General features: G+C 63.2%; 100 protein-coding genes, 4 pseudogenes and 2 CRISPR repeat arrays. Of the genes and pseudogenes, 71 read left to right on the plus strand and 33 right to left on the minus strand.

What is annotated here, in order from left to right; all coding sequences use genetic code 11:
• Both ATB1_RS01540 and ATB1_RS01545 read left to right on the plus strand, forming a co-directional pair.
• A partial coding sequence (locus ATB1_RS01540; RefSeq protein WP_042661951.1) for a glycosyltransferase family 2 protein occupies positions 1 to 927 on the plus strand: 927 nt, incomplete at its 5' end.
• A 73-nt stretch (positions 928 to 1,000) separates the two neighbouring features.
• Positions 1,001 to 2,047, plus strand: coding sequence for a DUF1616 domain-containing protein (locus ATB1_RS01545; RefSeq protein WP_042661952.1), 1,047 nt, complete (start codon positions 1,001 to 1,003; stop codon positions 2,045 to 2,047).
• Positions 2,048 to 2,236: 189 nt separating this feature from the next.
• Here the strand turns inward: ATB1_RS01545 and ATB1_RS01550 are convergent, their stop codons facing one another.
• The 3 genes from ATB1_RS01550 to ATB1_RS01560 all read right to left on the minus strand — a co-directional run bounded on the left by ATB1_RS01550 (position 2,237) and on the right by ATB1_RS01560 (position 8,955).
• A complete protein-coding gene (locus ATB1_RS01550) occupies positions 2,237 to 4,942 on the minus strand; it encodes a hypothetical protein (RefSeq protein WP_042661953.1) in 2,706 nt (901 codons plus the stop codon).
• A gap of 463 nt (positions 4,943 to 5,405) precedes the next feature.
• Positions 5,406 to 6,926: a lipopolysaccharide biosynthesis protein gene (locus tag ATB1_RS01555; RefSeq protein ID WP_042661954.1), complete on the minus strand. Its 1,521-nt coding sequence runs from the start codon at positions 6,924 to 6,926 to the stop codon at positions 5,406 to 5,408.
• A 226-nt stretch (positions 6,927 to 7,152) separates the two neighbouring features.
• Positions 7,153 to 8,955, minus strand: coding sequence for a hypothetical protein (locus tag ATB1_RS01560; RefSeq protein ID WP_042661955.1), 1,803 nt, complete (start codon positions 8,953 to 8,955; stop codon positions 7,153 to 7,155).
• A gap of 348 nt (positions 8,956 to 9,303) precedes the next feature.
• Here ATB1_RS01560 and ATB1_RS01570 point away from each other — a divergent pair, with 348 nt between their 5' ends.
• The 5 genes from ATB1_RS01570 (at position 9,304) to ATB1_RS01590 (ending at position 14,611) form a co-directional block, all read left to right on the plus strand.
• Entirely contained in the window at positions 9,304 to 11,145 is a 1,842-nt protein-coding gene (locus ATB1_RS01570) for an asparagine synthase-related protein (RefSeq protein ID WP_042661957.1), read from the plus strand.
• 113 nt (positions 11,146 to 11,258) lie between these two features.
• Positions 11,259 to 12,023 (plus strand): hypothetical protein, encoded by a 765-nt coding sequence (locus ATB1_RS01575; RefSeq protein WP_042661958.1) that lies wholly within the window; start codon positions 11,259 to 11,261, stop codon positions 12,021 to 12,023.
• A 613-nt stretch (positions 12,024 to 12,636) separates the two neighbouring features.
• Positions 12,637 to 13,227, plus strand: a complete 591-nt coding sequence (locus tag ATB1_RS01580) for an Rrf2 family transcriptional regulator (protein WP_042661959.1) — start codon at positions 12,637 to 12,639, stop codon at positions 13,225 to 13,227.
• Positions 13,228 to 13,233: 6 nt separating this feature from the next.
• A complete protein-coding gene (locus ATB1_RS24255; protein WP_082256228.1) occupies positions 13,234 to 13,713 on the plus strand; it encodes a hypothetical protein in 480 nt (159 codons plus the stop codon).
• Positions 13,714 to 14,143: 430 nt separating this feature from the next.
• Positions 14,144 to 14,611: a GNAT family N-acetyltransferase gene (locus tag ATB1_RS01590; RefSeq protein ID WP_042661961.1), complete on the plus strand. Its 468-nt coding sequence runs from the start codon at positions 14,144 to 14,146 to the stop codon at positions 14,609 to 14,611.
• A gap of 956 nt (positions 14,612 to 15,567) precedes the next feature.
• Here ATB1_RS01590 and ATB1_RS21270 read toward each other — a convergent pair.
• Together ATB1_RS21270 and ATB1_RS01600 are read right to left on the minus strand one after the other, a co-directional pair.
• The gene (locus tag ATB1_RS21270) at positions 15,568 to 15,765 is read right to left on the minus strand and encodes a hypothetical protein (RefSeq protein WP_128081362.1); all 198 of its coding nucleotides are present in this window, start codon (positions 15,763 to 15,765) and stop codon (positions 15,568 to 15,570) included.
• Between the two features lie 384 nt (positions 15,766 to 16,149).
• Positions 16,150 to 16,950 (minus strand): hypothetical protein, encoded by an 801-nt coding sequence (locus ATB1_RS01600; protein WP_052367641.1) that lies wholly within the window; start codon positions 16,948 to 16,950, stop codon positions 16,150 to 16,152.
• Positions 16,951 to 17,065: 115 nt separating this feature from the next.
• Here ATB1_RS01600 and ATB1_RS01605 point away from each other — a divergent pair, with 115 nt between their 5' ends.
• Positions 17,066 to 17,554 (plus strand): hypothetical protein, encoded by a 489-nt coding sequence (locus tag ATB1_RS01605; protein ID WP_042661963.1) that lies wholly within the window; start codon positions 17,066 to 17,068, stop codon positions 17,552 to 17,554.
• 615 nt (positions 17,555 to 18,169) lie between these two features.
• On the opposite strand, the gene ATB1_RS01610 is transcribed toward ATB1_RS01605, so the two are convergent.
• Positions 18,170 to 19,129, minus strand: a complete 960-nt coding sequence (locus tag ATB1_RS01610) for a hypothetical protein (RefSeq protein WP_052367642.1) — start codon at positions 19,127 to 19,129, stop codon at positions 18,170 to 18,172.
• 477 nt (positions 19,130 to 19,606) lie between these two features.
• Between ATB1_RS01610 and ATB1_RS20135 the strand changes: the two genes are divergently transcribed.
• Complete coding sequence (locus ATB1_RS20135; protein ID WP_082256230.1) at positions 19,607 to 19,819, plus strand: winged helix-turn-helix transcriptional regulator; 213 nt, start codon at positions 19,607 to 19,609, stop codon at positions 19,817 to 19,819.
• A gap of 48 nt (positions 19,820 to 19,867) precedes the next feature.
• Here the strand turns inward: ATB1_RS20135 and ATB1_RS01615 are convergent, their stop codons facing one another.
• Positions 19,868 to 20,098, minus strand: a complete 231-nt coding sequence (locus ATB1_RS01615) for a hypothetical protein (RefSeq protein ID WP_241767993.1) — start codon at positions 20,096 to 20,098, stop codon at positions 19,868 to 19,870.
• Between the two features lie 328 nt (positions 20,099 to 20,426).
• Here ATB1_RS01615 and ATB1_RS01620 point away from each other — a divergent pair, with 328 nt between their 5' ends.
• Together ATB1_RS01620 and ATB1_RS01625 are read left to right on the plus strand one after the other, a co-directional pair.
• The gene (locus ATB1_RS01620; protein WP_042661965.1) at positions 20,427 to 20,660 is read left to right on the plus strand and encodes a hypothetical protein; all 234 of its coding nucleotides are present in this window, start codon (positions 20,427 to 20,429) and stop codon (positions 20,658 to 20,660) included.
• A gap of 16 nt (positions 20,661 to 20,676) precedes the next feature.
• Positions 20,677 to 20,874, plus strand: coding sequence for a hypothetical protein (locus ATB1_RS01625; RefSeq protein ID WP_042661966.1), 198 nt, complete (start codon positions 20,677 to 20,679; stop codon positions 20,872 to 20,874).
• Between the two features lie 167 nt (positions 20,875 to 21,041).
• Positions 21,042 to 21,992: a CRISPR direct-repeat array (repeat unit 30 nt; unit sequence GCTTCAACCCGTCTACGGTCCGGCTGGAAG).
• A 104-nt stretch (positions 21,993 to 22,096) separates the two neighbouring features.
• Here the strand turns inward: ATB1_RS01625 and cas2 are convergent.
• From cas2 to cas4, 3 genes are read right to left on the minus strand one after another with little or no spacing between them, the layout of a single operon-like run.
• Entirely contained in the window at positions 22,097 to 22,357 is a 261-nt protein-coding gene (cas2, locus tag ATB1_RS01630) for a CRISPR-associated endonuclease Cas2 (protein ID WP_042661967.1), read from the minus strand.
• A complete protein-coding gene (gene cas1b, locus ATB1_RS01635) occupies positions 22,357 to 23,352 on the minus strand; it encodes a type I-B CRISPR-associated endonuclease Cas1b (protein WP_042661968.1) in 996 nt (331 codons plus the stop codon). The genes cas2 and cas1b overlap by 1 nt, the downstream gene beginning before the upstream one ends.
• A gap of 6 nt (positions 23,353 to 23,358) precedes the next feature.
• Positions 23,359 to 23,910 carry a CRISPR-associated protein Cas4 gene (cas4, locus tag ATB1_RS01640; RefSeq protein WP_042661969.1) on the minus strand — a complete coding sequence of 184 codons (552 nt, stop codon included), beginning with the start codon at positions 23,908 to 23,910 and terminating at the stop codon, positions 23,359 to 23,361.
• Between the two features lie 621 nt (positions 23,911 to 24,531).
• Between cas4 and cas6 the strand changes: the two genes are divergently transcribed.
• The 7 genes and pseudogenes from cas6 to ATB1_RS01675 all read left to right on the plus strand — a co-directional run bounded on the left by cas6 (position 24,532) and on the right by ATB1_RS01675 (position 36,969).
• Positions 24,532 to 25,329, plus strand: a complete 798-nt coding sequence (cas6, locus tag ATB1_RS01645; protein ID WP_042661970.1) for a CRISPR-associated endoribonuclease Cas6 — start codon at positions 24,532 to 24,534, stop codon at positions 25,327 to 25,329.
• Positions 25,322 to 27,481: a TM1802 family CRISPR-associated protein gene (locus tag ATB1_RS01650; protein ID WP_042661971.1), complete on the plus strand. Its 2,160-nt coding sequence runs from the start codon at positions 25,322 to 25,324 to the stop codon at positions 27,479 to 27,481. The genes cas6 and ATB1_RS01650 overlap by 8 nt, the downstream gene beginning before the upstream one ends.
• Before the next feature lie 9 nt (positions 27,482 to 27,490).
• Complete coding sequence (gene cas7b / locus ATB1_RS01655) at positions 27,491 to 28,570, plus strand: type I-B CRISPR-associated protein Cas7/Csh2 (protein WP_042661972.1); 1,080 nt, start codon at positions 27,491 to 27,493, stop codon at positions 28,568 to 28,570.
• On the plus strand, positions 28,570 to 29,424 hold the full coding sequence (gene cas5b, locus ATB1_RS01660; protein ID WP_052367644.1) for a type I-B CRISPR-associated protein Cas5b: 855 nt from the start codon (positions 28,570 to 28,572) through the stop codon (positions 29,422 to 29,424). Before cas7b ends, cas5b begins: the two co-directional genes overlap by 1 nt.
• A complete protein-coding gene (locus tag ATB1_RS01665; RefSeq protein ID WP_042661973.1) occupies positions 29,425 to 30,000 on the plus strand; it encodes a CRISPR-associated endonuclease Cas3'' in 576 nt (191 codons plus the stop codon).
• Between the two features lie 8 nt (positions 30,001 to 30,008).
• Positions 30,009 to 32,276: a CRISPR-associated helicase/endonuclease Cas3 gene (locus ATB1_RS01670; protein WP_042661974.1), complete on the plus strand. Its 2,268-nt coding sequence runs from the start codon at positions 30,009 to 30,011 to the stop codon at positions 32,274 to 32,276.
• 104 nt (positions 32,277 to 32,380) lie between these two features.
• Positions 32,381 to 35,561: a CRISPR direct-repeat array (repeat unit 30 nt; unit sequence CTTCCAGCCGGACCGTAGACGGGTTGAAGC).
• A 159-nt stretch (positions 35,562 to 35,720) separates the two neighbouring features.
• Positions 35,721 to 36,969: pseudogene (locus tag ATB1_RS01675) on the plus strand (Cdc6/Cdc18 family protein).
• Positions 36,970 to 37,749: 780 nt separating this feature from the next.
• On the opposite strand, the gene ATB1_RS01685 reads toward ATB1_RS01675, so the two are convergent.
• The 5 genes from ATB1_RS01685 to ATB1_RS01705 all read right to left on the minus strand — a co-directional run bounded on the left by ATB1_RS01685 (position 37,750) and on the right by ATB1_RS01705 (position 46,708).
• Positions 37,750 to 39,006, minus strand: coding sequence for a hypothetical protein (locus ATB1_RS01685; RefSeq protein WP_042661976.1), 1,257 nt, complete (start codon positions 39,004 to 39,006; stop codon positions 37,750 to 37,752).
• A 321-nt stretch (positions 39,007 to 39,327) separates the two neighbouring features.
• Positions 39,328 to 43,491 carry a conjugal transfer protein gene (locus ATB1_RS01690; RefSeq protein WP_042661977.1) on the minus strand — a complete coding sequence of 1,388 codons (4,164 nt, stop codon included), beginning with the start codon at positions 43,489 to 43,491 and terminating at the stop codon, positions 39,328 to 39,330.
• A 693-nt stretch (positions 43,492 to 44,184) separates the two neighbouring features.
• Complete coding sequence (locus tag ATB1_RS24260; protein ID WP_128081364.1) at positions 44,185 to 44,289, minus strand: antitoxin VapB family protein; 105 nt, start codon at positions 44,287 to 44,289, stop codon at positions 44,185 to 44,187.
• Between the two features lie 97 nt (positions 44,290 to 44,386).
• On the minus strand, positions 44,387 to 45,445 hold the full coding sequence (locus ATB1_RS01700) for a glycosyltransferase family 4 protein (protein ID WP_042661979.1): 1,059 nt from the start codon (positions 45,443 to 45,445) through the stop codon (positions 44,387 to 44,389).
• Between the two features lie 183 nt (positions 45,446 to 45,628).
• Complete coding sequence (locus ATB1_RS01705; RefSeq protein WP_042661980.1) at positions 45,629 to 46,708, minus strand: DUF354 domain-containing protein; 1,080 nt, start codon at positions 46,706 to 46,708, stop codon at positions 45,629 to 45,631.
• 347 nt (positions 46,709 to 47,055) lie between these two features.
• Between ATB1_RS01705 and ATB1_RS01710 the strand changes: the two genes are divergently transcribed.
• The 10 genes from ATB1_RS01710 (at position 47,056) to ATB1_RS01755 (ending at position 57,960) form a co-directional block, all read left to right on the plus strand.
• Positions 47,056 to 47,643, plus strand: a complete 588-nt coding sequence (locus ATB1_RS01710; protein ID WP_042661981.1) for a metal-dependent hydrolase — start codon at positions 47,056 to 47,058, stop codon at positions 47,641 to 47,643.
• A 182-nt stretch (positions 47,644 to 47,825) separates the two neighbouring features.
• Positions 47,826 to 48,401, plus strand: coding sequence for an acyltransferase (locus ATB1_RS01715; RefSeq protein ID WP_042661982.1), 576 nt, complete (start codon positions 47,826 to 47,828; stop codon positions 48,399 to 48,401).
• Positions 48,398 to 49,501 (plus strand): DegT/DnrJ/EryC1/StrS aminotransferase family protein, encoded by a 1,104-nt coding sequence (locus tag ATB1_RS01720; protein ID WP_042661983.1) that lies wholly within the window; start codon positions 48,398 to 48,400, stop codon positions 49,499 to 49,501. The genes ATB1_RS01715 and ATB1_RS01720 overlap by 4 nt, the downstream gene beginning before the upstream one ends.
• The gene (locus ATB1_RS01725; RefSeq protein ID WP_241767997.1) at positions 49,498 to 50,556 is read left to right on the plus strand and encodes a Gfo/Idh/MocA family protein; all 1,059 of its coding nucleotides are present in this window, start codon (positions 49,498 to 49,500) and stop codon (positions 50,554 to 50,556) included. The genes ATB1_RS01720 and ATB1_RS01725 overlap by 4 nt, the downstream gene beginning before the upstream one ends.
• Positions 50,553 to 51,995 (plus strand): nucleotide sugar dehydrogenase, encoded by a 1,443-nt coding sequence (locus tag ATB1_RS01730; protein WP_042661985.1) that lies wholly within the window; start codon positions 50,553 to 50,555, stop codon positions 51,993 to 51,995. Before ATB1_RS01725 ends, ATB1_RS01730 begins: the two co-directional genes overlap by 4 nt.
• Entirely contained in the window at positions 51,992 to 53,077 is a 1,086-nt protein-coding gene (gene wecB / locus ATB1_RS01735) for a non-hydrolyzing UDP-N-acetylglucosamine 2-epimerase (protein ID WP_042661986.1), read from the plus strand. Before ATB1_RS01730 ends, wecB begins: the two co-directional genes overlap by 4 nt.
• Positions 53,070 to 54,068 (plus strand): polysaccharide deacetylase family protein, encoded by a 999-nt coding sequence (locus ATB1_RS01740; RefSeq protein WP_198526020.1) that lies wholly within the window; start codon positions 53,070 to 53,072, stop codon positions 54,066 to 54,068. The genes wecB and ATB1_RS01740 overlap by 8 nt, the downstream gene beginning before the upstream one ends.
• 96 nt (positions 54,069 to 54,164) lie before the next feature.
• Positions 54,165 to 55,478 (plus strand): antibiotic ABC transporter permease, encoded by a 1,314-nt coding sequence (locus tag ATB1_RS01745; protein ID WP_042661987.1) that lies wholly within the window; start codon positions 54,165 to 54,167, stop codon positions 55,476 to 55,478.
• A 303-nt stretch (positions 55,479 to 55,781) separates the two neighbouring features.
• Positions 55,782 to 56,870 carry a GNAT family N-acetyltransferase gene (locus tag ATB1_RS01750; protein ID WP_042661988.1) on the plus strand — a complete coding sequence of 363 codons (1,089 nt, stop codon included), beginning with the start codon at positions 55,782 to 55,784 and terminating at the stop codon, positions 56,868 to 56,870.
• A 52-nt stretch (positions 56,871 to 56,922) separates the two neighbouring features.
• Entirely contained in the window at positions 56,923 to 57,960 is a 1,038-nt protein-coding gene (locus ATB1_RS01755) for a GNAT family N-acetyltransferase (RefSeq protein ID WP_042661989.1), read from the plus strand.
• A 48-nt stretch (positions 57,961 to 58,008) separates the two neighbouring features.
• On the opposite strand, the gene ATB1_RS01760 is transcribed toward ATB1_RS01755, so the two are convergent.
• Both ATB1_RS01760 and ATB1_RS01765 read right to left on the minus strand, forming a co-directional pair.
• Entirely contained in the window at positions 58,009 to 58,305 is a 297-nt protein-coding gene (locus ATB1_RS01760) for a winged helix-turn-helix domain-containing protein (protein WP_042661990.1), read from the minus strand.
• Entirely contained in the window at positions 58,302 to 58,583 is a 282-nt protein-coding gene (locus ATB1_RS01765) for a hypothetical protein (protein WP_042661991.1), read from the minus strand. The genes ATB1_RS01760 and ATB1_RS01765 overlap by 4 nt, the downstream gene beginning before the upstream one ends.
• A gap of 164 nt (positions 58,584 to 58,747) precedes the next feature.
• Between ATB1_RS01765 and ATB1_RS01770 the strand changes: the two genes are divergently transcribed.
• Together ATB1_RS01770 and surE are read left to right on the plus strand one after the other, a co-directional pair.
• Positions 58,748 to 59,683: a DUF6544 family protein gene (locus ATB1_RS01770; protein WP_042662045.1), complete on the plus strand. Its 936-nt coding sequence runs from the start codon at positions 58,748 to 58,750 to the stop codon at positions 59,681 to 59,683.
• A 30-nt stretch (positions 59,684 to 59,713) separates the two neighbouring features.
• Positions 59,714 to 60,589 carry a 5'/3'-nucleotidase SurE gene (gene surE, locus ATB1_RS01775; protein ID WP_042661992.1) on the plus strand — a complete coding sequence of 292 codons (876 nt, stop codon included), beginning with the start codon at positions 59,714 to 59,716 and terminating at the stop codon, positions 60,587 to 60,589.
• 26 nt (positions 60,590 to 60,615) lie between these two features.
• On the opposite strand, the gene ATB1_RS01780 is transcribed toward surE, so the two are convergent.
• Entirely contained in the window at positions 60,616 to 61,020 is a 405-nt protein-coding gene (locus ATB1_RS01780) for a CBS domain-containing protein (RefSeq protein ID WP_042661993.1), read from the minus strand.
• A 208-nt stretch (positions 61,021 to 61,228) separates the two neighbouring features.
• Here ATB1_RS01780 and msrA point away from each other — a divergent pair, with 208 nt between their 5' ends.
• The 3 genes from msrA to ATB1_RS01795 all read left to right on the plus strand — a co-directional run bounded on the left by msrA (position 61,229) and on the right by ATB1_RS01795 (position 63,911).
• Positions 61,229 to 61,762, plus strand: coding sequence for a peptide-methionine (S)-S-oxide reductase MsrA (gene msrA / locus ATB1_RS01785; RefSeq protein WP_042661994.1), 534 nt, complete (start codon positions 61,229 to 61,231; stop codon positions 61,760 to 61,762).
• Between the two features lie 762 nt (positions 61,763 to 62,524).
• Complete coding sequence (locus tag ATB1_RS01790; RefSeq protein ID WP_042661995.1) at positions 62,525 to 63,349, plus strand: ParA family protein; 825 nt, start codon at positions 62,525 to 62,527, stop codon at positions 63,347 to 63,349.
• Positions 63,342 to 63,911: a hypothetical protein gene (locus ATB1_RS01795; protein ID WP_042661996.1), complete on the plus strand. Its 570-nt coding sequence runs from the start codon at positions 63,342 to 63,344 to the stop codon at positions 63,909 to 63,911. Before ATB1_RS01790 ends, ATB1_RS01795 begins: the two co-directional genes overlap by 8 nt.
• 577 nt (positions 63,912 to 64,488) lie before the next feature.
• Here ATB1_RS01795 and ATB1_RS01805 read toward each other — a convergent pair.
• Positions 64,489 to 65,739: an orc1/cdc6 family replication initiation protein gene (locus ATB1_RS01805; protein WP_042661998.1), complete on the minus strand. Its 1,251-nt coding sequence runs from the start codon at positions 65,737 to 65,739 to the stop codon at positions 64,489 to 64,491.
• Between the two features lie 935 nt (positions 65,740 to 66,674).
• Between ATB1_RS01805 and eif1A the strand changes: the two genes are divergently transcribed.
• Entirely contained in the window at positions 66,675 to 66,959 is a 285-nt protein-coding gene (gene eif1A / locus ATB1_RS01815; protein WP_013035036.1) for a translation initiation factor eIF-1A, read from the plus strand.
• Positions 66,960 to 67,233: 274 nt separating this feature from the next.
• Here eif1A and ATB1_RS01820 read toward each other — a convergent pair whose 3' ends face one another.
• From ATB1_RS01820 to ATB1_RS01845, 6 genes and pseudogenes are all read right to left on the minus strand, one after another.
• On the minus strand, positions 67,234 to 67,710 hold the full coding sequence (locus ATB1_RS01820) for a YbaK/EbsC family protein (RefSeq protein ID WP_042662000.1): 477 nt from the start codon (positions 67,708 to 67,710) through the stop codon (positions 67,234 to 67,236).
• Positions 67,711 to 67,827: 117 nt separating this feature from the next.
• Positions 67,828 to 68,942 (minus strand): annotated as a pseudogene (locus ATB1_RS01825) (aminotransferase class V-fold PLP-dependent enzyme).
• A gap of 28 nt (positions 68,943 to 68,970) precedes the next feature.
• A pseudogene (locus ATB1_RS01830) lies at positions 68,971 to 70,319 on the minus strand (M20 family metallopeptidase).
• Between the two features lie 160 nt (positions 70,320 to 70,479).
• Entirely contained in the window at positions 70,480 to 70,917 is a 438-nt protein-coding gene (locus ATB1_RS01835; protein WP_042662001.1) for a type IV pilin, read from the minus strand.
• Positions 70,918 to 71,157: 240 nt separating this feature from the next.
• The gene (locus ATB1_RS01840; RefSeq protein WP_042662002.1) at positions 71,158 to 71,589 is read right to left on the minus strand and encodes a type IV pilin; all 432 of its coding nucleotides are present in this window, start codon (positions 71,587 to 71,589) and stop codon (positions 71,158 to 71,160) included.
• Between the two features lie 415 nt (positions 71,590 to 72,004).
• A complete protein-coding gene (locus ATB1_RS01845) occupies positions 72,005 to 72,373 on the minus strand; it encodes a hypothetical protein (protein ID WP_042662003.1) in 369 nt (122 codons plus the stop codon).
• Between the two features lie 189 nt (positions 72,374 to 72,562).
• Here ATB1_RS01845 and ATB1_RS01850 point away from each other — a divergent pair, with 189 nt between their 5' ends.
• Complete coding sequence (locus ATB1_RS01850; protein WP_042662004.1) at positions 72,563 to 72,979, plus strand: VOC family protein; 417 nt, start codon at positions 72,563 to 72,565, stop codon at positions 72,977 to 72,979.
• Between the two features lie 78 nt (positions 72,980 to 73,057).
• Here ATB1_RS01850 and ATB1_RS01855 read toward each other — a convergent pair whose 3' ends face one another.
• Complete coding sequence (locus ATB1_RS01855; protein WP_042662005.1) at positions 73,058 to 74,704, minus strand: PAS domain-containing sensor histidine kinase; 1,647 nt, start codon at positions 74,702 to 74,704, stop codon at positions 73,058 to 73,060.
• 190 nt (positions 74,705 to 74,894) lie between these two features.
• Here ATB1_RS01855 and ATB1_RS01860 point away from each other — a divergent pair, with 190 nt between their 5' ends.
• From ATB1_RS01860 to ATB1_RS01880, 5 genes are all read left to right on the plus strand, one after another.
• Positions 74,895 to 75,959, plus strand: coding sequence for a hypothetical protein (locus tag ATB1_RS01860; RefSeq protein ID WP_042662006.1), 1,065 nt, complete (start codon positions 74,895 to 74,897; stop codon positions 75,957 to 75,959).
• Positions 75,960 to 76,054: 95 nt separating this feature from the next.
• The gene (locus ATB1_RS01865; RefSeq protein WP_042662007.1) at positions 76,055 to 76,312 is read left to right on the plus strand and encodes a hypothetical protein; all 258 of its coding nucleotides are present in this window, start codon (positions 76,055 to 76,057) and stop codon (positions 76,310 to 76,312) included.
• Entirely contained in the window at positions 76,309 to 77,718 is a 1,410-nt protein-coding gene (locus tag ATB1_RS01870) for a hypothetical protein (RefSeq protein WP_042662008.1), read from the plus strand. The genes ATB1_RS01865 and ATB1_RS01870 overlap by 4 nt, the downstream gene beginning before the upstream one ends.
• A gap of 95 nt (positions 77,719 to 77,813) precedes the next feature.
• Positions 77,814 to 80,489 (plus strand): heavy metal translocating P-type ATPase, encoded by a 2,676-nt coding sequence (locus tag ATB1_RS01875; protein WP_042662009.1) that lies wholly within the window; start codon positions 77,814 to 77,816, stop codon positions 80,487 to 80,489.
• Between the two features lie 165 nt (positions 80,490 to 80,654).
• On the plus strand, positions 80,655 to 81,143 hold the full coding sequence (locus ATB1_RS01880; protein ID WP_042662010.1) for a high-potential iron-sulfur protein: 489 nt from the start codon (positions 80,655 to 80,657) through the stop codon (positions 81,141 to 81,143).
• A 22-nt stretch (positions 81,144 to 81,165) separates the two neighbouring features.
• Here ATB1_RS01880 and ATB1_RS01885 read toward each other — a convergent pair whose 3' ends face one another.
• Together ATB1_RS01885 and ATB1_RS01890 are read right to left on the minus strand one after the other, a co-directional pair.
• A complete protein-coding gene (locus ATB1_RS01885) occupies positions 81,166 to 81,624 on the minus strand; it encodes a hypothetical protein (RefSeq protein ID WP_042662011.1) in 459 nt (152 codons plus the stop codon).
• A gap of 38 nt (positions 81,625 to 81,662) precedes the next feature.
• The gene (locus ATB1_RS01890) at positions 81,663 to 82,235 is read right to left on the minus strand and encodes a hypothetical protein (RefSeq protein ID WP_004040975.1); all 573 of its coding nucleotides are present in this window, start codon (positions 82,233 to 82,235) and stop codon (positions 81,663 to 81,665) included.
• A gap of 110 nt (positions 82,236 to 82,345) precedes the next feature.
• On the opposite strand from ATB1_RS01890, the gene ATB1_RS01895 reads away from it, so the two are divergent.
• From ATB1_RS01895 to ATB1_RS01920, 6 genes are all read left to right on the plus strand, one after another.
• Positions 82,346 to 82,957, plus strand: a complete 612-nt coding sequence (locus tag ATB1_RS01895; protein ID WP_042662046.1) for a hypothetical protein — start codon at positions 82,346 to 82,348, stop codon at positions 82,955 to 82,957.
• 1 nt (position 82,958) lies between these two features.
• Entirely contained in the window at positions 82,959 to 84,311 is a 1,353-nt protein-coding gene (locus ATB1_RS01900; protein WP_042662012.1) for a hypothetical protein, read from the plus strand.
• Positions 84,312 to 84,645: 334 nt separating this feature from the next.
• Positions 84,646 to 85,074 (plus strand): CopG family ribbon-helix-helix protein, encoded by a 429-nt coding sequence (locus ATB1_RS01905; RefSeq protein ID WP_004978112.1) that lies wholly within the window; start codon positions 84,646 to 84,648, stop codon positions 85,072 to 85,074.
• A 254-nt stretch (positions 85,075 to 85,328) separates the two neighbouring features.
• Positions 85,329 to 86,360: an ABC transporter substrate-binding protein gene (locus ATB1_RS01910; protein ID WP_198526021.1), complete on the plus strand. Its 1,032-nt coding sequence runs from the start codon at positions 85,329 to 85,331 to the stop codon at positions 86,358 to 86,360.
• A complete protein-coding gene (locus ATB1_RS01915) occupies positions 86,357 to 87,196 on the plus strand; it encodes an ABC transporter permease (protein WP_042662013.1) in 840 nt (279 codons plus the stop codon). Before ATB1_RS01910 ends, ATB1_RS01915 begins: the two co-directional genes overlap by 4 nt.
• On the plus strand, positions 87,193 to 87,978 hold the full coding sequence (locus ATB1_RS01920; protein WP_128081363.1) for an ABC transporter ATP-binding protein: 786 nt from the start codon (positions 87,193 to 87,195) through the stop codon (positions 87,976 to 87,978). The genes ATB1_RS01915 and ATB1_RS01920 overlap by 4 nt, the downstream gene beginning before the upstream one ends.
• 78 nt (positions 87,979 to 88,056) lie before the next feature.
• Here the strand turns inward: ATB1_RS01920 and ATB1_RS22765 are convergent, their stop codons facing one another.
• Positions 88,057 to 88,599, minus strand: coding sequence for a hypothetical protein (locus ATB1_RS22765; protein WP_241767998.1), 543 nt, complete (start codon positions 88,597 to 88,599; stop codon positions 88,057 to 88,059).
• A gap of 273 nt (positions 88,600 to 88,872) precedes the next feature.
• Here ATB1_RS22765 and ATB1_RS01930 point away from each other — a divergent pair, with 273 nt between their 5' ends.
• The 6 genes from ATB1_RS01930 (at position 88,873) to ATB1_RS01955 (ending at position 92,656) form a co-directional block, all read left to right on the plus strand.
• Positions 88,873 to 89,292, plus strand: a complete 420-nt coding sequence (locus ATB1_RS01930; RefSeq protein WP_042662015.1) for a CopG family ribbon-helix-helix protein — start codon at positions 88,873 to 88,875, stop codon at positions 89,290 to 89,292.
• A 171-nt stretch (positions 89,293 to 89,463) separates the two neighbouring features.
• Positions 89,464 to 90,144, plus strand: coding sequence for an energy-coupling factor ABC transporter permease (locus ATB1_RS01935; protein WP_042662016.1), 681 nt, complete (start codon positions 89,464 to 89,466; stop codon positions 90,142 to 90,144).
• Complete coding sequence (locus tag ATB1_RS01940; RefSeq protein ID WP_042662017.1) at positions 90,144 to 90,467, plus strand: hypothetical protein; 324 nt, start codon at positions 90,144 to 90,146, stop codon at positions 90,465 to 90,467. Before ATB1_RS01935 ends, ATB1_RS01940 begins: the two co-directional genes overlap by 1 nt.
• Before the next feature lie 3 nt (positions 90,468 to 90,470).
• The gene (locus tag ATB1_RS01945) at positions 90,471 to 91,283 is read left to right on the plus strand and encodes an energy-coupling factor transporter transmembrane protein EcfT (protein WP_042662018.1); all 813 of its coding nucleotides are present in this window, start codon (positions 90,471 to 90,473) and stop codon (positions 91,281 to 91,283) included.
• A 68-nt stretch (positions 91,284 to 91,351) separates the two neighbouring features.
• A complete protein-coding gene (locus ATB1_RS01950; protein WP_082256235.1) occupies positions 91,352 to 92,152 on the plus strand; it encodes an energy-coupling factor ABC transporter ATP-binding protein in 801 nt (266 codons plus the stop codon).
• Positions 92,153 to 92,266: 114 nt separating this feature from the next.
• Positions 92,267 to 92,656 carry a CopG family ribbon-helix-helix protein gene (locus ATB1_RS01955; protein WP_042662020.1) on the plus strand — a complete coding sequence of 130 codons (390 nt, stop codon included), beginning with the start codon at positions 92,267 to 92,269 and terminating at the stop codon, positions 92,654 to 92,656.
• A 7-nt stretch (positions 92,657 to 92,663) separates the two neighbouring features.
• On the opposite strand, the gene ATB1_RS01960 is transcribed toward ATB1_RS01955, so the two are convergent.
• On the minus strand, positions 92,664 to 93,095 hold the full coding sequence (locus ATB1_RS01960) for a CopG family ribbon-helix-helix protein (RefSeq protein ID WP_042662021.1): 432 nt from the start codon (positions 93,093 to 93,095) through the stop codon (positions 92,664 to 92,666).
• Between the two features lie 97 nt (positions 93,096 to 93,192).
• On the opposite strand from ATB1_RS01960, the pseudogene ATB1_RS01965 reads away from it, so the two are divergent.
• From ATB1_RS01965 to ATB1_RS02010, 10 genes and pseudogenes are all read left to right on the plus strand, one after another.
• Positions 93,193 to 94,409: pseudogene (locus tag ATB1_RS01965) on the plus strand (GTP-binding protein).
• Positions 94,409 to 95,686 carry a GTP-binding protein gene (locus ATB1_RS01970; protein ID WP_042662022.1) on the plus strand — a complete coding sequence of 426 codons (1,278 nt, stop codon included), beginning with the start codon at positions 94,409 to 94,411 and terminating at the stop codon, positions 95,684 to 95,686. The pseudogene ATB1_RS01965 and the gene ATB1_RS01970 overlap by 1 nt, the downstream one beginning before the upstream one ends.
• Positions 95,683 to 96,267 (plus strand): molybdenum cofactor biosynthesis protein B, encoded by a 585-nt coding sequence (locus tag ATB1_RS01975; RefSeq protein WP_042662023.1) that lies wholly within the window; start codon positions 95,683 to 95,685, stop codon positions 96,265 to 96,267. Before ATB1_RS01970 ends, ATB1_RS01975 begins: the two co-directional genes overlap by 4 nt.
• 392 nt (positions 96,268 to 96,659) lie before the next feature.
• Entirely contained in the window at positions 96,660 to 97,391 is a 732-nt protein-coding gene (locus ATB1_RS20150) for a creatininase family protein (RefSeq protein ID WP_042662049.1), read from the plus strand.
• Positions 97,388 to 99,043: an ABC transporter substrate-binding protein gene (locus tag ATB1_RS01985; RefSeq protein WP_349674948.1), complete on the plus strand. Its 1,656-nt coding sequence runs from the start codon at positions 97,388 to 97,390 to the stop codon at positions 99,041 to 99,043. Before ATB1_RS20150 ends, ATB1_RS01985 begins: the two co-directional genes overlap by 4 nt.
• Positions 99,040 to 99,984 (plus strand): nickel ABC transporter permease, encoded by a 945-nt coding sequence (gene nikB, locus ATB1_RS01990; RefSeq protein ID WP_042662024.1) that lies wholly within the window; start codon positions 99,040 to 99,042, stop codon positions 99,982 to 99,984. Before ATB1_RS01985 ends, nikB begins: the two co-directional genes overlap by 4 nt.
• On the plus strand, positions 99,981 to 100,874 hold the full coding sequence (nikC, locus tag ATB1_RS01995) for a nickel transporter permease (protein ID WP_042662025.1): 894 nt from the start codon (positions 99,981 to 99,983) through the stop codon (positions 100,872 to 100,874). The genes nikB and nikC overlap by 4 nt, the downstream gene beginning before the upstream one ends.
• Positions 100,871 to 101,968, plus strand: coding sequence for an ABC transporter ATP-binding protein (locus ATB1_RS02000; RefSeq protein ID WP_042662026.1), 1,098 nt, complete (start codon positions 100,871 to 100,873; stop codon positions 101,966 to 101,968). The genes nikC and ATB1_RS02000 overlap by 4 nt, the downstream gene beginning before the upstream one ends.
• Entirely contained in the window at positions 101,965 to 103,014 is a 1,050-nt protein-coding gene (locus ATB1_RS02005) for an ABC transporter ATP-binding protein (RefSeq protein ID WP_042662027.1), read from the plus strand. Before ATB1_RS02000 ends, ATB1_RS02005 begins: the two co-directional genes overlap by 4 nt.
• Entirely contained in the window at positions 103,011 to 103,361 is a 351-nt protein-coding gene (locus ATB1_RS02010) for a hypothetical protein (protein WP_042662028.1), read from the plus strand. Before ATB1_RS02005 ends, ATB1_RS02010 begins: the two co-directional genes overlap by 4 nt.
• A 116-nt stretch (positions 103,362 to 103,477) precedes the next feature.
• Here ATB1_RS02010 and ATB1_RS02015 read toward each other — a convergent pair whose 3' ends face one another.
• Positions 103,478 to 104,155, minus strand: a complete 678-nt coding sequence (locus ATB1_RS02015) for a class I SAM-dependent methyltransferase (RefSeq protein ID WP_042662029.1) — start codon at positions 104,153 to 104,155, stop codon at positions 103,478 to 103,480.
• Between the two features lie 722 nt (positions 104,156 to 104,877).
• On the opposite strand from ATB1_RS02015, the gene ATB1_RS02025 reads away from it, so the two are divergent.
• The 3 genes from ATB1_RS02025 (at position 104,878) to ATB1_RS02035 (ending at position 106,868) form a co-directional block, all read left to right on the plus strand.
• Positions 104,878 to 105,105 carry a hypothetical protein gene (locus tag ATB1_RS02025; RefSeq protein ID WP_042662031.1) on the plus strand — a complete coding sequence of 76 codons (228 nt, stop codon included), beginning with the start codon at positions 104,878 to 104,880 and terminating at the stop codon, positions 105,103 to 105,105.
• Positions 105,106 to 105,169: 64 nt separating this feature from the next.
• Complete coding sequence (locus tag ATB1_RS02030) at positions 105,170 to 106,459, plus strand: FAD/NAD(P)-binding protein (protein ID WP_042662051.1); 1,290 nt, start codon at positions 105,170 to 105,172, stop codon at positions 106,457 to 106,459.
• 1 nt (position 106,460) lies between these two features.
• A complete protein-coding gene (locus ATB1_RS02035) occupies positions 106,461 to 106,868 on the plus strand; it encodes a hypothetical protein (protein WP_042662032.1) in 408 nt (135 codons plus the stop codon).
• A 25-nt stretch (positions 106,869 to 106,893) separates the two neighbouring features.
• Here ATB1_RS02035 and ATB1_RS02040 read toward each other — a convergent pair whose 3' ends face one another.
• Together ATB1_RS02040 and ATB1_RS02045 are read right to left on the minus strand one after the other, a co-directional pair.
• Positions 106,894 to 107,160 carry a hypothetical protein gene (locus ATB1_RS02040; RefSeq protein ID WP_042662033.1) on the minus strand — a complete coding sequence of 89 codons (267 nt, stop codon included), beginning with the start codon at positions 107,158 to 107,160 and terminating at the stop codon, positions 106,894 to 106,896.
• A gap of 2 nt (positions 107,161 to 107,162) precedes the next feature.
• On the minus strand, positions 107,163 to 108,440 hold the full coding sequence (locus tag ATB1_RS02045; RefSeq protein WP_042662034.1) for a GTP-binding protein: 1,278 nt from the start codon (positions 108,438 to 108,440) through the stop codon (positions 107,163 to 107,165).
• 61 nt (positions 108,441 to 108,501) lie between these two features.
• On the opposite strand from ATB1_RS02045, the gene ATB1_RS02050 reads away from it, so the two are divergent.
• The 6 genes from ATB1_RS02050 to ATB1_RS02075 form a co-directional block, all read left to right on the plus strand.
• The gene (locus ATB1_RS02050) at positions 108,502 to 109,653 is read left to right on the plus strand and encodes an NAD(P)/FAD-dependent oxidoreductase (protein WP_042662035.1); all 1,152 of its coding nucleotides are present in this window, start codon (positions 108,502 to 108,504) and stop codon (positions 109,651 to 109,653) included.
• Between the two features lie 35 nt (positions 109,654 to 109,688).
• Positions 109,689 to 109,841, plus strand: coding sequence for a 30S ribosomal protein S14 (locus ATB1_RS02055; RefSeq protein ID WP_241768002.1), 153 nt, complete (start codon positions 109,689 to 109,691; stop codon positions 109,839 to 109,841).
• Positions 109,834 to 111,558, plus strand: coding sequence for a nucleoside recognition domain-containing protein (locus tag ATB1_RS02060; protein WP_042662037.1), 1,725 nt, complete (start codon positions 109,834 to 109,836; stop codon positions 111,556 to 111,558). Before ATB1_RS02055 ends, ATB1_RS02060 begins: the two co-directional genes overlap by 8 nt.
• 3 nt (positions 111,559 to 111,561) lie before the next feature.
• Positions 111,562 to 111,972 (plus strand): hypothetical protein, encoded by a 411-nt coding sequence (locus ATB1_RS02065; protein ID WP_042662038.1) that lies wholly within the window; start codon positions 111,562 to 111,564, stop codon positions 111,970 to 111,972.
• Between the two features lie 34 nt (positions 111,973 to 112,006).
• Positions 112,007 to 112,384: a phosphoribosyl-AMP cyclohydrolase gene (hisI, locus tag ATB1_RS02070; RefSeq protein WP_042662039.1), complete on the plus strand. Its 378-nt coding sequence runs from the start codon at positions 112,007 to 112,009 to the stop codon at positions 112,382 to 112,384.
• 434 nt (positions 112,385 to 112,818) lie between these two features.
• Positions 112,819 to 113,811 (plus strand): FAD/NAD(P)-binding oxidoreductase (locus ATB1_RS02075; protein WP_042662040.1); only part of this gene is annotated, 993 nt, incomplete at its 3' end.

Genomic DNA, 113,811 nt, shown 5'->3' on the forward strand with positions numbered 1-113,811 from the left:
GGCGCGTCGCTCGACAGGCGCGTCGTTCCGATTCGACACCCGGTCAACCGCGGGCGCGGCGCGGCCGTCAAGACCGGCTACGAGCGCGCGCTCGAAGACGGGATGGACGTCGTCGTCGTGATGGACGGCGACGGCCAGATGGACCCGGACATCATGCCCGCCATCATCGACCCCGTCGTCGGCGGAGACGCCGACTACGCCGTCGGCGACCGACTCGCCGCGCGGGACACCCGCCGGGGGATGCCGCCGTGGCGGCTGTTCGGCAACCTCCTGTTGTCGGGCCTGACGCGCATCGCCAGCGGCTACTGGCACATCCGCGACCCGCAGAACGGCTACACGGCCGTCTCGGCGGACGCGCTCGCGGAGCTGGAGTTCGACCGGCTGTACGACCAGTACGGCTTCCTGAACGACCTGCTCGTGAACCTGAACGTCGCCGAAAAGCGGGTGGCGACCGTGCCGATGCGCGCGCGCTACGGCGACGAAGAAAGCGGCATCAGGTACTCGACGTTCGTCCCCGGGCTGTCGTTCCTCCTGCTCAGGGACTTCCTCTGGCGGCTCCGCGTGCGGTACCTCGGCGGCGGCGTCCATCCGGTGGCCGTCCTCTACGCGCTCGGCGTCGTGGGCCTCCTCGCCGGCGCGTTCCGGTTGGTCGGTGGGGTCGCGTCGAGGAACCGCGCGAATCGGCGGTCGTTCGCCGGGTCCCTCGCTTCGGCCCTCACCGGGGTCGGGTCGCTCGGGGGCGCGATGCTCCTCGACAGCCGCGAGAACGAACGGTTACGGGTCGCGGCGGAGCCGTCGGCGGCGTTCGAGCGGGGCGCACGGACCGACCCGCGGCCGGCTCGCGGCGGCGGCGGTGCCGACGAGAACGACGAGAGAGACGAACGCGCGTCCGACGGGGTCACAGAGCGCGAGATACCCGGGAGTTAGTCACCTTGTACCCGCGAAAGCGGAGGTGTGAGGCGCTCAATAACAACACCCTAGACGCGTCATCTATCCAGTAATGGGGTCAACATCACACAGCAACGGGCGGTTGAATCGGGCACTCGGCGAACTCTCGCTTGACGTGCCCCTCGCGCTGTTCGTCGTCGTTTCGAGTAGTCTCGTCGCGATTCTCGACGTGGTTCCGATCGCCCAAGCCCTCGTCGGACTCCCCGTACTGCTGTTTCTGCCCGGCTACGCGCTGTTGCTCGCGCTGTTCCCCGCAGGGTCGGCGGGCGCGACCGCCGAGGGCCCGTCGTTCGGTCGGTTCGAGTGGCAACCCGACCTCGGCCTCGGAGAGCGTTTCGCGCTCGCCTTCGGGATGAGCGTCGCGCTGCTACCGGTCGTCGGACTGGCGCTCCTCTGGACCGGCGTCGGTCTGGACGCCGCGCCCGTCATCGCCGCGCTGTCGGCGGTCGTCGTCGTCGGCCTCGCCGTCGGCGAAGTCCGGCGGCGACGACTCCCCGAGGCGGAGCGGTTCCACGTTCCGATTCGGCGCTGGTGGGCCGACGTGGTCCGGTCGTTCGACCGGCCCTCGCGGGTCGATTCGCTTCTGAACGTCGCGCTCGCCGCCGCCGTCCTCTTGGCCGTCGCGAGCCTGAGCTACGCGCTCGTCGCGCCGGGAACGGGCGAGTCGTATTCGAGCCTGTCGCTTCTCACGCAGGACGCCGGCGGCGAGTTCGTCGCCGCCGACTACCCCGAGGCGCTGACGGTCGGCGAACAGACCGCCCTGTTCGTCTCCGTCGAAAACGTCGAGGGGGAGGCGACGAGCTACACGCTCGTGGCCGAACTCCAGCGCGTCGAGCGGGCGAACGGCGAGACGACGGTCGTCGAGCGACAGGCGCTCGGCTCGCGGACGGAGACCGTCGAAGACGGCGAGACGTGGCGGACCCGCCACGGCTTCGCCCCGACGCTGACCGGCGAGGACCTCCGGCTCACGTACTACCTGTACGAAGGCGACGCGCCGTCGGAGCCGAGCACCGACACGGCGTACCGCTCGGCGTACGTCTGGGTCACCGTGACCGAGGAGCCGACCGACGGCGCGGACGTCGGCGACGACGCGGCGTAACTCGGGGACACGCGGGCGTCGCTTCGTCGCTGAGTGCTCCGTCACGAAGTGTGGCGGTCGCTCGGCTGTCGGGTGGAAAACGAAAAAGCCGCGTCGAAATGCGAACGTGGGTGCCTCTGTCGTCTGCGGCGTCACCGCGCGGGCGGCGCGCCGCGTGCTGTGCTGTCGTGTCGTTTTTCCGCCGTCGCCTCAGCCGTCGTTGTCCTCGAACGTCAGCGCCGCGTCGCCGGTCAGGTTCATCTTCGTGATGTCGCCCGAGAACCGGAAGGCGTCGACGTCGTCGGTGACCGAACCCTTCGCCTTGCCGCTGGTGACGCTGTCGGCGCTCTCGGTCGGCCCGACGAGCGGGTCGTTCAGGATGTCGCCGGAGACCATGAAGTCGTACGTCGTCTCCGAGCCGTCGCCCTCGACGACGAGGGTGTTCGGCAGGGAGAACACGGCGGGGTCGACCCGCGTGCCGTTGACGTAGACCTCGGCCTCGCCCTGGAGGAACGACAGCGACGTGATCGTGCCCGTGAAGGCGTACACGTCCTCGACGCCCTCGGTGGTCACCCAGCCCGCCGCGGAGCTTTCGGACACGTCGTCCCACTCCTCGATGGTGTCGCCCGAGGCTTCGAGCGTACCGCTGACGGCGACTTCGTACTGCGTCTCGACGCCGGTACCGACGAGGCGCAGTTCGTTCTGGCTGTCGGTGGAGTCGTCGGTCGAATCGGTCGTGGAGTCAGTCGCGGCATCGGTGACCGTGCTCTCGGTCACCTGCTCGCCGTCGACGTAAATCTCGGCCTCGCCCTCGACGAAGCCGAAGGAGGTGACGCTCCCCGCGAAGTTGAACACGTCCTCGACGCCCTCGGTCGTGATCCAGCCCGCCGCGGAGGTGCCGTCGATGGTGTCCCACGACTCGATGGTGTCACCCGAGGCTTCGAGCGCGTCGCTGACGGTGAACTCGTACTGCGTCTGGGTACCCGTGCCGACGAGGCGCAGTTCGTGCGAGAGGTCGGGAGAGTCGGTCGTCGAGTCCGTCGAGCCGTCCGTGCTCGAATCGGTCGTCGCGTCCGTGACCGCGCTCTCGGACACCTTCTCGCCGTTGACGTAAACCTCGGACTCGCCTTCGAGGAACGAGAACGAGTCGACGTCGCCGGAGAACGTGTACGCGTCCTCGACGCCCTCGGTCGTAATCCAGCCGGTCGCGGTGCCGCTTTCGATGTCGTCCCACTCCTCGATGGTTCCGTCCGACGCCTGCAGCGAGTCCGTCACCGTGAACTCGTACTGCGTCGTCGTGCCCGTGCCGACGAGGCGAATCTCGTTCGGGAGGTCTTCGGTCGTCGAGTCGGTCGTCGAATCCGTCGTCGAGTCCGTCGTCGAGTCCGTCGTGGAGTCTGTCGTCGAGTCCGTCGTCGACGAGTCGCCGCCCGTGCTGCTGTCGGCGCTCGGAAGCGGACAGGAGTCGCCGCTCGTGATGTTGCTCGTGTCCACGTCGGCCCCGCTGAACACCGTCGCCTGCCCGGAGACGTTGATGTTCGAGTCCACAATCTCACAGCTCGTGGCGTCGTTGACGAGGACGCCGTCCACGTCGCCGTTCGGGAGGTGGATACAGCTGTTCTGGACGGTCGAGCCGTTGCGGTCGTTGTCGATGCAGACCGCCGCGCCGGACGGCTGGGACCGCGCGCTGCCCGTGATGGAGACGTTTTCGAGGTTCACGCCCCACGGCTTGTCCGCGGTGTCGGTGTCGACGGAGTCGGCGTGAATCGTCTGGACCGACGTGTCGTTCTGGATGCGGCAGTTGCGCAGGGTGAAGCCGCCGTGGCCGCCCCACGTCGGCGACGAGACGATACCGCGCGAGGTGGGACAGGACTTGAAGATGAAGTCGCAGTCCTCGATGAGGACGCCCGCGTACCCGTTGCCGGTGGAGTCGATGCGGAGACCCTCGGGACTGTCGAGGCTGTCGCCGTCGTGGGCGTGCTCGTTGAGGTTGTCCGCGTCCATGATGACGGTCGCGCCCTTGATCCACGAGGTCTTTTCGGGGTGGTCGCCCGCGGAGATGCGCATGTTCGTGTTGTCGTTGTTCTTGAACAGCCCGCCCTCGACGCGGAGGACGCCGCGGGTGTGAGTCGCGCGGAACGACGACGAGCCGCGCTGTTCGATGTGGCAGTCGACGAGGCGAATCTCGCCGACGGAGCCGCCCTGCACGCGGATGCCCGCGACGCCGTCGGGGTAGCCCGGAAGCTCGGCACCCTCGCGCATGTAGACGCGACGGGCGACGTTGACGCCGTCGACGGACGAACAGTCGTACGCGAGGAGCTGGCGGCGAGCGTCGTTGTCGGTGGGGGTGCGACCGAGCCACTCGACGTCCTCGATGAGGCCGCCGTCGTCGTTTATCATCCAGATGTCCGCCGTGGTGGTGGCGTCGTCGGTCTGCTGGATGGAGAAGTTCTTCAGGACGTGGTGGTCCCCGCTGGTGATTTCGAGGAACCGGTACTTCTCGCCGTTGTTGCCCGACGGGAAGACGAACTGCACGTCCTTGTGAGAGCTTCCGGTGCCGACCATCCCGAAGCGGGACACGTCGTCGTTCCAGTACTGCGTCTCGGTGGCGAGATACTCACCCGGAGGGAATTCGATGAGCGTCCCGCTTTCGTACGCGGAATCGAGTTGGCTGTCTATCGGTTCGTTTCCGTTGGGGTCCATTCCAAGGTCGTCCACCGCGTTGACGACGCGGTCCCATTGGATACCGAAGCGCTCCTCTGGTCCAGACGCAGCCGACGCGACGCCGGCAGAGAGGGCAGTCGATGCGGCCATCGCACCGAGTTTGAGGTAGTTCCGCCTGTTGAGTTGCGATTCGAGGATGGAGTCTGAATCCGCCGCAGATTCGTCGTCGTCTCCATCGGTTAGTCGTACCATACCCGAGGAAAGCCCTCGTTAAGGTGATAATCATTATTGCGAGGTATGACCGGGTTGGAGACGATTACTTACGGGATTACTTCGGATGGCGGCCAAATCAGTACCAGTTGCATTCCAAAGTCACACCATAAATTCGGAATCAATAGTCTCAACTAAAATTTAATATGCCTCGGTTCGACCCCACGAAACAACCGCTTAATCGGTTGTGTTCGAGAAAAATCGCAATCCGGGGGTCGAACCGCGTTCGAGCCGTGAATCGGCGCTCCCTCGCAGATAATCAACTGTGAACTGGTAATTAATCGCCCACCGAATCTTGCGAGGGCGTTCGTTTCACCGCACCCACATTTACTGACGATGTTCTGATAGGTTTGATTCACCGTCGAGGTTCAGCTAGCAATGAGAGTCAGTCGAATCGACCCCTCGTCGGACCCGTCGGGGGCGGCCGAGCGCCGGCGTCACCGCGTCACTTCGACATCACCGAGACGAGTTCCCGGAGGGTGTGTTTGACCCGCCAGTCGAAAAGCGTCATGAGCGACGCCGCGCTGAGGACGTAGGCGACGACGCCGATTGTGACGAGGAGCGCGAACTCGACGAGCGGCGACCCGACTACATCCCGTGCCGCGAGGACCGCCAGCGCCATCGCGCCGGTGGCCACGACGGGGTACGAGAGTTCCCGGAGGAACCGTCGATAGGTCGTGCCGAGCGTCCGTTTCATCTCGCGCGCGTAGAGCGGGACCATCGGGAACGCGAGGATGCCCGTGACCGCGAGCGCCGTCCCCTCGATGCCGTAGGCGCTCGTCGCGGGAACGATGACGATGGCGAGCAGGGCGACCCTGAGGAAGCCGAGTTTGGTCTGGACGTCGGGACGGCCGACGGCGCGCCAGACGGGATTGAACGTCGCGAAGAGCGTCCGGAAGAGCCCGTAGGCGACGAGAATCTGCATGGCGAGCACCATCGGGAGCCAGTCCTCGCCGAGGAACGCGCCGACGAACGCGGGCGCGACGAGGTAGATGCCGACCGACATCGGCAGGGCGACGAAGGCGGTGAGCCGGAAGGTGCTGAAGAACGCCTCGCGGAGGGCGCGCTGGTCCTCCTGAAGCTTCGAGTACGTCGAGAACATCACGCTGGAGACGACGACGGCGATTTCGGTCGCCGGCGCGTTGGAGATGCGGTAGGCGAGCTGGTAGTAGCCGAGCGAGGTCGCCGTCAGGAGCCAGCCGACGACCGCGTCGTCGCCCTGTCCGTAGAGGAACTCGACGATGGACGACCCCGTGACCCACTTCCCGTAGCCGATGAGTTCGGCGGCGTACGCGCGGTTCAGCGCGGGGCGCGGACGGTACGGGTGCAGGAAGTAAGTCACGACCGACCTGACGCCGGCGTCGGCGAGGTAGCCGAAGACGAGCGCCCAGACCGTCGGGCTGACCGCGGCGTAGCCGAGCGCGACCACGACGTAGGCGGTCGTCCCGCTGACCCGGTAGGCGAACTCCTTGTGGAACGCGAGGTCCTTCTTGAAGTAGACCATCGCGGGGTTCCGCAGCGCGAGGAAAATCGGGACCAAGGCGATGGCGCGGATGAGGTCCCGCGCGGCCGGCTCGCCGAACAGCGAGGCGAGCGACGGGGCGGCGAGGTAGAGAACCGAACTCATCAGCAGGCCGCGGAGGAGTTCGAGCGTGAACGTCGTGTTCAGGTACTCGTCGACGTCGTCGTCGACGCGCTGGATGAGCGCGGCGTCGATGCCGAGGTTCGTCAGGCTCAGAAGCGCCGAGATGGTGAGCAGCGCGATGCCCATCAGCCCGATGGCCTCGGGGCCGAGCAGTCGCGCGAGGACGATGAACATCACGACCTTCAGCACCCGGTCGAGGACGTTCATCGCCGACACCCACATCCCGCTTTTCACCGTCCGCTCCGTGAGGTCGCCGCCGTCGTCGCCGGGGACGAACCGGCGGCGAATCGTCCGGACGACAGAGCGAATCTTATCTCTCATCGAAAGCACCTCTCGGGCCGCCGTCTCGGCGGCGACTCGGCGTATTCACGAACGGTAACACTCGGCTACACATCGGCTCAGGAGGCGATTAATTATTGACTCGCTACTGGTTCAGCGGGGAGCACGGCTCCCGCGGGCGCGGGAATTAGGCGCTCTTTGACGCCGGCGAGCGAGGGACACCGGCGAGTTCGAAGCCGACGCGAAACGAAACCCGGGTTCGGGACGGCTACCCGGACACGTAGTAGAGGTCGGCCGCGCCGTTCGACATGACGCGGTTCACGTTCGGTTGGTCCCGGACGGCCGTGATGTTCGCCTCGGAGTACCGGAGTTCGCGGTAGGCGATTACCTCGCGGTCGTGGTCGGTCTTCGAGACCATCAGATACCGCGGGCCGTCGTAGTAACTCGGCAAGTCGGTGAGTGCCTCGTCGGGCGTCGTGAAGCCGAGCGCCGGCGTGGGACTGTCGGGCAGCGCGTCGACGAAGCGGTCGGGGTTCCCGCGAATGCCCACGTACCGAATGTCCTCGTCCGACATCCCGAAGGCGGTGTCGTACGCCCCCATCTGCTGGGCGGGGACGTGGTTCGACGGGAGGTAGATGTACGGCGACGGGAACATCACCATGAGCGTGAGCCCGATGACGAGCGCCGTCGCGACGGGCGCGCCGGCCTTGACCGCCGTCCCGTACTTCGACCAGTACTCCGTCCCCGAGAGCCACTCGAAGGCGTAGAACAGCCCGACGCTCCCGACGACGGTCGAGAGAATCATCGCGAAGCCGACGTGGCGGAAGAAGAAGTTCGTCTCCGAGATGACGCCGAGGAGGTGCGCGAAGAAGTACGGCACCAACACGACGAGGCTGAACGTCAGCGTCCGCAGGATGGACCGGCCCTGGGCGGAGAGCTGTGGGAGCCGCCCGAACAGGACGCCGAGGAAGACGCCGAGGGTTATCAGGGCGTACACCGCGTTCACGAGGAACAGCTTCACGAACACGTCGAAGATACCGCCGCCGACGGCGGTGACGGAGCCGGTGCGCTGAGAGATAGCCGCGCCGGCCGCGGAACTCCCCGAGAGGATGCCGAGCACGCCCTCGACGAACAGGCCGCCGGTCGAAAAGCCGACGGTGTACTGGGTCAGCCAGTAGACGAACGCCGCGGCGAAGACGAGCGTCAGACCGTACACCGGTCGCTGTTCGGCGACGGCGTCCGGGGTCCGCCAGCGCTGGACGAGTTGGATGGCCGCGGCGACGGCGAACAACACGAGGTAGTTGACGGCGACCTGCAGGTGGTACGACACCAGCGCGACCGTCCCGATGGCGAACAGGACGGAGACGGGCGTGACGTGGCCGCGCCACCGGCTCTCGACGGCGTCGGTGCCGGAGAACTGGTGCTTGAAGAAGAGGTAGAGAAGCACCAGTCCGAGGAACGACGCCAGCGAGTAGGGGAAGAACATGAGCTTGAACCCGTTGAGGTTCACCGGCAGGAACAACAGCGCCGAGAACACGGCGACGAGGACCGCCCGCCGGTCGGGGACGACGAGCGAGACGAGAAGCGGGACGAACACGAGGTAGACGAGCGAGACGAAAAACACCACGAGCATCATCGCGGTGGTGAGTTCGACGCCGAGGGCGGCGCTGAACATCCCCGCCGACACGTGGCCGCTCGGGTAGACGATGTCCAGCGGGGTCAGCGACTCGGAGACGAGGGACCTCGCCCACCCGAGGTGCGTCAGCGAGTCGTTGAAGCCGTAGAAGTAGTACTCCCTGACGAGCGGGAGGGCGGAGACCGCGGCTATCGCGAGCGCCCCCAGCGCCACTCCGCCGAGCGCGTATCGGCTGTCGGGTTCACGGACGACCACGGCCAGCGAGGACAGGACCGCCACCGCCACGCCGACCCAGAACACCGCCGGGGTCGACTGGTAGATTGAGACCTCGTACGCGCGCGCCGGCGACTCGCGAGCGACGAGGATACCGACGGCTATCGCGAGAAATCCGACGAGGAGGAGCGTTCTCGTGAGCCGCGAATCACGTTGCATCATCGCGTGAGAAGAGGCGAGTAGCGTAGTTTGTTATTGAGCGTGTAATCGTCTCAGAGGGCGTTCTGGGCGTTCTCACTCGATTTCGAATCGTCTCCGCCCGCCAGCCGTCGAGGTGCCGAGACCCGAGGAACCGGGGATTCACGACAGCGAGGCGCGCGCGGACGCGTTCGAGCACGCGATACCGGTCGGTGTCGAGCGCGATGCCGGTCGATGTTCGGGCGTCCGACGTCGCCTCGCGCCGTATAGGTGCGCGATAACAAAACCCGACGCGCGCGGATATCGGGCAACGATGTCACTCACAGCACTCACGCCACGGACCATCGAGCGAATCGGAAGGGAGGGCCGCCGATGACCGGCTTCGTCGGCGGCGCGCTCGACGCGGCGACGCTCGACGCCTGCGCGGCCGAACTCCACCGCGAAGACTGGTACGAGTCAGCGACGCGGTCGACCGGCCGGTTCGGCGTCTCGGTGCTCCACCACGGCGCGAGAGACCCCGCGGGCTGTACCGTCTGGGAGGACGGGCCGCGCGTGGGAGCGATATACGGCGCGGTGACGAACCGCGACGAACTCGGCCTCGACGTAGACGGGCTGTTCCGACGGCTCCTGGAGGACCCGCACGCCCTCCTCCCCGAGCTCGACGGCTCGTTCCTCGTCGTCGCCGTCGACGGCGAGTCGGAGCGCGTCGTGCTCGCCAGCGACAAACTCGGGACGCGACAGTGCTTCTACGTCGCGGGCGAACCGTTCGCCTTCGGGACCGAGGTCGGCGCGCTGACGACCCTCCTCGACGACCCGCAGGTCGACGAACGCGCCATCAGCGACCTCCTCATGATCGGGCACGTCTGGGGCGACAAGACGCTCGTACAGGGCGTGAAGTTCCTCCCCTCCGGGACGGTCCTCGACTACCGGGCCGACACCGGCCCTGAAATCGAGTCGTACTGGCACCACACGTTCGAACAGAGCCCGGACGACTCCTACCTCGACGACCTCACCGAGGCCTACCGCGAGGTCATCGCCGACATGGCCGACACGATAGACGGCGATATCGGCCTGTGGCTCTCCGGCGGCCTCGACAGCCGCTCGATGGCGGGCGAACTCAGCCGCTACCACGACCTCACGACCTACACCTACGACTCGAACCCCGCCAACGGGAGCAACCTCGAACTCGCCGCGAAGGTCTCGGCGGTGCTCGGCCTCGAAAACAGGCGCGTGCCGGTCAATTCGGACGCGCTCGTCGACTCCCTCGACAAGTCGGTCCAACTGACCAGCGGGATGGTCGGCCTCTCGACGTTCGTCAACCTCGCGAACGTGTTCAACATCGAGGACATGCCCGACGTGCTCATCGAGGGCTGCGGACAGGGCGGGATGATGGGCGACGGCATCGGCCGTGCCGCCGTCGAAGGCAGCAAATCACCCGAGGCCGCGCTCTACCGCGCGAAACACCGCGTCGACGTCGACGACGCCCGCAGGCTCCTGTGGACCGACTTCGACCCGATGACGACCTACCGCGAGGAGGTGCGCAAGAGCGACCAACCGGACCTCTACAGCACCGCGATGGACTGCTACTACCGCAACTACTTCCCGCGGTGCGACTTCGCCAGCAACCCCATCGCCGAGAGCCAAGCCGGCACCCGCGTCCCCTTCAGCGACACCGAGTTCCTCCGGGCCGTGACGCGGATGCCGCTTTCGCACCGCGTCGGCTCGATTCCGTTCACCGACGGGAAGATTCCCGCCGGGACGGCCTACCCGAAGGTCGAACTGGTCCGCCGCCTCGACAGCCGACTCGCGGCCATCCCCTACGAGCGGACGAAAGTCCCCCCGGCGCGCCCGATGTGGCAACACGCCGCCGGCTTCGTCGTCGGCACCTCCGTCGACCGCATCCGCGAGCGCCTCGTCGGCGACGTCCACACCTACGGCGGCCGCTCCACCATCGGCGACTGGTACCGGACGAACCGCGCGCTCCGCGAGCGGGTCGACGACCTGCTCGACTCCGCGTGCGAGCGCCCGTACTTCGACGCCGACGAGATTCGCCGCCTCCAGCGCGAGGAGCTCACGGGCGAAGCCGAACACATGAGCGCCATCTCCGGCATCATCACCGGCGAGCTCTGGGTCCGCAAGTACATCGACCGCGAAGGCGAACGCGGAACCGCGAGTGTGGCGGAAGCCGAAGACGCACCGCAACCGGCCGACTGAGCTCGAGGGCTCTCCACGGGCTTCTACTGATCCTTTCACCATCCCACAACTCAATCCCGGAGACGAAGGTCTCTGGTTCGGGGGTGGTCTCGCGTGACCGTCGACTGTCCTGCGTGCGGTCACGAGAGCGCGTTGCGGACTGGTATTCACACATCCGGTCAGATGACGAGGACACCGCCCTCGCCGATGTGACGGGCGTCACCGGGATGACCGATGATGGATTAATCGAGATGGCCGATGGCCGCGTGGTCGGCCTTGTCCGCGTCGACCCACAGAATGCGGCGCTCCTCGATGACGGAGAGCAGAACTCGCTGGCTGCGTCCCTATCCTCGGCTATCGACGAGCAGGTGCGAGATATCCCGTTCCGCATCTTCTCGACGACGCGCGACGAGAAACCGGGGACGGTCGTCGCACAGCGATATGAGGAACGAGCGCTCGACCCCACAACTGATGCGGATCAATCTAATGTGCTGCTTGGGACCGCTGACTGGCTGACTGATGGCGACATTCCGAACTGGAACGCTCGCGAGTGGAAGCACTACGTCGCGGTCAATGCGACTCCGAGTGACGTCCTCGGACCGACCGACGAATCACTGTGGGAAATAGCGAACCCACTCGTTGACACGGGCGTCGAGACGGTGTCTGACGAGCAGGTCTGGAAGAAGACAAACAAGCGAGTGCAGACAGTCGTCGACGCTATCAACTCTGTCGGAGAACTCGAAGCAGAGCGCGTTGAGGCCGTCGAAGCCCTATCTATGGCCCGAAACTACTGGGGTCGAACCGACGAGGTCGGTGGTCCTCTCGTTGATGATGTGCTCGGTGGTGAAACGGAGGCCGGGCGCGTGGTCAACCCCGAGACGTTCGTCGCAATGCGGTAGAAACCCAACTCGGGATTGAAACAGTCGGATGACGACGGCCCCGTCTGGTATCGGTCGGTCGCAATGCGGTAGAAACCCAACTCGGGATTGAAACAAGTCATCATCCGATTCGGCGAGATCTCGGTCACTGTCGAAGAAGACAATTCGACCCTATTGGTTGATGCAGATGGGGACACACTTGTTGACCGTATCTACGATGAGTTGGGTAAGTTAATTGACGAAGCAAACCGACGAGTACGTGAAGGTGAGGAGGCGCGCGAAGATGCGTGGCGACGGGCCGTCAAGGACTACTGGAGATACAGTCATTAAATCGGTCGGTAAGCACACCTACTTACTGGTCAGCTCACTCCAGGTTCTCGGAAGTAACAGGGTAGGTGCGCTGATTATATTCTCTGTAGTCGCAACTTGCCCGTACACCCAGTAGTTGAGACCGTCACTCTCAATGCAAACGATTCGAGTCTACTCTCGAGGTTCCGTCCAGAATGGTCCCGATCGAATCAGCTGCTCAGTAGGAGTTCCTATCTCACTCTCACGGAACCCATTTGAAGCGAGCCAACACCGGAATATAGTATTTTGCCAAAGGCCTATACTACTTCAGCTTGTTAGTGGAGACATGAGCAATCGAATCCCACCAGACGAGTTCAAGGATATCAACGAAGCAGTTGGCGAGGAGTGGGAATCGGAGACGACCCCTTACGAGCGTATTCGCCATGTTATCGCCCACACGTACACGCCTGCCTCAGCGGATACTGTTGCCGAGGACGCACGAACATCCCCGAAGACGGCACGAAGACATCTGAATACGCTCGCTGAAGAAGGGTTCGTTATCACTGCAACCGGCAACCACGGTGGAACGGTCTATCGTCGGTCGCCGGAGTCTCTCGTTGTCGAGCAGGCCGCAGACATCCTTGAGCACGTCTCGACCGATGAACTCGTCACGCGAGTTGCGGAAATGCGCGACCAACTCAACGACTATCGGGCTGAGTACGGTGTCGACTCCCCCGAGGAGTTGACGATCGAGCAGGCAAACCAGACACTCTCCGAGCCCACCTCGGAGCAGAGCGAGATCGACGCGGAGACGATTCGAGACTGGCAGACGACACGTCGGAACCTCGCGTTCGCGAACGCAGCACTCTCAATCGCGAACGCCGAGAGATTCGTCGACGGCGACCTCCACTCGACTGATGGTAGTGTCCCCGCCTAACCGACGATGAGGATAGCTGAGACAGACGAGGCCCACTCGCTCCGAGGGCCTATCGACCGGCCAGCGCTACTCACAATTTGTGGGATCATCGAGCGAGAAGAGCCACTCGCAACTCCTGCGCTAGACGACTACCTCAATCCCACCGTTGTCGAAGTCACGCTCGACGATGGTCTCTGTAGTGCCGAATCCGCCCGGATCGACATCCAATGGACAACACATGCAGACTACAAATTTCACTACACGGATTCTGAAGGAGTGAACTTTCGGTGGGGAAAGCATCCTCACGACGGCGACTACATCCACGTTTCCGGACTCGAGCACTACCACCCACCACCTGACGCAACCTCTGATCCCAACGATGTCGAAGAATCCTGTATTAAGCAGTCCCCCGAAGCGCTTGTCACTCGTGCCGTCCTCAAACTCTGGCGGGTCGCCTATCACGCAGACTCCTACGCACCCCTGAACGCCGCGAGTAACCCTCCGTAGCAAAGGCCACTTAAGGTCGTGTTGAAGCCCTAGTAGTTCGGCACTTTCGTGGGTGAAATAGCCGCTAGGTGGGTGTGCAAATTGGTCGCCATGAATCCTGCCAATTTTGGATACTATCTGGAGTAACCTGCAAGAGACAGGGCGCATATCTTGCATACACGGAAAGGAATCGAAGGACGGTGACGACCAGTCAATGAAAACTGGGTAGTGAGCAGAGAACCCTGTTCCAAATGGAATGGCTCTGTTGAAATCCTCAGTTATTGATAGTTCCTTGAGGGCGTGCTGAATACAGCGCGCAAGTCGGTCGTGCAGTATCCCCAGAAGTTCAGGTAGAGAACGCACGACTCGGTTTGCCCTAACCAACCACAACCCGTGCTATTATCTAACACACCTGAAAAAGCCTAAAGAGCGAGCGCTGAGGGGTCACCGTATGGAACTCGTCGAAGCCACTGCAGACGACCTCGATGCGCTCGTCGAGCGTTGGTATTCACTCGCGAAAGCGATGGAAGTACATGACGAATTGAACGAACTCGTGTTCACGGATGTCGACCAAGTCTCCGCCGATGGCTTCCGCGCTCATTTCGACGACGAGAAAACTACCGACTACCTCGTCGTCCACGAGGACGAGACTATCGGGTTCCTCACGCTCCGTGAAGGCCACCACCCGTCCCGACAATACTCGCACTACCTCCGAATCGTGAACCTTGTCGTTGATGAAAAATACCGAAGTCACGGCCATGGCACAGACATCGTCGAACGAGTGAAAGAGATGGCTCGCGATCTGGGTTGCGACCACCTCAAGGTCTCTTGTGAATGGCAAAACGAGGACGCACGTCGATTTTACGGTGACACAGGGTTCCGACCGAAACAAGTCGACTTCGCACAGCCGCTGGAGTGAGTCAGCATCCGCGCCGGTGGAGAAAGGTCGAGTCACACAAACGACTGTTTCACCGATAGTCATCTGCTGAACTCACCCTCTATATTCAGCACGCGACATCTGTCAGGCCCTGAGGATTTCAACAGAGCCGGATGACCAATATGAACTCGGTCTTGATCACGGAGGACATCTATATTCAGCAGATTTTAACCCTAAGTTCTAATCATTATAGCTGAGGTATCTGGTAATATAAATTTTTGAGGAAGGTATTTCCAGAAATATTGAGAATGTTGGTGCTATTCTAGATAAACAAACAAAAATACGATGGGCACAATTAGCAGAACTCCGATCACGACTGTAAGAATAAGTGTGAGGAGTTCGGTATATGTACCCATGTTTAGAGATATCATTGGACGAATATAGAGATAACTGATAATTATCCCTATTGGTACTAGAAATATGTGTAATGCCCCCACGAGGATAGGGTGATTTAGCTCCTCTTTGCCAAAGAATTCGTTAAACCTCGATACAAGTTCTGATGGAATATTCTCGAATACTACCTAACACCATGTATATCTTACTAATGCATTGACACCTACACCGAGCTACAGTCTCCACGTACACACAGATAATTAAAACTATGTCCACGGTTTGACTCACAATCTCAAAGAACTTCAGGAAGATGACGATATCTACGCCTACAACCTCATCCCGAAGGCGACGGGAGGCGTCCAAGAACAACCCTACAGAATTGACACACCCGACGAGGCCGCCGTCCGAAAGTCGGCCGCCATCACTCACCGATCGTTTGTACCGGTAACCCACACATAAGTATCGTATCTTTGACTCTGTCTGAATCGCGCAGTCGACGTATGGAATGAGTAACCCACTTGCCCTGCCCCCAGGTGTGTCCATCGCCTGTCTCGGGTACAGGGTGGAGCGTTGCAGAAGGCACAGCCAACGAGTGTTTGCTGCAATCACTCGTCCTCCTCGCCAGCGTCGCTGGCGGCCGTCCAACCACAATGGTAGACGGCTAGCTGGGTCGGTGAGTCGAACGCGGTGCGGTGCTCTCTGACGACCGGGGCAGTCCTCCATGTGCTGTCCGTCGAACTGGTGGGTGTCTGTAGCTGACGACCGGGTGGTGTCCGGTCTGTCGACGACCGGATGGTGTCCATGTGAGCGATGCCTGCGTGGTGTCTGGTCTGACGACGACCGTGTGGTGTCCGTCTGTCAATAGCCGGCTCAGCCCCCCAACGTGCGGTGCTGTTGCGTGCGGCAGTCGCTTCGGGGCCGCCTCGAGTCGTGCCAGTCTGTCAGGTCCGGTCAGGAGCTGTTGCGCGATCTCAGCATATTTGTCGAGTAGAGAGACGTACAACGCATATACGGATTCATATATGTCCTGTTGACGTTCTCAGCCGCTGGGAGTTTACTGAGTTCGTGCTGAATACAGCGCTCGTGACTTTCCACCGCCAGTTAGACTCTCGGAGTTTACACAACCCGCTCGCACAGTCTTTCTCGTTCAACAAGCCTGCGCGTACTACGAGCGCGGTGGCTGGAACTTACGACTCATCACGTTCTTCCCACTCCGGACGTGGTGTCGGGGACGGGAGCTCAGCAACAGCAGCTCGGAGTTCTTCCTCTGTTGTCCATGGGAAACACCGATTGTGTAATTCGAATTTTCGGAACTTGTTGAGATGCACCCAACTGTACGCCGCTGGGTCCTCTCCCTTGTCTGTCCGGTCGCTGAGCACCTCCCAGACTTCGTCTTCAGCGATGTCGATGCCAGTGTCTTGTGCACGCTCGAGGAGCGACTTGATTTTTGACGCTGCTTCATCCTCCGTCAAGTCATCCGTAAATGCAATCTCAAGCGCAGCCTGGATGACGTGGTGTTTCGACTCAAGATTCGCATCAGTGACCCACGAGTAGTCGCGTGGGTACACGTACGATTTCTCGAAATACGGTGGGTCATCGATCTCGCCTAATTCCGGCGCTTCCCCACCACTTTCCTTCTCGAAGACACCGACGATATAGTCGCTGTACGTCGCCAACAGGGAGAACATGATATCGAACGTATTGAGGCGGTCAGTCGGCAGTTCGATGAGATCCCCCATTATGAACGGATACGCACCGAGTTGCCTCGTGAGTTCGTTCTGCACGGCACGGAGCTGGCGGATGTAGGGATCGCGATAGCTACCAAGGATAAAGTACGATGTCCGCTGGCTCCAGAGATACGGCAATTCACGCCGGGTGAAGCGCCAAATCTCTCGCTTCTCTGCTGGTTCAAGTTCGAGGCCCCCAACAGCCTCGTGTACCACCGTCATAATGTCCGCAGCATCTGGTGGTGGACTTGGATCGCTCATTATCTGTCGGTTCAGATCACAACACTATATCCCTTCTGAACCACTTTGGTTTATTCAATAAATACCAACTTGGGTGACCCAAACTGTTATAGCGCCGCTGCTCGTAGAGACACATATGAGCGAGAGTCACAGCGGAACAGCCGATGCGGGTCCATTCGCGGAACAGCAACGGCTGTTCAAGCTACTGTCCCAAGATACGCGCCACCTCATCATCCAGGAACTGCTGGGCCATCCCGCCCATCTCATGTCGCTCGCCGAACTCGAGTACATGACTGGGAAGAGTCAGGCGGCCATCAAAGACCAGCTGGAGACGCTGATCGACGCCGGACTCCTCGCACGCTATACATACGAACCGAGCGAGGAGAAACGCGATCTCCCCTCGCAGTTCTACGGTTTCACAGCGCGTGGTGTCGAAGTCCTCTACGACTACAAGTATCTCCGTGGGCTTCCGGTCGCTCGGGCCCTCTACGAGAACACCCGTAAGACCGAGAAAGTTGAACGCCACGAATCGGCACCGCGACCGGAACTTCCAGTGGCGGTTTCGGAGGCACTCGAGTTTGACGAACCCGATCTCGATGCCGTCGACAGTAGTACGAACCAATAGTCCTCCCTATCAGTTGTTGGCAATGTGATCTACTTTATTCAGTCTGACCAACCTAGACACTGCGGAATCCTTGCCGGACATTGTTCGTTTGTCAGTGCTCCGACGTCGGCGTTTCTAGCTGTTTCTTGACGTTGGTTCCATCTGGAGTGACGGGCTTCACTCGAAGCTCTCCGAAGCCGTACTTCGAGTGATTCTCGACGCGGGGCCGCTGTTCCGGACTACCTTTGCGCTCTTTGGTGTCACCATAGTGTCAACTTGCTCGTTGTCTATCTGCTTCCCTCCCAGAACGGTCGCCTGACGAATGCAGCCGTCAGGATTGCATTTGCGCTGGCTACGGTCTCGACGGTTGCGCTCTACAGACAATCAAGGCGAGTACCTCGGGGCTTGACCCTGAGGCGATTCACGCGCAGACCACTGACTCCGACCACAGACACGGTGGTCAGTGTACCGTCTCTGGGCGGTTGCCCACAACTGCCGACGACAGCCGATCGAGCAGTTATACCCATGACTAGTCGACCCCTCAGCGGGGTCGACTGGGCGTGCTAAGGACGGTCGGTTCGATCGTCGCCTGTCGTGGGTTGCTACAGTGTTTGGCTGGCTGTGCCTCCGGCCACGCTACTGACCGACAACCGCGTCTGTGGCCGGAGCCTGGTCGTCGTCGTGGCTCGGGTCGTGGTCGTCTCTGCCGTCACCCGTGGCCGCATAGCCATCCTTCCTGCTGGCGGACTGGGACTCAGACCCAGCCGTCGCGTCCGCCACGGGCCGTTCACCGGGCAACTCGGTGCCCTGATGCAACACCACTCGCGTTTCGTGGTAGGTCAACCCGTCAGTCCGCCGCTTCCGTTTCGTTTTCCCGAGTTTCCCGCGGGCTAACTCGATCATGGCATCGATGGTCCGGCGAGCCAACTCTTGGGAGTACTTCTTCGACACCCCGGCCTCTTCTTGGCGAATCCAATCTGCGAGGTCTGGGGCGGTCATGTAGGTGCGAACATTCGCCCCACCGTTCGACCACAGTTTGTAGCGACCCGGATTATCCCGCTCACGCCATGCCTTGGCCGCGAGTTCGTCGGGTTTGCGGTTGGTTGTCGATGCGAGCATTTCATCGTCGAACCGGGCGAGCCGTTGTAAGGGCAGCAAATCAGCCGTCGACTGAACCACGGCACCCCCACGGGCTAAGGGGTCTTCCTCACCGGGCAGCCGAAAATACTCGTTGTCGTCGTCTTTGGTAATCTGCTCGAGTTGGTGGCCATGGACGTCAATCCGATCGGGATCGACATTGGTGGCCAGCAAGTGCCCGCCCTTCTCGAGACTCCGCGATTGCAACTCAACAACCTGCTCGCGGGTTGCCTCGGTTTTCCGTGACAACGCCTCTAACCGAGCAGAGACCTCACGGTCGATCGTCTCAGCAACCTCGGCACATCGGGCTTCGGCCGTTTGTCGGTCCTCGCGTTCGGCTTCCAGTTCTGTTTCGAGCTCGTCGACCTTGCAGTCAAGCGATTCGATTCGGTGCTGTTGGGCTGCCACGGTCTGTTCGAGTTCTTCGATACGATCACAAAGGGTCTCAATGGAGGGCATGGTGTTGGGGGTGGATTCGGAATTGGAGGTGGAATCGGGAGTGGTGTCTGTGTCTGTGACTGTGTCGGCCGGACAAGTGGGGGGACAATCCGTCATTGGGAGCCCACCACCTGTGGCGGTGCCGTCGCTTGGGACTGCGGGACAACCGCGAGAACACCCACCAGCGAGTCCACCGGTTGGGATACCAAGAACGTACTTCTAGACGATGCGTGCGCTCGGACGTGGGATTCAAGACCCACGGGAATCGACTCGAACATGGCTTTCGTACCTGGATTACGGAAGTCCACGCGGGCCTGCTGTCGTAAGCAGCGAGGTCCGCTTCTGAAGAACCCACCCAGGGAGCGGTGGGGCTGTGAGTTGCTTCCGTGGTCACACGTCTACGCGCCGAGCAGTTAGTTGTTACTCAACAACTGATTGTTAATTATCACCAAATATCGATATAATGATATAAACCACATCTGCGTGATAGTCGGCTAAATGGCTGGTCGGAAACCGACCGTAAGCGACGAAGAGATCCTCGCAATCTTTGAGTCACATCAGGACCCGTTTTTGTCTACTGCTGAAGTTTCTGAGGAATTGGGGTTCTCCCAACAGGGGACACTGAAACGCTTACAATCACTTGAATCAGATGGGCGGCTCCGGAAAAAGAAAGCAGGAAGGAGCCTTATTTGGTGGCTCGTTACTGAATAGCGACTCAGGGAACAGTCCATGGAGGACCACCGAGTGAGTTCTTCCCAGTCACTCGTCTTCGCAGACGACCTCACGTAACTCTTCGAGGACATCTGGGCGATGTTCTTTCAGTACCTGAATGTCGTGGTAGAGTTCTTCGTTAATCCGCTGCCGAACACGGTATACCGCCTGGTCCTTCTGGTCCTGTGACGGATTACTCTCACCGGAAATATGTTCACGATCTGTCTCAGTCATAATCGCACGGTAGCGACCCATCCCATCTTTGCAGTCCCCAGCCATACCAATTCAATCTATGCATCTGTGCCTACCTTAAACTATGCATAAATGCATTGCTATGCACTTATGCAAAGTATGAAGTATGCATAGGTGCATAGGTATCACTGAGAAGCGTGGTTTAATAGGTCACAGAAATGGCCGAGCGTTGCAGCGCCCGACCGCGCTTCTTGACGCCCAAGAAGCATGCAGACAACCACAATCGACATCCAAGAACGTACCGACACTGTCCCCGAGTCATGTCCCACCGGCAAGCCGTGGTGTGGTGACCCCAGAAGTGCCGCCCACCCGTGTGTCACTCCGGACGATCCCACTTTGGGGGTGCAGGCTTACGATGGCTAAGACAGCACCGACGCACGAGCGCCTCCGAATGCATCTCACACAGGCCGCAACGCGGGCCGAGAACGCCACGGTCCAGACCCACCTCAACGCAGCACTCGACGAACTCGAGACACTCCCAACGTCGCTCCGGCGCTGTCCCGGCTGTGGCCGTGTGGGCCTGCCCGAACGGATCGAGGTGCATGACTGTCCAACCGGCCGTGCTGTGCGGGGTGAGAGCGATCGGTGACTAGGCCCAAGCAGACGTGTGGGAGGAGATCGCCCGCGAAACGCTCGCGCTGCACCTCACCCAAACCGCAGAGACTGTTGGGGAGACGTCACAGCCGCTCGCACAGGCACTCCACACGGGACAGGAACTGAACACAGGAGGTCTGGACGCTGCAAGAATTGACGAACTTGAGCACCACGTGACATACCTCGAAGTGCTTAGCGACGCTCCCTAACGAGGCAGAGTGCCATAATTTTGGCTCTGGTGAATCACGGGTTACCACCAAAGTGGAACAACCACAGCAGGTAACCGACGACGCACTCCATTATCGTCGGCAGTTGAGTACCACGACTAGCTAGAGGTGCAAGCTCAAGGCTCCGGGGAGACGAACGATCACCGGGCGCTTCAACCCGTCTACGGTCCTGCTGGAAGCGAAGTCGTCGAGCGTGTACAGCTCCTCGAAGGCTTGGCTTCAACCCGTCTACGGTCCGGCTGGAAGCGGCATCTTGCCAAGACGAGTGCGCGGGTTCGAGACCGCTTCAACCCGTCTACGGTCCGGCTGGAAGAGACCACACTAACCCTGATCACGTCTTGTTCAATTCGCTTCAACCCGTCTACGGTCCGGCTGGAAGGACGCCCGCTGAGGTCTACGAGGCCCGCGAACACGGCGCTTCAACCCGTCTACGGTCCGGCTGGAAGTCGAGTGTCCCGACTGCTCGGCTCCCCTCGAAGTCGTCGCTTCAACCCGTCTACGGTCCGGCTGGAAGGCCGCATAAACGTCGCCACAGGCTTCACACGTCCGGCTTCAACCCGTCTACGGTCCGGCTGGAAGCTGAGAAGTCAGCCATTAGAGCGTCGAGAACCCGGTGCTTCAACCCGTCTACGGTCCGGCTGGAAGTCTACCGCTGGCAGGGCGACTTCGTCTTCCGCGGCTTCAACCCGTCTACGGTCCGGCTGGAAGTCGAAGTGCTCCCCGATCTCGGCAACGTCGAAGTGAGCTTCAACCCGTCTACGGTCCGGCTGGAAGGAGGTCGAAACGATCGGCCATGTCCTCTGCGATGGTGCTTCAACCCGTCTACGGTCCGGCTGGAAGACGTCGAGGTCTGCTTTCATCGACGCGTCGCCGAGCTTCAACCCGTCTACGGTCCGGCTGGAAGCCCTTCTGTGACCTGTTCGAGGTCCGCGATCGAACCGCTTCAACCCGTCTACGGTCCGGCTGGAAGCGTTTGAGCCACGCGACGACCAAACCGAACGTGAGGCTTCAACCCGTCTACGGTCCGGCTGGAAGGCGGGCCTCATGAACATCAGCTATAACAACACCACGCTTCAACCCGTCTACGGTCCGGCTGGAAGTATGCCCGATCTACGGACGTGAGCGGTCCTTCTTGGGGAATTCACTCAAGTGTTTCTGTCGACCCCCAATTCTGGGTCAACCCCCGGGGGGTCGACAGAAGTGGTTAGGTGAAGCGGCTTCCGGGGTCTTCGGTGTCGCCGTACGTGGTGAGATCGACGGCTCCGACGCGTTCGGCTTCGAAAACGATGATCGAATCGTCGGGTTCGAGGAGATCTTCGATGTCGTTTTTGATCTCGACGAGAAGCCCAGGCGTGATGTCACCGTAGAAGACCGAGTATTGAACGTGTTCGAGGCGGCGGCGGAGCATTTTCTTGTAGCGCTCAGTCCGTCCCGCGGGAACGTCGTAGACGATGAGGACGAACATTACCACCAGCGCTCCGTTGCGTGGTATGGTTCTCCGGTGAGGATGTGTTTTTTGAGGCTATAGACGTCCGTCTGGACGAGTGTCTTGTAGCTCACGTTCCGGTTGAGGCGTGGGTGATTGACGGTTCGGTCAAGCGTGCGTTCGTATTCTTCGAGAACGGTTTGTCGGCCGTGCTCCGTGAGGAGGCAGCCATCGAGCTCGTCTTCGAAATCGTCGAAGGAGAGCTGTTGTCGGTTGACGAGTCGGAACATCACGCGGTCGGCCAGGATGGGTTTGAAAATATCCGCGATGTCAAGGGAGAGCGTGTATCGGCGTTCGCCCGGTTCGTGCATATAGCCGACGCTCGGATCGAGTGCGGTTTTCCGAATTGCGGAGACGCAGGTCGTGTACGTCATCGCGTTGAGGAAGGAGAGCAATGCGTTCGCTTCGTTGGACGGAGGGTTGTATTCTCGTTTCGTGAGGTCGAAGGGATCACGGAGAATCTCGTCGAAGCCGCGATAGTAGCGTTTACGCGCGGTGGCTTCGACCCCCCGGAGTTCTTCGATGTCCGCGGTCGTTTCCGCGCGTTCTTTGAGTGCTTGGAGTTCTTCGAGTAGGTCCGTGAATTCGTGGTCTCGCTGGTCGTAGTAGCGGATGTTGACGCGCATGTTGTGAATGCTCGCAGCGATGATTCGCTGTGCGATCTGTAGGCGCCGTTCCGTGTCATCGTATGCGCGAACTTGCTCGACGACGGTGTTCCCGGAGACGTGGGTGCGTTTCGGGAGATACGAACCACGGTAGTAATCCTTCCAGCCGAAGACGTGGACTGGAATGCCGTGCTCGTTGAGGAGACCGAGCGCGCGTGTGTTGAACGTGATTTGCCCGTGTAAGTAGAGCGCGTCGATGCTCTCGACCTGGAGGTGTTTCGTTCGTCCGTCGAGTGTGTCGATCCGGAGCGTGCTTTCGTTACGTCGGAGGTCGCCGTCGGCGAAGACGTGGTGATTAGGTTTGACCATGTGTGTTCACATCCAGCAGATGTCCTGGTACAGACACGAGTCGCAGACTGGTTTTTTCTCGAGTTCGGGCGGCACGTCCGCTTCGACGACTTCGATGATCCCGCGCAGCACGGCCTCGATACGTGCTCGATTCTCGTCGTCGAGTTTGACACGCTCACGCTTTCGCTCTTGGGGGTAGGCGAGAACACCGTCTTTCTCGATATCGAGAACTGTTTCGAGATACCAGAGGTAGTAGAGGAGTTGGAGTTTCGGTGGTTCTTCGAGTTTCGACGAGACTTTCACCTCCATGATATCGCCGGAATCGTCGAGTACGTCGATCGCGATTCGGCCATTCACTTGGAAGGATTGGCGCTTATCCCGATAGCTCGTTTCGTCTACGCGTGTTCCCCGGCGAATGTTTACTGACCCGCGGTCAATATCGATCCCCCGGGACATGAACCAAAGCTCGCGCTTACAGACTTCGAAGTACTGGACCATGAGACCAGTAATTCTGATCGGTGGATCTCGCCAGGGGTCGCGTTCGGCGTCAACGATATCCGAGAGACTCGTCACAGCCATAACCTAGTTGACACGACGCACGACTTAATATCTACTATAGATATTACTTATGGGGACTTGGAACTGCACGAAGTCTAGTTATTTATGTGCACCCAGAACAACATAGAGATATGCGACAACAGGACGACGTATGGAGTCAAATCAGCGAGCGTGATAGACAACTGCCTCTCCTGACACTACAAGAGGCGACCGCTCTACAAAGTCATTGCTCCCCTCGGAGGTGCTTGAAGAATCTCCTCCAATTGGAACGGAGGCACCTCATCAGTTTTCACTGGACTAACCGGAGTGGAAGTAAGATCATTGTTATTCAGCCAATCAAAAGCGATCGAGAGGATTCAGAGGTGTCAATATGAATAGCGAAATTGATAGGTGGCATTGGTACATACAGTTAAACGTCTCGTGGATCCGCTATTCCAGTAGGTCCACCGATGGCCAATTCGACCATCGGATAGATGGGTTGAAGCGGGGACCTTGGTACTGCGAGACCCGACGCTTCCAGCAGGTCCACCGTTCGGTGGGTATCTTTCTTTTGTTTGTCCATACTTTCATATCACGAGACACGAAATTGTTGGCTGTCATGTCCGGGAATACTTTCGGACGGTTTGGCAGGGGAGGTGAGGAGTGCGGCTTTTAGTTCGACTCCGAGCTGACGCTGACGCAGCATACGATAACCAGTATCACCGGGGGCTCGCAGGTCGCGTGTGGCGTGCACTCGACGGCGAACAGTTCGACGAACTCCACGACCAGAGCGAGCCGACGGGGCTCTCGATGAGCAATCCCTTTCCGGTCGGACCGATTGAGGAGGGAGACCGGCGGAACGTCCTTATCGCCTCTGCGCGTGACGATGTCCTACATGCGGTCGCGTCCAGTCTCATCGAGGACCGTGAGTTCAATATCAAGCAGATGCCGTTTACTGTCGAGGAAGTCACGGGTATCGAGCCGGACGTCGGAGAGCCCGGAACGGAGGGAATGCTCACGACCGACACTGGGCTCGTGGTTCGGATTCCTCACTGGAAGTTCGACGAGTACGGCATCGACGCACCGAGCGACGCACCGGAGTTCTGGAGGGCGAAGCACACGCTCGAGCCACTGAAGGAGCAACTCGAGAACAACCTGGACCGGAAACACGGACTATATTGTGACGACTACCTCCCAGGGCCGAGCGACGTTGAGGGCGACCTCTTCACGAGTTACGAGCACATCAAGACGTACGCACTCCCTGTGACCGTCACAGAGGGTGTGACAGAAACACACGTCCTCTCGAAGTTCCGTTTCGGGTATCGCGTTCGAGATGACGACCACCGGCGCCATCTCAATCTCGCGCTGGACTGCGGGCTCGCCGAGCGGAATAGTCTGGGGTTCGGCTTCGTGAATATCCGCGAGGACAAGCGCGTCCCGCCAGGAGGGCGTCGTGTCTGAGTCGTTCACTGAGCGATTCGACCGCTACTGGGGTGAGCGTCCGGTCACGTCGCTTCGTCGCGTCCAGACGCTCTACGGCGCGATCGCCGAAGCACGGAGCGGCGGAGGCTCGGTCGTCCCAGAAGAGTTCCAACTCTACGTCACACCCGGAGAACTCGACGGGTTCACCACGGCGGAAGGTGGAAGCGACGGCCCAAAACTCGTCACGGTCTACGTCGACCTGACGGACGAGCCGACGCTCGACGGCGTGGAAGCGTCGACGTTCCGTCAGGATGACGTGCCGAAGCTCGGGTTCTCCCGCTACCCGTGGGGTCGCGGTATCGACCATAGTATCACGCGGCGTGGTGCGAAAAGCGGGTCGTCCGTCTCGACAGCGACGACGTACTGTGTGGACTGCCTCCGTCGATGGACGAACGCCGACGACAGAGAGCCTGCAGTCGGTCGGGTCGTGGACGAGCATCCAGACGGACGGATCATCGAGGGGCTACAGTCCATTGGCCAGCGTGATGGTCTCGAAGACGACCTCGAAGGGCTTCTCAAACAGTCGTTCGACGGCGGGGCACGAGTTACAGCGACCGTCGCCATCAAGCTCGATACAGATGGGCTTGAACACGCGCCCTCGGGCGACCCAGACGACGGCTACTACTACCCCGGGCAACTCCACGTGCTCAACGCGGGAATGCGTGCACGGAAAGAAGAAAAGCTCGCGCGAAAAAACCTCGAGAAATCAGACCCGCCGTCGCGCGGTGAAGCCGCATGCCTCGTCACGGGTGAAACCGAGACGGTCTTCGGGACGGCTGAAGACCCGCTCGCCTTCTTCACGGTGCAGCACGCGGAGAAGTTCAACGGTCTCAAGAAGCCCGAAGCGTGGCGTGCACACTCGATTTCCGCGGAAGCCGCATTACTGATCCAATCTGGGAGTTCGATGGTCGAGGGATGTCGAACGACACGTCGCGGGCGAAGCATCTACACGATCCCGTACTTCACGCAGATGGACGGGACGCGAGCCCAGTACCTCGACTTCGCGCTCGGCGAAACAGCCATCGAGACGCAAGCAGACCTCGTCGAAGTCCAGAACGCGATCGAAGCACTGGACGAGGGTGCCGTGGCCGACCTCCGGTTCTACGTCGCCGTCGTCCGGAATGATAGCGGCGACATCAACGTCCTCACCGAGACACCTGACCTCTCGATCCAGCCCGCACGTGAACTCGCGGAAGCCCACATACAGGTCCTCGAAGGCTCGACGTTCGACAAATCCGCGGGATTCAACCAACCTCCAGAGTGGGTTCCCATCTCGGACGGGATCACCACCAAACCAGTCCTCTACTCGATCGTCGATGGACTGTACGCGTACGGTACGCTCTCGACGCCGGGCGGCGACGCGCCACCGGCGGACGACCCAGCAGACTGGCTGACGTTCACGCTCCTCTCCGGTGATGGGGAAGCGATCCCCGTCGAGCGACTCCTCGATGAATACGTCGAACGTATCGTGGCAGAGCAACGTGACGACGACGAGAACCGCCTGCCCGAGTCGCATCTCAAGACGCAGTTCGCACAACTCGAAGCGCTTGCCCGTGTCGACCGACTCACAACGAATACCACCAACGACGCACTGACCGCCCTTACACGCATGCCAACAGCAACGACCGATACCGACGTAGCCACGGATGAGTTCCTCGATGAGGACGGAAACCTCGTCGCTTTCTGGAACTTCCGCAAGTACCGTCTCGACCGATTCATTGAGGAGCGCCCGGCGTTCGAAGAACCCGACCGGCTCGGCGCCTTCCTCGCGGGGGTTCTCGTCGGCCAAGTCGGGGACTATCAGGCCCAAACCCGAGAGATGAATCAGACCGTCCTCCAGCAGTATCCCGCAGAACAGATGACTGGCGGCCGGATCAACCAGTTCGTCCCCAAACTCGTCGACAAGATGAACGCGTACGCGAGCGACACCTCGTATGGATCGTCGCTCTTCCCCGAACTGGAAGAGCGCCTCACTGACCTCCTGGGAGCGCAATGGGAGATCCGAACGTCCGACCTCCGATTCCACTACGCAATCGGCCAGCTGTACGGGAAGCGAGCCAGGAATCGAGCGCACGACCTCCGAGAGGACGTCGCACAGCGATCCGGAATTGAGCTCGAGAACAACCAGTAACCACTCACCATGACCGAAATCACAGACACCGTCGCGAACCGCTCCGAGATCGTCTTCATCACCGACGCCCAGGACTGCAATCCGAACGGGAATCCGCTCGGCGAGAACCGACCCCGACAAGACCCCGTCACTGGCCAGGGCGTCATCACAGATGTCCGTCTGAAGCGCTACCTCCGCGACCAACTCGAGGCCGACGGACACGGAGTCTTCGTGAAGAAGACTGCAGAAGGAACAAGTGGGAGCCGTGCTGCGCTCGCACTTGACGTACTTGGTGATATCACGACCGAGGAAGAACTCGAGGAGATCGACGACATCGCCGAGCAGTTCCTCGCGAACGCGCTTGACGTTCGCTACTTCGGTGCGACGCTCAGTTTCAACAAGGACGCAGAAAACCCCGTTCACGAGGCCCTCTACGATCAGTTCGAGGGAGGAAACTACACGGGCCCCGTCCAGTTCAGCCCCGCTCGGTCACTGAACGCTGTCGAACTCAACGAGGAGTCGAACACACTCACGAGTGTCATCTCCACGAACGAAGGGAAGGACGTCGGTGGGTACGGACTCGACGACCACCGCATTAAGTACGGGATCTTTCCGTTCCACGCGATTATCGACGAGCACGGCGCGGAGAACACGGGCCTCACCGATTCGGACGTCGAACGTCTCGATACGCTCTGCTGGCGTGCGCTGAAGAATCAGACGGTGAGTCGTTCGAAGGTCGGACAGTCCCCACGGCTCTATCTCCGTGTCGAATACGCGAAGGAGGGCTTCCAAGACGGCGACCTCCACAACGCGATCACGCTTGACCGAGAGAGTGCGGGGAATAGTGAACCGATGCCTGACGAAGAACTCCGAAACGTCAACGACGTTTGTCTCGATGTGACGACGCTCCTCAACCGGCTGGAGACGCTCTCTGACGCCGGTCAGGTCGAGTCTGTCGCCGTGATCGGGAGCGAGTACCTCTCAGTGAGTGTCGACGGCGATGTTATCGGAACCGCTGCCGACCTCGGGAGCGAACTCAACGTGCGTGGTGTTCCGACCCACGAGGTCGACGTATACGAGGAGTTCCAGGAAACGCTCCCGAGTGAGTGATGGCACGCCGAGATACGAACGGGGCGTACCGTGGTCCCACGGTGACCGCGGACGACCCACCGACAGTAGACGACGGCGTCCCATCGAAGTGCCTGACGTTCACGCTCACGGGAGACTGGGGGCACTTCCGGAGAATCGACCGGACGGTGACGAAACAGACCTATCGAGTGCCGCCACGAACAACGCTCGCCGGTCTGCTCGCCGCCGTCGTCGGTGTCGGCCGTGACGGCTACTACGATATCTTCGCCGACGACACGTCGGCTATCGCGGTCGAGTTGCTCTCCCCACCGCGAACGGTGTCGCTGCCGTCACTCGGCCTCGGGACGAATCCGAACGAGACGTTTTCGAGCAGTGGCGGTACGGGGAACAAGACCGTCAAAGTCCAGTACCCGGACAGCACGGCCGCACGACAGCTACACAGCTACCACTATCTCGTCGAGCCCGCGTATCGGGTGTCCGTCGCCGTCGAAGACCCGGTCTTCTACGGAACGCTCCGCGACAGACTCGAAGAAGGAGTCGCGTACTATCCACCGACCCTCGGGCTCTCTGAACTTCACGCCGCAATCGGATACGAGGCGAAACAGACCGGTGAACACGCTGTCGAACGCGTAGCGTCACCGGACCGCTGTACAGTCGACTCACTCGTTCCGAACGGCGTCGACGCAGTTATCCCCGACACCGAACAATCCTATGCGGTTGAACGCGTCCCTGGAACAATGACTGCCGACGAGACATCCCGGAAGACGACTTCCTACGTCGATTACGCGTTCCGGGAGGACACCGGTCAGTTGACTGTCGACGCGTCGAAGGTTGAGGTTGCGAAGGTTGACGGTCGAACGCTGGCGTTCGTCTAGATGTACGACGACATCATCGCTCGACCCGGTGAGAACGGAGCTGAGGACGAACTGCTGACGGTGCACAGTGAGGATGTCGCCGAGCTCGCACCCGACCTCTGCGGTGACGACTTGCGTCGCCTCGCATCCATCGTCGGCCGTCTCCACGACTTCGGGAAAGCGACGACGTACTTCCAGCACCACGTCCGCGGGAAACCAGTCAAAGATGTCAGGAGTACGTATCACGCCCGGCTTGGCGCGTTCGCCGCCTTTCACGTTCTCACCGAATGCGGATACGATGACCGCGACTGCCTCGCCGGCCTGCTCAGCATCCTCCGCCACCACGGTCGACTCCCCGACGCAGCCGAGCAGCTAGTCAAAACGACCAAAGCAGAACGTGCCGAGGAAGGCAGCGCGTATCTGGCCGGCCAACTATCGGATATCGAAGACGGCGAAGATCGGACGGCAGTCGCCCACGAGTTACTCCAGAAGGCCTCCGGGGGCACTGTCTCCTGGACGTCCTTCAGGGATGCGATGCGTGAGGGCGACATATACGACAGAGTCCTTGATCTGGTCGGAGAGGCGAAAGGGAGATAAAGGCGTTAGTGCTACTGGTCGAGCCGTCTCCGGATTCCCTCCCCGACGCGCTCTACGACCGAACGGTACGGCTCTGGAGTGTCCTCACGTTCGCAGATAAAACGTGTTCCGCTGGACTCGAAGACGACCGCCGGCTCCGTCCAGAATCCCTCGAACTCGACGATCTGGAGGACGCTATCGAAGCGAAACGACGCGGCCTCTCACCCCCTCCTAAATTCGCAGAACACGACACCGATCTCGGCGGTGACGCGTCCGACGAAGCGACGCTCAATCAGCTTCGTGAGGGCATTCGACGCCACGTCAAGGAGAACGCACGGGCGTTCGCAGACCGAGACGACCACGTTGCGACACTCACACTCCCCACTGGCCTCGGAAAGACCTTTACCGGAATCACCGCCGCGTACACGATCCGTGACGAGACACGACACGAAGAGCTGGGCGAGCAGCACGCGCCTCGCGTTGTCTACGCTCTCCCCTACACGTCGATCATCGAGCAGACACGGGACGTTTTCGAGAACGCGCTCAACGCCGACCCGTTCGGGCGAGCGTTCACGGTCCATCACTACCTCAGCGACACCGTCACCTACCCATCTATCGCCGGACTCGAATCGATCCCAGACCAAGCGACCGATGACAGCGTGTACTTCGATGCGTCTCGCTTCGCGGAAAGTTGGCGCAGCGGAACCGTGCTCACGACGTTCGTCCAGCTGTTCGAGAGTCTCACCGGTCCGACAAATGCCCGCGGCCTCAAACTCCCAGCGCTCCATGACGCCGTCATCATCCTCGATGAACCCCAAACCCTTCCGAAAAGGTGGTGGCCCGCGATCAGATACCTCGTCGATCTGCTCATTACCGAGTACAACGCCCGCGTCGTCTCGATGACCGCGACGCAGCCGAGCCTCTTCGACAACGCACCCTTCGACGTCTCGTCGCTACTCTCAGCATCTGGACAGTCAGCACCCCCGATCGAGCGAGCGGCGTTCGATGCTGTTTCCCGTACAACGTACGAGATCGACGAGTCGATTCCCGTCGACGAACACACTGGGGACGTAGACTACTGCAGTCACACCACTGCGGGAACCCGACTCGTTGAATCTGTCACAAGGAATGACACCAATACATCGGCACTCGCTGTTTGCAACACGATCGAAAGCGCATCCACGCTCACAACCGCGACAACGACCGCAGCAACCGCAGCTGGAACGCGAACGAAGCACATCGGCGCAGTTTATCGATCTACTCTCGACGAACTCTCCGCATCGCAACCGGCCACAGAATCAGTTAGCACCGAAGTACTCGACCAGGAACCAGATACGCCGGATCTCGCAGTCGCAGTGCTCGAGAAACTCGGCTTCGAAGCGACAGCCAAGTCGACTGAGGACGTCACGGATTGGACGTGGCAGTACAGCGGTCCGTCCGACAGACTCCTCATTGGTGAGTTTTCCTCGCGGTACCGTCCACGGGATAGACGCGTGCTAGTGACTGTCGCCACAGTTATCGCACGCTCGACCCAGCCATTCGCCTTCGTATCGACACAAGCAGTCGAAGCCGGCGTTGACATCAGCTTCAGCGCGGTCTTCCGTGACCTCGCACCACTCGACAGTCTCGTGCAGGCCGCCGGCCGATGCAACCGCTCGTTCGAATGGGGGCTCACTAGCGGTGATGTCACCATCTGGTCACTTGGACCGACTGAAGACGGCGCAGAGCCACCCGCGAACTACATCTATCCCCAAGCAGAACTTACCAAAGTCCGCCGAATTCTGGACGGACTCTGCGAGATGCGGGGTTCGCGGGTGGTCCCCGACACTGCCGTCGAGACAGACGCCATTCCCGCGTACTTCGACTGGGTCGCCGCCGAGAACGAAGCCGAGGTCGAAGATCGAGAACTCACGCACGCCCTCGAGACTTGCCAAGGAGAGGTTCTCGCACGCCGAAGTCTCATCGATAGCGGATACGAAACCCGCGACGTCATCGTCGCACACACCCCGGTCGAGCGCAGAGCAACCAAGCGCCTCACAGAACTCCTCAGTGAGAATTCTCACGAACAAGCAGCGGGATTCGAACTACTGAATCACCTCAGTGGTCTCCGTGTCTCCGTCCCTCTCAAGAGCCTCGAAGGAGTGACCACGATCACCCGAATCGACGGCCGACCACTCAATGACCCCGAAGGCGTTAACGTCCTTACCACCACCCAAACCGGAAACGGCCAATTCTATGACCTCGCCGACGGTGGTCTCAGAATCACCGATCTCATCAGCGACCGCTTCTCCATCTAATCAGTTCTGTCGACCCCCCGGGGGTTGACCCAGAATTGGGGGTCGACAGAAACACTTGAGTGAATCCGAAAAGAAGAGCCGCTCACGCCCATAGATCGGGCATACTTCCAGCCGGACCGTAGACGGGTTGAAGCTCAGGTGAACGACGCACACGGAACGGACTACGAAGCTTCCAGCCGGACCGTAGACGGGTTGAAGCTCCACAGTCGCGGAACCTCTGGCGTGCACGATTCATCCTTCCAGCCGGACCGTAGACGGGTTGAAGCGGCACAGAACGTCTCGAACGCGCAGAAGGTCGTCTTCCAGCCGGACCGTAGACGGGTTGAAGCTCCGAGAGCGCCTCACGACGACGCTCTCAGTTTACTTCCAGCCGGACCGTAGACGGGTTGAAGCGAGCATGGTTCCGCCGTTGTCGAGTTCGTCGACGGCTTCCAGCCGGACCGTAGACGGGTTGAAGCGACCACGTCGAGAGTCGACGCATGAGACGAGGCGAGCCTTCCAGCCGGACCGTAGACGGGTTGAAGCGGCGACCAGGAGGACGACGATGCCGACGAGTGACCTTCCAGCCGGACCGTAGACGGGTTGAAGCCACCACTACGGAGCGTCACTAATGCCAGTCACGACCCTTCCAGCCGGACCGTAGACGGGTTGAAGCGCAGGAAGTCTCGTGCTGTCGAATCTCCATCGCCGCTTCCAGCCGGACCGTAGACGGGTTGAAGCACGGAGATGTCCCGCTGGGTCTTCGAGACCTTGAACTTCCAGCCGGACCGTAGACGGGTTGAAGCGTGTCGCCTCGTTGAGCGGTCACGGCGACGCCGTGCTTCCAGCCGGACCGTAGACGGGTTGAAGCTTCCGGAAGCCCGACGGCTCTCTCACGAGCGAGTACGTCTTCCAGCCGGACCGTAGACGGGTTGAAGCCTTTGGTTAAGTCCAGTAGGTTCATAACCAAAGGTTCTTCCAGCCGGACCGTAGACGGGTTGAAGCATCGTCTCAGACCTTGTCGATGCCTTTCCTGACGCCTCTTCCAGCCGGACCGTAGACGGGTTGAAGCGAGCGCCGCCGCGACGTCCACATCCCCGAGTTGCTCTCTTCCAGCCGGACCGTAGACGGGTTGAAGCCCCACGCGGAGCAGAGCTTATAAACCAAGAGAGACCTTCCAGCCGGACCGTAGACGGGTTGAAGCGACCGCGACGACTCCAGCGAGTGGGAAAGCCACCTGCTTCCAGCCGGACCGTAGACGGGTTGAAGCTCGCAAAACGCGAGTGGGAGCCGGGATGCATCAACCTTCCAGCCGGACCGTAGACGGGTTGAAGCAAACACTTTTCGTTTAGTGTGACTTTTCATCAACTTCCAGCCGGACCGTAGACGGGTTGAAGCTGAGTCGAACAAGGGTTGTCTGCGTTGCCGTCGACTTCCAGCCGGACCGTAGACGGGTTGAAGCATCTCACGGAGGCGGTCGGCGTCGGTTAAAACACGCTTCCAGCCGGACCGTAGACGGGTTGAAGCTGACGGTAGTGCCGATGCGTTTGCGTCTGTACTAGCCTTCCAGCCGGACCGTAGACGGGTTGAAGCGCGGCCAACGCGATGGCCTCGAACGCGTCGACGCCTTCCAGCCGGACCGTAGACGGGTTGAAGCCGAGGTGACTCATGGGCACCCGGAGCCTGAGAGCTTCCAGCCGGACCGTAGACGGGTTGAAGCGACGCGGCGGACCGCAAGGTCGTGCTTAATTCGGGCTTCCAGCCGGACCGTAGACGGGTTGAAGCCTCGGCACCTACTCCATTGAGGCGATGAAAAGCGGTCTTCCAGCCGGACCGTAGACGGGTTGAAGCAGGAGATGGGGGATGCCTCCCCCTCGCTCGAAGCGTTTCTTCCAGCCGGACCGTAGACGGGTTGAAGCGCGGGGCCGAACGCCTCCGTACTCGGCGGCGAGTTCCTTCCAGCCGGACCGTAGACGGGTTGAAGCTGCATGAGCAAACGTGATCTCAAGAGTGGCCAGTGCTTCCAGCCGGACCGTAGACGGGTTGAAGCATCACCTCTATCCAGACGGCCCAAGGCCGGTTGATGCCTTCCAGCCGGACCGTAGACGGGTTGAAGCAACGAGCCGTCTACGGGTGACATTTCGAACGTCAATCTTCCAGCCGGACCGTAGACGGGTTGAAGCTTCCATCACCACCGACGCCGCCTGCACCCCCGAGCGACTTCCAGCCGGACCGTAGACGGGTTGAAGCAGTTGAGGAGAGACACAATGCAGAACGAAATCGAAACTTCCAGCCGGACCGTAGACGGGTTGAAGCGCGGAGTAGTCGAACTCGGCGCGGTCGTGTCCGCACTTCCAGCCGGACCGTAGACGGGTTGAAGCAATGATCACGTCCATGATCCCCCACAGCGAAGCCGCGCTTCCAGCCGGACCGTAGACGGGTTGAAGCCTATCGTGCAAGAGCTATTCGACGGCGTCACGTCCGTCTTCCAGCCGGACCGTAGACGGGTTGAAGCATCGTGCTCCCTCCGAATCCGAGTTCGAGGGCCTCGCTTCCAGCTGGACCGTAGACGGGTTGAAGCCGCTCGAAAGCCACCGAGAAGCTCGAAACATCGACGGCTTCCAGCCGGACCGTAGACGGGTTGAAGCAACTTCAACGTCAATCCGATGGTCGAACGGCGAGTCTTCCAGCCGGACCGTAGACGGGTTGAAGCTCGGCCTCCCCGTCGGTCTCGATCTCGAGCGTCTTCTTCCAGCCGGACCGTAGACGGGTTGAAGCATCAACGAGGCTCACGACTTTTGGGTTAAAATCGGCTTCCAGCCGGACCGTAGACGGGTTGAAGCCAGTGCCGCATTTGTCAAGCGGATTGTATTAATCACCACTTCCAGCCGGACCGTAGACGGGTTGAAGCGACCCCGACGATGACTGACGGTCGACAACCTGCTCCTTCCAGCCGGACCGTAGACGGGTTGAAGCTGCCTACGTCGGAGGCGGCGACGTGGGCGAGGTCGTCCTTCCAGCCGGACCGTAGACGGGTTGAAGCATTCGAACAGATCTCACAACGGGCTGGTTCATAGAGGCTTCCAGCCGGACCGTAGACGGGTTGAAGCCCGCACGAGATTCGGGTGGTCAAGGTCACGCACGAGCTTCCAGCCGGACCGTAGACGGGTTGAAGCAAATGAACGACACCGACGACAAGCGACACAACGTGCTTCCAGCCGGACCGTAGACGGGTTGAAGCCGGACGTGTGAAGCCTGTGGCGACGTTTATGCGGCCTTCCAGCCGGACCGTAGACAGGTTGAAGCTCAGACACACCTGCTATCAGACTAAGAACGTCGGAAACGTGGTTTTTGGTCATTTCTCAGACTGGTCGGCCAATAGGGCGACTACAGCCCTTGTACTGCTGGTTAAACGTTGGAAATGAGGGTTTGTCATTATTACCTCCCCGTGAGGACGTGACAGACATGGACGACGAGAGTGGGGACGCCGCCGCAGAGATTTTCGGCAAGCCGGACCCAATATTCGAGCAGAAATCCCTCGTCGACGTCGACCACGTCCCACAACCCAAACGTATCGTCGGTCGCGACGACGAGATTCGCGCGCTCTCGATGCAACTCCGGTCAGCTATCGACGGCGGGTCACCAGAGAACGTGGTCATCTACGGCGAGACTGGGACGGGCAAGAGCCTCGTCGCGAAGCACGTCTCGAAGGTGGCCGAGAGCATGGCCGAAGACGGCCGGATCGGAACGGCGTATATCGACTGTAGCGACGACGACACAGAGACGCAGGCAGTGTCCCACATCGCACGGAAGCTGAACGACGAGAACCAAACCGGTGTCTCAGTCCCGGAGATGGGGCTATCGAAAAGTGTCTACTACACGCGGCTCTACTCTATTCTCGACGAACTCTACGATGTCGCACTCATCATTCTCGACGAGGCAGATATGCAAGCGGACGACGGCCTGCTGATGTCGCTGTCGAGGTCACGTGAGACGGGGAAAACGGACTGTCGCGTCGGTGTCATCGCCATTTCCAACAAGGTTCGGTGGGCGGAGAACCTCAACGACCGCGTGAAGTCATCACTTCAGCCCAGAGAGCTCAATTTCCATTCCTACGATGCGAACCAGCTTCGGTCGATTCTCGAACACCGGCGTGATGCGTTCCGGGGCGGTGTCCTCGAGGACGGCGTGATACAGTTGAGCGCCGCTCTTGCCACGCAGGACCACGGTGACGCCCGGCAGGCTATCGACATCCTCCGGAATGCGGGGGATGCTTGCCCAGCAACAAGATAGTGAGACAGTCACCGAGAAACACGTTCGCGGAGCTCGGCGGGAGGCCGAAAAAGACCGGTTCCACGACCTTATCGGTGGGTTGACGATCCAGAAGAAAACCACACTTGCGGCTGTCACGACGCTTCACAAGCAGACTGGGCGCGACGAGTTCCCAACCGGCGAGATCTATACGGCCTACACCAACCTGTGTCAGGTGATCGGCGTCGAACCACGGACCGAACGTCGAGTTCGGGACTTTGTCCGCAACTTGGCATTCCTCGACGTACTCGACGCGCGAAAAGAGAACCAAGGGCGTGCAGGTGGGATCACCATTTATGCCGGCCTACAGCCCGCCCACGACCTCGAGATTGTCCACGAAATCGCGATGACAGACGACCGGTTTGCTGACGTCGACGACTCCGAGACAACCGTCTCGAAATAGCACCCCACCCACCCCTCATTTCCGACGTTGCTCCGCATAAGCCCACCCCAAGGTGGTTTCCGCTCTTATTCTAGGAGCAAACATTATTACATATGCGCCAAGTATCGCTCAGTAGCCGCTTTTTAGTTTTGAGCTGGGTGGTACTATAGTCCCGCCCAGCAGTGAGTTTAATTCACTCTCTCACGAGAACGTCGGAAACGTGGGGTGGGGGTGTTGGTGTGTTGACGTGCAATCACATTCATGTTCTCCTCCGAAGGTGTGTAGACCTGCCCCGGTTAGGTCCGAAGAAGCCGATGACTGAACACGTCGGTCGACTCAACAGGAACGCTGTGACTACGGTCGGTCGCGAGTGAAACAGTCTGTGAAAGTCGGTCGATTAACTCGTTGCGTACGGATTCCCGACTGACCGTCGTCTCATGCCACCCCAGACGCTCGTCATAATGACGTTTGTAGAACGTCTCTGCAACGTCATCAGCTGCGATGAACTGCGTTCGTTTTGTTCCCCACACGTTCGATGAGACGTACTCCGCACCGATATCCTCGTGAGTGAGTTCTACGAGGACACACTCGACGAACGCGACAATCGAAGTGTGGTGGCGGTTGTTTGGGACAGTCAGTTGGAGGTTTGACCACGGGGACTTGGGTTGATTCGGATTGCTCAGCGGTCTCTCGTTGCTACGTGCATGTTGCTGTTGCTCAGAACGCATAGGATATCTTTAGGGCACACAAGTTGCCCCGTCACCCCTGACGGGGCTACAAAACAGAAACGGCTATCAGATGCTACTCGGAGTTCCCACTGAACAAGCGTCTTGTGCGGTTGAGTAGCGACGTGTTGTCTGAGTTGTCTTCGGTGCCACCGGTTCGTTGTCCTTGTTCACGATTATCCTCACCACTACCTGCCGAAGGCTCGACACTGAGGTCCTCAATCTGCCTTTCGAGTTCTGCGATACGCTCGTCTTTCTGTTCAATAGTCGCCTCGAGTTCGTTCACACGAGTAGACAACAACTGGTTCTTCTCAAGGAGATAGGTATTCTGACGGTCCGGCTCATCAGTATCCACGTCAGTAGTCTCAGGCCCCGTTTCTAGCTTCGATTGCGTCGATTCGTTTCTTGGACTGGGGTCGTAATACTCCGACGTCGCCTCGATCGCCCGCTCAATTGTCTTCTCACCGTATGTCGACCCGTCGGCGTAATGTACCTCGTCCCATTTCGCTCGCAGCAGTCCCGATTGTCGGAATAACGTGTCCATCTGTGTAGTGTCTCCACCGGTCCAGAAGGCCAGCAAACAACACAGCGCCATGTCTGCTTCTGAGTTGCTGTCGTAGTCGGCGGTGTTCCCGTTCCACAGGCGTTCGAATTTTGGGCCGTTCGAGGCGTTTTTCGCTTTCTTCAGTAACTCGTCGTCTTCGAGGCTGGCAGTGGGTGTGGTTTTGGCGCCGTTCCTGACGATCGTGTGTTCGTCACGTTCGGGGTCTTTGTTCTCTGAGTGTAGTTGGACGTATTCACGATGAATCGCTTCGAGTGCGTCCTGTCGTCTCTTGACTTGTCCGGGCGTGTCGTCGATGCGGTCGCCGGTGACGGTGAAGAACCGAGCAGTGTCGTAGAGTTCGATCTGGCCACGTCGGTTCCGGCCCTCGGGGAAGTCTCCTTTGATGAGCACGTGATAGCCCGTTCCCGAGGGTGAGACCTCTGTGTAGGAGTCGAGTCGGTCGATGATATCCTGTGCGTCGTCGTCGACGTCGCCCGTCTCTGCGTCTCGGCAATCGTCCAAGTCAACGCCGACGATTGGGTCTTCTTCAGTGAACACGAAGCCGACCCCATCTGCCCGATTCGCTTCGACAAACGAGCGTGCTGTTTCGAAATCTGACCATGTCTCTGGGTCCGTTGACGACGCGAATGACCCCTCACCAGGGACCACCGGAATCTTCGTTTGCTTCCCGTCTCGTTTCTCGCTTCGCCAGCAGACCCACTGGTCACGTTCGACGAGTTCTGTTGGGAGCGTTTCTTGTATCAAGAATTTGGTAGCTTTCTTCGTCATTGGTTTACTTCCTTGGTGGCCGCGCCCCTTTTGGCGCCAGAAAAAATCTCCCGAGCGACTGCTCGCCCGTTTCCAACGGCATACCCCCCATCTATACTAGTTGGGTTTTGCTTGGAACACCCCCATTTCAGGCCCCGAAATCGATGGACGTGGCCGTGTTCCACCCATTTTGTCGGCACAGCGCGTGTTCCACCCAAATTCGAAATGGGTGGAACACCGTGTCCTCTTGCGTTTTTGGTAATCATGGTCTTCCCAAGAATTTGGGTGGAACACCCCGTTTTTAGTGGGTGATACCCACCCAGGTTCACTCCATCTAGTGGCTCAGTCTTCACCATCATTATTCTGACACGTGTCGGTGCCGAACCCGACGAAAACGCGAACAAGCTCACCGTTGATTCGGCGTCGGTCAGTAGTGAATTCGAGGTGATTTCCGAGTTTCCGTGAGAACCAGCTTGGGCTCAATGGATCCCGCCCGTGGTCCTCTGCCCACGCTTCGTAGAGTGACCGAACTTTCCCCTTCGGGAGTACCGCATCTTCATCTGGAATTAGGTATTCATCAACGAAGGATTCGAACGTCACATCACGCTCTTGCTCGGAAGTTGAATCATCGGAGTTCTTTATCGCGTCTTGTCCGTTATCTTTGGAATGTCCAGATTGGTTGTCCCTGTTAACCAACGTGGAAAGTGGCTCTAATTCGCCGCCATGGAATACAACCGGTTCCATGGCCTCGCGAAGAATCACGATGCTGTACATTCCGCGGTGATACGCGGGGTCTGGGAGTTCATTATCAGGGATGAACGGCTCTTTGATCTTCACCCACTCAGCCTCGAACGCGTCCTTAGACTCGTAGACGTGTGTTTCTCCACGGCCATACACGAGGTACTTGTCGACAGCGGGGTCGTAGCTGTACGTTGCTGGCACGCGTTCCTTCGTAACCGAAGGCCACTCGGAGACCCGAAGATACTCTGTGCCAGATCCATCACGGAGAACAATCGACTCATCCTCCCATGCCCACACAGTACGTTTCGAGTCGTCACCACCGTTCACAGGCCGAACTGCGGTAACACCGCCTTGTTCGGTTGCACCACCATTGAACGTAAGCGGCGAATCGTGAGTATAGTACCACTTCTCACCGCTTGCGAGTTCACGGACGGGTGGCGAGAGGATGTTGTCAACACGTTCTGCCCAGTACGTCTCTGTGTCTCCCGGTCGGACTACGAACAGCGGGAGTGTACCCTCTTCTTGCGCTTTCCGGAGGTTCGTGAGGACCTTGATTGGGTTATCTGGTGTCGTCGTCTCGACTTCGATGGCGAAGGTCTCCTCTAACTCGGGATGAGTCGCTCTTGCATCAGGCATCTCGCTTCCATCCTGCGACAATATCGAGACCGTGAACCCGAGTTTGGAGAGTTCTTCTTCGAGCTCCAAGAGTGCTGCATCGTGGTCGCCTCCACCAGCGGATCGGACGTCACCCGTGTCTGGTCTTGAAATGTCTTCACCTGCATCACTCAGTCGAATGATCACTTCGTCAGCGTCGATATCGACGGTCGTTTCGAGTAACCTCGAACGCTGTCGAATACTCGCTAGCTCGTCGTACGATGGTGCGTCGACCTCGACCTCGGCGAAAAGGCGTCGAAGTTCGTCGTCAACTGCTTCGACTGCAACCCACCCGTTCTCTTCGCAGGCATCGTTTTGGAGTTGAATACTCCGAACAACCTTCGCAAGAACAACGTCTAATTCAACATCGGTGACAGTGAGAATTTCTTGGAGTTCCTCGGGAGTCTGTGTACTCGGGGCAGATTCGTTGGAGACGCCAAATTTGCTCTCAGCGCGTTCATGCATCGCTGATAGCGTCTCTTTGAATTGCTGTTCTTCTCGTTCAGTGAATGGGTAGTCGCTTTCTGGATGCCCTGCTGGAATCGGGAGCGGCTTGATGCTGAACGGATACGGTCCCGTCTCACCGAATTTAGGGCTCGGAAGATTCGCAATCCACTCGCCACGAGGGAGCGACCGAATGCGATTGGAGAACTCGTCAGGGTCCAGCCCTTCGTGTGCCATCGCTCGGGCGAGTTCTCGGTCAACGTTGATTTGGCCGACAAGTGAGCTTCCGATGTTGTTCAGGGCGTTCAGGTAGACCTTCCGCCCACCTTCTGCTTCCATCTGTTCGGGGAACTGCATCGATAATCCCACCGAGAGTCGGAAGCTTCGGCCCTTCTCCAAGAGGCCGTTCATTATGTTGGAAACGACGACCGAGGAAGCCTCGTCGACGAGGAGGTTCACCACATAATCGTCGGGATACTCGCTGACCTCGCGTTTCCGCTCTTTGAGTGCATCATCGAGATTCGAGAGAATCAGACCGGTCATGAGACGCGACGCATCATCCCGGAGGTCACCAAGGTCGAACAGAATTATCTTATTCTCGTCGAGGACGTCGCGGAAGTCGAAGCGATTCTCCGTGGTGTTGAATACCTGAGCGAGATACGGCCGGTCGGAGATGTAGTTGAGTCTGTGACCAACACCATCCATGACGGCTGAAAACGACTTTGGGTCTTTCTGGAGTTGTCGTCGGAGCGTGCGGGCCACATTTTCCTCGCTCGATTTAGGAAGATCGTCGAAATTCGGGTTCGGTGGACCTGCCTGTAGCACTTGATCGACCGTGTGTTCCAGCTGCCGATGTGCAAAGTAATCAGCCGATTCTCGATACAACCCGTTCTCCCGGCCGTGTTCTTCATCGAACAGCGCCTTGATGAGCGTCCGAATCAACGTGGGAGAGACGACCGCCCTCTCGTAACGTTCTCTCCCCATAACGAGTTTTAGAATTTCTTCGTAGTGCTCTGCTTTCCGCTGCACAGCATCTTCACGACGTCTTCCATTTTCGAGTGCAGGGCCAAGGTCGAAAAATGAGAATCCAGGAAGCACGTCCGGCATCGGGAAGTGGATCACGTTCTCTTCGAGGTCAGTAATTCCGAATCGCCGAGCGTGTGCTCGCATATAATTCTCGGCCATTCCGTCGCCTTTCGGTTCGACGACGATGACTGGCCCTTCTGTATTCTCGTGGAGCGAGAGGATCTCGTTGATGAACGCCTTCGATTTCCCTGCACCAGTCGTCCCGAATCGACCGTAATGAGTTGTCAACAGTTTCGGTGGAATGCACGTCGAGACGTCTTCCGGCTCACCGTTCTCATCTAGCGCATACCCAATTGCCATCCCGTTTCGGAACTCCTGCATGAGGTCCTGATGAGGTCGTGGGAGTGGGTTACGACTCTGTTGTTCAGCACGTGTTCCACGAGCACCTTCGACGCTGAGTTGGTCGCCTGAGGGGACGAGCAGGAAGTTCGCTAACTCGTCTGCGTTCAATATGAGGTCTGGTCGTGTCTTTCCACGGCCGGTAAGCAGCTCTCGGTCTATAAGATTCAGAAGGTGCTTTCGAGCGTTCTTTTGCTTCGATTTCTGACGCCACCCCTGTTCAGTGATCCGCTGCCCACTGAGGCCATAGAATGGTCCATCCAGTGGGTCGAACACTGGAAGGATTGACCCAATTTTAGAGGTCACATCATCCGATCCAACATCGGTTGGTGGAACAGCTACCAACCGAAGGTTGACTGAATAGGTCTGCTTCGGGCGCTTCGCAGTAATTCGGTCAATACGATCCTGGACGCTGTCCGGAAGGTTCTGTTCTCGACGACGATGACGTCTGTCTTCGTAATCCTCAACTTCGAAAATCGGGCCGATGTACCGCTGCCCAAATGTATCTCGTCCATCTTTGAGATCTTCGACACGTAGTTCGGCGTCTGCTTTCCATTCAGGTCGACGTTCGAAGACAACCTGAAATGCGATTGGGTGGTCGAAGTCACTCAAGTGGTCGATAAGTATCGCTAACGGTGTAATCGTGATTTCAGCACCTGCGTCCTCGCCCGCAGTTGCCTTCGTGAACGGAACGAGCGTCGTCATCCAATCCCGCTTCCTCTCGGCAGTTCCACGCCACTGGACGCCGACTGGCTGGAGTTGTTCTATCGATGGGCGGGCACGAATTGGTTCTGAGTCAGGTTCGGGGTCGTGTACATCGTATTCTGCCGAGTCACTATCTTCATCACGTTCGTCAAACTCGTCCCATAGATTTCCAGCTTCACGTGCTTCCTCGAATTCTTCACGAGTATACTCCCTCTCGGAAATAAGTTTCTGTGCAGGGTCCAGTTCCGTACGCTCGATATCGAATGTTGACGGATAGATTGAGAGAAGCCGTGACTCAAGCGTGTCGAGATGCTTGGTTGCTCCGTAGTAGAACTCGACCGGTCTATCCGTACCCTCACGTATCGCAAGGAATTCAAAGCGTGGTGGCTCAGAGGATTTGAGTGGGTTCAACCTACCAAGCAACCCGGTCTCGGAGGTCGTCGATAGTTTGTGTAGACTGCTGAGGACCTCGATAATACCGTTGGTTCCGAGTTCTTCGGACGTCGGTGTAATGCGAAGATACTCACGCTTCCTCATGAGTCACCTCCTGAGAAGTTTGTCTGCGCTGCAAATGACCTCATCTTGTGCTGCAGCAGGTTGTGCGAGCAAAACTAAGTTCAAGATGGCGGCCGTCGCGATGATGCGGTGAGCCGAACCAAATCGAGTCGATTCTTGAGTTGAACTGGAGACTGTATTGGGAGCGTTGTCGTTTGATTTGAACATATACGTCGAATATTACGGGCCTGTCCCAAGGTCCGATTCTCAACAATATCAAATCTAGTCGGGGATTAAATTCTGTTGATTGTGTAATTGTATGTGAAACACTAATATCTAGATTTTTTCTAGATAGAAATATAAAAACGCAGGACATGTATCCCGGAACCACGGGGGCAACCCAGCTCTGATTCAGCCTCCATTCGACATAGATAAATTAGACGGGGTTCATGCGTGATCGGTCATCGGATAGTTTCCCTCGTTATGATACTTGAACTCATACTCCCCTTCTTCACGAGTTCACTGTGACGACCACAGTGTCTCTATGCGTTGCTCTATTGCCGTGAGGGCGGTGGAGTATACTTCGAGTGAATGCTTCGTGGAGCGCGACGGTCGGCGCGAAGTAGGTTGCTGGCTCGTCTCCAAGAACGTCGCAATCTCCGGTTCGCCCTCTCTCGCGCGCGTCGTCGACCGCGTCGCGAAGCCCGCGCTCCGTCCACGAACCGAAGCCCTTCATCACGTCTTTGTCTCCCCGGTCATCCGGAGGAGGACGTCGGTGAAGCTCTCGTCGCCCCGCTTCAGCTCTCGGAGTCGCTCGGACGCCTCCTCGGTCAGTGAAATCGTCTTCGTCCTATAGTGTACACGTACAAAGAGTCACCGGCGGGGTTCGTCGGCGGCGGAACGCCCGCGAAAAAGACAGAAGCCGGAGGTCTCGGCGCTACGCCGCCTCGGCGTACATCGCCACCAACTCCTCGGCGTTCGACTGCCACGAGTAGCGCTCTTCGATGGCCGCCCGATTCGTCCGACCCATGCGGACGGCCTCCTCGGGATTGGAGACGAGTCGCGCGAGCGCCCGCGACAACTCCTCGGCGTCGCCGGGTGCGACGAGAATCCCGTGGTCGTCGGTGATAACCTCGGGGATGCTGCCGACGGGAGTGGTCACGATGGCGTTGCCGCCGGCCATGCCTTCGAGCATGGCAATTGGGAGCCCCTCCGCGTACGTCGGAAGGACGAACACGGTCCCGCGGCCGATGAGGTTGCGCTTGTCTTCCTCGGAGAGGAAGCCGAGGTACGAGACGTTGTCGTGGGCGGCGGCGACCGCCTCGGCGCGGTCGGCGTGGGGGCCGCGGCCGCCGATGCTCACCTCGAAGTCGAGGCCGGGCGTGGATTCGAGTATCTCGACGGCGTCGAGGAACTCGCGGATTCCCTTGCGGTCGATGAGGTTCGAGACGAAGACGAGGTGGACGGGGTCGGTCGGGTACGTCGGGTCGTACTCCGCGGGTTCGACGGCGTTGGCCATGACGTGGACTTTCTCCTCGCCGGCGAGTCGGGAGACGAGGCCGCGCCAGTACTCCGAGAGGACGACCACGTCGTCGACGGCGTCGAAGACGAGCGACTGGAGTCGGCGGACTGCCCGCGAGTCGGTGGCGAGGAAGTCGTCGAACGACGAGCCGTGGATATGGAAGACGACGGGGACGCCCCAGACGTACTTCGAAAACAGGGCGAAGAACGCCGCGCGGTAGAACGAGTAGGTGTGCGACGAGTGGACATGGACGATGTCTGGGCGTCGCTGGAAGGGGAACAGGGCGACGGCGACGAGCGACGAGAGGAGCATCCGCGCGGCGAGTTCGAGCCCCTCGCCTTTCGGCGCGGTGTAGCGCGTGTAGACGCGCACGTCCATCCGGTCTTCGAGGTAGCGACGCTGTTCGGTGATGTATCGGTCGATGCCGCCGGTCCCTTTCGGGCCGACGATGAGGAGTGTTTGTTTGGGCTTCATGGGTTGGTTTTCGGGTCGTGGTCGGGGAATCGCGGGCCGGGGAATCGCGGCTTCCGAGTCGCGGGACGCGTCGAGGCGGGCGCGAGCGCGCGCCGGTCGATACGCGAAAATTGGGCGGTTCGGCGGTTAGTTATGGGTCGATTGACCGTCTTCGGGGGAGAGGGGAGTGCCGAGCGGCATCGACTACGCCGGCACGGTGTGTCGCGTCAGCGAGTCGACCCTCTCGACGGAGCCGTAGTTCAGCGCCACCTGGACGATGACGTCGGTGAGGTTGACTTTGTCCGCGAGGAACGCGTCGCGCTTGTCGGCCCAGCGGGCCTTCGCGCCGTCGTCGGCGAGGAGTTCCTCGGCGCGGGCCATCACGTCGTCGAACGACTTGAGGTTGGAGATGAGCCCCTGCCGTTCGAGTTCGACGAAGTTGCCCATGTCGTCGTCGCCGACGAAGGAGTTCGACCGGATGGCGGGCGTCCCGAGGAGCGCCGCCTCGGTGACCATGGTCTGGGTGTCGGCGACGAGCAGGCTCGCCTCGGCGAGCACGTCGTGGACGAGCGCGGGGTGGAAGTCGAACGGGCGGGTATCGAGGTCGCCGTCGCGGCGTTCTTCGCTCTCGTCGAGGACGAAGACGGTCGCGCGCTCGCCCAGCATCTCGATGAGTTCGCGGCGTCGCTCGGGGGTGAAGCCGCCGTGGCCAACGTCGTGGTGCGAGCCGAACGCGTTGAATCGGACGACGACGAACTTCTCGTCGGGGTCGAGGCCGAGTTCGGCCCGGATGTCCACCGAGGGCTCGTACACGTCGGGGTGGAGATAGGCCGTCTCTTTGAACCCGCGGAACTGGTAGTGGTTGTCCGCGAGGTCCTTCCCGAAGGTGTGGGGCGTCAGAATCGCCTTGGCGAACGGTCGGGAGACGACGTGGTCCAGCGAGGTCGGCTCGGAGTCGAGGAGGAGGACCACGGGCGTCCGCGAGACGGCCCCGGCGTGGGCCGCGTAGCCGCCCATCCCGAAGATGAGGTCCGGCTTGAACCGCCGCACGGCCCGGAAGATGTTGACGTAGTGGAACGGGAGCGATTTGAAAAGCGAGTACTTCGTCGTCCCGCAGGAGCCGTAAATCTCGTGGGGGAGGTCGTAGTATTCGAGGAGGTCCTTGGTACAGCCGTAGTCGCGGCCGAGGACGAGCACGTCGTGACCCATCGCCTGAAGCTCTCTGACGGCGTACTTGTAGAGGTGGACGTGCGCGGGCGTGTTGGTGAAGAACAGGTATCGCATACTCTCTGGACATTCCACGCGCCCTGCAGGAGTAGTTATACGGCGTCTACCCGCCGCATTCGGGGGAATCGCCGCCCGTTTCCGGCCGCGAAAATCGCTCTGGAGCCGTTACGGTCGCCATAACAAAACCCGGACGAACACTCGGGTTCCCTGACCGGGCGCTCGCGCGCCGTTATCGCCTACATCCGCACTCGACGCGGAACATCCGCACCCGACGCGGGCGGAACTCTCGCACCTCCACGACCGACCGCGACGCGCCCCACAACCCAGATGTTTCAGACACGTATCCCCACCACGCCGCGACGAGAAACTGACGACACGGACGCGACCGCCCGGAGCGACCGCTGATGTTCCCGTGGGAACACGCCGCCGTCGGCTACATCATCGTCTCGCTGTGGGCTCGGGCGACCGGCCGGAAGCTCGACGGCTGGGCCGCGCTGGCGGTGCTCGTCGGAACGCAGTTCCCCGACCTCGTCGACAAGCCGCTGGCGTGGTCGTTCGGCGTTCTCCCGAGCGGCATCTCCGCGGCCCACTCGATTCTCGTCTCGGTTCCGGTTTCGATACTCGTCGTGGCCGTCGCGCGGCGCTACCGGGCGGCGACGGTCGGCGTCGCCTTCGCCCTCGGCTACCTCTCGCACATCCCCGCGGACCTGCTGTACAACGGCTTTTTCTTCGGGAACTACGACGTGATTCGGGCGTTCCTCTGGCCGCTGTCCCACGGGAGCGAGTCGTCGATGGGCGGCTTCTTCGCCCAGACGTGGTTCTACCTGCGCCGCTTCGTCGTCTTCCTCGCACGGCCCGAGGCGTGGGTGTTGGTCGCGTTCGAACTCGCGTTGCTCGGCAGCGCCGTCTGGCTCTGGCTCGGCGACGGCGCGCCCGGCGTTGGGCTTCTCAAGCGCTCGGTGACCGGAATCCGTCGCGACGTTACGAAGTGACTGCGGCCGGATTTCGGGCGGCAATCACTCCATAACAAAGCCCTCACCGAGACTGAATTTCGCTAAGGCAGGCAGACTCCCCGCCGACATGATATGAGATTCCAGATTTTCCAGTCGATTCGGTCGTCCGCCGAGTCGACACAGACGGCCGACGGAGCGCGACCGACGCGAGGTGGACGCCGATGAGCGCCGAGGTGGGCGTCGAATCCCACGTCGACGACGGCGTCACCATCGGCTACGGCGACGGCGACGACCCGGTCATCGGCGACCGGGCGCGAATCCGCGCCGGCACCATCGTCTACGACGACGTGACCATCGGCGACGACTTCGTCACCGGCCACAACGTCCTCGTCCGCGAGCACACGACCATCGGCGACGGGGTCCTCCTCGGGACCGAGACGGTCGTCGACGGCACCACGACCATCGGGTCGCGCGTGAGCATCCAGACGAACGTCTACATCCCCACCAACACCCGCATCGGCGACGACGTGTTCGTCGGGCCGGGCGTGGTGATGACGAACGACCCCTATCCGGTCCGCACCGACGCGGAACTCGTGGGACCGATAATCGAGAACCACGCCTCCATCGGCGCGAACGCGACGCTCCTCCCCGGCGTGACCGTCGGCGAGGGCGCGTTCGTCGCCGCCGGCGCGCTCGTCGTGAACGACGTGCCGCCGCGCACCCTCGCCGTGGGCGTCCCCGCCGTCCACCGCGACCTTCCGGAGCAACTGCGGGGAGAAAACAGGATCCGACGATGAGTTCAGACCACATCTCAATCGCCGCGCCCCAACTCGGCGCGGCCGAACGGGACCGAATCGCCGCCGTCCTCGAAAGCGGCATGATAGCCGACGGCCCCGAGGTTCGGGGCTTCGAGCGGGAGTTCGCCGACTACTGCGGGGCCGACCACGGCGTCGCCACCTCGAACGGGACGACGGCGCTCCACGCCGCGCTTCACGCCCTCGGTATCGGTCCCGGCGACCGCGTCCTGACGACGCCCTTCACGTTCATCGCGACGGCCAACGCCGTCGCCTTCGCGGGCGCGGAGGTGGACTTCGTCGACATCGACCCGCGGACGTACAACATCGACCCCGACGCGCTCGAAGCGCGACTGCGGGCCGGCGAGCGGGTGGACGCGGTCATCGCGGTCCACCTCTACGGTCTCCCGGCGGACATGACGCGCCTCGCGGAACTCGCCGAGGAGTACGACTTCCTGCTCGTCGAGGACGCCGCGCAGGCCCACGGCGCGGAAGTCGAGGGACGGCGCGTCGGCTCCCTCGGCGACGCCGCGTGCTTCTCGTTCTACCCGACGAAGAACATGACCACGAGCGAGGGCGGGATGATTACCACCAACCACGCGGACGTCGCAGAGCGCGCCGCCCGGTTCGTTGACCACGGCCGCGTCTCCGGCTACGAACACGCCGAGGTCGGCCACAACTTCCGCATGACGAGCATCGCCGCGGCCATCGGTCGGGTCCAGCTCGAACGCCTCCCCGAGTTCACTCGCGCGAGGCAGGCGAACGCCGCCGCGCTCACGGAGTACCTCGAAGACTCGCCGGTCACGACGCCCCACACGCCGCCGGACCGGACTCACGTCTTCCACCAGTACACCGTCGCCTGCGACGGCGTCGAGCGCGACGCCCTCAAATCGTACCTCGACGCGAAGGGCATCGCCACGGGCGTCTACTACCCGAAGCCCGTCCACAAGCAACCCGCGTACGAACACCTCGCGGTATCGGCCCCCATCGCAGAGGACGCCGCGACGAGGGTGCTTTCTCTCCCGGTCCACCCCGGGCTCAGCGAGGCCGACGTGGAGCGCGTCGGGACCGCGGTCGCCAACTACGCGGAGGTGGCGAGGTGAGCCGAGAAAACGCCAGATTGCGAACCGACGGCGGCCGAGAGCGCCCGGTCCGCGCGGGCGTCGTCGGCGTCGGGTCGATGGGGACCAACCACGCGCGGGTCTACGCGGAGCTTCGCGGCGTCGAACTGGTCGGCGTCGCCGACGCGGACGCGGAGCGCGCCGCCGAGGTCGCCGCCGACTTCGGCACCGACGCGTACGGAGTCGAGGAACTCCTCGACCGCGTGGACGTGGTGACGGTCGCGGTGCCGACGCCCTATCACGAATCGGTCGCCCGGCAGTGCATCGACGCCGGCGTCCACGCGCTCGTCGAGAAACCCTTCGTCGACGACCTCGACGCGGGCGCGGAGCTGGCCGCGCTCGCCGAGGACCGCGGCGTCGTGCTCCAAGTGGGCCACATCGAGCGGTTCAACCCGGCCGTCCGCGCCCTCCCCGACCTCCTCGACGGCGTCGAGCCCATCGCCATCACCGCGAATCGACTCGGCCCGCCGCTGAACCGCGAGATGGGCGACGGCGTCGTCATGGACCTCATGATTCACGACATCGACGTGGTGCTCTCGCTCGTCGACGCCGACGTCGACCGCGTGGCCGCGACCGCCACGCCAGACGAGCAGTACGCGACGGCGCAGGTGACCTTCGAGAACGGCGTCATCGCCTCGCTCACGGCGAGTCGGCTCACCCAGCAGAAGACGCGGACCCTCGACATCACCGCGCGCGACCGACTCATCCGGGTCGACTACCTGAACCAGTCGGTCCAGATTTTCCGCCAGTCGCGGCCGGACTACCTCCGAGACAACGGCGGCGTCCGCTACCGCCACGAGGTGGTCATGGAACAGCCGATGATCTCCACCGGCGAGCCGCTGAAACGCGAGTTACAGGCGTTCGTGGACGCCGCGACCGACGGCGGCCCGGTCCTCGTCTCGCCGGCCGACGGCCTGCGCGCCATCGAACTCGCCCGGCGCATCGAGGCCGACGCCGAGGTGACGGCTCGGGGCGTCGAGGGCGCGGAAAGCTCGGAAACCGCGGAGACCACGGAAGCCACGGAGGGGCGGCAATGAGCCGCGAGCACCCCGGACTGTACGGCACCGACCGTTCACTCGACGAACAGACGCGAGCCCTGCGCGCCGGCGAGGTCCCCGTCGCGGTGTACGGCCTCGGAAAGATGGGTCTCCCGCTGGCGGCCGTCTACGCCCGCGCGACGGGCAACGTCACCGGCGTCGACATCAGCGAGGACGTGGTCCGCGGCGTCAACGACGGCGAGTGCCACGTGGCGAAGGAACCGGGACTCCCCGAATTGGTCGCCGAGCAGGCCGACCGCGGCGCGCTTCGGGCGACCACCGACGGCGTCGCGGCGGCCGAGAGAGCTGCGGTGCACGTCGTCATCGTCCCGACGCCGCTGACCGACGACCGCGAACCCGACCTCGCGGCGTTCGAGGCCGTCCTCGACAGCATCGCGCGGGGACTCGCGCCCGGCGACCTCGTCGTCGTCGAGTGTACCGTCCCGCCGGGGACGAGCAGCGACCTCGTGGTCCCCTACCTCGCGGACCGAAGCGGCCTCTCGGCCGGCGAGTTCGGCGTGGCGTTCTGCCCCGAGCGGACCTCGTCGGGCCGGGCGCTCCGCGACATCACCGAGTCGCACCCGAAAATCGTCGGCGGCGTCGACGCCGAGAGCACCCGCGTCGCGGCGCTCGTCTACGGCGAGATTACCTCGAACGAGGTGATTCCCGTGCGCGACGCGACAACCGCGGAGGCCGTGAAACTGTTCGAGGGCGTCTACCGCGACGTGAACATCGCGCTCGCCAACGAACTCGCGCGGCTCCACGACGACCTCGGCATCGACGTGACCGAGGCCATCGACGCGGCCAACACCCAGCCGTACTGCGACATCCACGCGCCCGGGCCGGGCGTCGGCGGCCACTGCATCCCGTGGTACCCGTACTTCATCACGAGCCGAGTGGCGGCCGAGACGCCCCTGCTCCTGACCGCCCGCGAGGTCAACGACAGCATGCCGGCGTTCACCGCCGACAAACTCCGCGACGAGTTGGCCGCGGCGGGCCGAGAGATTCGGGGCGCGACCGTCGCCGTCCTCGGCGTCACCTACCGCCCCGGCGTCGCCGAGACGCGCACGACCCCCGCCGCGGGCGTCATCGACCGACTGAACGAACTCGGCGCGACCGTCCTCGCGGTCGACCCGATGCTCTCCGACGAGGTCGTCGCGTCCTTCGGCGCGACCCCCGTCTCGCTCGCCGACCTGCCAACCCGCGCTATCGACGCGGCCGTGGTCGTCACGCCGCACGAGGAGTTCGACGGCATCGACTGGGCCGCCTTCGACGACCTCGTCGTCGTCGACGGCCGCGGCACCCTCGGCGACATCGGCCACCGCGTGTACGAAATCGGCGGCGGACCGCGGGGCGAGTCGTCAGCCGACGCTGATTCCGAGGCCGAGGCCGAAGTCGCGGTGGGGACCGACGCGCCGCACGGAGGTTCGGGCCGATGAACCGCCTCAAAGTGCTCTCGGTCGTCGGCGCGCGCCCGCAGTTCATCAAGGCGTTCCCCGTCTCCGACGCGCTCAGACGCGACCACGACGAGGTGCTCGTCCACACCGGCCAACACTACGACGAGTCGATGTCGGGCGTGTTCTTCGACGAACTCGACATCCCGGAGCCGGACTACAACCTCGGAGTCGGCTCGGGCGGTCACGCCGCCCAGACCGCCGAGATGATGACCCGTCTCGACGCCGTCGTCGCTGACGAGGAGCCCGACGTGGTGCTCGTCTACGGCGACACCAACTCGACGCTCGCGGCGGCGCTCGTGGCCGCGAAGCGCGAGCCCGCGCTGGCGCACGTCGAGGCCGGCCTGCGGAGCCACAACTGGGAGATGCCCGAGGAGGTCAACCGCGTGCTCACGGACCACTGCTCGGACCTGCTGTTCGCCCCCTCCGAGTCGGCCGCCGAGACGCTGGCGGCCGAGGGCATCCGCGACGGCGTCTCCGTGACCGGCGACGTGCAGTACGACGCCGTCCTCCGGGTCCGCGAGGCCGCCCGCGAGCGGTCGACGATACTCGACGGACTCGACCTCCGAGACGGCGAGTACGTCCTCGCGACGGTCCACCGCGCCGCCAACACCGACGACCGCGACCGCCTCGAAGGCATCGTGGAGGGGCTGGCGTCGTCGGAACTCCCGGTCGTCTTCCCAGTCCACCCGCGGACCGAGGGGGCGCTCGAAGCCAGCGGCCTCTGGTCGCGGCTCGCCGACGCCGAGAACGTCGTCCTCGTGGAACCGGTCGGCTACCTCGACTTCGTCCGCCTGCTCGACGGCGCGGAGCGCGTCGCCACCGACTCCGGCGGCGTTCAGAAGGAGGCGTTCTACCTCGACACCAGGTGTCTCACGCTCCGCGACGAGACCGAGTGGACCGAGACCGTCGACGCCGGCTGGAACGCCCTCGTCGGCGCGGACGCGACCGCGATTCGGGCGGCGCTGGCCGACGAGAGCCCGCTCCCGGAGAAGCCCTCGCTGTACGGCGACGGGAGCGCCGCCGAGCGAATCGTCGCCGCGCTCTCGGAGTACGAAGATGCGTGAGAAGAAGGGAGACGCAGATGCGCGAGGTGACCCCCGCGTGACCCGCACGGAACCGAGCGAGTCCGGGCCGGGCTTCGCGGTCTGTCTGACCCACGACGTGGACCGCCCGTACAAGACGTATCAGGGGCTGTACTACGCGGCGAAGTCGAATCCGGGCTATCACCTCCGGACGCTCCTCCGCCGGGAGAACCCCTACTGGCAGTTCGAGGAGGTCATGGCGCTCGAACGCGACCTCGGCGTCCGCTCGTCGTTCTACTTCCTCAACGAGCCGAGCCTCCTCGAAACGGGGTCGCTGTCGGACTGGCTCGAACCGAAGAACTGGGTCGAACACCTCGGCCGGTACGACCTCGACTCGGCGTCGGTCGCCACCGCCGTCCGCGACCTCGACGAGGGCGGCTGGGAGGTCGGCATCCACGGCTCGTTCCGGTCGTGCGACGACTTCGACCGCCTCCGGACCGAGAAGCGCGAACTCGAAGCGGTGCTCGGCCACGAGGTCGTCGGCGGCCGCCAGCACCACCTCAAACTCGGGCCGAACACGTGGCGCTACCACCGCGAACTCGGCCTGAAGTACGACGCCAGCCCCGGGTCGAGTTCGGAAAACGGCTTCCAGCACGGCTACCGGCCGTTCAGACCCTTCGACGACGACTTCGTCGTCTTCCCGCTGACGCTGATGGAGGTGTCGCTTCCCGACCCCGGGTCGGCGTTCGACGAGGCGTGGGCCGAGTGCGAGCGCCTCTTGGACGAGGCCGAGGCGAACGACGCCGTGATGACCGTGCTGTGGCACCCGCGGTACTTCAACGAAGACGAGTTCCCCGGCTACCGCCGGCTCTACCGCCGCATCGTCGAGCGGGCGCTCGACCGCGGCGCGTGGGTCGGCCCCGTCGCCGACTACTACCGCGAGTTCCTCGCCGAGCGCGACCCGGATGGCGACTCGGAGAGGGCGACCGACAGCGCGACCGCCACCGGCGCGAATCACTCGATCTCTCCGTAGAATTCGGCGGCGTCGGTCGGTATCGGCCCCATAACAAAGCCGCCAGCGGGCTTCCTCTCGGACAGCCAATACCCCTCAGAGAGGCTATTCTGTATCATGAATCCATCACCGAAGCAGTATCACCGCGACGGCGACGCCGACACGGAGCGACTCCAACGGTACGTCGACGTGCTCGACGACGTGCTCGACTACGCCCGCGAACGCGACTACAAGGGCTGGGACTACGGCGACGGCATGAGCAGCAGGCTCCTGCTTTCGGTCCCCATCGACAACCGCTGGTTCAACCTCGCGGTCCAGGAGTTCATCAAGCGCTCGCCCGTCAACGTCCGCCCGCTGTTCCTCGTCGAACAGCGGCGGAACTTCAAGGGCATCACGCTGTTCGCCATGGCGAACCGGACCCGCGCCCAGTTGGCCGAGTGGTTCGACGGCGACCGCCCGGCGGAGACGTACCGCGACGACGCGGCGGCGCTGACCGAGTGGCTCGTCGAGAACCAAGCCAAGGGCTACAGCGGCTTCGCCGGCAGTCACCGCCACGTCATCCAGCACATCTCGGGTCGCAACGGCCCGCGGTCGGGGATTCCCCACTCGCCGAACATCGTCTCGACGTCCTACGGCGTCAAGGCGCTCCTCGCCGGGCGGGAGTTCGACCCGGACTACCCGGACATCGCCAAGACCGCCGTGGACGTGCTGCTCGACGACCTCAACTACCGGCCGAAGGACGACGGCGCGGTCATGGACTACTACCTCTCGCACCCGAAAGACAGCTACACGCTCAACGCGCTGGCCATCGGGGCGCGGCTGTTCGTCGAGCTGTACGACCACTTCGGCGACGAGGAACTGCTCGAACGCGCCGAGAAGGTGTACGACTTCGTCGCGTCGAAGCAGACCGACCGCGGCGGGTGGTACTACCGCGAGCCCGCGAGCGCCTCGCACCTCTCGATGGACAACCACCACAACGGCTTCATCGTCGAGTGCTTCCAGCGCTACGAGCAAATCGTCGGCAGCGGCCGGTACGACGAGACGCTCGAACGCGGCCTCGACTTCTACGCCCGCGAGCTGTTCGACGAGGACGGCGCGCCCAACTTCGACGAGGAAAACCCCTACCCGCGGGACATCCACGCGACGGCGCAGGGCATCCTCGTGTTCACCTACGCCGGGCAGTACGACCGCGCCGAGCGCGCCATCGATTGGGCGCTGGCGAACATGTACGTCCCGTCCGAGGGTCGGTTCTACTTCCGCAAACACCGCTTTTACACCAAGCGCATGACGCTCATGCGGTGGTGTCAGGCGTGGATGGCCTACGCCATCGCCGAGTACGTGGCCACCAGAATCTCCGGGGAACCGACACACGGCTACGGCATCGACGCCGACGGTATCGAGCGCCTACGGGCGGCGGCAGAGAGTCCCTGACGGCGTGTAGGCCGGCGCGAACGCCGGCTAGTCGCTTCATAACAAATCCCCGTCCTCTCGTCACAGTAGTTCGAGAATGTCTTTTCGAATGATACACGCCGACGCGGCCCGACCGGACCGCGGGTCGATTTACGGGGCCGCCGCGTCCGCCGGTGAGTCGGCTGATTACGGTCTGTTCGGACGGTTTGAACGGGTCTGCCGAGACGGTCGGATCGGGCGGGACGGTCGAGGGGGGCGGGACGGTCCCGCCCCGTGTTGTCGAGGGCCGCGGACGCGGTGCGAACACCTGACGCCTTCCAGCCCATGACCATCGAAATCGCCGAGTTCGACCACGGCGACCGCGACGAGTGGGACACGTACGTCGAGCGGTCGAGTCAGGCCAGCTTCTTCCATCAGTACGAAGCGCTGCGGCTCCAAGCGAAGCACTCGAACTCGACGCTCCACCTGCTCGTCGGCTTCAAGACCGAAGAGCCGGTCGGGCTGTTCCCCGTCTTCGAGATTCGAAAGGGGCTGGTCAAGACGGCGTTCTCGCCGCCGCCGCACATCGGCGTCCCGTATCTCGGACCCGTGATGCTCGACGCCGGCAACATCAAGAGCCGGAAGTTCGAGCGCCGCCGCAACCAGTTCATCGACGGCTGTACCGCGTGGATAGACGAACACATCGGCCCGAACTACACGCACGTCCGCGTCGGCGACTACTACACCGACATGCGGACGTTCCTGTGGGGCGGCTGCGACGTGTCGCCGAAGTACACCTACAACGTCGATTTGACCCGCGACGAGGACGAGCTCCTCATGTCGTTCAGCCGGAGCGCCCGCCGGAACATCCGCGACGGCCGAAAGCTCGTCTCCGGCATCGAGGAGGGCGACCGCGACGACATCTGTTCGATCCTCACGCTGGTCAAAGACCGCTACGAGGAACAGGACCTGTCGTTCGACGTACCGCCACAGTTCGTCACGGACCTGTACGACTCGCTGCCGGCGGGGCAGGTCCGACCCTACGTCTTCCGGTACGACGGGACGTTCGTGAGCGGGATTCTCGCCCTCCAGTACGGGGACACGCTCTACCGCTGGCTCGGCGGCGTCCGGCCCCAGCGGGACTTCGGAATCGACGTCAACGACCTGCTGGACTGGCGCATCATGCGCGACGGCATGGACGCCGGGATGCGCCGCTACGACCTCGTCGGCGCGAACAACCACCGACTCAACCGTTACAAGAGCAAGTACAACCCCGAACTCGTCACGTTCTACCAGATCGAACACGGGGCGCTCCCGGTCAGAACCATCGCACACCTGTACAAGAGCCGCCTCGGTCCCGGCATCGAGATGCTGTCCCGGGGAAACGGGACGAGCCTCTCGTCGCGACTCGTTTCGGGGCTGTTCCACCGATGACGACCCGACCGCCGCACCGACCGACGACCACCAACCCGCACGACCACGACACATGTCACAACTCCGTATCGAAACCCTGAGCCTCGACGAGTGGGGAGCCGCGCTCCCCTCGTCGGGCACCGAAGTCTTCCACACCCCCGCGGTGCTCGCCGCCATCGACGAGCACTTCGACGGCGAGATGCACCTGTTCGGCGTCTTCAAGGGCCAAGAGCCGGTCGCGCTGTTCCCGACGTTCGTCCGCCGGAACCCTCTCGGACGGGTCGTCGTCTCGCCGCCGCCGTCGATGGCGATTCCCTACATCGGCCCGGTGATGATGCCGAACAGCCCGAAACAGAGCGCCTACGAGTCGGTGAACCGCGAGTTCGCCGACCTCGTGGTCGAGGAACTCGGCATCCGCTCGAACCGGACGTTCGTCCGCCTGCTCTGTTCGCCGGCGTACCTCGACCCCCGCCCGTTCGAGTGGACCGGTTTCGCGGTCAAGCCCTCCTTCACCTATCGGCTCGACCTCGACGGGCGCTCGCTCGACGAGATTCAAGCCCAGTTCAGTAGTAGCCTCCGCCGCGAGATTCGGCAGGCGCGCGAACTCGACGTCACCATCGCGGACGAGGGACTCGACGGGGCCCGCGTCGTCTACGACGACGTGGTCTCGCGGTACGACGAGCAGGACGAGCCGTTCGGGATGCCCTGGGAGTTCGTCGAGTCGATGGTCGAGAATCTCGGCGACCGGTGTCGAGTGTACGTCGCCCGCGACCCCGACGGCGAGTACCTCAGCGGCATGATAGTCCCCTTCTCCGCCGAGGTGGGCTACTTCTGGCTCGGCGGCGCTCGCGGGCAGTACGACGGGGTCAGCATCAACAGCCTGCTCCATTGGACTATCATCGAAGATATCGTCGAGGACGAAGCGCTCGCGTCGGTCACGAAGTACGACCTCGTCGGCGCGAACACGGAGCGGCTCTGCAACTACAAGTCGAAGTTCGGCGGCGAACTCGTCCCGTACTACGTCGTCGAATCGACGGGGGTCGGGATGAACCTCGCAAAGCGGACCTACCAGCTCCTGAACAAGGGGTCGGAGCGAATCGCCACGAAGTAGGCGGGACGCGAACGCGGACGCGCGGGCGCGGTCACCGAACGACCGCGCTCACGCCATCTGCTGTGTCTGAATGACGGTCCAGATGTTCTCGGCGTCGTCGGTGATGCCGTACACCCGCCCTTTTCGGCGCTGTTCCGGGACGAGAAGTTCCACGAGCGAACGGTCTCTGAGTTCCTGCAGCGCCCGCGAGACGTGGGCGACCGCGCTCTCGGAGTCGGTGGCGATTTGCGTCGGCGTCGCGGGGCCCTCGGAGAGCCTATCGAGGACGGAGACGCGGTAGTGAGAGCTGATAACGAAGCCCACGTCGTCCCACGGTACGTCGTCGGTCCCGTCGAGGGAACTCACGCAACGCCCACCTCGCTTGGGGAGACGGGTCGATAGGCGGTCGAATCGGGGCGGTCTCTGGGGGTCGATAGGCGGCGAGCGCCGACGGCGGCCCGGCGGAGGCGACGGTTCGCATCGCTCGGGGCGGTGGCGGCGGTCGTGGCGGACGTGACGGTCGGCGACGAGCGGAGCACTGACAGTAGCGGAGACGTATCTACCGAGAACAGGCGCATTAACGGGAGGTTAACCGCGATGTCGGCGGGTGCCCGGCGTGCCGGCCGCATCGGTTCGATGCGCATTCGTTCGTTAGTACGAACTTAATTACATAAAGTCTCCGTTTGAATTATATTCTCTCGTTCGTGAGAGTCTCGAAATTTTGAACGTCGCGTTGACAGGAGTTCGGTCGGTGCCGACCCGTGAGAGCGACGACGAGGCTCATATCCGTCTCGCCCGTATGACCGATATGGCACGGAATCGAACGCTCGGACGACTCGGGGCCGTGACCGTCGGCGGCGCGCTCGCCGTCGGCGTTCTCCTCGCCGCAGTCCGAGCGCGGGCCGACGAGACGGCCGGCCGACTGCTCGATGCGCTCCGACGGGAGCGCGCCGAATCGACTCCTGACGTCGCCGGAACCGAGGCCGCCACGCCAGCGACCGCCTCCCTTCCCGACCCGGTTCAGCGGTATCTCGAACGCGTGCTCCCCGACGAGCCCCCTCGGGTTCGGTCGGTTCGGCTCCGCCAGACCGGCGAGTTCAGACTCGGCGACGCGGACTCGCCGTGGAAGTCGATGACGGCGACGCAACACTACACGGTCGACCCGCCGGGGTTCGTCTGGGACGCCCGAATCGACCTCGTGCCGTTCGTGCCGTTCCCGTCGGTTCGGGTCGTCGACGCCTTCGTCGGCGGCGCGGGGACGCTCGAAGCGAGGCTACTCTCCGCGTTCACCGTCACGGACGCCCCGCCGTCGCCCGAGTTGGACGAGGGCGAACTCGCCCGCTACCTCGCCGAGATGGTCTGGTTTCCGACCGCGTTTCTCCCCGGCCACGGCGTCAGGTGGGAGCCGAGAGACGACCGCTCGGCACGCGCGACGCTCACCCACCGCGAGTCGACCGCGAGCGTCGTGTTCCACTTCGACGAGAACGACGAGATAGCGCGGGTCACCGCGGACCGGTGGCGCGAGACGGGCGGCGGCGAGTACGAGCGGCGTCCGTGGACGGGACGCTTCAGCGACTACCGCGAAGTGGACGGGATTCGCGTCCCCGCGGCGGCCGAAGTGGCGTGGACCCTCCCGACGGGCGACCTACCGTACTGGCGGGCGACCATCGACGCCGTGGAGTACGACCCGTTTTCGACGACGGGACAGGGGTCGGCGACGCCGCCGGGCCCGAATTCGGAATAGCTACGGCGACCGGCGGAAATTCACGACTCGATGACCGACTCCTCGTCTCCGCTTCGAATCCTCCTCACCAACGACGACGGCATCGACGCGCCCGGCATCGCCGCCATGCGCGAGGAACTCACCGCCGTCGGCGACGTGACCGTCGTCGCGCCCGCCGAGAACCAAAGCGGCGTCGGCCGCGCCCGCAACGAACACGCGGTCCGCCGCGACCACCCGTGGGGGTACGCCCTCGAAGGCACCCCCGCCGACTGCGTCGCCTACGGCCTTCGCGGCCTCGACGCCGACTTCGATATCGTCGTCTCCGGTATCAACGACGGCCCGAACGCCGGCAACTACGTCGTCGGCCGGTCGGGCACCGTCGGCGCGGGCGTCGAGGCCGCGTTCCTCGGGACGCCCGCCATCGCCGTCTCCAGCTACCACGCCCGGGACTTCTTCTGCCACCCGCCCGAGGAGTACGACTTCTCCCGCCCCGCGCGGGTCGCCCGCGCCCTGACCGAGCGCGTCTTCGGCACCGACGTGTTCGACGAGGTCGACCTCTTGAACGTCAACGCCCCCGCCGACGTTCCGAGCCCCCGGATGCGCGTGACCCGCCCCTTCGCGGACTACGACCAGCAGGTCGACCACCACGCCGACGCCGGCGCGCTCCCGGACGGCGACCGCGAACACGACCTCGACGACGGCGAGGTTTACGTCCGCCTGCAGGACATTTCGTGGCCGGACGCCGTCGGCTTCGAGAACCCGTTCCCGCTCGGCGACGAACACCGCGAGCGCTACCCCGTCGGCAGCGACCGCCGCGCGATGGTCGACGGCGAGGTGAGCGTCTCGCCGCTGGCGGTCCACCACGGCCACGCGACGGACCCGCGGCTGGCGAGCATCGTTGAGAGCCTCTCCGAGCAGGTGGAGTAGCGCGGAGTCAGGCAGAAGAGACTGCGTTACGACCGCGCTAGCTTTCCAGTCTGCGAGAGGTACGCGGCGAGGTCCGACGTGGCTATCATCCCGATGACGCCTTCCTCCTCGTCGACGACGGGCATGTGGTGAAAGCCGTGTTCGGTCATCGACTCCGCGACGGCGAGGATGGAGTCCTGCGCGCCCGCGGTAATCACGTCGGTGGTCATGTACCGCTCGACGGTTGTCTGGGCCTTCGGCTGGCTCTTGGCGACGATATCGACGAAGTCGGTCGTCGTCAGGATGCCTTTCAGTCGGTTCTCCTCGTCGACGACGACGACCGAACTGATGTTGTTGTCGAGAATCAACTGCGCCGCGTCTTCGACGAGCGTGTCCGGGGTGACCGTGTGGAGGGCCGTCGACATCACTCTCGCAACGAATACGTCTTCCATGGTAATTGCTGACAGACAGGGCGGATAAATGTTGTCTTCGCGTACAGTTTGGTCGGGAAATCCACGGGCTCGTCGGAACTCGTTCTCGAAGCGCTATGAGTTCGGGTTCGCAGCCATCGGGGCGGACGGAAGCCTCGTCGCGGACGGAGGTCTCGGTTCCCACTGCCCCCGCCGCGGGGCTTAATTCCTCGGCGACGTAACCGGGACTATGGGAAGCACACAGACTGCGACGTTCGGCGGCGGCTGTTTCTGGTGCGTCGAAGCCGCGTTCAAGGAACTCGACGGCATCAGCGAGGTCACGTCGGGCTACGCCGGCGGCGAGACTGCGAACCCGACCTACGAGCAGGTCTGCTCGGGGAACACCGGCCACGCCGAGGTCGTGCAGGTCGAGTACGACCCCGCAGTCGTCGGCTACGACGAACTGCTCGACGTGTTCTTCGCGGTCCACGACCCGACCCAACTCAACCGACAGGGGCCGGACGTGGGGACGCAGTACCGCTCTATCGTCCTGTTCCACGACGACGAACAGGAGCGGCAGGCGTCGGCCTACATCGAGGCGCTCGACGAGGAGTACGACGACGACGTCGTCACGGAGTTGGTCCCGCTGGAGACGTTTTACGAGGCCGAGAAGCACCACCAGGACTACTTCGAAAAGAACCCCAACGACGCGTACTGCCAGTTCCACGCGAGCCCGAAAATCGAGAAGGTCCGCGAGAAGTTCGCCGACAAACTCGCCAACTGAACCGAGCGGACTGCCGACCCGACACCACCATGTCCGCAGTATCTGCTGGTCAGCAACGCTGAATTACCGATATTTTTCGGATGACGGTCGGGATCGAACGGCGTCCGGAAGCGGAGTTCGAGCTGTCGAAACCGGGCGAGCCGTGCGGACGGTGTGAACCGTCGAGACTGTATAGACCGTCGAAGCGGCGCGGAGTGTGCGAACGGCGTAAACCGCGAGGGGAGTTCGAACAGCCCGAGCGGTTCAGACGGCGCGAACACCCCGGACAGTCGAAACTGTCGGCGGTGTTTGCACTGTCAGCGGATTTCGGACTGTCCATGAGTTTTAGAAGTCGAGGACAGCATAGAATTTGTAGAATTTGCAAAAATTGTAGAAAGTGTGGACTGCTCGCACTGCGAGAGATTCGCCCAGTGTGAGAGATGTACGAACCGCGAGCGCTGTTCGGGAATCGGGCGCTTGCGCGGGTGAACCCCTCCGGGGTGGCCGGAACGCGGGCGAGGAGTCGATCAATGACCGCGGATAGTCTACAAATTTTACAATTTTTAGAAAGTGTGGAAACTTCAGAGAGTGCAAAATGTAAACACATCTTCGACGGTTCAAAAGTCGTGGATAAAACTATGTGGCATGACGCGGAAGGTCCGTCCGAGCCCTCAAATGTCCGCACAGCTCGCAATTCAGGCAGAGTTTGCACCGCTCAGACAGCAGACACAGCGTATACTGTGTACAAATTGTGGAAATTGCTCGGCGGCGGAGGCCCGATAGATGTCGCGGGCCGTGAGCGTCTCGCTCCAGAAAGGCGGCGTCGGAAAGACGACGATTGCGATCAACCTCGCCGACGCGCTCGCCGCGCGGGGCAACGACGTGCTGCTCGTCGACCTCGACCAGCAGGGGAACGCGACCGAGGGCGTCGGACTGAAAGACGCCTACGAATCGTCGGAGTCGAACATCGGCGACGTGCTGACCGACGACGACCCAATCGACGTACACGAGGTGATACGCGACCGCGAGAGCTTCGACGTGCTTCCCTCCCACGTCGACCTCGACGACATCGAAGACCGCGTCCGGAACTCGACGTTCGGCGTGCTCTGGGTCCGCCGCCGAATCGTCGACCCGCTTCTCGACGACGACTACGACTACATCGTCATCGACTCGCCGCCGAGCCTCGGCCCGCTGTCCGATGCGGCGCTCATCGGAACCGGGAACGTCGTCGTCCCGCTGTTGATGAGCGAGCCGAGCGTGAGCGGCTTCGAGCGGATGTTCGAACAGCAGATCGGCCCGATTCGGCGCGAAGTCGACCTCGACATCCTCGCTATCGTTCCGAACGACCTCACCGGGAACAACGAGGAAAAACGCATCATCCGCGACCTCGAAGACTCCCCCTTCGAACAGTTCATCCCGCCGTTCGCCCGGTCGGAACTGTTCGACGACACCGATTCCAAGGGACCGGGTATCAGACACCGAATCGCGTTCAGTCGCGCCTGGCGCGACGGGAAGACCCTCCGGGAGTACGACCCCTCGAACGACATGCTCGACCGACTCGACCAGCTCGCGGAGATCGTCGAGCGCGGAGGGACGAACGATGCCTAAGGAGAACCGATTCGCCGGCCTCGGCGAGGCGATGGAATCGGAGTCAGAACCCGAGGACGAGGAAGCACCGGACGAAGCCGCTCCCGACGAGTCCGAGTCAAAGCGTTCCGAACCGACGGTCGAAGCCGGGCCCGAAACCGAGTCCGAACCGGAGACCGAGTCCGACTCGGACGACGCGGGTGGAGACCCCGACAGCGAGGGAGAACCCGACAGCGAAAGCGTCGACAGCGATGGGCGGAGCGAAGGCGACGAATCTCGTGAGTCGACCGAATCGAACGCGGAAGCAGACGGCGCGGAGCGCGTCGACGACGCGGAACAAGCGACAAAATCGGAGGGCGGTCCGGCGTTCGAGTTCGAAGCGACGACCGCGAAGAGCATCTACGTCCGGACCGAGACGCTCGACCGACTGGACGACGCCGAGTTCGAAGTCGAGTCGCTCCTCCGCCGGGAACACGACGTGCGCGACCTGACCGGCCGCGAGTTCCACGACGCACTCGTCCGCGTCGCCGCCGAGTTCCCCGAGGAAATCGCCGACGCCGTCCTCGAAACCCGCGACGAGTGATTCGCAGCGACCGACACCGACAGCGAGAGACCGATTGACGATGGCGCGCCGGAGAGCAGAGCGAAATCGAGGCCGAGGAAACGCTCGAACGCCCGAAGAACAGCGGACAACGTGGTGTTCGAGACGGAGGGCTCGGCCCCCGATCACCGAAACAGCCGGTGACAATTAGTTCCAGAGCCGGGGCGATCAATCGGTCGAACACCGTGGCGTCCGCTGTTGTCGCAAACACGGTATGACGGGGCGATTCCTCACGTCGAAAGACCCGTCACCGAACACCAGTATGTCCGCTGTTGTGCCGATAGCGAGCCACGAAGAGGACCGCTACCGGGACGATAGTCCGCCGTGGACGGGTTGGAACACCACAATGTCCGCTGTTCAGACAAGCGGCGAAAATCGCCGATTTACTGCGGACATCGTGGTGTTCCGAGCGGTCGGTACTGACAACGAAGGGATGAGTGCGTCCCACCGAACGGGCATTTTGAGGAGCGACGAAAGCGACAGTTCTCCCGAAACGTGACGAAAAGGCGTCGTGGACCGGGTACACCACGATGTCCGCAGTAATCCGTGTCGGAGTGGGCTACTGCTCGATGAAGTCGTCGAGCGTGCTCGTCTTCTCTCCGTCGAGGAAGGGTTCGACCGTCTCGTGGACGCCCACGAGTTCGATAGTGTCGCGCATGGCCGAGACGATGAGCCCGACGTCCATATCGAGGGCGTACTCGCGGTACGTCCCGCCGCGTCGTCCCTCGTTTCGCTCGGTGACCGAGACGATGCCGAGCATCGCGAGTTCGCTGAGGTGGTCGCGCATCCGTCGCGGGACGAGGGGGTCGCGGTTGGCGAGTTCGGTAAAGCGAGTGTAGCGGGGGCGAACGTCGCGGGAGCGAATCGGCGTCTCGTCTTCAAGTTCGAGCGTCAAAAGCGAGTAGAGAACGAGGTGGCCGTGTTCGGTCAGGCCGTTGATTCCCTCTTTGATGCGGCCGCGTTCGAGGGCGCGCCGACCGCGCTTGACGTGTTCTTCCTCGATTCGGTCGGTGTCGTCGTCGCGGGCCAAGTCGCCGGCTTTCATCAACAGGTCGATGGACTGGCGGGCGTCCCCGGCGTCTTTCGCGCCGTAAGCGGCACAGAGCGGAATCACCTCGTCGGAGAGGACGCCCTCGCGGAACGCAACCTTGGCGCGCTGTTCGAGGATGGCGCGGAGGTTCTTCGCGTTGTACGCGGGGAAGTGAATCTCCTGTTCGCACAGGGAGCTTTTCACCTTCGGCGAGAGGTCGTCGCGGAACGAGAAGTCGTTCGAGATACCGATGAGGCCGACTTTCGCCGCGTCGAGGTTCCCGTTGGCCCGCGCCCGCGGGAGTTGGTAGAGGATGCTGTCGTCGTTGACGTGGTCGATCTCGTCGAGGACGATGATTATCGTCCCGCCGCAGTCGTCGAGTTCCTGCCAGAGCATCTCGTAGACAGAGCCGAGCGGGTAGCCCGTCGTGCTGATCTGGTTCGACTCCGACCGGAACTCGTTGACGAGACGGGTCGCAATCTGATACGAACTCGTGAGTCCGTCGCAGTTCAGGAAGACGACGGTGAGGTGGATGTCGTCGTAGTGACTCGCGTCTTCGCGGAGGTGACCGAGTAGGTACCTCGACGCGGCGGTCTTGCCGACGCCGGTCTTGCCGTAGAGGAAGATGTTGTTGGGCTGTTCGCCGTTGATAACCGGCTGCAGCGCGGCCTGGAAGGTGCGGAGTTCCTCGTCACGCCCCACGAGTTCCTCGGGTTGGTAATCCTCGCGGAGGGCGTCCCGGTCCCGATAGATCTCGGTGTCCCGCTCGAATAGGGGCATACTACCACGGTTCGACCACTTCATTCATAAAACCACCGTGTCCGGAGTGTCCGCTGTTCTCGTGATTTATATACTCGGGCGGGGACACACCCCCTCCACTTTGTCCGCTGTTCTGGCAGACGAAGGTGTCCGGTGCATCAACTGGACGGAGCCGCGTGTTCTGAAACAGAGAAAGATTTAATATGGTATGGCTTAAACTAAGTCCGTAGTACAGTTAATTATATTAGTCGTATGAGAGCTGTCTGAGGAGGCCACTTTCATTCGGGCTGCGGACAACTTAAACTAACCCGCAGAGGTGAAAACCAACGGGAGAGGACCGCCTCACGACGACGGGGGGTACCGCTTCACACCGAGAACAGCGGACAAAGTGGTGTGAGTGTTCCCCGCCTCACACCGTCTCGTCTTCACGTTCACGTCCGTCGAGAACAGCGGACAACATGGTGTCTGTGTCAACCCGAACGCTTCTCGACCGCTCGTTGACACGGGTCGTCACACAACCGTGGTTAGTCTCGTCCGGTCGAGTCGAACCGACTTCTCCGCTCGTCGTCGACCCCGACGAAAGCTGTTCTCCGTGGCTCTACGAAGCCCCCCACGAATCGACAAAAGCGTCTTTTTAGGGGGCTGAGACGGTGAATAACTGCGGACACAGTGGTGTTGTAGGGGAATCATCGAGACCCACGTCACGCCCACCCGCTCTCAGTGACGACCCGGTGATGGCCGACTACGAATGCGACCGACCACGAACGCGGTCTCCAGCGGACCTCGAACAGTCCGTGTGGACTGTTATTACGATCCATCCTCCTCTGCTGGCGGCCAATCTATCGAAAACAGCGGACAACGTGGTGTTCGAGGCTACGGTCACCCTGTTTCAATGCCGTGACATTTGGTATCACGAGTATCCGATAAGTTATCCGTCTCCGTCCCCGAGCAAGACTGTGAGTGAAAATCAAGGGCGTCGAAACCTTCGAATGCCCAACGACAACGAGCTGTTCGCAGTCGTCACAGAGCACAACGGTGGCAATCACGTCCGAATCCGCTGTGAAGACGGAAAGAACCGCATGGGCCGCATCCCCGGCCGCATGAAGTACCGCACGTGGATCAACGAGGGCGACGTCGTGCTCGTCGAACCGTGGGACTGGCAGGACGAGAAAGCCAACATCGAATGGCGCTACACCGGCGAGGACGCGGACCAGCTCCGGCGCGAAGGCCACATTCAGTAATCATTTTCTCCGAAAGGAGAGTTTATCTCTCCTGACGAACAGCCGCGGCGCTGGGGTCGTCTCGAAGTGGTTTTGCGCGGTCTTACGGTTTCTCTTCTGTGGTTCGGACCTCGTTCCGACGGTGAAGAACAGCGGACATAGTGGTGTTGTTCTCGTCCGTTCAGCGGCGGAGCGTGCCGGGTGTTCGCCTCGATTCGAGCGTGCCGGGTGTTCGCCTCGATTCGAGCGTGCCGGGTGTTCGCCTCGATTCCGCTCTCCCTCACTCGAACACGTCTCACTCGAACACGTCGACGAATCGCGGCGCTGAGAGCGTCCGCAGGTCGTCCGGCGTGAGTCGGAACACCGCCTCGGGCGTCCCCGCGGCGGCCCAAATCCGGTCGAACGACTCGAACGTCGGGTCCGCGAGGACGGGGCAGTCCCTCGCGTGGCAGGTCGGCGGCACGCCGCCGATGCTCCAGCCGGTCGCGTCCTTCACTTCGCTGGGGTTGGCGCTGCGAACGGCCCCCTGTTCGACGCCGAACTCGGAGCCGAGCGAGCTCTCGTCCACGCGGTTCGCACCGCTCGTGAGGACGACAACCGTCTCGTCGCCGACGCGCATGACGATGCTCTTGACGATTTGGCCGACGTCGCAGCCGACGGCCGCGGCCGCGTCGTCGGCCGTCTTGGTTCCCTCCGGAAACTCCTCGATGGTCACTTCGAACCCGTGAGAATCGCGTACTCTGTCGGCGAACTTGCGTGCCGTGGGATGCATGCCCTGCGGTTCCCCCTCGCCGGATATGAACGTTCACTGACGAGGCAGATTCTGCGGGGGAGTCAACGACCTCCCGCGAGCAACGGACGTTCTCGACGACCCTCGCGAGTTACGGAGCTACCATTCCCCGTCGAGTCCGTCGCGAAGCGCCGCCACGTCCGACTCGTCGTTGAAGTTGTGGAACGACGCCCGGACCGCTTTCGGCTCGGGGAGCGTCCGGACGACCACGCCGGCCGACTTGAGACGCTCGACCGTCCCCTCCGGGTCGGCGACTTCGAACGAGACGAGTCCCGATTCGGGGTCGTGCGGGCTCAACAGCCGACCTCCGGGACGGCTTCGATGAACTGGCTCGCGAGATTTCGAATGTGTCGTTCGGTCCGGTCGAGGCCGACGCGCCCGGCGATGTCGATGGCCTCCCGGAGCGCGACGTGCGGGGCGGGGTTGGTCGTTCCGACCTCGAAGCGCTTGGCTCCCGCCGCGAAGTCGAGGCCGTCGGCGTTCGGCTCCGTGACGCCGCGGTAGCCGACGGCGTGCGGTTCGATGTCTTCTGCGGCCTCGCGTCGGACGTAGAGGAAGCCCGCGCCCCACGGCCCGAGTAGCCATTTGTGACCCGCACCGGCGACCACGTCCGCGCCCCAGTCCTCCACATCGACGGGGTACTGGCCGAACGACTGGACCGCGTCGACCACCGACAGCGCGCCGGCGTCGCGGGCGATATCGGCGAGCTCGCGCACGGGGAGCCGCGTCCCGTAGTTCCACGTCAGGGCGCTGAAACAGACGAGTTTGGCGTCGGCGACGGCCTCGGCGTACTGGTCCATATCGAGCCGCCCCGCGTCGCTCTCGACGACGCGGACCTCGACACCCTCGCGTTCGAGTCGCCGCCACGGGAGGATTCCGGCCGGGTGTTCGAGGTCGGTTCGGACGACCACGTCACCCGGTTCCCAGTCGAGCGCGGTGGCGATGCGGTTGATGCCGTCGGTGGTGCTCTGGGTCAGCGCCACCTCTTCGGTCTCGGCACCGATGAACGCGGCCACGTCCTCGCGGACGGCCTCGTAGGCGTCGAAGGCAGTCGGATAGGGGCCGTCGTCGCCCGGCGACTCGTACTCGTGGTATTCGAGGAAGTCGGTCGCGCGCTCCACGATGGGGCGCGGGCTCGGGCCGTGCGCGCCGGTGTTGAGATACGTGACGTCGTCGAGGGCCGGAATCGTCGTTCGGAGTTCGTCGGGTGTCATAGTGCGTTATTGGGTGTCGTCGTGTGAATCATCGGGTGTCATTGCGAGTGATCTTCTCGTCGGTCGCGCCGCGAAGGAGTCGTGTCTGCTGGTGATGCGCCCGTCGAATCAAACGTTCTGGTACCGCTATCGAATTGCCGCAACAGCTCGTCGGGGAGGCGGGCGTACACCTCGGCGTTACCGACGAGCGCCCCGACCGTGGTGAACTCGTCGACCGCGTGGGCCGTCTCGGTCCCGAAACCGAACTCGACGGTCGGGACAGCCGCGTTGCGCATCGGTTTCGCGTCGCCGCCGCCGGTCGCGCTCCGGCGGTAGACGCGCCCGCCGGTGACGCTCTCGGCGACCGAGCCCACGGCGTTCGCCAGCGGGCCGTCGGGGTCCTCGAACGTCCCGACCGACCAGTCCGCGTCCGAAATCTCGACGCCGTCGTGACCGGCGACCACGTCCCGAACGGCGTCGAGCACCGCCGCCGTCTCGACGCCCGCCGTCACGCGAATATCGAGGTTCGCCCGCGCCGCGGCGGGAACGACGTTCACCCGGTCGCCGCCCGAGAGGACGCCCAGATTGACCGACGGCCGCTCGAACAGCTCTCGCGCCGCGTCCTCGCCGAACCGCGGCGCGTAGTACTCGACGGACTCGTCGACGAGCGCCCGCACCGCGGGGTCGAAGTCGAACCGGACGTCGGCGAGCGCCGACTCGACGTCGCTCACGGCGCGGTAGAGTCGGTGAATCGCGTTCTCGCCGAGCATCGGCCGGGAGCCGTGGGCGGCGGTCCCCGTCGCTTCGAGTTCCAGCCAGATGCTCCCGCGGTCGGCGACGGTCACCGAGTGGCGGTCGCCCTCGCAGGTCGTCTCGCCGATGACGCAGGCGTCCGCGTCGAGGCCGCGCCGGTCGAGAAGCCGTCGGCATCCCCGCGCTCCCGGCGACTTCCTCGTCGCTCACGAACGCGAACACGAGGTTCGTCGCCGGCACCGTGTCGGTTTCGACGTGCGCCTTCGCCACCGCGAGCATCGCGGCGACTGCCCCCTTCATGTCGGTCGCGCCGCGCCCGTAAAGCCGGTCGCCGACTCGCTCGCCGAGCGGGTCGCGCGCCCACTCGCCGGCCTCGAACGGGACCGTATCGAGGTGCCCCAGCAGGACGAGCGTCCGGTCTGTCGCACCCGGGAGCGTCGCCACGAGATTCGGTTTCTCGGGGTCCGAGGCGACGCGCTCGGTGTCGATGCCGAGTTCCGAAAAGAACGATTCCAGCCACGACGCGAGTTCCCGCGTGTCTCCCGGCGGGTTCTGCGTGTCGTGGCCGACGAGCGTCGCCGCGAGGTCGACGACGTCCTCGCGGTGCTCGCGGAGATAGGCGACGGCGGGTGGGTCGCTGGACATGGACTCTCTGTCTGGGTCTACGTACCGGTGACGAATAAGTTTGTGCTAAAACTACAATACTGGGGTGCGAGATTCGGGTGTCTCTGTGCGATAGTGCCGAAAGAAATCGGTAGTTCGAACGGGTGTTGGGTGGGGGTCAGCGCCGATTCAGTTATCGGGCTTAGGCGTTGTAGGTCCATCTCTGCAGGGTCGCGGAGTTGGAGCCGGATTGGGAGGTCCAGACGACGCGGACGGTTTCACCGGATTCGAACGAGTCACCTGTCGCTCCTACGGTAACCGAGCTCCCCGCCGATATCTCAGTCGCAGTTGTGTCGATTTCGTTCCAGGCGTCCCCGTCTTCATCGATCGGTCCTGCGATGGTCACGCGAGCCGGGTCGATTGAAGCGCCGCTCTCGTGGGTGATGACGAGATCCCCGTTGCTACTGTTGTGGGCGAACCCGAAACTCGCCTGCGGGGCGGTGTCGCCGACCTGGTCGCCGAGACCAAGGACGAAGGTGCCGATGACGGCCGCGAGGATGACAGTAATCGCGACCATGAGGATGACGCCGATGACCGGCGAGACTGCGCGGGATTCCGTGAACAGTGTCTTGATTTGCATAGTTGTGTTTCTCCTAGGTGTGCCGGACGAGAGGCGACCGTTGAGAAAAATTCGAATCGGTCCTCGAACGCCTGCGTTCTAACCTAACAGATAGCCTGACGTTCTCCGAAGCTATAAACTAGTACTGAGAAGGTGTTTCACGTCTCATGCGTGTTCTGTACCAGAACCGGAGCGCGCTGTCGCTCTCGGGGTGACGTCCGGAAAAATCGAGGTTCGGTTGGCTGTGTCGCCGCGGACCGTTCAGTGCGTGTACGTCTGCAGGGTCGCGGAGTTGGAGCCGGATTCGGAGGTCCAGACGAGGCGCACTTCGTCGCCGTCGTCGAGGGTTTCACCGGTTGCAAGTGTAACGACGATGGTGTCACCAGCGTTCATGTTGTCGTCGGTGCCGATCTTCTTCGACACAGTCTCCGCGGTCAGGTCCGACGGGACGACGACGCTCAGCTCGTCGCCCGCGATGGCGTCACCGCTTTCGTGCGTGATCGTGATTTCCTGTGCACCGTTGTAGTCGAAGCTGAAACTCGCCTGCGGGGCGGTGTCGCCGACTTGGTCGCCGAGACCGAGGACGAAGGTTCCGATGACGGCCGCGAGGATGACTGTAATCGCGACCATGAGGATGACGCCGATGACCGGCGAGACTGCGCGTGATTCGCTAAGGAATTTCTTGATATCCATTGTTCTACCCAGGACCGGCCTCAGACCCACCCACCTCGTGCCCACCTGCACGGGACTTCGAGCGGCCACATGTTCCGGCTCCTGTTGGCCTTCCGTATGTTCCGGATATATTTAATTTCGCAGCGACTTACCGGTCTATTCGAGGGGTTAGGGCACTCCTAACGCCCGAATTCGGGATTTAAGCCGTTCCATCCCATCTGCGTACCATCGGGGGTGCAGTCGGTGACGAACCGGCCCGTTGGCGTTCGGCACGCCCGAATCTGACTCTCCCGCCCGCACGCCACGGCGGTTCGAACCGTCACACCCCGTGTTTCTGCGGACACGGTGGTGTGGGGTCGGGTGGGTCGTCGGCCGCGGCGCGCGCCGCTCGCGGGAGTAGAAAACGGGGAGGCGACCGAAAACGTCGGTGAAGAGCCTACTGCGGGGCGTTCCAGAACCGCGGCGTCGACTCGAAGTCTATCTTCGCGTCGGAGGGCGCGCGCTCGTAGAGTGCGTCGTGGACGGCCTCGTAGGCCGCCCTCGGGCCCTCCTGTGCGAGTTTCGGGTGGTCGCGCGTGTCGAAGACGACGCGCCACGTCCCGTTCGAGAGGTGGAGTCCGAGGATGTACTTCCCGCGGACGTTCACCACCAGTTGGTAGGCGTGCTGGACCGTCTCGCCGTCGCGTTCGATGTTGTAGCCGCGGACGGCGACGGCCTGCTGAATCGCCTCTTTCGTTTCGAGTTCGGCGACGAACGATTTGGGGACGGCCCGTCCGGGGAGCGATTCGACGAACGGTTCGCTCATGGTCGCACCACCTCGCGTCGCGCACCTCTCGGTTCCATCGTATCCTACGTGGGCGGCCGAGCGGGTATATGCGATACGGTCTCCGGCGGCGGCACTCCGGCGGCGGCGCGGTTCCGAACGCGCGCCTCGCGCACGTCGCCCCGCGGTCCGAGCGAAGCGCCTTTGAGGCTCTGCGCGCGCAGACGAACCGTGAACACCAACGCCCACCACGTCGGCCTCACCGTTTCCGACCTCGATTCCACGCTCGCGTTCTACCGCGACGCGCTCGACCTGCCGGTCGTCTCCCGCTTCGAAGTCGGCGGCGAGGAGTTCGCAACCGCCGTCTCCGTCGACGGCGCGTCGGCGCGGTTCGCCCACCTCGACGGCGGCGACGTGCGCGTCGAACTCGTCGAGTACGACCCGGTCGGAGCCGACACCGACGAACCGACGCTCAACCGCCCCGGCGCGACCCACCTCGGACTCTCCGTCGAGGACGTCGACGCCGCCGTCGCCGACCTCCCGGCCGACGCCGAGACGCTCAGCGAACCGCAGACGACCGAAAGCGGCACGCGAATCGCGTTCGTCCGCGACCCCGAGGGGAACCTCGTCGAACTCCTCGACGCCTGACCCGGCCGCTCCGCTCGCCGGCGTCGTCACCCGGAGATCGACGTTAGGATTGTTCTCATTCAGCAATACTGACTGCGGTCACTCCCCGTTCGGGAACCACGTCCGCGGCCGCTCCGCTCCGATTGGGAGCTTCAGCGTCACGGCCGTCCCCCCGAGGGGAGAGGGCTCCAGTTCCATGCTCCCGCCCGCCTTTCGCACGACCCAGTGGACCAGCCACAGGCCCATCCCGGTCCCGTGTTCGAGCGGCGTCTCCTCGCCGCGCTTGATGACTCGCCACTCCTCGTCGGGGATGCCCGGTCCGTCGTCGGCGACTCGCACGACGAGTTTCGAGTCGTCGTCTTCGGTTCGGCACACGTCGATATCGACCGTCTCGCCGCCGTGTTTGAGCGCGTTCGCGATTAGCTCGTCGAGCGCCGCGCCGACGCGGCTATCGACCCGCGCGTTGAGTCCCGTCTCGATGTCCGTCCGCATCGTCGCCTCCGGATACGTCGCTTCGGCCCTCGACACGGCGTCCTCGACGAGCGTCGAGACGCGCCGCGGCGTCCCCTCGGATTCGAGTGCGTCCGAGACCGTCTGGGCCTTCTCGGAGAGCGCGACGAGTTCGTCCGCCGCTTCGATGATGGCCTCCGCGGCGTCGGTGAGTCCCTCGTCGGCGGCCACGGTCGCGTCTCGGTGAATCAGTTCCGCGTAGCCCTCGATGACGTTCATCCGGTTTCGGAGGTTGTGCCGGAACATCCGGTTGAGGACGACGAGCCGCTGTCTGGTTAGCTCCGATTCGGTGATGTCCGACTGGATGGCGACGTAGCCGTCGATGTCGCCGTCGTGCGTGAGGGGCGCGATGGTCTGTATCGCGGTGTAGAGTTCGCCGTTCTTCCGCCGGTTGATGATTCGCTCTTGCCACGTCTCGCCGGCCTGAATCGTCCGCCACAGTCGCTCGTAGTACGCCTCCGGCATCTCGCCCGAACTGAGCCGCGACACCGGCTCGCCGACCGCCTCCGCGGCGTCGTAGCCGGTTATCTCCTCGAACGCCGGGTTCACGTACGTAATCTCCCCGTCGGGCGTGGTGAGGTAAATCGCGTGACCCGCCTGCTCGACGGTCAGTTCGAACTCGCGGAGTCGGCGCTCCCGACGCCGCTGTGCTGTCACGTCGACGAAGACGCCGACGATTTCGGTGGCCTCGCCGTCGGCGTCGCGGATGACCGCCGTCGAGAGGCGAAATTCCCGGAGGTCGCCGTTCGAGCGCCGTCGCTCGACCGAAACGTCCGAGAGACCGTCTTCGGCGATGGTCCGCCGGATAATCTCCTCGCTGCTCTCGCTGTTCTCGCCCGCGCTGTAGGGGAGCGGTTCGCCGAGCACGTCGTCGCGTTCCCAGCCGAACGCTTCCGAGGCGGCGTCGTTCCATCTCGTCACGCGTCCGTCGGGCGTAACCGCGATAATCGGGACTGGTGACGCGGCAACCACCGTTCGAAGCTGTTCCAGCGACGACCGAACCGACGCCTGTTGGCGCTCGATTCGTCGGTCCTTTCGGGAGACGAGAAACCAGACGAACGCCGTGGAGACGGCGACGAACGCCAGTCCTTTCACCAGTTCAGCTTCGGATGCGCGCGGCGCGCCCAACGCGACCGACAGGAGTAACTCGCCGCCGAGGATGCCTGCGACCCCGAAACCGAGGTACGCCAGCGCGATGGCGCGGGCGTCGAGACCGTCGAGCGGCGAGTCGTTCATCGTTCGAACGGAGCGCGACCGGAGATATAAACGTGATGCGGCGAACCGCGGTCGATAACGGTGACACCACCCATCGAAAGCCGATTCGGAAGCGCAACCGACATTGGCACCGGGCCGCTAGGGGAGCCAATCACCGTCTCGCGGGAGACGCGCGGCGGCACACCCACGGGCCGCCGAGGTTCGAGATACCATGAAACGACGAGACGCCATCAAGACGCTCGGAATCGGCACTCTCGCGGCTACCGCGGGGTGTCTCGGCGGGTTCGAACGACAGTCGGCGTGGCGCGACCCGCCGCTGGTCGAAGACCGGCCGGCGGCGGTCTATCTGCCCGCCATCACCGAGGGGATGATGATGTACGGCAAGACGACCGCCGGACCGTACGGCGTCGCGCTCACCTACTCGTACCCGCATCGATTCTGGACCGCCGCCAGTTCGGAGCTCCAGAAAACCGTCGTCGAGGCCGACGACTCGATTCACCTCATGGCGTCGCTGTGGGACGCCGAGACGGGGACCGTCCTCCCGCTGGACGCCGGCGTCTCCATCGAGATTCTCCGCGACGGCGACCTCGTGAGCGAGGAGGTCGCCTACCCGATGCTCTCCCAGCAGATGGGGATGCACTACGGGGCGAACTACGTCCTCGACGGCGAAGGCGACTACGAGGCCCGCGTCCGAATCGGCGGCACCTCGCTCTCCCGAACCGGCTCGTTCGCCGGGCGGTTCGAGTCGGCCGAGACGGCGACCTTCGAGTTCGCGTTCGAGACCGACGACCTCTACGACGTGGAGCTGCGACGCCTCGGCGACGAGGCCGGCTCGCGCGGCGCGATTCCGGCGATGGAGATGATGGGCGTCCCGACCGGCAAAGCCCCCGCCGTCGACGACCTGCCCGGTCGTCACCTCGGGCGACAGACGAGCGCCGACGCCCTGTTCGACGCCTTCGTCGTCGACGACGGCTCCCGGTTCGGCGTCGACGGCGCGTACCTCTACGTCTCGGCGCGGACGCCGCACAACGAGTTCGTCCTGCCGATGATGGGTCTCAGAGCCACGCTCGACCGCGGCGGCACCGCGGTCCTCGACGGCGCGCGACTCGCCCGGACGCTCGACCCCGACCTCAGCTACCACTACGGCGCGGGCGTCGAGGGCGTCGAACCCGGCGACGCGCTGACGCTCTCGGTGGACGTGCCCCCGCAGGTCGCGCGCCACGACGGCTACGAGACGGCGTTCATGACGTTCGAACCGATGGAGTTCGGTGGTTGAGGCGTCGCTTCGATGTTCTCGACCCTCATCCCGTGCGGACGCCCGCGATGGAAACGTTCAGAAGCCAACCCCACCGAACTTCGAGTGACTCTCGGATGACCACGGACACAGACGCGACGCGCGACCGCCACACCTGCACAGCGTGCGGCGAGGCGTATCCGACCGAGCGACTGCTGGTCCTCCACCGGGGCGCGAGACACCCCGACGCCCTCGACGCCGAGGAGGTCGAGGCGTACCGCGAGGCGTACTACGAGGAGGACGCGGAACTCAAGTCGTTCCGCATCCGGGCGCTCGGCGTCATCGTGCTGCTGTACTTCGGCTTCCTCATGCTGTTTATCGTCTTCGCATCATGACCCGACTCCGACCCATCTCCCTCAGGCGATTCGGCCTCGGTCTCCTCGTGGCGAGTCTGCTGTCGCTCCTCGCGGACCCGGCGGCCGCGAGCAACGCCGCGGTCGGTCTCGCGGGCGCGTCGCAGGACAACCTCGCGGTCCCGCGGTGGCTCTATCTCGCCACCGGCGGCGCGACCGTCGGGGCGTCCGCGCTCCTCGCCAGTTTCGTCACCGACCGGCGGTTCATCGAGCGCGTCCACCTGTGGCGGACCGGCCCCGAAACGGGCGTCTCCGACGGACTCCTGCGCGCGCTCCGGGCGGTGGGCGGCGTCCTCGGCCTCGCGCTCCTCGCGCTCGCGGTCTACCTCGGCTACACCGGGCCGCAGATTCCGACCGTCAGCTTCGCCGTTATCGTCGTTTTCGCCGGACTCCGCGCCGGCTACACGATGCTCTCGTACCTCGTCGCCGACACGTGGCGCGCGCTGAACCCGTGGCGGACCGTCGTCTCGGCGGTCCCGAACGGCTTCGTCGCCTACCCCGAGCGACTCGGCCGCTGGCCGGCGGTAGCGGGGATTCTCGCGCTCGTCTGGGTCGAGACCGCGACCGCCGTCACGACCCGGCCGTCGGTCCTCGCGACCGCGCTCGTGGTCTACTCGGTCGTCACCCTCGTCGGCGCGGTCGTCGTCGGCGCGGACGCGTGGTTCGACAAGGTAGACCCCGTCTCTGTCTTCCTGCACTTCTACGGCCGGGTCGCGCCGGTTCGCCTCGACGGCGACGGCCTCTCGTTCCGCCTGCCGGGGATGCGACTCGTCACCGACGACGACCTGACGGACCTCGGCGACGTGGCCGTCGCGGTCGTCCTCGTCTGGGAACTCACCTTCAGCGGCTTCGTCACGACCGAGCAGGGCGCGGCGGCCGTCCGGTCGCTGGTGGGCGTCGGCCTCCCGCCGCTTCTCGTCTACGGACTGCTCTACCTCGGCGGCTTCGGGGTCTTCCTCGGCCTCTACGTCCTCGCGGCGCGGGTGACCGCCAGCCGCATCGACACCTTCGAGACGCCGCTCGACCTCGCGGTCAAATTCGCACCCCCGCTTCTCGTCATCGCCGCCGGCTACCACCTCGCGCACTACTTCGGCTTCTTCGTCTCGCTGTCGCCGATGCTCGTCCACGCGCTGTCGTCGCCGCTGTCGTCGCCGGCGAACCCGGTCGTGCTCACGCTCCCCGCGTGGTTCGGCGGTCTGAACGTCGGGTTCGTCCTCCTCGGCCACCTGCTCGCGGTGTGGGTGGCGCACTCGCAGGCCTACCGGACCTTCCCCAGCAGACTGCAGGCCGTCCGGAGTCAGTTCCCCTTCGTCGCGGTGATGATTCTCTACACGATTCTCAGCCTGTGGCTCATCTCGCTGCCGACCGCGTCCCCGCCGTTCCTCTGATTAACAACTAAGCGGAGTTAATTTGTGAATTTACAATATCAAACCCCCCGTTTCTAACAGGTGGATTATTAATCCGTCACCGGCTACTGCCGAGTATGAGCGAACACGACGGACGCGACCCCGACCCCGGTACCGGTGACGAGGCGGACGCGTCCACGGACCCGCAGGAGGGCGACGAATGCGGGTGCGGCGACGCCTGTGAGGTCGAGTCCGCGTCTGCGTCGGGAGCGACCGGCGAGACGGGGACCGGCGACCCCACCGGTGAGTCCGCCGGTTCGGCCCGCGCGGAGTTCGGCGTCCCCGATATGGACTGCGCCTCCTGTGCGAGCAAGGTCGAAACGAGCGTCCGGAAACTCGACGGCGTCGGCGACATCGACCCGCGGGTGACGACCGGAAGGCTCGTCGTCGACTACGACCCCGACCGGACCACGCCGGACGACATCCGGGGAAACATCGAGGGCGCGGGCTACGCCGTCGAAGGCGGCCCCTCGACGCGCGAGGTGTCGCTTTCCGTCCCGGACATGGACTGCGCCTCCTGCGCCGGGAAGGTCGAGAACGCGCTCCGGGACGCGCCGGGCGTGCTCTCCTACGAGACGCGCCCGACGGCCGGAACCGCGGTCGTCACGCTCGCGGCCGACGCGGACCTCGATTCGGTCGTCTCGGCCGTCGAATCCGCCGGGTACGAGGTCACCGGGACCGACGGCGACGACGGCGACAACGGTCACGGCCACTCTCACGGCGGTTCCGACGCGGACCGCGAGAGCGTCTGGCGCAGTACGCGCGCGGTCAAAACGTGGGTGAGCGGCGGCTTCCTCACGGCGGGCATCGCCGCCGAGTACCTGCTCGGGCTGGAACTCGTCGTCGCGAGCGTCCTCGGCGTCTCGTTCACGGTCGCGGAGGTGCTCTACCTCCTCGGGGCCGCGGTCGGCGGGCAGGCCATCCTCCGCAACGGCTACTACTCGGCGAAGAACCGCAGTCTCGACATCGACTTCCTGATGTCGACGGCGATTCTCAGCGCCGTGGCCGCGAGCCTCATCTCCGGGCCGACGAGCCTCTACTTCGAGGCGGCGACGCTCGCGTTCCTCTTCAGCGTCTCCGAACTCCTCGAACGCTACTCGATGGACCGCACGCGCGACTCCCTCCGCGAGCTGATGGACCTCTCTCCCGACGAGGCGACGGTCCTCCGCGACGGCGTGGAGACGGTCGTTCCCGTCGAGGAACTCGAACTCGACGACGTGGTCGCCGTCAAGCCCGGCGAGAAGATTCCCGTCGACGGTACGGTCGTCGCGGGCGACAGCGCGGTCAATCAGGCCCCCATCACCGGCGAGTCCGTCCCGGTCGACAAGGCCGAGGGCGACGAGGTGTTCGCGGGCACCGTCAACGAGGCGGGCTACCTCGAAGTCCGGGTCGAGTCCGCCGCGGGCGACGACACCCTCTCGCGCATCGTCTCGATGGTCGAGGACGCCCAGTCCAACAAGACCGAACGCGAGCAGTTCGTCGAGCGCTTCTCGTCGTACTACACGCCCGTCATGGTCGTCGTCGCGGTCGCGGTCGCGGCGATACCGCCCATCGCGTTCGGCCTTGACTGGGTGACGTGGTTCGTCTACGGCATCACGATGCTCGTGCTCGCCTGCCCCTGCGCCTTCGTCATCTCGACGCCCGTCTCGGTCGTCTCGGGCATCACGTCGGCCGCGAAGAACGGCGTGCTCATCAAGGGCGGCACGCACCTCGAAGCGATGGGGTCGGTCGAGGCCGTCGCCGTGGACAAGACGGGCACGCTGACCAAGGGCGAACTCACCGTCACCGACGTGGTCCCGCTCAACGGCAACTCCGAAGAGGACGTGCTCCGGTGCGCCCGCGGCCTCGAATCCCGGAGCGAACACCCCATCGGCGAGGCCATCGTCTCCCACGCCGAGGGGACGGGCGTCGCCGGTCGCGAGGTCGACGACTTCGAGAGCGTCACCGGCAAGGGCGTCCGCGCCGACCTCGACGGCGTCCCGCACTTCGCCGGCAAGCCCGGCTTCTTCGAGGAGCTCGGCTTCGACCTCGAACACGTCCACGTCACCGGCCCCGGCGAGGAGCTTTCCGAGGACGTCCGACAGCTCTGTGACCGCCACGGCTGTCTCAACCTCGTCGAGGACACGATTCCGCGCCTCCAGTCGGAGGGCAAGACGGTCGTCGTCGTCGGGACCGAAGACGACCTCGAAGGCCTCGTCGCCGTCGCCGACGAGGTTCGCCCCGACGCCCGCGAGACGGTCGCGAAGCTCCGCGAGGCCGGCCTCTCGGTCGTCATGCTCACCGGCGACAACGAGGGGACCGCCCGCGCCATCGCCGAGCAGGTCGGCGTCGACGACTTCCGCGCGGGCCTCCTCCCGGAGGACAAGGTCGCGGCCGTCGAGGGCCTCCTCGACGAGTACGGCTCGGTCGCCATGGTCGGCGACGGCATCAACGACGCCCCCGCGCTCGCCACGGCCACCGTCGGCGTCGCCATGGGCGCGGCCGGCACCGACACCGCCCTCGAAACGGCCGACATCGCCCTCATGGCCGACGACCTCTCGAAGCTCCCGTACCTCTACGAACTCTCCCACCGGGCGAACAACGTCATCCGGCAGAACATCTGGGCGTCGCTCGCCATCAAGGCCGTCCTCGCGGTCGGCGTCCCCTTCGGCTACGTCTCGGTCGCACTCGCGGTGCTCGCGGGCGACGCCGGGATGACCATGGGCGTGACGGGCAACGCGATGCGACTCGCCCGGATTCGCCCGGACGAGTGAGGCGCGCGGGGCTCGTCGCCCTCCATTCCCCGATTTTCGCTCTCTCGTCGCCCGATTCGCGTATCCGTGCCACTTAGTGGCGTGACACCATCAACGCGTCCGCAGTTCTTGCCACATGAGAATCGGCTGGCTCGGTTTTCCCGACGCCGCGCGTCAGAGATTGGCATGGAAGACGACGAGCGGACGCCACGCCGAGACGCGAGCGAGCGAGCGACGCGCGGTCGAGACGCCAATAGTGATGCCGACCATACCGGCGACACTGCTGACGCCGGCGAGTGCGCCCGCACCCGGAGACGGTTCATCTGGCTCACCGGGACCGCCGCGATGGCGGGGTTGGCGGGCTGTTCGGGCGGCGGTGGCGGCGCGACCGAGACGACGACCGCGACCACGACGCAGTCGTCGGGTTCGACCGGGGGCGTCCCCGAGGCGTACGCGACCGCCACGTCGCTCGACGGCACCCAGCGCAACCCCGACAGCCTCTCGTCGCAGGAGGCCGTCTCGTATCAAGAGGAGCCGAGCGAGGGCAGGCAGTGTTCGACCTGCCGGTACTACATCGAGGACAAAAACGGGGACGGCGCGGGCGCGTGCGCCATCGTCGCGGGCGAGATTTCGCCCGAGGGCTACTGCGTCTCCTACGTCGAGTACGAGGGGTAGCGCGTCCGACTCTCCGCGGCGGTCAGGACTCCTCGTCCGTCGGCCCGACGGCGCTCTGAATCCGACAGCGGATGGACTCTTCGACGCCGTCGCGCTCGACCGGAACCACCCACTTCTCGCCGCAGCCGAGGACGGTCACCATCTCGCCGTCCTGTCGGTGTTTCACCGAGACGAACACCTCGCCGCGCTCGGGGTCGTAGTCCACGAGCTCGACGAGCACGTCCTCGCCGGCGATGAGGAGGTTCTTCGCGCCGTCCAACTCGGTGATGTACGACTCGGTGTGCCCGGTCGGGTCGGTGACGAACAGTTCGACCACCGGCACGTCCTCGCCGTCGGGGTAGCTCGCCTCGACTTCGATTGCCCCGTCTTCGAGCCGGATACCGTGTATCTCGACCAGCGACGCCGCGACGCCGAAGCTGTCAGCGACCTGCTGACGGAGGTCCCCCAACGGGATTCGAACCGACTCTCGAATCGTTCCCATGCCCGCCCCTACGAACGGGGGGTGTATGAGCGTGTCCGCTAGTCGTCGCCCCAGAGGGCGTCGGCGAGGCGCGACCCTGACGGGACGGCCTCGCGGAAGGCCACCGAATCGAACGCGAGCGGCCCGTTGAGGGACAGAAAGCCGAGTTCGCCCTCGGGCGCGCGGTCGAGGTTGGTCAGAAAGGCCACTTTGCGGGCGGCCTCGACGCCCTCGACGGTCGCGTCGGGGTCGACCGACTCGTACAGGGCGGCGTGTTCGCGGACGTGCTCGACGCAGCGTTTCGTCGGCGCGAACAGCAACAGCGCGTGGACGCCCGGCCCCTCGCGGCCGAGTTTCGTCCGGATGGCGTGTTCGTCGTCCTTGTAGAAGTAGCGCTCCATGCGGCGGTACTGGCGGAGTATCTCGTTCGCGCCGGTGGCGTGGCGGACGGCGGCGTCGGCCTTGAGTTCGATGAGGTAGTCCACCGGTTCGGGCGTCCGCACCCTGACGTACACGTCGGCGACGCCGCGGTTCCCGTAGTGGTCGTACGGCTCTTCGAGGTGAATCTCCACGTCGTCGAAGGCCGCCCGGAAGTGCTCGACCACCCGCGTCGCCAACTCGTCCTCGCGCATCTGTCGGTCGAGTCGAGGCGACGGTCGGGGAAATGTCCCGCGGTTCGGCCGGCGGCGACCCGGTGCATCGGAAAACACATACCGCCGGCGTTCGGTTGGGAAACCGACACATGTCCCTGCCGACTCGCAGACAGGTCCTCCACGCTGGCGGCGCGTCTCTCGTCGCCGCGCTCGCCGGCTGTTCCGGCGAGGCGTCCAGTTCTAGTTCGGACGTGCCGTCCGGTCCCTCCCCGGACGAACTCGTCACCGACTACGACCAGCTCCAACTCCGCAACCACGCCGAGAGCGCGATTTTCCGGAACGCCGCCCGCGACGACGAGGACGCGGAGTCGTCGTACTTCGGCGACTTCCTCGTCAGCACCGACGAGGAACTCGCTGACGTCGAGTTCGCGGCCGAACCCGACGGCGTCGACGAGGCCCGCGCGTTCATCGACCAGACGGACTTCGACGAACAGACGCTCGTCATCACCCAGCACCGGACGGACGCCTGTCACCGCGTGAAACTGCTGTACGTCACGCACCCGCCGGACAGCGTCGTCCATCTCGACTTCTGTCGCTCGCTGCGCGCCGCGTCGGTCGAGTGCTCCGTGGACGACCGCCACGTCGTCGCCTCGCTGGTGCGACTGCCCTACTCCTCGGAAGGCGAGTCGAGTTGGGGACGCGGCGGCGGAAGCCATTGTCGCCTCCCGCCGTCGCTCCGAACCGAGACGGAGGACGCCTGAGATGCCCCGAACGCGACGCGACGTGCTCGCCTCGCTCGCCGGGGTCGGCGTCGCCGGACTCGCGGGCTGTACCGCGCTCGATTCCGGTTCCAGCTCAGACGCGCCGTCGCTCGACCCGGCGGCGCTCCGGGAGGTCATGGAACTCGGGTCGCCGGCGTTTCCGGCCCGCGTCCCGGCCCCGATTTCCGAGTCGTTCCTCGAACGGGGCCGCGCTCGCGCCCGCGAACTCCTCGATTCCGTCCCCGAGACGATGTCTCCCGAGGAGGTGCCGAACGAGGCGGTCCGGGAAATCTACGCCGAGGCGTACGCGGACGCCGCCGGGGACCTCGACCCCTCGGACGCCGACGAGTCGCCCTTCGAGGCGCTTCGGGGACTGCGCTACGTTCGCGGGGCCGCGGCGATGGCGAAGGGGACCTACGACGCCGCCGTCGGCGACCTCACCGAGTCGGACGTGCGTGACGAGGCCGAGGAGGTCCGCGCCGACATCGAGTCGTTCCGGCTCGGCACGCGCTACCTCGGCGACGAACCCGACCGGGCGGTCGTCGTGTACGAGGCCGTCGAGAACCTCGTCGCGGCCGCGGTCCGGTATCTCGACAACGCCGGCGAGTACGGCCGCTACGCCGACAGTGCCCCGCGAGTCGGTGAACTCCTCGACGCAGTGGAGTCCGCGCGGGCCTCGCTCGACGGCGCGCGCCACGTCCGTGACCGCTACTTGGCGTCGATTGCCGACCCGATAGAGTTCACCGACGCGTTCGAGTCGACCGCGTCCTCGCTCGCCGGAATCACCGAGGACCGCCGGGCCGAGTACCCCCAGGAGGGGCTCGAATCCGTCGTCACGGCCGAGGGGTTCGACACCGAGAAACTCGAATCCATGCCGGCCAAAGACCTGCTGGTGGAGACGTTCGTCGAAGTCGAACGCGGGCTTCAGGACGCCCGTGAGGGCCTCCGAAGCGGGCGGTTCGCCACCGCCCTCGTGGGTGTCCACACCGCCGAGACGCACCGCCGCGCGTTCGAGGAGGCCGTCACGGCGGTCAAGCGAGGCCGGTACGACTCCGTCGAGTCCGCGGCCGCGGTCAGGGACGCGAAACTCGGCGCGCTCGAAGCCCTCGAAGCCGCCCGCTCGGACGGGTCGAACCCGCACCTGACGCGTCGCGCGCTGGTCGATATCGCCTACCAGATCGGCCGCGGAGACGGCTACTTCCGCGACGACTACTACGAGGACGGCGACCCTCGGGCCGCGCGAAACGCGCTCGCGCAGTACGCGACCACCGAGTTCGCCGCGCGCGAGACGCCGGGTGCGAGCGCGTGGGTGCTCGGGACGCTCGCGGCCGAGCGCGGCGGCGTCGACCGCTGACGGGCCGTTTCCTTCGTTTTGGGCGCTTCCCGCGAACTGTTTGGATGGTATGCTACCGGCCTGACTGCCGCGTCTCTGCATCGACTCTCGGAAACTCTCGGGACGACCGCTTCGATAACTCGTGGACGGTGAGTCATGAGGTCGCCCACAAGTGGCTCATGCAATCCGCGCACTACCATCGCGCTCGATGGACGAACACCGGGTGAGGTGCTCCTTAGATAGCACCTCCTCGCCTCGGTGAAACGCGGGAGATTGGCAAGTTTGGGTGTCCTCCGTCGCAACGCCACCCAATCAGATAATAAGGTTTAATATTTGATGACGGTTTAATTGTTATATGGCCGTCGTTAGCGTCTCGATGCCGGAGGAACTACTCGAACGAATCGACCAGTTTTCCGAGGACCACGGGTATACTGGTCGGAGCGAAGTGCTCCGGGAGGCGAGTCGGAACCTCCTCGGTGAGTTCGAGGACAAGAAACTCGAAGACCGCGAACTGATGGGCGTCGTAACCGTCGTCTTCGATTACGAGACGACGAGCGTCGAAGAGAAGATGATGCGACTCCGCCACGAGTACGAGGACATCGTTGCGTCGAACTTCCACAGCCACGTCGGCGGGCACCACTGTATGGAACTGTTCGTTCTCGAGGGGTCGCTCGAAGACATCTCGACATTCGTCGGAAAAATCAGAGCGACGAAAGACACGCTCACGATCGATTATTCGGTGCTTCCGGTCGACGACTTCGGTCCGCTCGCGGATATGAGCTGAATTCGTTGTCCCACGTTCGGACCCCACGCTGCCGCCTCACCCGGACAGATTGGTCGTAGCGCTGGGGTAGTCTGTTATCGGAACTCTCTCTATTAGTGGACCGCTGTAGCGGACGCTGAACGAGTAGATGCTCTGTTCGACCGGCGAGAGGCGTCGCCGTCGGTGTATCGTTCGGCCGTGTCACTCCCCACTTAATAATAGCCAATACTAAAATCACAGAAGTTATTATATTTTAGGCCAGAGTTAGCAACATAATGGTCGAACTCACGCGACGAAGACTGCTACAGGGAGCGGGCGCAAGCGCGGTCGCTGGGACGGGAGTCGCCGGCTGTCTCGGTCGGGGTGGTGGCGACTCACTCGATTCTCTGACTGTCGCGTACGTCCCGATTTACCCGAACATGCAACACTACGTAATGGAACAGGAGAGCTACTACGATGAAATCCCGGCGGACGTCACCATTGAGCGGTTCAGCTCCGGGCCGAGCGTCGTCAAGGCGTTCGCCAGCGGGGACGTCGACGTTGCGCTCTTCGGAATCACGCCGGCGATGGTCCTCGCCGACAAGGGAACCGACGCCGGGGTTCTCGCCGCGAACTCGCGAAACGGGTTCAAAATTCTCGGAACTTCCGACCTCGTCGACCGCTACGAACGAGAGGGGAACGCCGCGTTCGAGAGCTTCGAACAGGAACGCGGCCGCAAGGTGAGATTCGGGGCTCCGCCGGACGGGAGCGTTCCGGACATCGTGCTTCGGTACTGGATTCAGGAGGACCTCGACCTCGGCGAGATGGACGACGTCATCAACAAGTCGAAAGTCCCGCCGGCGAAGGCGGTCCAGACCATCCGGTCGGGCGACATCGACGCGACGATTATCCAAGAGCCGTTCGCGACGATTATCGGCCGCGAAGACGGCTTCGACGAACTTGCCTGGTCCGGAGACATCTTGGAGAACCACCCGGTCACGGTGCTGTTCGCCAACCAGCGCGTCATCGACGACAGCGACGTCTCGCAGGCGCTGGTCGAACAGCACGTCGCAGCGACCGAGTTCACGGCCGGGTCGCCCGACGCCGCTGCCGCCGATGCCGCGTCGGTCATCGGGTCCGGTGTGAGCGAGGACCTCGCGAAGGCCGCGATGGATTCGCGGGCGTCTGATTTCCTCTCGGACCCGCACGCGGTTACCGAGCAAGCCGCCACGATGGGCGAGTTCGTCGCCGACGTCGGCAACATCGAGGAGCCGGTCGCGACCGATGACCTGTTCGCAGTCGACGCCTACGACGCTATCCAGCAATGAGCACCCGCACGACCGGTACTAAGCTGGTGACCGCCGCTGTTGGCGAGGGTGACCTCAAGCGGTATCTACGGGGCTTCGGCGGGTTGCTCGCGTTTCTCCTCGTCTGGTGGGTCGGCGCGGTAACGACCCAGCCGTCGTATCTCGTCCCGGGGCCGCTCGAATCGGTCCGCGCCTTCGTCACCCTGTTCACGACCTCGACCGCAATCGCGGTTCCCCTGGTCGGCTCGGAGCTGGTGTTACCGACGGGGCTCGCGCACCTCGCGGAGACGCTGTTCCACTACGTTCCCGGCCTGCTTCTCGGTGCCGGCTGCGGAATCGGGCTCGGACTGACGATGGGTTGGAACAGCGCGCTCGACGACTGGCTGCGGCCGCTCGTTCGAGTGCTGCGGCCTATCCCCCCTCTGGCGTGGGTCGTCTTCGCCATCGTCTGGTTCGGCATCCACCACACCGGGGCGGCGTTCATCGTCTTCGTCGGCGCGTTCTGGATTAACTTCTACGGGGCGTACGGTGGCGTTGAGGGTGTCTCGGGCGAGCTGACCGATGCCGCGTCGACGCTCGGCGTGGAACGGGACCTCTCGATGCTGAAACTCGTTGCACTCCCGAGCGCGGCTCCCCAGGTGTTGACGGGGTTCCGGACGAGCATCGGACGCTGCTGGATGATCGTCGTGGGCGCTGAGTTGTTCGGCGCGCCCGGTGTCGGCTACGAGATTATCAACGCCTCGAACAACCTCGCGATGGCGACCAGCGTCGCCTACATGTTCCTGATCAGTCTGGCGTTCCTCTGTATGGACGTCGGATTTCGCCTCGTCGAACGGAGGGTGCTCGCGTGGCGATGAGCAAGCTCCCAGCCGCCGACCGAGAGCCCGAGGAAAAGATCAGTATCCGGGGCGTTAGCAAGACGTACGAGTCGACGAACGCGCTCGATGACGTCTCGTTCTCGGTATCGGAAGGCGAGTTCTGCTGTGTCGTCGGGCCGTCCGGCTGTGGAAAGACGACCCTGCTGCGGGCCATCGCCGGCCTTGACGATGTGGATAGCGGCTCGATTCTGGTCGACGGTGACCCGGTTACCGAACCGAGTCTCGACCGCGGCATGGTGTTTCAGGAGTACGCCCTGTTCCCGTGGCGAACCGTCCGCGGGAACATCCGGTTCGGCCTCGACCGCCCCGCCTGCGAATGCGCGGACTGCGAAGCGCGGGTCCGCGAGCTGGTCGGCCTCGTCGGGCTCGAGGGCTTCGAGGACGCCTACCCCAAGGAGCTGTCCGGCGGGATGAAACAGCGCGTCGGCATCGCTCGTGCCCTCGCTGTCGACCCGGAGATACTGCTGATGGACGAACCGTTCGGGAGTGTCGACGCGCGGACGCGCGACCGCCTACACGCTGAACTGCTCGATATCTGGGCACAGACCGAACAGACTGTCGTGTTCGTCACCCACGACATCGACGAGGCGGTGACACTGGCCGACCGCGTCGTCGTGATGGACGCTGACCCGGGAACCGTCAAATCGGCCATCCCTATCGATTTAGAACGCCCGCGTCAACGGACGGCCCACGAGTTCGTCGAGTACGTCGCGGAAATCAGAGACGAACTCGGCAGTCCGGTAGACAGCAGCCACGAATAGCTCGGTGGTTGCTGCTGCGTCGTTAAACGTCGGTGGGTTTCCCGTCGCGTGCTGTCGATGCGTGCGTTCCCCCCGTCGCTATTCGACGAGTTCGAACGGCGCGGCGAGTGCGATGCCCGCGCCGTGTTCGGAGAACCCCCAGTAGACGAATCGGTACGTGGCTGGAGTGTGTGTCGTACATCGTTGGAACGGGCCTGAAAATTCGTTCGCGCGGAGTCGCATTTCCCACCGGAGTTCTTCACCGGGGTCCAGTACCCGCTGAGACGGCGACCACTCGTGTCCTTCGGGCACGCCGATGGAGTTCCGCCACGTGCCGTTAGACCCTAATCGCTGAATCATGTATCGCGGTTTGCCCAGCGTGGTGAGTGGGTCGCTGGACTCGTTTGTGAGTTTCGCAACCAGTTTCCCGCCAGTCGGAATCGACTGCGGTACCGTCAACGATGCATACCGAAGATAGTTCACTATCGACCGCTTCGCGAACGCGTCTCCGACGTCACGATACCCCGACGTGCAGACCTGCTGTTCGCTTCCCGTAACGGCATCAAGGCACCCGGCGAGGACGACTGTTCCGGCTGAACCGCCGAGTGCGAGAAACCGTCGACGCGAGAGTGGAGGGCTCATGACAGAATCATCCACACTCTATCGTGTATATTTCTTGTCATCATTCTCGCAGTGGGTCAGCCGTTAGACCCGCAGTTACAGTGCGTGAGGAACTCCCAAACCGACCAAAGCGTCGAGTCCTTGATAACCCAGGATTCCGCGAGGTAGTGGTGTCGTCCGCAGGTCCTCTCAGACAACACCTGACAAGAACTCGATATTAATATCTTTCACCACACCCACTAACTCTATTATACTCGAATAGAGATTTAACACATGACAATTGTAAGCACCTCGATGGCCGAGCGACTCCGTGACGACCTCGATGCGTTCGCGGAAGAACACGGCTACAGCGGCCGGAGTGAGGTCATTCGTGAAGCGTGCCAGTCGCTCCTTGCGGAGTACGAACGGACTGACCACGAGGGTCAAGAGGTCTTAGCGACGGTAACCGCCGTCTTTGGGTACGATAAACCGAAGATAGAGGGCCGAATGATGGAAATCCGCCACACGTTCGAAGCGTCGATTCGGTCGAACTCGCACAACTGCCTCGGCGACAACGCGGGCTGCGTTGAGACGTTCGTCGTCGAAGCCGCTTACGACGATGTCTTGCGGTTCATTGCGACTGTCCGGGGGGCGGACGAGTCAGTCTCCGTCGAATACACCCTCGTCCCCGTCGACGTGATGAGTGCCGAAGTCAGTGACTCGGACTCGTTTTGACTTGAGAGAGCCGGGCTCCCTCTTCGAGCTTGCGTAAGCACTAGTCGTTGGCGGGTCGACAAAGCTAGTCCGAGATGCTAATAAAACAATCTCCGATAGCTATGATTATTATTCTATGAACTCCAGTACAACATCTTTATTATTAAGTACTATCAGATTAGCAAGTGCGCTATGGCACACATTCACCTTGGAGAAGGTTCGTTCCCGCTGTGGGCACTGGTTCTGTGGACATTCATCGGTGCTGGGCTAATCAGCACCATCGTTTACCGAATCCGGAACGGCGGTATCAAGACGCATCAGATCGCGCTCGCGGGTATCGGTGCGGCCGCGAGTTTCGCGGTCTTCCAGCTGAATATCCCCGTGTGGGGCGGCATCCACATGAATCTCACCGGACTGGTGGGAATCCTCGCCGGCCCACTACTCGGGGGACTCATCGCGCTGGTCGTGAACATTTTCTCGGCGGCGCTCGGGCACGGTGCGGTCGGCTTGCTCGGGGCGAACACGCTCGTCAACGCCACTGAGGCTATCGTCGCCTACTACGCGTTCAAGGCACTGATAGGAATGGACTGGGACGTCTTCCCCGCCAGCGCCAGTGCCGCGACGCTCGGCCTGTCGGCAGGGGCGGTTCTGATGGGCGTGATTATCGTCATCAGCGGCGTGAACGGAAGTGCGCTCCCCCGTGGCGACCTGACAATCGCCGTCGCCGGCCTCGTCGGACTCAACCTCGGCGTCGCTGTCATCGAAGGCATCCTGACGGGCTTCATCGTCCAGTTCCTCGCGTCGGTCCGCCCGGACCTCGTCGGCCTCACCGACCAAGAGGCCCGTGAGGAGTCCACCGGGGTGACCGCGTGATGCAGCGCTGGCAACAGTACGGCGGTCTCCTCGGTCTGCTCGCGGTCTGTTTCGCGGCCGGGCTCTGGGGCTTCACCTCGACCGGCGGCGCGCTCCCGTGGGCTAAACGGTCCGCGAAGGCACTCCAACGCGGGGTGCAGGACGGCGGCGGCGCGCTCGTCGACCTCGGCCGTGGTATCGTCGTCGCTGGGCCGATTCGAAAGGGCGGGATGATGCTTGAATTCGGGGGAGCCGTCGCCCTACTGGTCGTCCTCGGTATCGGCCTGTACGTCTACGTCGACCGCTACGGGGGCTTCGACGGAGAGGGACGATCAGCCCGGTAAACCGTGACGTCGCTCTCGAACCACGTTCCCGATCCCCGGCTCATCACGGCGGTCGCCGAGCGGCGAGACGGACCGCTGCACCGCGTCAACCCGTGGACGAAAATCGGTCTCGTCGGCGCGCTCGTCCTCGCGGTCACGGTGTTCGACCGACTCGTGTTCCTCGCTGGACTGTACGCTGTGGTGCTCGCAGTCTACGGGCTGGCGGGGCTTCCGTACCGCCGCTTGGCCGGCTGGTACACGCTCCCGCTCCTGTTTATCGTCTCGGTCGCCGGACCGTTGGCGTTCCTCGAACCGGGTGCGCCGATTGGTGGTGTGGTCTCGACACCATTCGGTGAACTCTCGGTCACGTGGCCGGGCCTCGTGCTCCTCGCGGAACTCAGCTGCCGGTCATTCACGGTCGTTACATTCACGCTGACGGCGTCGATGACGACGAAGTACACCGCCGTCGCGTACATGCTCGGCCGCTTGCTCCCCCGACCGGTCGACCAGGTCGCGCTCCTCACCTATCGGTTCACTTTCGTCATGGTCGAGACGCTGGAAGACCTGGTGAAAGCCGTGCTCTCGCGGGGGGCGAACCTCTCGGAGTTCTGGTCGAACAGACGACTGTACGCGAGAATCCTCGGGATGACGATGCTGTCGGCCATCGAGCGGTCCGAACGGCTCGTCAAATCGATGGAAGCCCGCGGCTACGACGGCGACATCACGCTGTACGGCGACGTCTCGCGGCCACCCCCTCGCGAGCTGCTCGTCGTGGTCGGCTCGTACGCGATTGTCGTCGGATACGCAGCTGTATCGGTTTCCGGGGTGGGGCTGTGACCCACGCTGAGACGCCGCTCGTCGACCTCCGATGTGAGACCCACACGTATCCGGACGGAACGGTCGGGATGCACGACGTCGAGTTCAGCGTCTTCCCCGACGAGGTCGTCGCGCTCGTCGGCGGCAACGGCGCGGGGAAATCGACGCTCCTCGAACACCTGAACGCCACGCTCGTCCCCGACGACGGCGAGCTGGTCGTCGGCGGCACACCAATCAGCGAAGACAACAAGGCGCGCGCGCGGAGGGAAGTCGGCTTCGTCTTCCAGGACGCCGATACACAACTCGTCGCACCCACGGTCCTCGATGACGTGATGTTCGGCCTCCAAAACTACGGCGTCCCCGTTGACGAAGCGAGAGAGCACGCTCGCGAGGCGCTCACAACGGTCGATGCGGGCCACCTCGAAGACCGCATTCCGCACTACTTGAGCGGCGGCGAGAAACGCCTCGTCGGTCTCGCCGGCGTGCTCGTCCTCGAACCGAGCGTAGTCGTGCTGGACGAACCGCTCGCGGGCTTAGACCCGGAGCGGTCGCGACTGGTCGCCGAGCGGATACAGAAGATTCACCAAGACGGCATCAGCGTCGTCCTCTCGACGCACGACCTCGACTTTGCCGCCGAGGTCGCCGACCGCGTCTGTGTGATGGCCGACGGCAACGTCGTCGGGGGCGGGACGCCTCGCGAGGTGTTCTACGACGACGCGCTGTTGGACGAAGCGAACCTCCACCCGCCGAGCGCCGTTCGCGTGGCGCGCGATGCGGGACTGGCGGCGGCGCAGCCAGTAACGGAAGCGGAGCTCGTGTCGCTTCTGACGGGAGCTGCTGACCAGCACTCCGTACAGACCCCCTCGACTGGCGGCGGCGGACGCGACTAGCGACCTTCGCCGGTTTCCGCCAGTATCTTGGCTCACGTCCTCGGGGAGAAAAATCATAATATAATCCATTTAGATACTAGCAATTCATAGTAAAAGAGATTAAAATAATATCAAATGCGAACAAGCTTCAACATCCCCGACGACCTCCTCTCCGAGTTCGACGAAACTTGGCAGGCGGAGGGGTTGGATTCGCGTTCGCGCGGCGTCCACGAAGCCATGCAGGAGTACATCGAGGGTCACACAACGTTGGAGGATATCGAAGGCGACGTCGTCGTTATCATTGCCTTCGATTACGAACACAACGCGGTCATCGAAGATATCCACAACGAGCAACATCAGTTTCAGGACGTCATCACGGCCACGAACCACATTCACGAAGGGGAGTGGTGTCTCGAGACGCTCTTCTGCGGCGGACCGGCCTCGCGCGTCCGGAACCTCACCTATCGCTTGCGAAATTTCGATGCGGTGAGTCGAGTCAAACTGATGCTCCTCGCTGAGCACTAAACTGTACTCACGACTCGATGTGCTGATCGACACGTCCCTCCTCGAACGTAATAATCGCGTAATCCACGGCCCGGACATCCGGAACTGCCCGAACGCGGTTGACGAATCCAGATAGCGTCTCCGCGGTGCCTTCGAGAACGTACAGTTCCATACAGTACCGGTCCCGGACGTGTGCGTGGGTGGTCGCGGAGACGATACCGTCGTACTCGTGGCGTACCCCAGTCAGGCGCTGTTGGACCGCATGCTGACAGTATTCGAAGACTACCGTTACTGTACAGGTGTGGGTCTGCCCATCGGCGGCTCGCCCCTGAAACTCTTCGAGCAGCGCGCGTGCGCCTTCGCGGACGACCTCGCTTCGGCCACTGTACCCATGTTCGTCGGCGAACTCGTCGATGCGTTCGAGCAACGCTTCGGGCATCGAGATGCTAACGACGCTCATGTACTAAATAAGTCCTCTACGTTATTATATTCTATTATGTGTATGCTGTTAAAACATAATAATTAGTATTTTAGTCTAGCAAATTCATAACCAAGGTATGCTGTTCAGCAATGACCCGACACCGGTGACAATTCTCAGCGGTAGCCTCGGCGCCGGCAAGACGACGACGCTCAACCACATCCTCAGCAGCGAGCGAGAACTGAACGCTGCTGTCGTCGTCAACGACATGGGTGAGGTGAACGTCGACGCCGACCTCGTTGAACGCGAGTCGGAACTCACGCAGAACGACGAGGAGATCATCGAGCTGTCGAACGGCTGTATCTGCTGCCGTCTCCGCGGTGATATGCTCGACGAGGTAGGGCGGTTGGCGGAGGAGCGTGACTTCGATTACCTCCTCGTGGAATCGTCCGGCATCAGTGAGCCGATTCCAGTCGCCCAGACGTTCGCCCGCGGGTTCGAAGACGCGGAGTTCGACCCCACGGGAGTCTACGAACTCGATACGATGGTGAGCGTCGTCGACGCCCACAGCTTCTGGCGGGGCTTCAATTCGGGACAGGCGCTCACGGACGACACTATCGAGCCGGAGGACAACCGCGTTCCCGAGGAAGCGCTCATGGACCAAATCGAGTTCTGTGACGTGCTTCTCCTGAACAAGTGCGACCTCGTACCCGAAGACGAACTGGAGGAGATGGAGGCCGTTCTGAAAACTCTCCAGCCGCGGGCGAAGCTCATCCGAACGGAACACGGCGCCGTCGCTCCCGAGGAAATCTTGGACACGGGGCGGTTCGACTTCGACCGCGCCAGCCAGTCCGCCGGGTGGAAGCGCGAACTACAGGAAGGGCACCATCACGATGCCGCCGCCGAAGAACACGGCGTTACCTCGTTCGTCTTCGACGCGGACCGACCGTTCCACCCCGAGCGAATCGCTCAGCTCTACGCCGACCTCCCCGACGGGCTCATCCGCGCGAAGGGCTTTTTCTGGTCGGCGGGTCGCGAAGACGTTGCCATGGGACTCGATAAGGCGGGCCAGTCTGTCCGTGCCGGCCCGAAGGAACGTGGATCGCCACGCTCCCGAAGGCCCAACAGCAGCGGTACTTCGCCGCTCGTCCGGGTATCAAGGCGGACTGGGACGACAGGTGGGGCGATCGCGGGGTCCAACTCGTGTTCATCGGTCGAGAGTTCGATCGGGAATCGCTGGTCGAACGGCTGAGCGACTGTCTCCTCACGGACGCCGAAATGGACGAGGACTGGGGTACGTACCCGGACCCGTTCGGGTCTGACGAGCAGCGCGAACTGGCGTTGGCCGACGACTGATGAGCTTCGACGACCAACCCCCAGTCACGATTCTGAGCGGCGGGCTCGGCGCTGGGAAGACGACCCTGCTCAACCACCTCCTCACCGTGGGTGGTGAGGCGTACGACATCGCTGTCCTCGTCAACGACGTCGGCGAGGTGAACGTCGACGCCGACCTCATCGAGAGTGGCACCGACCTCTCGATGGACGACGGCGGCGTCACAGAGCTGTCGAACGGGTGCATCTGCTGTGGGCTCCAAAACGAACTGGACCAAGAGCTCCGCCGTCTCGCCTTCGATGAGGAGTTCGATTATCTGGTTATCGAAGCCTCGGGCATCAGCGACCCCGTCCCGATCGCACAGCGATTCGTCTCTCCCGCACGGGCCGCTGCGCTGTACGATCTCGATACGACCGTTACCGTTGTCGACGTCCACCAGTTCCACCAGGCGTTCGTCCTCGACAATCCGCTCAAACCGAGTGATGACGACACTCGGCCACTCTCTGACCTGCTCGCTGAGCAGGTCGAGTTCTGCGACGTTCTCGTCCTCAACAAGTGCGACCTCGTCTCTGACGAGGAGCGCGAGGCGGTCGAACGCGTCATCCGAACACTCCACCCCGGAGTCGACATCGTCCGGACGACCGAAAGCGCTGTTGACCCGGATCGAATCCTCGGAACCGGGAAGTTCGACAAGGACGAGGCGAGCAACGCCGCCCGGTGGAAACAGGTCATCAACCACGACCACGACACGGATTCGGACCTGCACGAGCACGGCCACGACGACCACGAGGATCACGGCCACGACGATCACGATCACCTCCACCCGCCCGAGGAGTTCGGCGTTGATTCGTTCGTGTACGAGCGTCACCGGCCGTTTCATCCCAAGCGATTCCACGAGTGGCTCCGTTCGTTCCCCGATTCCGTCGTCCGAGCGAAGGGTCATATGTGGGTCGCTGGACGCGACCGCTACGCGCTCAATCTGAGCCAGGCGGGTGTGCAGACCCACGTTGAGGTCAACGGTCGATGGGCGGCTACGCTCGCCGAACCCCAGCAGCAGTCGTATCGCGAATCCCACTCGGGGCTCTACTGGGACGACCAGTGGGGTGACCGTGAAGTGAAACTCGTCTTCATCGGGGCCGGAATGGACCGGACCGGTATGGTCGGCGAGCTCGACGACTGCCTCCTTACCGACGAGGAGATGGACGCCGACTGGAGCGACTTCGAGAACTCCTTCCCGGGCCGGAAATCGTATTCAGTGCCCCCGACTGAACAGCGACTCGTCGTCGAAGGGGAGCCATGAGCGAGACTGGTCGCGCACTCCCGCCAACCGAGGAGCGACGGACAACTGATGCAGACGGCCACGACCGCATCGATCCGCTCGGCGTCGCCGTCGTGACGGTGTCGTCGTCCCGAGGCGCTGGCGACGAAATCGACCCCTCAGACGCCAGTGGCGACGCAATCGCCGACATCCTCGTCGACGCGGGCCACGTCGTCACGTCGCGTCAGATAGTCCCCGACGACTACGCCGGGATTCGGGCGACGGTGAGTGAGTGCTTGAATCAAGAGAACGTCGACATCGTCGTGACGACCGGCGGGACGGGAGTCACCGTCGACGACGTCACGCCGGATGCGGTGAGCGAACTCTTCGACCGCGAACTGCCAGGGTTCGGCGAAGCGTTCCGGTGGCTCTCGTGGGCGGAGGTTCGTACGCGCATCGTTTCGACCCGCGCGACCGCGGGTATCGCCCGCGACGTTCCGGTGTTCGTCCTGCCCGGAAGCGAAAACGCCGTTCGGCTCGCGACCGCTGAAATCATCTCCGAGGAAGCTTCGCACCTCGCTGGGCTCGCAACCCGGCACACGGCCAGTGAAACGGATACGTAACGCGGTGCACCCAACGAGGTCGCCGAGCGGGAGTCTCGACTAGCACGCGAAACGACGCGCGAGACTCCGATTCGGGTCACGTGGCGCACACGTCTCTGTCGGCGTTCTGTGCTTCGCCGTACGCGACTCCACTTCGACCCATAATATTAACAAAATATTCTACTTTAGCAAGAATTATTATGTCCAACCTATATATTAATACCCATGCCAGACCAACGTTCGAGACGAGAGTTGCTCCCTCGTCTCTCCTCGCGCGTGGGAGCCGAGATAGCAGCCAGTTCGCTTCCCTTCTCTGGTTCCGACCGCGCTACCAAACTCGTCCCGAGGAGCGGGTTGACGCGCGGCGGTGGACAGGTTCGCCGACCGCACACGACCGGTGGGGGCGGTTGCTCGTGAATCTCACAGCCCAAACGTGGGTCGACGTGGAGGAACCCGACGTCGATGTCTGTCTCCTTCCCGTCGGGAGCGTCGAACAGCACGGGCCGCACGCACCGCTCGGAACCGACGTATTCGTCGCGGATGCGATTGCGGAGGCTGCCGCCGGACGCGTCGAAGCGTGGAAACTACCGCCGGTACACATCGGTGTCGCCCCGTACCACCGCCACTTCCCGGGAACACTTCACCTTCCACCGGAGGTGCTTCGGGAGTACGTGTTCCATCTGCTGAAATGCATCGACGCGTGGGGCGTCGAAACTGTCCTGATAATCAACGGACACGGTGGAAACAGAGATGCGCTCAAACACGTTTGCCGACGCCTCTCGGACGAGACCGGGCTCGACGCACAGTACTGGGAGTGGATGAAAGCCGTCGAAGCGGACGTACAGCACGCCGGAGCGGTCGAGACGAGCGTACTGCAACACCTCGTTCCGGAACTCCTCGGGACGCCGCAACCGGGAGACGCCGAGAGCTGGGGCGAGTGGGTCCACGGCGCGCAGACCGCCATGTACACGGACGAATTCAGCGAGAACGGAGTCGTCGGAGACCCGACGGCTGCGACCGCCGAAGCCGGTCAGGACGTATTCGAGACGGCAGTCGGTGAACTACAGGAACTCATCGCATGGCTGGGCGATCGGAACGCGCCGGAGAACGGCCGACGGAGAGACGGAGATCACGGGACACGATGAATCTACGAAGCGGATTCAGTCGACGAGACGCACTGAAAGGAGCAACCGCAGGAGTCCTTGGGCTCGCGGGTTGCAGTGGCATCTCACAGGACGCAGCTCGGACTTCGACTTCGGAGCGGGCAGCGCAACGGAGGACGTTCCGTGTGGGGACCCCGTGGAACCCCAACTCCCTCGACCCGCTCGTCAAGGGATGGATGCTCCGAAAGCTGAACGTCATCGAACCGCTCACGATTGCGGGATATGACGCGTCGGTCAAGCCGGGGTTAGCCGCCGAGTGGACCGCGAGCGACGACAAACGCAGGTGGTCATTCACGCTCAGAGACGACGTCTCGTTCCACGACGGGACCCCGCTGACCGTCGATTCGGTCGTCACCTCGCTTCAACGGAGCTTCGAGTCGGACTCGTTGTCGAATCTCCCGGTCGAATCCGTCACCGGGGGCGGAGAGCGCGTCGTCGAAATCGAGACGAGTATCCCGTTCGCGCCGCTTCCGGCACACCTCACGCGTCCACCAACCAGCATCGTCGCCGAGAGTTCCTACGACGGCGACGGCAACGTCACCGCGCCGGTCGGGACCGGGCCGTTCCAGTTCGACTCCTGGGAACAGGGCACCCGGATCACGGCCGTCTCGAACCCCTCTTACCGCGGTCGGACGCCGGCGATCGACACGCTCGTCTACGAGAGCGTGCCGGACGACCAAACGCGGCTCCTGAAGCTCGAAAGCGGCGAGCTCGACATGGCACGTGCGATGTCGGGGTCGGCGGTTCCCCCCTTGCAGGACCGAGATGACGTGGAACCGGTTAGCTACGAAGTCCCCCGGTCTCGGTATCTCGTGTACGACACGACGTCGTCGCCCTTCGATGACCGAAACGTACGTCGCGCGGTGATGCACGCCATCGATCAGGAAAAAATCGTCAACAGCGTGCTAAACGGTCTCGGCCCGGCTGCCGTTGGCCCCTTCCCGCCGGAGGTCACCGACTGGGCGAACGCGGGCCTCGAACCCTACTCCTACGACCCGCAGAGAGCGAAGCAGTTACTCGCCGATTCAGGATGGGAGGACGAAGAAGACGTGCGAGGAAGGGACGGAGAGCGGCTGGAAATCGATCTCTGGACGTACGATGCGCGCGAACTGCCTATCGTCTCCGAAGCGGTTCAGGCGCAGCTATCGCAGGTCGGGTTCGACGTCAGCCTTCAGGTGATGGACTACGCGACTATCGAGGAGCGCGCGACTGGCGAGGCGTTCGACCTCGTGATGTGGTCGAACTCACTTCTGTGGTACCCGGACCCCGACCGGCTGACGGACTTCGTCCACTCCGAGGACGCGACGATGTTCAGCGGATATGCGAACGACCGAGTCGACGACCTGCTCGCGGAAGCGAGACAGACCACTGACACCGAAGAACGAAAGCGTCGCTACGACGAGGTGCAGTCTATCGTCCAACGCGACGTTCCAATCGGCTGGTTGACCCACCTCACGAACGTGGTCGGGATTGACGCCGACGTCACGGGGTACGAGCCGTTGCCGACGGAGACGTGCTATCACCTGGAAACCGTCGATTTCGGTGCGGACGGTGCCCGAACGACCGAGACGACGAATGCGCAGCACCGCCCACCGGACGCCCCGCTCCGGAACGGTCCGAGATCGAGAAAGTGAGTCGATACCTGCTGAAGCGGCTCGGGACGACCGTTCTGGTTCTCGTCGGCGTGTCCGTCCTCACGTTTAGCATGACTGCCCTCACGCCGGGCGACCCAGCCGTGGCCGTGCTTATCGAGCAGACGGGTCATCAGCCGTCGGCCGAGGCGGTGGCAGCGTTCCGAGCGGAACACGGTTTGAACGAGCCGTTCCCGTTCAGGTACGCCAATTGGGCGCTCGACGCATTGGGCGGCGATTTGGGACAGTCGTATAGCTCCGAACAGACGGTCGCGTCGATGCTCGTCCAACGCCTTCCTAACACGATTGAACTCGCCGCCGCATCGATGGCAATCGCCATCGCTATCGCAGTCCCTGCCGGCGTGGCGAGCGCGGTTAACCCCGGCGGTCGCGTCGACTTTGCGGCCCAGCTCGGCGCGCTTGTCGGCGTCTCTATGCCGAACTTCTGGCTCGGGTACCTACTCATCATCGTCGCGGCCCTCTGGCTCGACCTGTTCCCGGTCGCGGGCTCCGGAGGCCTCGACCATCTCGTCCTCCCGGCGGTGACGCTCGGTTCGGGCATGTCCGCGGTCATCGCTCGATTGGTCCGAACGACGATGCTGGAGGTCCTCGACGACCCCTATATCCGGACCGCCCGCTCGAAGGGGCTGCGCGAGCGAATCGTCGTCTACAAACACGCCTTGCGGAACGCACTCGTCCCGGTCGTGACCATCGCCGGCCTACAGTTCAGTTACGTTCTGAACGGGGCGGTCGTCGTCGAAGCCGTCTTCCAACGACCGGGTCTGGGAATGTTGCTCGTCGACGCGATTTTCGCACGGGATTATCCGGTGATTCAGGGGACGACTCTCCTCGTGGGCGTCATCTTCGTTCTGACCAACCTGGCGGTTGACCTGACCTACCGGTATCTCGACCCGCGAATCGGCCACAGGGGTGAGTCGGCGTGAGAGACGCCGCGAACGGCACGCGCCCCCGCCCGAGTGGCGCTCGGTGGCGGCGGTGGTACGAGGCGCTGACGACGACACGGCTCACCACGCTCGGTGCCGGTCTCGTGTTTGCTCTGTTCGCCCTTGCGGTGTTCGGTCCGGTCGTATCACCGTACGACCCGACTGCACAGGCACTCACACAGAGGCTGGAAGCCCCGTCGCTCGCGCACCCGCTCGGAACCGACCAACTCGGACGCGACGTGCTCACGCGCCTGCTCTACGGCGCGCGTCTCTCACTGGGCATCGCCATCGTCGTGACGGGCGTGCGGCTCACTCTGGGGGCGGCCGTCGGCCTCGTCGCTGGCTACGTCGGCGGCCGGGTCGACGAGGCGTTGATGCGACTCGTCGACACGCTGCTGGCGTTTCCGGGTATCGTCCTCGCACTCGTGATCGCCGGCATCCTCGGACCGAGCCTCACGAACGTGATGGTCGCGCTCGCGGTCGTCGGCTGGGCCTCTTACGCCCGCTTGGTCAGGAGTAGCGTCCTGTCGGTTCGCGAGCGGGAGTTCGTGACCGCGTCGCGGCTTCTCGGCCGCTCGCGCGCTCATGTGATCGGTCGGCACCTAGTTCCGAACGTCGTCGCCCCGGTCGTCGTGCTGGCGACGCTCGACATCGGCGGCGTCATCTTGGGAACGGCGGGCCTCTCCTTCCTCGGGCTGGGCGCGCAGCCGCCGACGCCCGAGTGGGGGACGATGCTCGCGTCGGGTCGGAACTACCTGCGGACCGCGTGGTGGCTGGTAAACGCTCCCGGCGTCCTGATCATGCTCACCGTCTTCGGGTTCAACCTCCTCGGTGACGGTCTCAGAGACGCGCTCTCGCCGACGCAATCGGCCCACATCGAGCAACTATGACGAACGAACTCCTCCGCGTCGAGGACCTGCGTACGTCCTTCGACTCAGACCGGGGTACAGTCCACGCCGTCGATGGCGTCTCCTTCAGCGTGAGCCGCGGCGAGATCGTCGGCCTTGTCGGCGAAAGCGGGAGCGGTAAGTCGGTCACCGCCCGGTCGCTCGTCCGATTGGAAGACCCGGGGCAGATCACTTCGGGACGGATCAGTTTCGACGGACAGGACCTGACCTGCGCCGACGAGGCGACGCTTCGTCGTATTCGCGGTGACGAGGTCTCCATCGTGTTCCAAGACCCTCACGAGGCGCTGAATCCGGTGTTCACCATCGGTGAACAGATCTCCGAGGCGGTTCGAATCCACGACGAGGGTCCGTCGCAGGGACTCTTCGACTTTCTGGGCGTCCCGCCGTTCCGAAACCGCGCCGCGTGGAAACGGGCCGAGGACCGCGCTGTCGAGTTGATGGAGCAGGTCGCGATTCCGAATCCGAACGGCAGCGCGGACGAATACCCCCACGAGCTTTCCGGGGGAATGCGCCAGCGCGCGATGCTCGCCGTGGCACTGGCTGGCGACCCCGACTTGCTGATCGCCGACGAGCCGACGACAGCACTGGACACGACGACGCAGGCGGGGATACTGCGACAGATACGGAGGCTCCGCGAGCAACGAGAGTTGGGCGTCCTCCTGATATCTCACGACATCGGCGTCATCGCCCAGACCTGCGACAAGGTCGTCGTCATGTACGGCGGACAGGTGATGGAATCTGGACCCGTCGACGAGGTGTTGACCGCGCCGAAACACCCCTACACGCGAGCGCTGCTTGAGTGCTCACCGCGGACTCTCGACCGTGGCGAGCGAGTCGAGACGCTCGCGGGAAGCCCGCCTGACGTTATCGGCGGTCACGACGGCTGTCCGTTCGCGGACCGCTGTGATCTCGCGACCACCGACTGCCGCAGGGGAGACATCCCGGTCACCGAACGCGCCCCCGGCCACCGCGTGGCCTGCATCGAGACGCCCATGAAATCTCGGGGAGGACCGACCGCCACCGGCGGTCGTGTGAACGGGAACAGGGTCGCTCCCGACGGCGGTGACGACGAGTGAACGCGCCCACCACGAGTAGCCGCGGGCGGCAACACGACGTGCCGGTCGTCGAACTACGGAACGTCGAAAAGGAGTTCGAGACGACTCGGTCGGTCCTCGACCGACTGCTTGACGACCCGAAGCCTGCGAAAGCTGTGTGCGGAGTCTCACTTTCGGTCCTCCGGGGAGAAACCGTGGGAATCGTCGGGGAAAGCGGCTGCGGCAAGTCGACGCTCGCGAAGCTCGTCACCGGACAGTTGACACCGAACCGTGGAACCGTCCTACTCGATGGCGACCCCGTCGGTGGCTACACGACCCGGACCGACGGGCAACTCCGTCGCGTCGGCGTCGTGTTCCAGAATGTCCGCAAAAGCTTCGACTCCAGGTGGTCGATTCAGCGGTCTCTCGCAGAGTCGTTCGGCCACGAGCAGCACTCCGACGCGACGGTCGACCACGTCGAAGACCTGTTAGCGCAGGTTCGTCTTGACCCACAGGTCGGGGAGCGGTATCCGAGCGAGCTCTCGGGCGGACAGCTCCAGCGCATCGGTATCGCCCGTGCACTCGCTCACGACCCTGACCTCGTGGTGCTCGACGAGCCTGTTTCCGGACTCGACGTAGCCACTCAGGCCGCCATTCTCGACCTGCTCGCGGACCTCCAGCGCCGACACGAGGTCGGATATCTGTTCATCTCTCACGACCTCGATGTCGTCCGGTATCTCGCCGACCGACTGGCGGTGATGTACGCCGGAGAGCTCGTCGAACGCGGGCCCGCACTGGCCGTCTTCGACCGGCCAAGCCACCCCTACACGGAAGCGCTACTGCGCGCGATTCCGAGCGACGACCCGGCCGACCCGCCGCCGGAGCCCTTACTGGGCTCTCCGCCGGTCCCGTCAAACCGACCGACCGGCTGCCCGCTTCACCCCCGCTGTTCGTACGCAGATGAGCAGTGTGAACGACATCACCCCGGGTTCGAACGGGTCCGCGATGTCCGATCGCGATGCCACTACGCCGGCGAAATCTCTGACGGTTCCCGGGCGAACGACCGCAGAAGGGGAGGGGAACGGTGACCTCACCAATCCGATTCGTGACCTCCAGCCCGTACTCTGAGAGAGAACTCTTCTGGGTTCCGGACCCGGACCGGGCGATGTTGTTTTACCACTCCGAGGACTCACAAATCTACACCGGGTACGCGGACTCAGAGGTGGACGGCTTGATCGAATGGGGGCGGCGGACGACGGGCGTCGACGAACGGAAACGGATCTACGACAGGGTTCAGGAACTCGTTCATGACGATACCTCGCTTGAGATGTTAACTTACAGCGAGACCGTCACGGGGATTCGAAACCGTATCGAGGACTTCACGCTTCATCCCACGATGTACTCTCACGGGGTGCAGAACGTACGACTTCGGTGAGAGTTGCGCGGTGGCCGTCAGCTCCTCCCGCATCTGCTCCGATAGGTTACGGGAACGGCCGGCGAAACCGCTACGCCGGTGATTAAGTCGAACAGGATCTCAGAATCGTACGGCCCTCACGGCACGTCTCCGCCGATAATGTACTGCTCGTACTCCGGCACTTCTCCCCAAAGCGTCCGCTCCATCAGGGGTTCGTGGGTGACGTTTTCGAGACCGTGCTCTCTCAGCAGCTCCGCCAACTCCTCGGGAGGACGGCCGTCGTACAGTGGAAGGTCTTCGTGAATCTGTTCGTATCCATCGAACGGACCCGAGAAGTCCCAGTGGCCCTCGATGAGGACGATACGACCGCCGGGGCGGACGACCCGTCGCCACTCCCGTATCGCCTGTGGCGGCGTCGGGAGCGTCCAGATGAGGTGGCGGGCCGTCACAGAGTCGTAGGCGTCGTCCGATGCGTTCAGTGATTCGGCGTCTCCCATGCGGAACTCGATGGAACGGTCCCGCTCCCGGCGCTTCTCGCGGGCCTGTTCGAGCATCCCGGCCGAGTAATCGACTCCCGTGACCTCGTGACCCAACTCCGCCAACAGCAACGAAATCACGCCGGTGCCACAGCCGACATCGAGTATGCGCTGGGTCGACTCGCCGGTCCAGCTCCGCAACACCGACAACCACGCCGCGCGTTGCTCCTCGCTGTGGAGCGCGTGGTGACTGTCGTCGTCGTACGTCTCGGCTCTGTCGTCCCAGTAGGCTTGGACCGATTTTTTGACTTCCTCGGGCGACTGTTCGGGTTCCCTCACGGCCGGTTCCCTCCACGGTCGGCATCGATACCGCGTCCCGTTTGCGAGCACAGCGCGTCCGCGGCACGACCGCGTAACTGCGTTACGTTCTCGACGTTCGATGACATCATTATTAAAATTATACTTGAAGTTATTATAGGTGTCCGTTTTGCCATTTTAGTCGCGCTCCTCTTCCTCCTTCCGGTGAGTCGCCGAACAGTGGATGCGACGCGTCGTCGGCGTTCACCGATACGGCAGTAGCCAGCGTTACCTCGGTGCGTGAGTGTTCTGTTCTCTCCTCTCCTCTCCTCTCCTCTCCTCTCCTCTCCTCTCCTCTCCTCTCCTCTCCGGCTTGTGACTGCAATTACTGTTAGATAACGAACTAGCTACCTCATGACTCACCGGCCTGTAGTTATTGTTAATCAAGAAAACTACAATCACAGTTTTTATTATAATCAACTATAGGTTTAATACTAGATGTTCCAGTACGCGCGGCGATTCGCTGCGAGTGGTCACCGTACCGCCACGACTTGCCTCTCGGAACCGGGCCGCCGGTACGTCTGTGCCTCTCCCGAAGCTCGGCGGACGGAAACGCCGTTCGTCGCGGAGACCGGTACCGCGGAAAAGCGCCTGTCCATGCTGGTCTCCAGTCGGAGTCCGGAGTCGGAAAATGACGACCTGAGAGATGTTGAGGCCGTGGAGAACCCTCCGTTCGAGACGCTACCGGGGGTTTTCGAGGCAGCATGACCGATCGATCGACCGACGCCTCGGACCCCGAACCGAGGTGGCTCGGAGACGCCGACCCCGGCTCGTCCGCGCGGCCGCGCTCCGAACTGATGTCCCTCGTCGTCGGCTCGGCCGACCGACCGGTCTGCACGCTCTATCCTCCAGATGTGGCAGTTCCGTACCGGACGACGACGTGGATAACGGCGTACGGCGACTCGTTCGTCGACCTCAGTGACTGCCGATGACGACGACAGCGACACAAAAACGGTTCGCGTCCCCGACCACCGACGTCCACGGAGGCGAACGAAAATGAGCGCCGACGAACCCGCCGTCCGCCGCGCTTCGCCGGCCAACCAGCCGTACGAGTACGTAGTCGTCGGCGGCGGCGTTCACGGGACCTGCGTGGCGAACTACCTCCTCGACGAGGGCGGGTACGACCACGAGGAACTGTGCCTGGTCGACCCTCACGAGCGGTTACTGGGGTCGTTCGAGACGAAAGCCCGCAAGTGCGGGATGCGGACCCTTCGGTCGACGTTCGTCCACCACATCGACACCGAGCCGTTCTCGCTCGACTCGTTCGCGGAGGGTGCACACCGGGAGCACGAACTCGTCCCGACCGAGGACTATCCGAACCGACCGACGCTCGACCTGTTCCTCGACCACGCCAGCTACGTCATCGACCGGCGCGGTATCGACGCTTGCCACTTTCAGTCGACGGTAACGGAGGTCACGAGGACCCGGCATGGGCTGCTTCGTGTGGATACGCCCGTTGGACCACTTGTCGCTCGCCGTGTGGTTTTGGCTGTTGGCCTCGGCGGTCAGCTGACGGTCCCCTCGTGGGCGACATCGCTCTCCGACAACGCGCGACTCGCGCACGTCTGGGACGACGATTTCGACCCCACGACGGCCGCGGCGTTCGACGGCCGAACGTTCGTCGTCGGGGGCGGTATCACGGCGGCACAACTCACCTGTCGGCTGTCGGAAGACGCGGACGTGACGCTCCTCTCGCGTCACGACTTCGAAGTCGAACTGACCGAAGCCGATTCCCGCTGGATCAACTGGCGGCACATCGAACAGGAGATTCACTCGCTTCCGCCGGGGTCCGCGGCCCGCTGCGACCGGATTCGCGCCGCGCGTCACGACGCGACAATCCCGCCGTACATCGAACACCGACTGGTAGACGCCCGCGACTGCGGCGACCTCGACATTCGACACGGCGAAATCGAGTGCGCACGAGCGTCTGGGGACGGATTGCACCTCCGGTTCGACGACGGCACGACCGCGACGGACGCGCAGGTCGTGCTCGCGACGGGGCACGACTCAGCCCCGAAACATCCGCTCGTCGGAGCGCTCGCCGAGTCGCTGTCGCTCGAACGCGGTGCGAACGGCTTTCCCGTCCTCGACGACCGGACGCTCGCGTGGCAGCGGAGCGACGGCACCGATTCGGCGCTGTACGTCTCGGGCGCGCTCGCGGAGATGAGCGTCGGCCCGTTCGCCCGAAACGTCGTCGGCGCTCGCCGAGCCGCGGAGCGCCTGCTCGACTCGCGCGACAGTGTGGATTCGAAGGCCGTCGCACCGCCGTCACGGGGGAGGTCCTGAGATGCCGTCGAACGACCTCACGCTCGCGGTTTCGTTGCGGGCGCTCGACGAACTCGCGCGACCGAGCCGCGCGCTCGGAGACGCCGCGCGGTGGACGAGCCACCTCGGTATCGTCTCCTCGGAACCGTCGTTCATCGAACGGCGGCGCGTCCGGGAAGCCGGGTACGAACAGGAGTTTCTGTCGGGGCCGCGAACGATAGAGGAGGCGCTGACGAGCGTGCGAACGCATTTCGACACGGCGCGGTACGTCTTCGTCGGCACGGACGAAACCAGCGAGGTCGTCACGCGGGTTCCGGACTGGACGTACCAGTCGGTGACGGACGCCGCAGCAGCCGCGGATTGGCGGCTTACGTCGACCATCGACGCCGACGAGGAGTGGCCCTACCGCGAAAAAACGCGCTCCGAGTGAGTTGCGGTCGGCTCCCCTCCCGGACCTAGAGCGCTTCTTGGGCCCGTTCCCGAAGCGGGGGTGCGAGGCTCGTGTCGTTCGCGAGTTTGTCGAGCGCGTCCGTCGCTCGACACCGACTAAGGGCGTTCAGGGCTTGGCGACGGTACCGCCCGTCGAGCCCGCTCGTGACCACGACGAGTCGAAGCTGCGTGGTCGCCCGTTCATCGGCGAGCTCATCGATGGCGTCTTCGCGCGTTCCGCGCGGCGCGTTCTTGTCGACGACCGTTCGAAAGAGCGAGCGTGGCGAGGACATCGTCAATCGGCGAGGCCGACCTCCTCGGCGCTCTCGGCGGACTGTGCCTCCCCGTCCGCAGCCTCTTCGGCGTCTTCGGGACGTTCGAACGTCGGGAAGCGGTCCTCGAAGGCGCTCCAGTCGGCGTCCATCTCTTCGTTGGTCAGCGTGGCCGTCTCGAGGTCCGCGCGGAGGTCGTCGTGGTCGATGTCGGTGCCGATGAGGACGAGTTGGGAGCCTCGGTCGCCGTACTCGGGATGCCAGGTCTCCTCCAGTTCGGGGTATGCCTCGAAGTACTGCGCCTGTTCGTCCCACGGGAGCGTCGCAAGCCACCTGCCCGCGGGCGTGAGCCGAATCGACTGGCCCGCGACGTCGATACCCAGCGCGATGTCCTCGCGGCCCGCCAGCCAGAAGTGTCCCTTCGAGCGGACCACGTTCGTCGGCAGTTCGTTCAGCAGGTCGGCGAACCGTTCCGGGTGGAACGGCCGACTGGACTCGAAGACGAACGAGGTGACCCCGTGTTCTTCCTCCGCGGAGGCGTGGGGTTCTTCGAGTTCCTGCATCCACCCGGCGGACTGACTCGCCGCCTCGAAGTCGAACCGACCAGTGTCGAGGATTGCGTCCGGATCGACCGCGCCGTGTTCGGTCCGGACGATTTCGGCGCGGGGTTGCAGCACTTCGAGCATCGCTTCGATCTCGTTGAGCGTCGCCTCGTCGACGAGGTCGCACTTGTTCACCAGCAGGACGTCGCAGAACTCGATCTGTTCGACCAGGAGGCTTCCGAGGTCCTTCTCCGTGTCGCCGTCCATGAGCGACTCCGTCGAGTCGAACGTCGTCCAGAACTGGTGGGCGTCGACGACGGTGACCGTCGTGTCGAGTTCGTAGTAGTCCATCGGCTCGATGCCGGTCTCCTCGTAGAACTCGGTGGGGTCGAGGTCCGACTGGTCGAACCCCATGGTGAGCGTCTGGGCGACGGGAAGCGGTTCGGCGACGCCGGTCGATTCGATGACGAGGTACTCGAACTCGCGAGCCCGAGCGAGCTTCGCGAGCGCGTCGAGCAGGTCGCCCCGGAGCTCACAACAGATACAGCCGTTCGACAGCTCGATTAACTCCTCGTCGTCCTCCGAGATGTCGGAGTGCTCGGCGACGCGGTCGGCGTCGACGTTCACCTCGCCCATATCGTTGACGAGGACCGCGATATCGAGGTCCGTCCGCGTGTTCAGGAGGTTGTTCAGCACGGTCGTTTTCCCCGCCCCGAGGTTGCCGCTCAGCACGGTAACGGGAATCGTCTCTCGACTCATCTGTTATTAACTCTAGACCGAATCTTATTTATAATTAGCTAACTAGATTGTTCTATTGTTAATGGAGGCCCCAACTACCCCCCGAACGGACGAGTCGTTCGACGCCGTTATCGTCGGCGCAGGTGCCGCTGGCGTCGGTATCGGTATCGTTCTCGAAGCCCTCGACCTCGACGCCTACGCGATTCTGGAGCGAGACGACGTCGGCGCGTCGTTTCGACAGTGGCCCGAGGAGATGCGGTTCATCACTCCCTCGTTTCCCGGAAACAGCTTCGGCTGTCGGGACCTGAACGCCGTCACGACGGACACGTCGCCCGCGTTCGCGCTCGACTGTGAACACCCGACCGGCGAGCAGTACGCGCAGTACCTCCGCGGAGTCGTCGAATTTCACGACCTCCCCGTCCGGACCGGCGTGGATGTCGAATCCCTCCAACGCCACGACGACGGGTTCGTTCTGGACACATCTGCCGGCGTCGTCCGGAGCCGGTTCGTCATCTGGGCGGCCGGACAGTTCGACCGACCGAACGACGAGCCGTTCCCCGGCGCGGCTCACTGCGTCCACAACTCCCGAGTCGACTCGTGGCACGCGTTCGCCGACGAGTGCGTGGACGATCCGGTCGCGGTCGTCGGCGGATACGAAAGCGGAATCGACGCGGCGCTCACGCTCACCGAACTGGGCCGCGAGGTAGTCGTCCTCGACGAGGAGGGCCCGTGGCAGTATCGCGGGCCAGACCCGAGCGAAGTCCTGTCCCCGTACACCAGCCAGCGCCTCCGAGAGGCGCTCGAACGGGACCGACCGATCACCCTCAACGACGGTGCCCGCGTCGAACGCGTCGACAGAGACGGTGGCTCGTTCGACGTCGTCTGTACGAACGGCGAGACGCTCGCGACGCGGAACCGGCCCGTGCTCGCGACGGGGTTTCAGTCGAGCCTCGGCCCGGCGGACGACTACTTCGAGTCGGAAGACGGCCACCCCCGACTGACCGACCGAGACGAATCGACGGACACGCCGGGCCTGTTCCTCGTCGGCCCCCAGGTCGCGCACAACGGTCAACAGTTCTGCTTCATCTATAAGTTCAGACAGCGGTTCGCGGTCGTCGCCGACGAAATTGCCGCGAAACTCGGTATCGACCGCGCTCCCCTCGACGAGTACCGCGAGAAGAACATGTTCCTCGAGGACGCGTCCTGCTGCGAACCCGACATGTGCGACTGCTAACCGTGACACGACAATCATCACAGCCCGACAGCGGAATCGAGCGCTCGAACGACGCGCGAGACGACGACCGACACGTGTGTCGGATGACCGGCCGAGAACAGGGCCTCGTCAGTAAGTACGACATCTGGCTCTGTCGGCAGTCGTTCCGTGAACTCGCGCCGACGATGGGGTTCAAAAAGTATGACTGACACGCAGCCTCGGTCGAACAGTCGCCCCGCGGCGGGGCGCGACGGGACGGGAAGGGGCCGGAGAGAAACCGTCGTCGTCGTCGGCAAAGAGAGCGTCGGCAAGTCGGAACTCGTCGCCGGTCTGACCGGAACGACGCCGACGACCGGCAACTTCCGCGGAACGACCGTCGACGTCGAGCGATATGAATCGGACGAGTTCGTCTTCGTCGACACGCCCGGAATCCTGCTCGGGACCGACACCCAAACGACTCGAACGGCGATCAGCGCGGTCGAAGACACTGAGACGGTGCTCCTCGTCGTTCGCGCGACGAACATCGACGACGACCTCGAGGACTTGCTGCCGCTGGTGCAGGGAAAAGCCGGCGCGATTGCCGTGACGTTCTGGGACAAAGTCGAGAACCAGGACGAGGCCCGCGACGAACTGGACGCGCTCGCCGACGACCTCGGGGTGCCGCTCGTTCCGGTGGACGCGCGAAACGTCTCCCGCGTCGCGACCGACGGCGGCGGGTCGGCGGTCGACGGACGCGAGCGGACGCACCTCGTCAGCGCGCTCTTCGATGCCGACGAGTTCCCCGGGCAGGTCACCCGGCGGACGGGCATTCGTCTCGACCCGCCGGCGACGATTCTCGAACGCCCGCTCGCCGGGCCACTCGTCGGCATCGCGTTGCTCCTGTTGCCGGCCGCGGCCGCGGTCCACTTCGCGAACGCCGTCGCCTCGGAACTCTCCCCTGAGGTACGCTCACTGCTGGCCCCCGCGGTCCGGTGGACGAGCGACCTCCCGGGTCCACTCGCGGCGGTGTTGGGCGGCGACTACGGCCTGCTGTCGATGGGACCGTTCCTGTTCGTCTGGGCCGGCCCGACGATTCTCCTCTTCGCACTGTTCATGGCGGTCTACAAGAACAGCGGACTCGTCACGCGGATTACCACGTCGCTCCACCCCTCCCTTCGACACGTCGGCCTCACCGGTCGCGACCTCGTTCGCGTGGTCATGGGATTCGGATGCAACGTTCCGGCGGTCACCAGCACCCGAGGGTGTTCGGACTGCACGCGCCGGACGACCGTTTCGGCCATCGGATTCGGGTCGGCCTGTTCCTACCAGTTCCCGGCGACGCTCGCCGTGTTCGCGGCGGTCGACATGCCGTGGCTCGTCCTCCCCTACGTCGGCGTTCTCGCCACTACGACGCTCGTTTACGCTCGTTTGATTGCGCCCGAACGGGCGCGGACGGCGTCTCTCGCCGCCGAAGACCGCGCGTTCCTCCAGTGGCCGACTCCGCGTTCGGTGTGGCGAGAGGCCAGCACCGTGGTTCGAAGCTTCTTTCTGAAGGCGCTTCCCGTCTTCGTCGGAATCGTCTTTCTCGCATCGCTCCTCGACTACCTCGGCGTCTTGGACGTGATGGGCACGACTCTCTCGCCGGTGATGGCGCTGTTCAACCTCCCCGGTGAGACGGCACTCGTCGTCGTGCTGGGGTCGATTCGCAAGGACGGTCTACTGTTGTTGCAGTCGGATGGACTCAGCGCGACGCTCTCCGCAATGACTCCCGTACAGGTGCTAACGGCCGTCTACCTCGCGGGGGTGTTGCTCCCCTGTCTGGTCACGGCGATTACGGTTGCGAGGGAGCTCTCACCGAGATACGCCGGTCGAATGCTGCTCCGTCAGGCTGCCGCCGCTGCGGGCTTCTCGCTCCTCATCGGGTGGGGTGGTGCGGCCCTCTTCTAGCCGATGGCCGACGAACACATGACGCTCGCGTTCGAACTGGCCGCGCTTCGGCGGACTCGCGACCCGCAGGCGGTGGTCGCCGATGCTCGTCGATGGGCGCGACACGTCGGGCTTCTCTCGGCGACCCCCGAGGCCGCTCACGCGTTCAGCGCGACGCACCTCATCCGCCGAGATTTCCAACTGCGGCCGACCACATCGAGCTTTCGAGAGCTCTCTTCACGGGTCGAAACGGAGAGACACGTGCTGGTCGGCACCGCTTCGAATCGGCCGGCGTACCTCCCTTCCCAGCGCTGGGAGTATCTCCGTCTCGAAGCCGCCGCCACTGCCGCTGGCTGGGAGCTTGAGAATCCGAAGACGACACGACGGGAGCGATGGTCCGCCTGGCTGTCGGGTCTCCTGAGAGTACAAGAATGAAAATTGGTATCTTTCGGCACTCGTACAGTCCGGTATGGCTGACGAATCGGTAGACATCGAACTCGATTTCGGGGACGACGGACTGGTTCCAGCAGTCGCACAGGACGCGGATACCGACGAGGTTCTGATGCTCGCGTACGCCTCGCCGGATGCGGTGGCTGCGACGCGGGAGACGGGATTGGCCCACTACTACTCTCGGAGTCGAGATGAGCTTTGGAAGAAGGGCGGGACGAGCGGGCACACCCAAGAGGTACGGGAGATTCGGGTCGATTGCGACAGAGACGCGCTCCTCTATCGCGTCGAGCAGGAGGGCGGTGCCTGTCACACTGGCTATCGTTCGTGCTTTTCGCGAACGATTGATGGCGAGGAGGTTGGTGAAAAGGTCTACGACCCCGATGAGGTCTACGACTAGGTGGAATACGGTCGCGTTGGTTGATCGTAGCACGCGAATACGGACGGCTTGAGCCAGTCGCTGGTCGATTCTGCCCTGGCGTTCTGAAGATTGTGTCCCCGTTGTGAACGACGAAACGAGTCCGTTTGCGAAGCTCTCGAGAGCGCACCGCGTCGGGGCTTGCCCCCGAGGCACTCGCTTGCTTATCCGGAGAAACGGTGTCTGAACGCGATAACCCAGCGAGATGGAGCTGAAAACCGAAGCCTCACCAACAACTTCGGTGCCGCTTTTCGTTCCACAACCCCCAATTCCGTCTGGCCGAGAATACCGTCGAGACTAGCGTTTTCGGGCAGATGTTCGGAAAATACTACACTTCTCCGTTCCTCCCTATCTGAACACCGCCGTCTCGTTCGGCCGAGGAAGTTAGGTGTCGGCGGGCGTACCACTCTCCCACGATGTCTGCCGAACCATTCGTCGTCGTCGGCGGCGACGCCGCCGGACTCTCCGCCGCGAGCAAGTTCGCCCGCGCCGACACCGACCGCGACGTCGTCGTCTTCGAGAAGGGCCGCTGGGTCTCCTACGCCCACTGCGGCACGCCCTACTTCGTCAAAGGCGAGGTCGAGAAGCTCACCGATATGCTGTCGCTGTCGCCCGAAGCGGCCGCCGAGCGCGGCATCGACCTCCGGCGCGAGCACGAGGTCGTCGCCGTCGACACCGACGAGCGAGTCGTCACGGTCGAGGGCCCGGACGGGACGTTCGACCAGCCCTACGGCGACCTCCTCGTCGCCACCGGCGCGCGGGCCCTCCGCGAACCGATAGACGGCATCGACCTCGACGGCGCGTTCACGCTCCACGGGCTGGACGACGCGGCGGCGATTCGGTCGTTCCTCACCGACCCGGACGAGGCCTCGGTGGCCGATCTCGGCGGCGGCGGATTCGTCGACGAGGCGCGCGCCGCCCGCTTCGGCACGATGGAACCGCCCGAGTCGGTCGCCATCGTCGGCGGCGGCTTCGTCGGCGTCGAGATGGCCGAGGCGTTCACCGCCCACGACCTCGACGTCCATCTGTTCCAGCGTTCCGGGCACGTCCTCAAGTCGTTCGGCGACGCCGTGGGCGAGCGCGTCGAGGAACACCTCGAAGATCACGGCGTCACGCTCCACCTCGGCGCGTCGGTCGAACGACTCCGCGGCGACGACGCGGGCCGGGTCGAGGCCGTCGTCTGCGAGGGCGACGACCTCGCGGTTGACGCGGCGATGGTCGGCATCGGTCTCCGACCCAACTCGGACCTCGTCGCCGACGCGGTCGACCTCGGCGAGACGGGCGCTATCGCGGTGGATGACTACGGACGGACGAGCGCGGAGCGCGTCTACGCCGCGGGCGACTGCGCCGAAATCGAGCACGTCGTCACCGGCGAGCCGACGTGGAACACGCTCGGCCTGCCCGCGAAC

Source organism: Haloferax sp. ATB1 (assembly GCF_000730175.1).

Coding starts and splice junctions, on each gene's coding strand:
- ATB1_RS01545 (WP_042661952.1), top strand. CDS start 1,001: ATGGGGTCAACATCACACAGCAACGGGCGGTTGAATCGGGCACTCGGC.
- ATB1_RS01550 (WP_042661953.1), bottom strand. CDS start 4,942: ATGGTACGACTAACCGATGGAGACGACGACGAATCTGCGGCGGATTCA.
- ATB1_RS01555 (WP_042661954.1), bottom strand. CDS start 6,926: ATGAGAGATAAGATTCGCTCTGTCGTCCGGACGATTCGCCGCCGGTTC.
- ATB1_RS01560 (WP_042661955.1), bottom strand. CDS start 8,955: ATGATGCAACGTGATTCGCGGCTCACGAGAACGCTCCTCCTCGTCGGA.
- ATB1_RS01570 (WP_042661957.1), top strand. CDS start 9,304: ATGACCGGCTTCGTCGGCGGCGCGCTCGACGCGGCGACGCTCGACGCC.
- ATB1_RS01580 (WP_042661959.1), top strand. CDS start 12,637: ATGAGCAATCGAATCCCACCAGACGAGTTCAAGGATATCAACGAAGCA.
- ATB1_RS24255 (WP_082256228.1), top strand. CDS start 13,234: ATGAGGATAGCTGAGACAGACGAGGCCCACTCGCTCCGAGGGCCTATC.
- ATB1_RS01590 (WP_042661961.1), top strand. CDS start 14,144: ATGGAACTCGTCGAAGCCACTGCAGACGACCTCGATGCGCTCGTCGAG.
- ATB1_RS21270 (WP_128081362.1), bottom strand. CDS start 15,765: ATGGACACCATCCGGTCGTCGACAGACCGGACACCACCCGGTCGTCAG.
- ATB1_RS01600 (WP_052367641.1), bottom strand. CDS start 16,950: ATGAGCGATCCAAGTCCACCACCAGATGCTGCGGACATTATGACGGTG.
- ATB1_RS01605 (WP_042661963.1), top strand. CDS start 17,066: ATGAGCGAGAGTCACAGCGGAACAGCCGATGCGGGTCCATTCGCGGAA.
- ATB1_RS01610 (WP_052367642.1), bottom strand. CDS start 19,129: ATGCCCTCCATTGAGACCCTTTGTGATCGTATCGAAGAACTCGAACAG.
- ATB1_RS20135 (WP_082256230.1), top strand. CDS start 19,607: ATGGCTGGTCGGAAACCGACCGTAAGCGACGAAGAGATCCTCGCAATC.
- ATB1_RS01615 (WP_241767993.1), bottom strand. CDS start 20,098: ATGGCTGGGGACTGCAAAGATGGGATGGGTCGCTACCGTGCGATTATG.
- ATB1_RS01620 (WP_042661965.1), top strand. CDS start 20,427: ATGGCTAAGACAGCACCGACGCACGAGCGCCTCCGAATGCATCTCACA.
- cas2 (WP_042661967.1), bottom strand. CDS start 22,357: ATGTTCGTCCTCATCGTCTACGACGTTCCCGCGGGACGGACTGAGCGC.
- cas1b (WP_042661968.1), bottom strand. CDS start 23,352: ATGGTCAAACCTAATCACCACGTCTTCGCCGACGGCGACCTCCGACGT.
- cas4 (WP_042661969.1), bottom strand. CDS start 23,910: ATGGCTGTGACGAGTCTCTCGGATATCGTTGACGCCGAACGCGACCCC.
- cas7b (WP_042661972.1), top strand. CDS start 27,491: ATGACCGAAATCACAGACACCGTCGCGAACCGCTCCGAGATCGTCTTC.
- cas5b (WP_052367644.1), top strand. CDS start 28,570: ATGGCACGCCGAGATACGAACGGGGCGTACCGTGGTCCCACGGTGACC.
- ATB1_RS01665 (WP_042661973.1), top strand. CDS start 29,425: ATGTACGACGACATCATCGCTCGACCCGGTGAGAACGGAGCTGAGGAC.
- ATB1_RS01685 (WP_042661976.1), bottom strand. CDS start 39,006: ATGACGAAGAAAGCTACCAAATTCTTGATACAAGAAACGCTCCCAACA.
- ATB1_RS01690 (WP_042661977.1), bottom strand. CDS start 43,491: ATGAGGAAGCGTGAGTATCTTCGCATTACACCGACGTCCGAAGAACTC.
- ATB1_RS01700 (WP_042661979.1), bottom strand. CDS start 45,445: ATGAAGCCCAAACAAACACTCCTCATCGTCGGCCCGAAAGGGACCGGC.
- ATB1_RS01705 (WP_042661980.1), bottom strand. CDS start 46,708: ATGCGATACCTGTTCTTCACCAACACGCCCGCGCACGTCCACCTCTAC.
- ATB1_RS01710 (WP_042661981.1), top strand. CDS start 47,056: ATGTTCCCGTGGGAACACGCCGCCGTCGGCTACATCATCGTCTCGCTG.
- ATB1_RS01715 (WP_042661982.1), top strand. CDS start 47,826: ATGAGCGCCGAGGTGGGCGTCGAATCCCACGTCGACGACGGCGTCACC.
- ATB1_RS01720 (WP_042661983.1), top strand. CDS start 48,398: ATGAGTTCAGACCACATCTCAATCGCCGCGCCCCAACTCGGCGCGGCC.
- ATB1_RS01730 (WP_042661985.1), top strand. CDS start 50,553: ATGAGCCGCGAGCACCCCGGACTGTACGGCACCGACCGTTCACTCGAC.
- wecB (WP_042661986.1), top strand. CDS start 51,992: ATGAACCGCCTCAAAGTGCTCTCGGTCGTCGGCGCGCGCCCGCAGTTC.
- ATB1_RS01740 (WP_198526020.1), top strand. CDS start 53,070: ATGCGTGAGAAGAAGGGAGACGCAGATGCGCGAGGTGACCCCCGCGTG.
- ATB1_RS01745 (WP_042661987.1), top strand. CDS start 54,165: ATGAATCCATCACCGAAGCAGTATCACCGCGACGGCGACGCCGACACG.
- ATB1_RS01750 (WP_042661988.1), top strand. CDS start 55,782: ATGACCATCGAAATCGCCGAGTTCGACCACGGCGACCGCGACGAGTGG.
- ATB1_RS01755 (WP_042661989.1), top strand. CDS start 56,923: ATGTCACAACTCCGTATCGAAACCCTGAGCCTCGACGAGTGGGGAGCC.
- ATB1_RS01765 (WP_042661991.1), bottom strand. CDS start 58,583: ATGCGCATCGAACCGATGCGGCCGGCACGCCGGGCACCCGCCGACATC.
- ATB1_RS01770 (WP_042662045.1), top strand. CDS start 58,748: ATGGCACGGAATCGAACGCTCGGACGACTCGGGGCCGTGACCGTCGGC.
- surE (WP_042661992.1), top strand. CDS start 59,714: ATGACCGACTCCTCGTCTCCGCTTCGAATCCTCCTCACCAACGACGAC.
- ATB1_RS01780 (WP_042661993.1), bottom strand. CDS start 61,020: ATGGAAGACGTATTCGTTGCGAGAGTGATGTCGACGGCCCTCCACACG.
- msrA (WP_042661994.1), top strand. CDS start 61,229: ATGGGAAGCACACAGACTGCGACGTTCGGCGGCGGCTGTTTCTGGTGC.
- ATB1_RS01790 (WP_042661995.1), top strand. CDS start 62,525: ATGTCGCGGGCCGTGAGCGTCTCGCTCCAGAAAGGCGGCGTCGGAAAG.
- ATB1_RS01795 (WP_042661996.1), top strand. CDS start 63,342: ATGCCTAAGGAGAACCGATTCGCCGGCCTCGGCGAGGCGATGGAATCG.
- ATB1_RS01805 (WP_042661998.1), bottom strand. CDS start 65,739: ATGCCCCTATTCGAGCGGGACACCGAGATCTATCGGGACCGGGACGCC.
- ATB1_RS01820 (WP_042662000.1), bottom strand. CDS start 67,710: ATGCATCCCACGGCACGCAAGTTCGCCGACAGAGTACGCGATTCTCAC.
- ATB1_RS01835 (WP_042662001.1), bottom strand. CDS start 70,917: ATGCAAATCAAGACACTGTTCACGGAATCCCGCGCAGTCTCGCCGGTC.
- ATB1_RS01840 (WP_042662002.1), bottom strand. CDS start 71,589: ATGGATATCAAGAAATTCCTTAGCGAATCACGCGCAGTCTCGCCGGTC.
- ATB1_RS01845 (WP_042662003.1), bottom strand. CDS start 72,373: ATGAGCGAACCGTTCGTCGAATCGCTCCCCGGACGGGCCGTCCCCAAA.
- ATB1_RS01855 (WP_042662005.1), bottom strand. CDS start 74,704: ATGAACGACTCGCCGCTCGACGGTCTCGACGCCCGCGCCATCGCGCTG.
- ATB1_RS01860 (WP_042662006.1), top strand. CDS start 74,895: ATGAAACGACGAGACGCCATCAAGACGCTCGGAATCGGCACTCTCGCG.
- ATB1_RS01865 (WP_042662007.1), top strand. CDS start 76,055: ATGACCACGGACACAGACGCGACGCGCGACCGCCACACCTGCACAGCG.
- ATB1_RS01870 (WP_042662008.1), top strand. CDS start 76,309: ATGACCCGACTCCGACCCATCTCCCTCAGGCGATTCGGCCTCGGTCTC.
- ATB1_RS01875 (WP_042662009.1), top strand. CDS start 77,814: ATGAGCGAACACGACGGACGCGACCCCGACCCCGGTACCGGTGACGAG.
- ATB1_RS01880 (WP_042662010.1), top strand. CDS start 80,655: ATGGAAGACGACGAGCGGACGCCACGCCGAGACGCGAGCGAGCGAGCG.
- ATB1_RS01885 (WP_042662011.1), bottom strand. CDS start 81,624: ATGGGAACGATTCGAGAGTCGGTTCGAATCCCGTTGGGGGACCTCCGT.
- ATB1_RS01890 (WP_004040975.1), bottom strand. CDS start 82,235: ATGCGCGAGGACGAGTTGGCGACGCGGGTGGTCGAGCACTTCCGGGCG.
- ATB1_RS01895 (WP_042662046.1), top strand. CDS start 82,346: ATGTCCCTGCCGACTCGCAGACAGGTCCTCCACGCTGGCGGCGCGTCT.
- ATB1_RS01900 (WP_042662012.1), top strand. CDS start 82,959: ATGCCCCGAACGCGACGCGACGTGCTCGCCTCGCTCGCCGGGGTCGGC.
- ATB1_RS01905 (WP_004978112.1), top strand. CDS start 84,646: ATGGCCGTCGTTAGCGTCTCGATGCCGGAGGAACTACTCGAACGAATC.
- ATB1_RS01910 (WP_198526021.1), top strand. CDS start 85,329: ATGGTCGAACTCACGCGACGAAGACTGCTACAGGGAGCGGGCGCAAGC.
- ATB1_RS01915 (WP_042662013.1), top strand. CDS start 86,357: ATGAGCACCCGCACGACCGGTACTAAGCTGGTGACCGCCGCTGTTGGC.
- ATB1_RS01920 (WP_128081363.1), top strand. CDS start 87,193: ATGAGCAAGCTCCCAGCCGCCGACCGAGAGCCCGAGGAAAAGATCAGT.
- ATB1_RS22765 (WP_241767998.1), bottom strand. CDS start 88,599: ATGAGCCCTCCACTCTCGCGTCGACGGTTTCTCGCACTCGGCGGTTCA.
- ATB1_RS01930 (WP_042662015.1), top strand. CDS start 88,873: ATGGCCGAGCGACTCCGTGACGACCTCGATGCGTTCGCGGAAGAACAC.
- ATB1_RS01935 (WP_042662016.1), top strand. CDS start 89,464: ATGGCACACATTCACCTTGGAGAAGGTTCGTTCCCGCTGTGGGCACTG.
- ATB1_RS01940 (WP_042662017.1), top strand. CDS start 90,144: ATGCAGCGCTGGCAACAGTACGGCGGTCTCCTCGGTCTGCTCGCGGTC.
- ATB1_RS01950 (WP_082256235.1), top strand. CDS start 91,352: ATGCACGACGTCGAGTTCAGCGTCTTCCCCGACGAGGTCGTCGCGCTC.
- ATB1_RS01955 (WP_042662020.1), top strand. CDS start 92,267: ATGCGAACAAGCTTCAACATCCCCGACGACCTCCTCTCCGAGTTCGAC.
- ATB1_RS01960 (WP_042662021.1), bottom strand. CDS start 93,095: ATGAGCGTCGTTAGCATCTCGATGCCCGAAGCGTTGCTCGAACGCATC.
- ATB1_RS01970 (WP_042662022.1), top strand. CDS start 94,409: ATGAGCTTCGACGACCAACCCCCAGTCACGATTCTGAGCGGCGGGCTC.
- ATB1_RS01975 (WP_042662023.1), top strand. CDS start 95,683: ATGAGCGAGACTGGTCGCGCACTCCCGCCAACCGAGGAGCGACGGACA.
- ATB1_RS01985 (WP_349674948.1), top strand. CDS start 97,388: ATGAATCTACGAAGCGGATTCAGTCGACGAGACGCACTGAAAGGAGCA.
- ATB1_RS02000 (WP_042662026.1), top strand. CDS start 100,871: ATGACGAACGAACTCCTCCGCGTCGAGGACCTGCGTACGTCCTTCGAC.
- ATB1_RS02025 (WP_042662031.1), top strand. CDS start 104,878: ATGACCGATCGATCGACCGACGCCTCGGACCCCGAACCGAGGTGGCTC.
- ATB1_RS02030 (WP_042662051.1), top strand. CDS start 105,170: ATGAGCGCCGACGAACCCGCCGTCCGCCGCGCTTCGCCGGCCAACCAG.
- ATB1_RS02035 (WP_042662032.1), top strand. CDS start 106,461: ATGCCGTCGAACGACCTCACGCTCGCGGTTTCGTTGCGGGCGCTCGAC.
- ATB1_RS02040 (WP_042662033.1), bottom strand. CDS start 107,160: ATGTCCTCGCCACGCTCGCTCTTTCGAACGGTCGTCGACAAGAACGCG.
- ATB1_RS02045 (WP_042662034.1), bottom strand. CDS start 108,440: ATGAGTCGAGAGACGATTCCCGTTACCGTGCTGAGCGGCAACCTCGGG.
- ATB1_RS02050 (WP_042662035.1), top strand. CDS start 108,502: ATGGAGGCCCCAACTACCCCCCGAACGGACGAGTCGTTCGACGCCGTT.
- ATB1_RS02060 (WP_042662037.1), top strand. CDS start 109,834: ATGACTGACACGCAGCCTCGGTCGAACAGTCGCCCCGCGGCGGGGCGC.
- ATB1_RS02065 (WP_042662038.1), top strand. CDS start 111,562: ATGGCCGACGAACACATGACGCTCGCGTTCGAACTGGCCGCGCTTCGG.
- hisI (WP_042662039.1), top strand. CDS start 112,007: ATGGCTGACGAATCGGTAGACATCGAACTCGATTTCGGGGACGACGGA.